This window comes from Nitratireductor mangrovi, assembly GCF_007922615.2.
GTDB classification, from domain to species: domain Bacteria; phylum Pseudomonadota; class Alphaproteobacteria; order Rhizobiales; family Rhizobiaceae; genus Mangrovimarina; species Mangrovimarina mangrovi.
Genome location: NZ_CP042301.2, coordinates 284,030 through 397,778, shown reverse-complemented (window position 1 = coordinate 397,778; position 113,749 = coordinate 284,030). Strand labels below are relative to the sequence as shown.

The 113,749-nt window shown below is 64.5% G+C and carries 103 protein-coding genes and 1 tRNA gene (2 of these 104 cut by a window edge); 32 read left to right on the top strand and 72 right to left on the bottom strand.

Features of this window, described 5'->3' with window-relative positions:
• The 5 genes from FQ775_RS01830 to ppdK form a co-directional block, all read right to left on the bottom strand.
• Window positions 1–734: the start of a calcium-binding protein gene (locus FQ775_RS01830; protein WP_167812735.1), read on the bottom strand. The gene continues 991 nt to the left of window position 1, outside the view; the window shows 734 of its 1,725 coding nt (coding positions 1–734); it begins with the start codon at window positions 732–734; its stop codon lies beyond the left edge, outside the window.
• 133 nt (window positions 735–867) lie between these two features.
• Window positions 868–1,686, bottom strand: coding sequence for an FkbM family methyltransferase (locus tag FQ775_RS01825; RefSeq protein ID WP_167812734.1), 819 nt, complete (start codon window positions 1,684–1,686; stop codon window positions 868–870).
• 94 nt (window positions 1,687–1,780) lie between these two features.
• Window positions 1,781–3,106, bottom strand: a complete 1,326-nt coding sequence (locus FQ775_RS01820) for an HlyD family type I secretion periplasmic adaptor subunit (RefSeq protein ID WP_146298094.1) — start codon at window positions 3,104–3,106, stop codon at window positions 1,781–1,783.
• The gene (locus FQ775_RS01815) at window positions 3,103–4,782 is read right to left on the bottom strand and encodes a type I secretion system permease/ATPase (protein WP_167812733.1); all 1,680 of its coding nucleotides are present in this window, start codon (window positions 4,780–4,782) and stop codon (window positions 3,103–3,105) included. The genes FQ775_RS01820 and FQ775_RS01815 overlap by 4 nt, the downstream gene beginning before the upstream one ends.
• Window positions 4,783–5,053: 271 nt before the next feature.
• Entirely contained in the window at window positions 5,054–7,711 is a 2,658-nt protein-coding gene (gene ppdK / locus FQ775_RS01810; RefSeq protein ID WP_146298092.1) for a pyruvate, phosphate dikinase, read from the bottom strand.
• Window positions 7,712–7,923: 212 nt separating this feature from the next.
• Between ppdK and FQ775_RS01805 the strand changes: the two genes are divergently transcribed.
• Window positions 7,924–7,998: transfer RNA gene (locus FQ775_RS01805), tRNA-Gln, on the top strand.
• Window positions 7,999–8,104: 106 nt separating this feature from the next.
• Here the strand turns inward: FQ775_RS01805 and FQ775_RS23850 are convergent.
• A complete protein-coding gene (locus FQ775_RS23850; RefSeq protein ID WP_167812732.1) occupies window positions 8,105–11,863 on the bottom strand; it encodes a M10 family metallopeptidase C-terminal domain-containing protein in 3,759 nt (1,252 codons plus the stop codon).
• Between the two features lie 264 nt (window positions 11,864–12,127).
• On the bottom strand, window positions 12,128–14,851 hold the full coding sequence (locus tag FQ775_RS01795) for a M10 family metallopeptidase (protein WP_167812731.1): 2,724 nt from the start codon (window positions 14,849–14,851) through the stop codon (window positions 12,128–12,130).
• Window positions 14,852–15,311: 460 nt separating this feature from the next.
• On the opposite strand from FQ775_RS01795, the gene FQ775_RS01790 reads away from it, so the two are divergent.
• Complete coding sequence (locus FQ775_RS01790; RefSeq protein ID WP_146298852.1) at window positions 15,312–16,739, top strand: oligosaccharide repeat unit polymerase; 1,428 nt, start codon at window positions 15,312–15,314, stop codon at window positions 16,737–16,739.
• Here the strand turns inward: FQ775_RS01790 and FQ775_RS01785 are convergent.
• From FQ775_RS01785 to FQ775_RS01765, 5 genes are all read right to left on the bottom strand, one after another.
• Entirely contained in the window at window positions 16,726–17,961 is a 1,236-nt protein-coding gene (locus FQ775_RS01785; RefSeq protein ID WP_146298853.1) for a glycosyltransferase family 4 protein, read from the bottom strand. The two genes, FQ775_RS01790 and FQ775_RS01785, sit on opposite strands and share 14 nt — an antisense overlap.
• A 4-nt stretch (window positions 17,962–17,965) precedes the next feature.
• Entirely contained in the window at window positions 17,966–18,721 is a 756-nt protein-coding gene (locus FQ775_RS01780; RefSeq protein ID WP_146298854.1) for an AglZ/HisF2 family acetamidino modification protein, read from the bottom strand.
• A 3-nt stretch (window positions 18,722–18,724) separates the two neighbouring features.
• On the bottom strand, window positions 18,725–19,336 hold the full coding sequence (gene hisH / locus FQ775_RS01775; protein ID WP_146298855.1) for an imidazole glycerol phosphate synthase subunit HisH: 612 nt from the start codon (window positions 19,334–19,336) through the stop codon (window positions 18,725–18,727).
• Window positions 19,333–20,475 (bottom strand): N-acetyl sugar amidotransferase, encoded by a 1,143-nt coding sequence (locus FQ775_RS01770; protein ID WP_256378207.1) that lies wholly within the window; start codon window positions 20,473–20,475, stop codon window positions 19,333–19,335. Before FQ775_RS01770 ends, hisH begins: the two co-directional genes overlap by 4 nt.
• A gap of 147 nt (window positions 20,476–20,622) precedes the next feature.
• On the bottom strand, window positions 20,623–22,647 hold the full coding sequence (locus FQ775_RS01765; protein WP_146298857.1) for a hypothetical protein: 2,025 nt from the start codon (window positions 22,645–22,647) through the stop codon (window positions 20,623–20,625).
• A 383-nt stretch (window positions 22,648–23,030) separates the two neighbouring features.
• On the opposite strand from FQ775_RS01765, the gene FQ775_RS01760 reads away from it, so the two are divergent.
• A complete protein-coding gene (locus FQ775_RS01760; RefSeq protein ID WP_167812730.1) occupies window positions 23,031–23,882 on the top strand; it encodes a class I SAM-dependent methyltransferase in 852 nt (283 codons plus the stop codon).
• 86 nt (window positions 23,883–23,968) lie between these two features.
• Here FQ775_RS01760 and FQ775_RS01755 read toward each other — a convergent pair whose 3' ends face one another.
• On the bottom strand, window positions 23,969–26,560 hold the full coding sequence (locus FQ775_RS01755) for a calcium-binding protein (RefSeq protein WP_167812729.1): 2,592 nt from the start codon (window positions 26,558–26,560) through the stop codon (window positions 23,969–23,971).
• Window positions 26,561–26,765: 205 nt separating this feature from the next.
• Between FQ775_RS01755 and FQ775_RS01750 the strand changes: the two genes are divergently transcribed.
• Window positions 26,766–27,566, top strand: a complete 801-nt coding sequence (locus tag FQ775_RS01750) for a LuxR C-terminal-related transcriptional regulator (protein ID WP_146299257.1) — start codon at window positions 26,766–26,768, stop codon at window positions 27,564–27,566.
• Between the two features lie 119 nt (window positions 27,567–27,685).
• On the opposite strand, the gene FQ775_RS01745 is transcribed toward FQ775_RS01750, so the two are convergent.
• The 3 genes from FQ775_RS01745 to FQ775_RS01735 are packed head-to-tail and all read right to left on the bottom strand — an operon-like array spanning window position 27,686 to window position 30,182.
• On the bottom strand, window positions 27,686–28,912 hold the full coding sequence (locus FQ775_RS01745; protein WP_146299258.1) for a DegT/DnrJ/EryC1/StrS family aminotransferase: 1,227 nt from the start codon (window positions 28,910–28,912) through the stop codon (window positions 27,686–27,688).
• 23 nt (window positions 28,913–28,935) lie between these two features.
• Entirely contained in the window at window positions 28,936–29,562 is a 627-nt protein-coding gene (locus tag FQ775_RS01740; protein ID WP_146299259.1) for an acetyltransferase, read from the bottom strand.
• The gene (locus FQ775_RS01735; protein ID WP_146299260.1) at window positions 29,559–30,182 is read right to left on the bottom strand and encodes a sugar transferase; all 624 of its coding nucleotides are present in this window, start codon (window positions 30,180–30,182) and stop codon (window positions 29,559–29,561) included. The genes FQ775_RS01740 and FQ775_RS01735 overlap by 4 nt, the downstream gene beginning before the upstream one ends.
• Before the next feature lie 124 nt (window positions 30,183–30,306).
• On the opposite strand from FQ775_RS01735, the gene FQ775_RS01730 reads away from it, so the two are divergent.
• A complete protein-coding gene (locus FQ775_RS01730) occupies window positions 30,307–31,662 on the top strand; it encodes a DUF2793 domain-containing protein (RefSeq protein ID WP_167812728.1) in 1,356 nt (451 codons plus the stop codon).
• Here FQ775_RS01730 and FQ775_RS01725 read toward each other — a convergent pair.
• Window positions 31,643–32,830 (bottom strand): glycosyltransferase family 4 protein, encoded by a 1,188-nt coding sequence (locus tag FQ775_RS01725; protein ID WP_206064818.1) that lies wholly within the window; start codon window positions 32,828–32,830, stop codon window positions 31,643–31,645. The two genes, FQ775_RS01730 and FQ775_RS01725, sit on opposite strands and share 20 nt — an antisense overlap.
• A 408-nt stretch (window positions 32,831–33,238) precedes the next feature.
• Between FQ775_RS01725 and wecB the strand changes: the two genes are divergently transcribed.
• The gene (gene wecB, locus FQ775_RS01720) at window positions 33,239–34,360 is read left to right on the top strand and encodes a non-hydrolyzing UDP-N-acetylglucosamine 2-epimerase (protein ID WP_146299193.1); all 1,122 of its coding nucleotides are present in this window, start codon (window positions 33,239–33,241) and stop codon (window positions 34,358–34,360) included.
• Window positions 34,357–35,628: a UDP-N-acetyl-D-mannosamine dehydrogenase gene (gene wecC, locus FQ775_RS01715; protein WP_146299192.1), complete on the top strand. Its 1,272-nt coding sequence runs from the start codon at window positions 34,357–34,359 to the stop codon at window positions 35,626–35,628. Before wecB ends, wecC begins: the two co-directional genes overlap by 4 nt.
• Before the next feature lie 20 nt (window positions 35,629–35,648).
• Here wecC and FQ775_RS01710 read toward each other — a convergent pair whose 3' ends face one another.
• Window positions 35,649–37,475, bottom strand: a complete 1,827-nt coding sequence (locus tag FQ775_RS01710; RefSeq protein WP_146299191.1) for a heparinase II/III family protein — start codon at window positions 37,473–37,475, stop codon at window positions 35,649–35,651.
• On the bottom strand, window positions 37,472–39,613 hold the full coding sequence (locus FQ775_RS01705) for a bi-domain-containing oxidoreductase (protein ID WP_146299190.1): 2,142 nt from the start codon (window positions 39,611–39,613) through the stop codon (window positions 37,472–37,474). The genes FQ775_RS01710 and FQ775_RS01705 overlap by 4 nt, the downstream gene beginning before the upstream one ends.
• Here FQ775_RS01705 and FQ775_RS01700 point away from each other — a divergent pair.
• The 4 genes from FQ775_RS01700 to FQ775_RS01685 all read left to right on the top strand — a co-directional run bounded on the left by FQ775_RS01700 (window position 39,533) and on the right by FQ775_RS01685 (window position 43,808).
• Window positions 39,533–41,248 carry a lipopolysaccharide biosynthesis protein gene (locus FQ775_RS01700; RefSeq protein WP_146299189.1) on the top strand — a complete coding sequence of 572 codons (1,716 nt, stop codon included), beginning with the start codon at window positions 39,533–39,535 and terminating at the stop codon, window positions 41,246–41,248. The two genes, FQ775_RS01705 and FQ775_RS01700, sit on opposite strands and share 81 nt — an antisense overlap.
• Before the next feature lie 93 nt (window positions 41,249–41,341).
• Entirely contained in the window at window positions 41,342–42,340 is a 999-nt protein-coding gene (locus FQ775_RS01695; RefSeq protein ID WP_146299188.1) for a Gfo/Idh/MocA family protein, read from the top strand.
• Window positions 42,337–42,921 (top strand): acyltransferase, encoded by a 585-nt coding sequence (locus tag FQ775_RS01690; RefSeq protein ID WP_146299187.1) that lies wholly within the window; start codon window positions 42,337–42,339, stop codon window positions 42,919–42,921. The genes FQ775_RS01695 and FQ775_RS01690 overlap by 4 nt, the downstream gene beginning before the upstream one ends.
• Window positions 42,922–43,274: 353 nt before the next feature.
• Window positions 43,275–43,808 (top strand): hypothetical protein, encoded by a 534-nt coding sequence (locus FQ775_RS01685; protein WP_146299186.1) that lies wholly within the window; start codon window positions 43,275–43,277, stop codon window positions 43,806–43,808.
• Between the two features lie 112 nt (window positions 43,809–43,920).
• Here FQ775_RS01685 and FQ775_RS01680 read toward each other — a convergent pair whose 3' ends face one another.
• Entirely contained in the window at window positions 43,921–45,216 is a 1,296-nt protein-coding gene (locus FQ775_RS01680; protein ID WP_146299185.1) for a nucleotide sugar dehydrogenase, read from the bottom strand.
• 218 nt (window positions 45,217–45,434) lie between these two features.
• Here FQ775_RS01680 and FQ775_RS01675 point away from each other — a divergent pair, with 218 nt between their 5' ends.
• Complete coding sequence (locus FQ775_RS01675; RefSeq protein ID WP_146299184.1) at window positions 45,435–46,553, top strand: DegT/DnrJ/EryC1/StrS family aminotransferase; 1,119 nt, start codon at window positions 45,435–45,437, stop codon at window positions 46,551–46,553.
• A gap of 276 nt (window positions 46,554–46,829) precedes the next feature.
• On the opposite strand, the gene FQ775_RS01670 is transcribed toward FQ775_RS01675, so the two are convergent.
• The 7 genes from FQ775_RS01670 to FQ775_RS01645 all read right to left on the bottom strand — a co-directional run bounded on the left by FQ775_RS01670 (window position 46,830) and on the right by FQ775_RS01645 (window position 55,124).
• A complete protein-coding gene (locus FQ775_RS01670; RefSeq protein ID WP_146299183.1) occupies window positions 46,830–48,254 on the bottom strand; it encodes a GumC domain-containing protein in 1,425 nt (474 codons plus the stop codon).
• 255 nt (window positions 48,255–48,509) lie between these two features.
• Entirely contained in the window at window positions 48,510–49,826 is a 1,317-nt protein-coding gene (locus FQ775_RS01665) for a UDP-glucose dehydrogenase family protein (RefSeq protein ID WP_146299182.1), read from the bottom strand.
• Between the two features lie 869 nt (window positions 49,827–50,695).
• Window positions 50,696–50,944 (bottom strand): hypothetical protein, encoded by a 249-nt coding sequence (locus FQ775_RS01660; RefSeq protein ID WP_146299181.1) that lies wholly within the window; start codon window positions 50,942–50,944, stop codon window positions 50,696–50,698.
• Between the two features lie 252 nt (window positions 50,945–51,196).
• Window positions 51,197–51,328 (bottom strand): hypothetical protein, encoded by a 132-nt coding sequence (locus tag FQ775_RS24095; protein WP_256378205.1) that lies wholly within the window; start codon window positions 51,326–51,328, stop codon window positions 51,197–51,199.
• 460 nt (window positions 51,329–51,788) lie between these two features.
• Entirely contained in the window at window positions 51,789–53,135 is a 1,347-nt protein-coding gene (locus FQ775_RS01655; RefSeq protein WP_146299180.1) for an O-antigen ligase family protein, read from the bottom strand.
• Complete coding sequence (locus FQ775_RS01650; RefSeq protein ID WP_246730244.1) at window positions 53,132–53,917, bottom strand: glycosyltransferase family 25 protein; 786 nt, start codon at window positions 53,915–53,917, stop codon at window positions 53,132–53,134. Before FQ775_RS01650 ends, FQ775_RS01655 begins: the two co-directional genes overlap by 4 nt.
• A gap of 58 nt (window positions 53,918–53,975) precedes the next feature.
• Entirely contained in the window at window positions 53,976–55,124 is a 1,149-nt protein-coding gene (locus FQ775_RS01645) for a DegT/DnrJ/EryC1/StrS family aminotransferase (protein WP_146299178.1), read from the bottom strand.
• Between the two features lie 201 nt (window positions 55,125–55,325).
• Here FQ775_RS01645 and FQ775_RS01640 point away from each other — a divergent pair, with 201 nt between their 5' ends.
• Both FQ775_RS01640 and FQ775_RS01635 read left to right on the top strand, forming a co-directional pair.
• Window positions 55,326–55,670 carry a hypothetical protein gene (locus FQ775_RS01640; RefSeq protein ID WP_146299177.1) on the top strand — a complete coding sequence of 115 codons (345 nt, stop codon included), beginning with the start codon at window positions 55,326–55,328 and terminating at the stop codon, window positions 55,668–55,670.
• Between the two features lie 109 nt (window positions 55,671–55,779).
• Entirely contained in the window at window positions 55,780–56,121 is a 342-nt protein-coding gene (locus FQ775_RS01635; protein ID WP_146301897.1) for a VOC family protein, read from the top strand.
• A 21-nt stretch (window positions 56,122–56,142) separates the two neighbouring features.
• Here FQ775_RS01635 and smc read toward each other — a convergent pair whose 3' ends face one another.
• The 3 genes from smc to FQ775_RS01620 all read right to left on the bottom strand — a co-directional run bounded on the left by smc (window position 56,143) and on the right by FQ775_RS01620 (window position 61,009).
• On the bottom strand, window positions 56,143–59,601 hold the full coding sequence (smc, locus tag FQ775_RS01630; RefSeq protein WP_146299176.1) for a chromosome segregation protein SMC: 3,459 nt from the start codon (window positions 59,599–59,601) through the stop codon (window positions 56,143–56,145).
• 63 nt (window positions 59,602–59,664) lie between these two features.
• A complete protein-coding gene (locus FQ775_RS01625) occupies window positions 59,665–60,366 on the bottom strand; it encodes a DsbA family protein (protein WP_146299175.1) in 702 nt (233 codons plus the stop codon).
• A gap of 145 nt (window positions 60,367–60,511) precedes the next feature.
• A complete protein-coding gene (locus FQ775_RS01620; RefSeq protein WP_146299174.1) occupies window positions 60,512–61,009 on the bottom strand; it encodes a DUF721 domain-containing protein in 498 nt (165 codons plus the stop codon).
• Window positions 61,010–61,071: 62 nt separating this feature from the next.
• Here FQ775_RS01620 and mutY point away from each other — a divergent pair, with 62 nt between their 5' ends.
• Both mutY and FQ775_RS01610 read left to right on the top strand, forming a co-directional pair.
• On the top strand, window positions 61,072–62,187 hold the full coding sequence (gene mutY, locus FQ775_RS01615; protein WP_206064817.1) for an A/G-specific adenine glycosylase: 1,116 nt from the start codon (window positions 61,072–61,074) through the stop codon (window positions 62,185–62,187).
• Window positions 62,184–62,795 (top strand): HAD family hydrolase, encoded by a 612-nt coding sequence (locus FQ775_RS01610; RefSeq protein WP_146299172.1) that lies wholly within the window; start codon window positions 62,184–62,186, stop codon window positions 62,793–62,795. The genes mutY and FQ775_RS01610 overlap by 4 nt, the downstream gene beginning before the upstream one ends.
• A gap of 60 nt (window positions 62,796–62,855) precedes the next feature.
• Here FQ775_RS01610 and FQ775_RS01605 read toward each other — a convergent pair whose 3' ends face one another.
• Together FQ775_RS01605 and FQ775_RS01600 are read right to left on the bottom strand one after the other, a co-directional pair.
• Complete coding sequence (locus FQ775_RS01605; RefSeq protein WP_167812727.1) at window positions 62,856–63,131, bottom strand: type II toxin-antitoxin system TacA family antitoxin; 276 nt, start codon at window positions 63,129–63,131, stop codon at window positions 62,856–62,858.
• Window positions 63,132–63,245: 114 nt separating this feature from the next.
• Complete coding sequence (locus FQ775_RS01600; RefSeq protein WP_146299170.1) at window positions 63,246–64,379, bottom strand: site-specific DNA-methyltransferase; 1,134 nt, start codon at window positions 64,377–64,379, stop codon at window positions 63,246–63,248.
• Between the two features lie 147 nt (window positions 64,380–64,526).
• On the opposite strand from FQ775_RS01600, the gene FQ775_RS01595 reads away from it, so the two are divergent.
• The gene (locus FQ775_RS01595) at window positions 64,527–65,213 is read left to right on the top strand and encodes an HAD family hydrolase (protein ID WP_146299169.1); all 687 of its coding nucleotides are present in this window, start codon (window positions 64,527–64,529) and stop codon (window positions 65,211–65,213) included.
• A gap of 22 nt (window positions 65,214–65,235) precedes the next feature.
• Here the strand turns inward: FQ775_RS01595 and FQ775_RS01590 are convergent, their stop codons facing one another.
• Window positions 65,236–65,814 (bottom strand): hypothetical protein, encoded by a 579-nt coding sequence (locus tag FQ775_RS01590; protein ID WP_146299168.1) that lies wholly within the window; start codon window positions 65,812–65,814, stop codon window positions 65,236–65,238.
• Window positions 65,815–65,952: 138 nt separating this feature from the next.
• Here FQ775_RS01590 and thrC point away from each other — a divergent pair, with 138 nt between their 5' ends.
• The 4 genes from thrC to FQ775_RS01570 are packed head-to-tail and all read left to right on the top strand — an operon-like array spanning window position 65,953 to window position 72,179.
• Window positions 65,953–67,350 (top strand): threonine synthase, encoded by a 1,398-nt coding sequence (gene thrC, locus FQ775_RS01585; protein WP_146299167.1) that lies wholly within the window; start codon window positions 65,953–65,955, stop codon window positions 67,348–67,350.
• Between the two features lie 23 nt (window positions 67,351–67,373).
• The gene (locus tag FQ775_RS01580) at window positions 67,374–68,666 is read left to right on the top strand and encodes a M16 family metallopeptidase (protein WP_146299166.1); all 1,293 of its coding nucleotides are present in this window, start codon (window positions 67,374–67,376) and stop codon (window positions 68,664–68,666) included.
• 8 nt (window positions 68,667–68,674) lie between these two features.
• Window positions 68,675–69,286 carry a GNAT family N-acetyltransferase gene (locus FQ775_RS01575; RefSeq protein ID WP_146299165.1) on the top strand — a complete coding sequence of 204 codons (612 nt, stop codon included), beginning with the start codon at window positions 68,675–68,677 and terminating at the stop codon, window positions 69,284–69,286.
• 19 nt (window positions 69,287–69,305) lie between these two features.
• The gene (locus FQ775_RS01570; protein ID WP_146301896.1) at window positions 69,306–72,179 is read left to right on the top strand and encodes an EAL domain-containing protein; all 2,874 of its coding nucleotides are present in this window, start codon (window positions 69,306–69,308) and stop codon (window positions 72,177–72,179) included.
• 60 nt (window positions 72,180–72,239) lie between these two features.
• Here the strand turns inward: FQ775_RS01570 and FQ775_RS01565 are convergent, their stop codons facing one another.
• A complete protein-coding gene (locus tag FQ775_RS01565) occupies window positions 72,240–72,875 on the bottom strand; it encodes a YqgE/AlgH family protein (RefSeq protein WP_146299164.1) in 636 nt (211 codons plus the stop codon).
• 146 nt (window positions 72,876–73,021) lie between these two features.
• Between FQ775_RS01565 and FQ775_RS01560 the strand changes: the two genes are divergently transcribed.
• Window positions 73,022–73,828: a protein-disulfide reductase DsbD domain-containing protein gene (locus FQ775_RS01560; RefSeq protein WP_146299163.1), complete on the top strand. Its 807-nt coding sequence runs from the start codon at window positions 73,022–73,024 to the stop codon at window positions 73,826–73,828.
• Window positions 73,829–73,906: 78 nt separating this feature from the next.
• Window positions 73,907–74,392 carry a peroxiredoxin gene (locus FQ775_RS01555; RefSeq protein ID WP_146299162.1) on the top strand — a complete coding sequence of 162 codons (486 nt, stop codon included), beginning with the start codon at window positions 73,907–73,909 and terminating at the stop codon, window positions 74,390–74,392.
• Between the two features lie 13 nt (window positions 74,393–74,405).
• Here FQ775_RS01555 and rnhA read toward each other — a convergent pair whose 3' ends face one another.
• From rnhA to coxB, 12 genes are all read right to left on the bottom strand, one after another.
• Complete coding sequence (gene rnhA, locus FQ775_RS01550; RefSeq protein WP_146299161.1) at window positions 74,406–74,882, bottom strand: ribonuclease HI; 477 nt, start codon at window positions 74,880–74,882, stop codon at window positions 74,406–74,408.
• On the bottom strand, window positions 74,876–75,844 hold the full coding sequence (locus FQ775_RS01545; protein ID WP_146299160.1) for a homoserine kinase: 969 nt from the start codon (window positions 75,842–75,844) through the stop codon (window positions 74,876–74,878). The genes rnhA and FQ775_RS01545 overlap by 7 nt, the downstream gene beginning before the upstream one ends.
• Before the next feature lie 9 nt (window positions 75,845–75,853).
• Window positions 75,854–76,855, bottom strand: a complete 1,002-nt coding sequence (gene ispH / locus FQ775_RS01540) for a 4-hydroxy-3-methylbut-2-enyl diphosphate reductase (protein ID WP_146299159.1) — start codon at window positions 76,853–76,855, stop codon at window positions 75,854–75,856.
• 50 nt (window positions 76,856–76,905) lie between these two features.
• A complete protein-coding gene (locus FQ775_RS01535; RefSeq protein ID WP_146299158.1) occupies window positions 76,906–77,667 on the bottom strand; it encodes an SURF1 family protein in 762 nt (253 codons plus the stop codon).
• Window positions 77,664–78,050 (bottom strand): DUF983 domain-containing protein, encoded by a 387-nt coding sequence (locus FQ775_RS01530; RefSeq protein WP_146299157.1) that lies wholly within the window; start codon window positions 78,048–78,050, stop codon window positions 77,664–77,666. The genes FQ775_RS01535 and FQ775_RS01530 overlap by 4 nt, the downstream gene beginning before the upstream one ends.
• Window positions 78,047–78,523: a L,D-transpeptidase family protein gene (locus tag FQ775_RS01525; protein WP_246730243.1), complete on the bottom strand. Its 477-nt coding sequence runs from the start codon at window positions 78,521–78,523 to the stop codon at window positions 78,047–78,049. The genes FQ775_RS01530 and FQ775_RS01525 overlap by 4 nt, the downstream gene beginning before the upstream one ends.
• A gap of 97 nt (window positions 78,524–78,620) precedes the next feature.
• A complete protein-coding gene (locus FQ775_RS01520; RefSeq protein ID WP_146299155.1) occupies window positions 78,621–79,505 on the bottom strand; it encodes a cytochrome c oxidase subunit 3 in 885 nt (294 codons plus the stop codon).
• 2 nt (window positions 79,506–79,507) lie between these two features.
• Window positions 79,508–80,140 carry a cytochrome c oxidase assembly protein gene (locus tag FQ775_RS01515; protein WP_146299154.1) on the bottom strand — a complete coding sequence of 211 codons (633 nt, stop codon included), beginning with the start codon at window positions 80,138–80,140 and terminating at the stop codon, window positions 79,508–79,510.
• Window positions 80,141–80,144: 4 nt separating this feature from the next.
• The gene (locus FQ775_RS01510; RefSeq protein WP_167812726.1) at window positions 80,145–80,306 is read right to left on the bottom strand and encodes a cytochrome c oxidase system small membrane protein; all 162 of its coding nucleotides are present in this window, start codon (window positions 80,304–80,306) and stop codon (window positions 80,145–80,147) included.
• Window positions 80,307–80,308: 2 nt separating this feature from the next.
• The gene (locus tag FQ775_RS01505; RefSeq protein WP_146299153.1) at window positions 80,309–81,241 is read right to left on the bottom strand and encodes a heme o synthase; all 933 of its coding nucleotides are present in this window, start codon (window positions 81,239–81,241) and stop codon (window positions 80,309–80,311) included.
• 83 nt (window positions 81,242–81,324) lie between these two features.
• Window positions 81,325–82,977, bottom strand: coding sequence for a cytochrome c oxidase subunit I (ctaD, locus tag FQ775_RS01500; protein WP_146299152.1), 1,653 nt, complete (start codon window positions 82,975–82,977; stop codon window positions 81,325–81,327).
• 39 nt (window positions 82,978–83,016) lie between these two features.
• Complete coding sequence (coxB, locus tag FQ775_RS01495; protein WP_146301895.1) at window positions 83,017–83,883, bottom strand: cytochrome c oxidase subunit II; 867 nt, start codon at window positions 83,881–83,883, stop codon at window positions 83,017–83,019.
• Window positions 83,884–84,237: 354 nt separating this feature from the next.
• Here coxB and FQ775_RS01490 point away from each other — a divergent pair, with 354 nt between their 5' ends.
• Entirely contained in the window at window positions 84,238–84,747 is a 510-nt protein-coding gene (locus FQ775_RS01490; protein ID WP_206064816.1) for an invasion associated locus B family protein, read from the top strand.
• Between the two features lie 49 nt (window positions 84,748–84,796).
• On the opposite strand, the gene FQ775_RS01485 is transcribed toward FQ775_RS01490, so the two are convergent.
• The gene (locus FQ775_RS01485) at window positions 84,797–84,937 is read right to left on the bottom strand and encodes a hypothetical protein (protein WP_167812725.1); all 141 of its coding nucleotides are present in this window, start codon (window positions 84,935–84,937) and stop codon (window positions 84,797–84,799) included.
• A 120-nt stretch (window positions 84,938–85,057) separates the two neighbouring features.
• On the opposite strand from FQ775_RS01485, the gene tldD reads away from it, so the two are divergent.
• Window positions 85,058–86,443, top strand: a complete 1,386-nt coding sequence (tldD, locus tag FQ775_RS01480; protein ID WP_432420060.1) for a metalloprotease TldD — start codon at window positions 85,058–85,060, stop codon at window positions 86,441–86,443.
• Between the two features lie 125 nt (window positions 86,444–86,568).
• Window positions 86,569–87,273, top strand: coding sequence for an NAD-dependent deacylase (locus FQ775_RS01475; RefSeq protein ID WP_146299149.1), 705 nt, complete (start codon window positions 86,569–86,571; stop codon window positions 87,271–87,273).
• 35 nt (window positions 87,274–87,308) lie between these two features.
• Here FQ775_RS01475 and FQ775_RS01470 read toward each other — a convergent pair whose 3' ends face one another.
• From FQ775_RS01470 to FQ775_RS01415, 12 genes are all read right to left on the bottom strand, one after another.
• The gene (locus tag FQ775_RS01470) at window positions 87,309–87,809 is read right to left on the bottom strand and encodes a cupin domain-containing protein (RefSeq protein ID WP_167812724.1); all 501 of its coding nucleotides are present in this window, start codon (window positions 87,807–87,809) and stop codon (window positions 87,309–87,311) included.
• A gap of 34 nt (window positions 87,810–87,843) precedes the next feature.
• The gene (locus FQ775_RS01465) at window positions 87,844–88,434 is read right to left on the bottom strand and encodes a TetR/AcrR family transcriptional regulator (protein ID WP_167812723.1); all 591 of its coding nucleotides are present in this window, start codon (window positions 88,432–88,434) and stop codon (window positions 87,844–87,846) included.
• 148 nt (window positions 88,435–88,582) lie between these two features.
• The gene (locus FQ775_RS01460) at window positions 88,583–89,824 is read right to left on the bottom strand and encodes a class I SAM-dependent RNA methyltransferase (RefSeq protein ID WP_146299145.1); all 1,242 of its coding nucleotides are present in this window, start codon (window positions 89,822–89,824) and stop codon (window positions 88,583–88,585) included.
• The gene (locus FQ775_RS01455; RefSeq protein ID WP_146299144.1) at window positions 89,821–90,585 is read right to left on the bottom strand and encodes a TlyA family RNA methyltransferase; all 765 of its coding nucleotides are present in this window, start codon (window positions 90,583–90,585) and stop codon (window positions 89,821–89,823) included. The genes FQ775_RS01460 and FQ775_RS01455 overlap by 4 nt, the downstream gene beginning before the upstream one ends.
• A gap of 72 nt (window positions 90,586–90,657) precedes the next feature.
• Entirely contained in the window at window positions 90,658–90,930 is a 273-nt protein-coding gene (locus FQ775_RS01450) for a hypothetical protein (RefSeq protein ID WP_146299143.1), read from the bottom strand.
• Between the two features lie 112 nt (window positions 90,931–91,042).
• Window positions 91,043–92,962, bottom strand: coding sequence for a 1-deoxy-D-xylulose-5-phosphate synthase (dxs, locus tag FQ775_RS01445; RefSeq protein ID WP_146299142.1), 1,920 nt, complete (start codon window positions 92,960–92,962; stop codon window positions 91,043–91,045).
• Between the two features lie 72 nt (window positions 92,963–93,034).
• Window positions 93,035–93,955, bottom strand: coding sequence for a pirin family protein (locus tag FQ775_RS01440; RefSeq protein WP_146299141.1), 921 nt, complete (start codon window positions 93,953–93,955; stop codon window positions 93,035–93,037).
• A 78-nt stretch (window positions 93,956–94,033) separates the two neighbouring features.
• Window positions 94,034–94,300: a DUF2277 domain-containing protein gene (locus tag FQ775_RS01435; RefSeq protein ID WP_146299140.1), complete on the bottom strand. Its 267-nt coding sequence runs from the start codon at window positions 94,298–94,300 to the stop codon at window positions 94,034–94,036.
• Between the two features lie 47 nt (window positions 94,301–94,347).
• Window positions 94,348–94,599, bottom strand: a complete 252-nt coding sequence (locus FQ775_RS01430; RefSeq protein ID WP_146299139.1) for an exodeoxyribonuclease VII small subunit — start codon at window positions 94,597–94,599, stop codon at window positions 94,348–94,350.
• Between the two features lie 3 nt (window positions 94,600–94,602).
• Entirely contained in the window at window positions 94,603–95,529 is a 927-nt protein-coding gene (locus FQ775_RS01425) for a histone deacetylase family protein (protein ID WP_146299138.1), read from the bottom strand.
• 91 nt (window positions 95,530–95,620) lie between these two features.
• Window positions 95,621–96,601: a hypothetical protein gene (locus FQ775_RS01420; RefSeq protein ID WP_146299137.1), complete on the bottom strand. Its 981-nt coding sequence runs from the start codon at window positions 96,599–96,601 to the stop codon at window positions 95,621–95,623.
• Between the two features lie 74 nt (window positions 96,602–96,675).
• Entirely contained in the window at window positions 96,676–97,287 is a 612-nt protein-coding gene (locus FQ775_RS01415; RefSeq protein WP_146299136.1) for a TetR/AcrR family transcriptional regulator, read from the bottom strand.
• Between the two features lie 119 nt (window positions 97,288–97,406).
• Between FQ775_RS01415 and FQ775_RS01410 the strand changes: the two genes are divergently transcribed.
• Window positions 97,407–98,627: an MFS transporter gene (locus FQ775_RS01410; protein ID WP_146299135.1), complete on the top strand. Its 1,221-nt coding sequence runs from the start codon at window positions 97,407–97,409 to the stop codon at window positions 98,625–98,627.
• Between the two features lie 55 nt (window positions 98,628–98,682).
• Here the strand turns inward: FQ775_RS01410 and ribB are convergent, their stop codons facing one another.
• Window positions 98,683–99,783 carry a 3,4-dihydroxy-2-butanone-4-phosphate synthase gene (gene ribB, locus FQ775_RS01405; protein ID WP_146299134.1) on the bottom strand — a complete coding sequence of 367 codons (1,101 nt, stop codon included), beginning with the start codon at window positions 99,781–99,783 and terminating at the stop codon, window positions 98,683–98,685.
• Window positions 99,784–99,798: 15 nt separating this feature from the next.
• Window positions 99,799–100,896: a chorismate synthase gene (aroC, locus tag FQ775_RS01400; RefSeq protein WP_146299133.1), complete on the bottom strand. Its 1,098-nt coding sequence runs from the start codon at window positions 100,894–100,896 to the stop codon at window positions 99,799–99,801.
• Between the two features lie 191 nt (window positions 100,897–101,087).
• Between aroC and FQ775_RS01395 the strand changes: the two genes are divergently transcribed.
• Window positions 101,088–101,330: a DUF1344 domain-containing protein gene (locus FQ775_RS01395; protein ID WP_432420037.1), complete on the top strand. Its 243-nt coding sequence runs from the start codon at window positions 101,088–101,090 to the stop codon at window positions 101,328–101,330.
• Between the two features lie 13 nt (window positions 101,331–101,343).
• Here FQ775_RS01395 and FQ775_RS01390 read toward each other — a convergent pair whose 3' ends face one another.
• The 4 genes from FQ775_RS01390 to FQ775_RS01375 all read right to left on the bottom strand — a co-directional run bounded on the left by FQ775_RS01390 (window position 101,344) and on the right by FQ775_RS01375 (window position 104,280).
• Window positions 101,344–101,931, bottom strand: coding sequence for a histidine phosphatase family protein (locus FQ775_RS01390; RefSeq protein ID WP_146301894.1), 588 nt, complete (start codon window positions 101,929–101,931; stop codon window positions 101,344–101,346).
• A 46-nt stretch (window positions 101,932–101,977) separates the two neighbouring features.
• Entirely contained in the window at window positions 101,978–102,790 is an 813-nt protein-coding gene (gene fabI, locus FQ775_RS01385) for an enoyl-ACP reductase FabI (protein WP_146299131.1), read from the bottom strand.
• 81 nt (window positions 102,791–102,871) lie between these two features.
• A complete protein-coding gene (locus FQ775_RS01380) occupies window positions 102,872–103,786 on the bottom strand; it encodes a DnaJ C-terminal domain-containing protein (protein WP_146299130.1) in 915 nt (304 codons plus the stop codon).
• 107 nt (window positions 103,787–103,893) lie between these two features.
• Window positions 103,894–104,280: an RT0821/Lpp0805 family surface protein gene (locus FQ775_RS01375; protein WP_146299129.1), complete on the bottom strand. Its 387-nt coding sequence runs from the start codon at window positions 104,278–104,280 to the stop codon at window positions 103,894–103,896.
• Window positions 104,281–104,406: 126 nt separating this feature from the next.
• Between FQ775_RS01375 and pdxH the strand changes: the two genes are divergently transcribed.
• A complete protein-coding gene (gene pdxH / locus FQ775_RS01370) occupies window positions 104,407–105,024 on the top strand; it encodes a pyridoxamine 5'-phosphate oxidase (protein ID WP_146301893.1) in 618 nt (205 codons plus the stop codon).
• A 19-nt stretch (window positions 105,025–105,043) separates the two neighbouring features.
• Here pdxH and FQ775_RS01365 read toward each other — a convergent pair whose 3' ends face one another.
• The 3 genes from FQ775_RS01365 to FQ775_RS01355 all read right to left on the bottom strand — a co-directional run bounded on the left by FQ775_RS01365 (window position 105,044) and on the right by FQ775_RS01355 (window position 108,762).
• On the bottom strand, window positions 105,044–105,997 hold the full coding sequence (locus tag FQ775_RS01365) for an adenylate/guanylate cyclase domain-containing protein (RefSeq protein ID WP_146301892.1): 954 nt from the start codon (window positions 105,995–105,997) through the stop codon (window positions 105,044–105,046).
• A 211-nt stretch (window positions 105,998–106,208) separates the two neighbouring features.
• Window positions 106,209–106,964, bottom strand: coding sequence for a crotonase/enoyl-CoA hydratase family protein (locus FQ775_RS01360; protein WP_146299128.1), 756 nt, complete (start codon window positions 106,962–106,964; stop codon window positions 106,209–106,211).
• A gap of 25 nt (window positions 106,965–106,989) precedes the next feature.
• Complete coding sequence (locus tag FQ775_RS01355) at window positions 106,990–108,762, bottom strand: acyl-CoA dehydrogenase family protein (RefSeq protein WP_146299127.1); 1,773 nt, start codon at window positions 108,760–108,762, stop codon at window positions 106,990–106,992.
• A gap of 153 nt (window positions 108,763–108,915) precedes the next feature.
• On the opposite strand from FQ775_RS01355, the gene FQ775_RS01350 reads away from it, so the two are divergent.
• Window positions 108,916–109,137 carry a hypothetical protein gene (locus FQ775_RS01350; RefSeq protein ID WP_146299126.1) on the top strand — a complete coding sequence of 74 codons (222 nt, stop codon included), beginning with the start codon at window positions 108,916–108,918 and terminating at the stop codon, window positions 109,135–109,137.
• A 9-nt stretch (window positions 109,138–109,146) separates the two neighbouring features.
• On the opposite strand, the gene purD is transcribed toward FQ775_RS01350, so the two are convergent.
• Window positions 109,147–110,427 (bottom strand): phosphoribosylamine--glycine ligase, encoded by a 1,281-nt coding sequence (gene purD, locus FQ775_RS01345; RefSeq protein ID WP_146299125.1) that lies wholly within the window; start codon window positions 110,425–110,427, stop codon window positions 109,147–109,149.
• A gap of 81 nt (window positions 110,428–110,508) precedes the next feature.
• On the bottom strand, window positions 110,509–111,063 hold the full coding sequence (locus FQ775_RS01340) for a carboxymuconolactone decarboxylase family protein (RefSeq protein ID WP_146299124.1): 555 nt from the start codon (window positions 111,061–111,063) through the stop codon (window positions 110,509–110,511).
• Window positions 111,064–111,122: 59 nt separating this feature from the next.
• On the opposite strand from FQ775_RS01340, the gene FQ775_RS01335 reads away from it, so the two are divergent.
• Window positions 111,123–111,467, top strand: a complete 345-nt coding sequence (locus FQ775_RS01335; protein WP_146299123.1) for a winged helix-turn-helix transcriptional regulator — start codon at window positions 111,123–111,125, stop codon at window positions 111,465–111,467.
• 31 nt (window positions 111,468–111,498) lie between these two features.
• A complete protein-coding gene (gene ubiA / locus FQ775_RS01330) occupies window positions 111,499–112,482 on the top strand; it encodes a 4-hydroxybenzoate octaprenyltransferase (RefSeq protein WP_146299122.1) in 984 nt (327 codons plus the stop codon).
• A gap of 12 nt (window positions 112,483–112,494) precedes the next feature.
• Here ubiA and FQ775_RS01325 read toward each other — a convergent pair whose 3' ends face one another.
• Together FQ775_RS01325 and FQ775_RS01320 are read right to left on the bottom strand one after the other, a co-directional pair.
• On the bottom strand, window positions 112,495–113,055 hold the full coding sequence (locus FQ775_RS01325; RefSeq protein ID WP_146299121.1) for a DUF6101 family protein: 561 nt from the start codon (window positions 113,053–113,055) through the stop codon (window positions 112,495–112,497).
• 218 nt (window positions 113,056–113,273) lie between these two features.
• Window positions 113,274–113,749 carry the 3' end of an FAD-binding oxidoreductase gene (locus FQ775_RS01320; RefSeq protein WP_146299120.1) on the bottom strand. Its footprint extends 955 nt past the window's final position, so 476 of the gene's 1,431 nt are visible here — the last part of the coding sequence; its start codon lies beyond the right edge, outside the window; the stop codon is at window positions 113,274–113,276.

Sequence of the window (113,749 nt, the reverse complement as noted above, 5' to 3'; positions counted from 1 at the left end):
GACGTCTCGCCTTCACCGTCGGTGAAGATAATTTCGATCGCGCCTTCGTCTGACCCTGACGGATCCCTGAACAGAAAGTCAGGGCCGCCGTCGCCGTCATAGTCACCCTTGCTCAGAAATTCGTTGCCCGCATTGACCGTGAACGTGTCCTGAATCGCGCGAGCGCCGTCGGTGTAGCTTGTCAGGTTGAACTGGTTGACCGAGTCGTCGACCCAGAGGCTGTTGAAGCTCCTGGAGCCGGTGCCGTCGAAGGCGGCGAGCAGCGTGTCGGCCGTATCATAGCCCGACGCGAAGCTGCTGGTGCCCGCGACCGAGGCGCCGTTCATCTGGAAGGTGAGCAGGTTGGCATTGGTGTTGATGAAATAGATGACGTCGTCCATGCCGTCGCCGTTGAGATCGGTCGCCGCACGGGCATCGGCAACCGAGGAGGCGGAGGCGGAGTTGGCAATCGCTCCGGTGCTGCTCAGAAGCACCTTGTTGGTGCCGACAGCCTGATCGCGCAGATAGGGGTCGGCGCGGCCGTCACCGTCGAAATCACCGACCACGGCGACTTCGTGATCGCTGACCGAGGGCAGGATGTCCATCGAAACGGTGGTGGCGCCGTTCTGCTGCCACAGCACCAGCGACTGATCGGCAATGTTCTGCCAGAGAATGTCGCCGAAGGGCGCGCCGTTGATGTGCAGCGTCGAGGCGATCTGCCAGGTGCCGTCGGTGAAATTGGGGCTTGAGACCATTTTCTCCTCCTGCGTTGGTGGATCCACGCCGGAGGCCCCCTAGGCCTACGGCCTTGGATTACCCCAAGGGTAGAGATTGTGATCTCCCGATGCAAAGGTTGCGTTGCCGCGGCCCGGTACGGCTTGCCCGCCTCTAGCGTCCGCGACGGCGCGGATGCGTCTCCGGTCCAGTCGCCGGCGTCAAGCCTTGCACGGCGCGACCCTCGGGCACGCAAAGCATGTTCACGCAGGAGACGTTCTCGAAGATGTTTTCGGCATTGCCGCGCCAATTGTCGGGGGCAAAAAGCCGGCATTCGTGCCAGAACGCGCGGTAGCCGAATGTTTGCAACTCGGCCAGTATCGCACTGGTTTCGACGGGATCGCTGTTTTCGAGATAAATCACCGGCAGGCATCGGGCGATCGTCTGACGTGCGCCGCGCAACGCCTGCGCCTCCATGTGCTCGATGTCGAGCTTGAAAAAAGATAAGCGTGGAAGGTCGACCAGTTCGTCCAGCGGCATCAGGGAAACGCGAATCCGCCCGGCGGCATCCTCGTGGCCGTCAAGGTCTGGGATGGAAATGCCGCCGAAATTGGCGTTGGCGCCATAGTTGATCGGCCCGATGGCGAAGGAGCCCGGCGCATCCGCGAGCCCGACATTGAGGGGAACGATATTGGAAAGCCCGTTCAGCAGCGCGTTGGCGCCGACGATTTGTGCCATCCCGGGCTGCGCCTCGATCGCGTAGACTCTGCCTTTGGGCCCGGCCATGCGCGCGAAGGCGACACTGTGCGTACCGATGTTGGCGCCGGCATCTACGATCACATCGCCGGGTTTGATCACCTGCGCGGCGATGCGGATTTCGGTCTCGCACCATTCGCCATAGACCTCCAGCGAGCGGCCGACATAGATGTCCTGGCGCGGGACGAGAAAGCGCCCATGTCGTGCTTCCACGAGACGCAGATGCTCGGGAGGCACGAACCCCTCTCCTGTTTGCGGACCGGACATATGGTCAGGCTACCGGCAAGCCGCGGTCGCGGCAATTCGCGTTGGACGCGTCATCCCTGGTCGGTCAGGTTTCGCGGAAGGCGCGCGCGAACATGTCGGTCACCGGCTGCAGGAGATAATCGAGCAGCGTTCGCTCGGCGGTCACCACCATCACCTCGACCGGCATCCCCGGATAGAGTTGAGCGAGATCGAGGTCGAACTCCTTCAGCAGCGCCTGGTCGACGTCAAGCTGAACCTTGATCTGGTAATAGAACTGGCTGGTGGCCTGGTCGATCAGCCGATCGGCCGAGACGTGCGTGACATGGCCCGGAACCGTCGGCGTGATGCGCGACGAAAACGCAACCAGCCTCACCTCGGCCGGCAGTCCGGTACTGACGACGTCGATATCGGCCGGGCTGACCTTGGCTTCGATAACGAACTTCGACTGTTCCGGAACCAGATCGAGGACCGGCGCGCCGGGACGGATGACGCCACCTTCGGTGTGGTATTGGAGACCCACCACGGTGCCGCTCACCGGGGCCCTCAGATCGAGCCGGTCCAGTGTCGCTCGGGCGGCGCGCAGTCGCGGCTGCATGTCGGCGATCTGGCTTGCCAGGGTGCGCAGGTCACCCACCACCTGGTTGCGGTTTCGCGTGCTCAGGTCGAGGATCTCGAGTTCGGATTCCCCGATCAGAACGCGGGCCTGCGCCTTGCGCGAGGCGATGTCGCCCAGCGTGCCCTCGAGTTCGGCAATGGTGCGCTGAAGCGCGTAAAGCCGCGAGCGCGCCTGGAGGCCCTTGTCGACCAATTGCGCAACCGCCTCGGTCTCCTTCTGGATCAGTTCAAGCTGCCTTCTGACGGCCTCGTCCTGCGTCTCGAAGCCGCGAATCTGCTCCTGAATGTGGCTTATTCCGGTGCGCAGGATATCGACCCGGCTTTGCAAGGCCTCCCGGCGCGCATCGAACAGCGCCTGTTGCACGCGCATGGCTTCGCCAACCCGCTCGCGGTTGGAGATGATCGCCAGCAGGTCCGGCCAGTCGATGTAGTCGGCGCCCTCCTGCTCTGCGTTGAGTCGGGCCCGCTCGACGATCAGGTCGATGAACTGGCCTTCGAGCAGATCGTATGTGGACCGGGGAACGGTGTCATCGAGCCTGACGAGCAGATCGCCGGCCTTGACCTTATCGCCATCCCTGGCCGCGATCTTGTCGATGATCCCGCCCTCGAGGTGCTGGATCGTCTTGCGCTGGTTCTCGATGCCGACATGGCCGGGCGCGAGTGCCGCGCCGCTGAGCGGTGCGAAAGCCGACCAGCCGCCCAGACCGACAAAAAATGCGAGCGCGAACCAGGCGGCCGTTCGCAGGGGGCTCCTGACGCGCTCGCGAAGCTGTCCTGGCACGTATTCGCTGCTCATTGTGGTTTCGCCTCGCCGGCCACGGCGCGCAGATGACCCTTCTTCTGGCCAGCGATATGCGACACGACATCAGCGGAAGGCCCGAAAGCCCGGGTCATGCCGTTTTCCAGCCACAGCAGCTTACCGCACGAAGACAGCAGGTTTCTCCTGTGCGCGATCACGATCAGCGTAACCCCTTCGCTTCGCAACGTGCTCATGCAGTGCAATAGCGCCTCATGGCCCGACTGATCAAGATTGACGTCCGGTTCGTCGAGCACGACGAGTCGGGGGTTGCCGATCAGTGCGCGAGCCAATGCAACTCGCTGTCGTTGACCGCCGGACAGACGCTCGCCACGGTTTCCGACGTCGGTATCGTACCCGGCCGGCAGTTGCAGGATCATTTCATGCGAGCCGGCGCGACGAGCCGCCGCGACCACATCCTCGAGGGGGACGTCCTCGAATCGCGCGATGTTCTGTCTCACTGTTCCCGGGAACAGCGCCACCGATTGCGGCAGGTACCCGACATAGCGTCCGAGCGCGACGGGGTCCCAATGATCCAGTTCGGCGCCATCGAAGCGAACCGCACCCACCGACGGCCGCCATGCTCCCACGATAATGCGGCCCAGGCTCGATTTGCCGGCGGCCGAATCGCCGATGACGCCGAGGGACTCTCCCGGTGCAAGGCTGAACGAAACACCGCGCAGGATCGGGTCCTGGTCCGGCGTCGGCGCGCGCAAGAAAACATTCTCCAGGGCAACCGCCCCCTTGGCCCCCGCCAGATCATGGCTCTGCGGTCCTGACTGCCGCATCGAAAGCAGCACGATCAGCCTCTTCCAGGCCTGCCTGGCGGCGACGAACTGACGCCAGGTTCCGAGTGCCGTTTCCACCGGCGCCAGCGCACGGCCGAGAAGGATTGACGACGCGATCATCTCACCGGGAGTGATGTCGCGGGTCAGGACCAGATAGGCTCCGGTTCCAAGGATCGCCGCTTGCACCGCCAGCCTGAGTGACTTGGAGACCGCGGCCATCACACCGACCGTGGTTGAAACCGAAAGCAGCCGCGAAGACACGGCGTCACGCATGCTGATCCAATGCGCCACGATCCGAGATTGCAGCCCCATGGTGCGCGCGACATCGGCATTCGCAAGACCGGACTCCAGAAAGGACTGACTGTCCACGCCGGCCGCGGTCAATACCGGGCTTGACCGGCGGGTGAAGACGTCGTTTGCGATGGCCATGACGGCCAGAAGCAGCGCGCTCCCCGCGGCAACCAGGCCCAGCAGCGGATGGAGAATCCAGATGGCCGCCACAAATAGCGGTATCATCGGAGCGTCGAAGATCGCCCCCGCTCCCGGCGAACTAAGAAACTGGCGAATGGTGGTGATGTCGTTCATCGGCTGCGAACTCGACTTGCCCCCGGGCGCAGCCGCCAACTCGATCGAGGCATCAAGCACCGGCCCCGCAATCCTCCTGTCGAGCCAGTCGCCAAAGCGCGCAAAAATCGCAACGCGGCACGCGTCGAGCCCACCCATGACCAGTAGCGCGACCAGCACCAGCAACGACAGGAAGATCAGCGTTTCGAACGAGCGCCCGGAAATCACCCGGTCGAATATCTGCAGCATGTAGAGCGGCGACGCCAGCATCAGGATGTTGATGAGCAGCGAAACGGCAATCAGAAACGGCAGGATCGACCGCAATTCCCGCGTTGGTATCTTGGTGATCTGGCTCATTGCCGTTCTTTGCTGCCTGAATGCAGCACCACCCCATAACGCTCAGCCACTGAACGGAAGGTCCGTTTCCGGTATACAATCAAGGGGTTCAGGAGCGAGCGCAAGTGCTTTTGCCGTCCCGAAGGCTTCGGTCCGGCAAAAGGTTACGCGCATTGTTAACGACCAACCGCCGGTGCGCCAAGTCTTTTGGTGGCCAAAAAAGCCGCTCGTTTGAACATTGCCGCGCCAGCCGGCGTGCTCAACGCAACGCCGCCTGCGCAGCCGCCAGCCTGGCGATCGGCACGCGGAACGGTGAGCACGAGACATAGTCGAGGCCAACCTGCTCGCAGAACGCGACAGAGGCCGGGTCGCCTCCATGTTCGCCGCAGATACCGAGCTTGATGCCCTTGCGCGTCGCCCTGCCCTTCTCGGCGGCCATGCGAACGAGTTCGCCAACGCCGTCGATGTCGAGCGAGACGAACGGGTCCTGTTCGATCACGCCCTTCTGGCGATAAGTCTCCAGGAACGACGCGGCGTCGTCGCGCGAGATGCCGAAGGTCGTCTGCGTCAAATCATTGGTTCCGAAGGAGAAGAATTCCGCGACCTCGGCAATCACGTGCGCGCGGATTGCCGCGCGTGGCAATTCGATCATCGTGCCGGTGAGATAATGCAGCGTTGTGCCGGACTCCTTCATGACGTCGGCGGCCACAGCATCGATGCGCGCTTTCACGAACTCGAGTTCCTTCATGATGCCGACAAGCGGCACCATGATCTCCGGCTCGACAGGCCGCCCGGTCTTGCTTCCAGCCTCGATCGCCGCCTCGAAGATGGCGCGCGCCTGCATTTCCGCGATTTCGGGAAAGGAGACGGCGAGGCGGCAGCCGCGATGCCCTAGCATCGGGTTGAATTCATGCAAGGCCTCGGTGCGCTGGCGCAGCACCTCGGCGTCGACGCCAAGCGCGGCAGCGACCTCTGCGATCTCCTCCTCGCCCTTCGGGAGGAACTCATGAAGCGGTGGATCGAGAAGCCGGATGGTTACCGGCAGGCCGGCCATGATCTCGAACAGTTCGACGAAGTCGGAGCGCTGCATTGGCAGAAGCTTGGCAAGCGCGGCCCGTCGGCCCTGTTCGCTGTCGGCGAGGATCATCTCGCGCATCGCCACAATGCGGTCATCGTCGAAGAACATGTGCTCGGTGCGGCAAAGGCCGATGCCTTCCGCACCGAAGGAGCGCGCCATGCGTGCATCAGCCGGAGTCTCTGCGTTGGTCCGCACCTTCATGCGCCGGTTCTCGTCCGCCCATGCCATGATCGCGGCGAAATCCCCGGAAAGCTCCGGCTGTAGCATTGGCGCGGCGCCAGCCAACACCTGTCCTGACGACCCGTCGATGGTGATGACGTCGCCGCGCGAGAAGCTGCGACCGAGCGCCAGCATGGTCTGGTTCTTGTAGTCGACGCGCAGCGAGCCTGCTCCCGAAACGCAGGGCTTGCCCATCCCGCGCGCCACGACCGCAGCGTGGCTGGTCATGCCGCCGCGAGTCGTCAGGATGCCCTCGGCCGCATGCATGCCGTGAATGTCCTCGGGACTTGTCTCGACACGCACGAGGATCACCTTGCGGCCCTGGGCCTTGGCCTCCTCCGCCTCCTCGGAGGAAAAAACGATCTCGCCGGTGGCAGCACCCGGCGAGGCGGGCAGGCCCATGCCGATCACGTCGCGCTCGGCGGCGGGATCAATGGTCGGATGAAGCAACTGGTCGAGCGAGCCCGGCTCGATGCGGGCGACTGCCTCCTGCCGCGAGATCAGCCCCTCCTCTGCCAACTCCACCGCGATCTTCAATGCGGCCTTGGCGGTCCGCTTGCCCGATCGCGTTTGCAGCATCCACAATTGCCCACGCTCGATGGTGAATTCGAGATCCTGCATGTCGCGATAGTGGCGCTCGAGCTTGCCAGCGATGTCCACGAATTCGGCGAAGGCTTGCGGCATCACCTTCTCGAGCGAGGGCTTGTCGGAACCGGCATTGATGCGGGCCTCCTCGGTGATGTTTTGCGGCGTGCGGATGCCGGCGACCACGTCCTCGCCTTGGGCGTTGACCAGAAACTCGCCGTAAAGCTTCTTCTCCCCGGTCGAAGGGTCGCGGGTGAACGCGACGCCGGTCGCCGAGTTGTTGCCCATATTGCCGAAGACCATGGCCTGGACGTTGACCGCCGTTCCCCAGTCCTCGGGGATGTCGTGCAGGCGCCGATAGGTGATCGCGCGATGGTTCATCCAGGAGGAGAACACCGCGCCGATCGCGCCCCACAATTGCTCATGCGGATCCTGCGGAAAGGCGGTTCCCAGTTCCTCCTCAACCCTGGCCTTGTAGACTTCGACGAGGCGCCTCCAATGCCCGGCCTCGAGTTCGGTATCGAATTCAACCCCGAGTCCGGCCTTTTCTTCCTCCAGGATTTCCTCGAACACCTCGTGATCGAGGCCGAGCACGACGTCCGAATACATCTGGATGAAGCGGCGATAGCTGTCGTAGGCGAAGCGCTCGTCGCCCGACTGGCGCGCCAGGGCCTCGACGGTGCGATCGTTGAGACCGAGATTGAGAACCGTATCCATCATGCCGGGCATCGAGGCGCGGGCACCGGAACGGACCGACACAAGCAGGGGATCCGACCCGTCGCCAAAGCCGCGCCCGGCGATGCGCCCGGTCTCGACTAGCGCAGCCTCGACGTCAGCCCTCAATTCCTTGGGATAGCTGCGCCCGTTGGCGTAATAGTGGGTGCAGACGGCGGTCGTGATGGTGAACCCGGGGGGTACCGGCAGTCCGAGGCCGGACATTTCGGCAAGGTTTGCACCCTTGCCGCCGAGCAGGTCCTTGTCGCCAGCGCGGCCATCGGCCGATCCGCCGCCAAACGCATAGACCCATTTCGCCATTTCCGGTCTCCCTCTCGCGTTCGGTCTGCGTCTAGCGGTTTCGCACTGCAAACTCCACCGAAAATCGGGCGCCAAGACCGTCGGTCCGGCGGTCACTACCGCGTGCCGTCTGTTGTGCTGCCACAGCGCGAAGGGAACTGCCACAGCCCATTGCGCAGCACGCGGCGCATCCATATAAGGACGCCTGCGTTGGTCACGAGGCCAATGCATGCTGGGGCGTAGCCAAGTGGTAAGGCAGCGGTTTTTGGTACCGCCATTCCCTGGTTCGAATCCAGGCGCCCCAGCCAGTTCACACGAGCGCGCGCATGCAAGCGGCGGACCAGAGGCCCGCCGCCATTTTCATCTATCTGCTCCCGCGATCAAGTTATGGCCGGCAAGTCCTACAACCTTGCCTCATGCGACGAGGAAGTTGTCGTTGGTGAGGGCGAGGCCGGTCGAGAGCGACGCGAACTGGACCTGCCCTTGCGCGCCATTGCCGTCGACGTCGAAGAACAGGCCTCCGCTGCCGGCATTGTAGATGACGCGGTCGTCGGCGTCGGCCGCGGCCGCGCCAACGCGAAACGCCGCGGCGGTCAAGCCCCCGGCGCTCAATCCGGTAAATATGCTTGACGCGAGGCGGATCATGTCGTCCGCGACCACGAAATCGAGGATCGCATCAATATTGCCGGCGCCGAGCGCGGTGTCGAAGATGAAGAGGTCGTCGCCGCCTCCTCCCACAAATATGTCGGTCCCCTCCTTGCCATTGATCTCGTCGTCGCCGGCAAGACCCTCGATCCGGTTGGCGCTTGCGTCACCGGTCAGGAAGTCGGTCATCGCAACGTTGGTGCCGATCAGGTTCTCGATGCCCGAAAGCGTGTCGCCATGGGCATCACCGCCCAGCCCGGTGCCGTTCGAAAGGTTCACATTGACGCGCCCGGTCGAGGCCGAGTAGTCGGCCGTGTCGATGCCGCCCATGCCATTGATCTGGTCGGCGCCCGCCAGACCGGCAATCACGTTGTTGCCGCCATCGCCGGTCAGGAAGTCCGTCAGCGAGGAGTTGGTCCCGATCAGATTCTCGATGCCCGACAGCGTGTCGCCATGCGCGTCGCCACCCAATCCCGCGCCTGTCGACAGGTTCACGTTGATGCGCCCGGCAGACGCCGAATAGTCCGCCGTGTCGATGCCGCCCATGCCGTCGATCTGGTCGGCGCCGGCAAGACCGGCAATCGTGTTGGCGAAAGCGTTGCCGGTCAGAAAGTCGGTCATCGCAATGTTCGTGCCGATCAGGTTCTCGATGCCCGAAAGCGTGTCGCCGTGCGCATCGCCGCCCAACCCGGTGCCAGTCGACAGATCTACATTGATGCGCCCGCCAGACGCCGAATAGTCCGCCGTGTCGACGCCGGCTCCTCCGATGAGGATGTCGGCCCCGCCAAGCCCGGCGATGAGGTCATCACCGGCAAGGCCTTCGATCCGGTTGGCGAGGCTGTTGCCGGTCAGGAAGTCGGTCAGCGACGAGTTGGTCCCGATCAGGTTCTCGATGCCGGACAGCGTGTCACCATGCGCGTCGCCGCCAAGTCCGGTTCCGTTCGTCAGGTTCACATTGATGCGCCCGGCAGATGCCGAATAGTCCGCCGTGTCGATGCCGCCCATTCCGTCGATCTGGTCGGCGCCGGCAAGACCGGCAATCGTATTGGCGAACGCGTCGCCGGTCAGGAAGTCGGTCAGCGACGAGTTGGTCCCGATCAGGTTCTCGATGCCCGACAGCGTGTCACCATGCGCGTCGCCGCCAAGTCCGGTGCCAGTCGACAGGTTCACGTTGATGCGCCCGGCAGACGCCGAATAGTCCGCCGTGTCGATGCCGCCCATGCCGTTGATCTGGTCGGGACCGGCCAGGCCGGCAATGACGTTGTTGCCACCATCTCCGGTCAGGAAGTCGCCCAGCGAGACGTTGGTGCCGATCAGGTTCTCGATACCCGAAAGTGTATCGCCATGCGCGTCGCCGCCCAGCCCGGTGCCGGTCGACAGGTTGACGTTGATGCGCCCGGTCGACGCCGAGTAGTCCGCCGTGTCGATGCCGCTGCCGCCGATCAGAACGTCAGCCCCACCGAGCCCGGCCAGCAGATCGTCTCCGGCAAGACCCTCGATCCGGTTGGCAAGGCTGTTGCCGGTGAGGAAGTCGGTCAGCGACGAGTTGGTCCCGATCAGGTTCTCGATGCCGGACAGCGTGTCGCCCTGCGCGTCGCCGCCAAAACCCTTCCCGCTCGCCAGGTTCACCGCGATGCGCTGCGTAGAGGCTGAATAGTCGGCCGTGTCGACGCCGCCCATGCCGTTGATCTGGTCAGGACCGGCCAGGCCGGCAATGACGTTGTTGCCACCATCTCCGGTCAGGAAGTCGCCCAGCGAGACGTTGGTGCCGATCAGGTTCTCGATACCCGAAAGTGTATCGCCATGCGCGTCGCCGCCCAGCCCGGTACCGGTCGACAGGTTGACGTTGATGCGCCCGGTCGACGCGGAGTAGTCCGCCGTGTCTATGCCGCTGCCGCCGATCAGAACGTCAGCCCCACCGAGCCCAGCCAGCAGATCGTCTCCGGCAAGACCCTCGATCCGGTTGGCAAGGCTGTTGCCGGTGAGGAAGTCGGTCAGCGACGAGTTGGTCCCGATCAGGTTCTCGATGCCGGACAGCGTGTCGCCCTGCGCGTCTCCGCCAAAACCCTTCCCGCTCGCCAGGTTCACCGCGATGCGCTGCGTAGAGGCTGAATAGTCGGCCGTGTCGACGCCGCTACCGCCGATCAGAACATCAGCCCCGCCGAGCCCTGCGAGAAAATCATCGCCAGCCAAACCCTCGATCCGGTTGGCAAGGCTGTTGCCGGTGAGGAAGTCGGTCAGCGACGAGTTGGTCCCGATCAGGTTCTCGATGCCGGACAGCGTGTCGCCATGCGCATCCCCACCAAGCGCCGTTCCCGTCGACAGGCTGACATTGACGCGCCCGGCCGACGCCGAATAGTCGGCCGTGTCGACGCCGCTGCCACCGTCGAGTTGATCGGCACCGGAGCCGCCGTCAAGAATGTCGTTGTCGCCACCGCCAGACAGCGTGTCGGTGCCGTCACCGCCAAACAGCGTGTCGTTGCCGGCACCACCGCTAAGGCTATTGTTGGCCGCGTTGCCCCTGATCGTGTCGTTCCCGGTCCCGCCTATCGCATTCTCGATGACCGCGCCGTAAGCGATTCCCACATTCTCGGTCTCCCCGGCCATCGACGAGTATGTCCCGGCATTCAGGTTGATATCTTGCCCCAGCCCGGTTCCGGAACCGTCCAACGTATCAGTACCGCCGGCATCCCAGATCGCAAAAATTGGCACGCTGCTGGATGAATAGAAGTTGAAATCGTAGATACTGCCAGCTGTCGAATTATACCCATAAGTCGTATCTCCAGTGCGGGTGGTCATATCCGCACCGTATGCCGCCTGTATGGCCGCGATATCGCCGATCAAGGGGGTCGACGAATGAAAGAGCGCTGACGCGGAGCCTTCGGTTACCCAGGTCTTCGTTGGCTTGTCGTATCCGCCGAAATAGGACATCACGGTCGTATGACGCGTGTCTTGCGCGAACTCAGCATCATTCTCGTAGGTAATGACCTGCCCGGGGCCCGCATTATAGTCGCCGGGGTGGGACAGGCCCAGTGCGTGGCCAATCTCATGGATATACGTCTGGAACCCGTATAGGCCTAGCAACAGATCCGAATCTTCGTTGTGGGTCGCCCAGGTGGTGCTAAACCAGATGTCCGATCTGGTCAGTTCACGATGAAGCCCCCCATAGTCGCTCGGATCGGTACTATCCTGCCACTGCTGCTTTGCATACGTGCCGTTGTCCTGGGTGCTCGTCGCATATTGGAACTGGATCTGGTTCTGAGCCGGCGCAAATACGCGGTTCAGGTTTATCGCGATCAAATCGTCCCACAATTCGAATGCCAGGGCGGCGGCGGCCTTGCCAGTGTCGCTCATGGGAACCCATGACGCGTTTTCCGGCTGACCGTTGTTCGCCGGCAAATCGCCGATGTAGTAATCCACGCTGGATACATGAGACCAGTCGCGCGTCTGGTTGTCCGGCGTGCCATCCCGCCATTGCGTTCGCAGCTGTCGGGTGATCTGCTCGGAAGTAAAGATCGGCGCGCTCATCCAGACGGCTCCTCGACCGGATCATTACAGAATGAGCTAATTTTGAGCTGTGAAAAAAACGCGAGTCAATAGGCGACGCCTGCGCTCAACTCCACACTCCCAGCCGCGGCGTCCCGCCTTACGTCCAAATTGCCTCGGCCGTTGCCAAGCCGCGAAGACAACATCACTACCGATCCGCGGGACCGTAGAGAGGCGCGCAACTCGCATGCCGCGCGCATGCTGAGCGCCGCGAGCTTAGGACCGCAATGGCCGCCGCAGCCCGCCTCAGGCGACGAGGAAGTTGTCGTTGGTGAGGGCGAGGCCGGTCGAGAGCGATGCGAACTGGACCTGCCCCTGCGCGCCATTGCCGTCGACGTCGAAGAACAGGCCTCCGCTGCCGGCATTGTAGATGATGCGGTCGTCGGCATCGGCCGCGGCGGCGCCGACGCGAAACGCCGCGGCGGTCAAGGTTCCGACGCTCAATCCGGTAAATATGCTTGACGCGAGACGGACCATGTCGTCCGCGACGACGAAATCCAAGATCGCATCGATATTGCCGGCGCCGAGCGCGGTGTCGAAGATGAAGAGGTCGTCGCCGCCCCCGCCCACAAATATGTCGGCTCCCTCCTTGCCGTTGATCTCGTCGTCGCCGGCCAAGCCCTCGATCCGGTTGGCGCCCGCGTCACCGGTGAGAAAGTCGGTCAGCGCGACATTGGTGCCGATCAGGTTCTCGATGCCCGACAGCGTGTCGCCATGCGCGTCTCCGCCCGCCGCATATCCGGTTGAAAGATTGACCGCTATACGCCCGCCCGACGCCGAATAGTCCGCCGTGTCGACGCCGCTGCCGCCGATCAGGACGTCGGCCCCGCCAAGCCCGGCAATCAGGTCATCGCCAGCGCCGCCCTCGATCCGGTTGGCAAGGCTGTTGCCAGTCAGGAAGTCGGTCAGTGCGACGTTGGTGCCGATCAGGTTCTCGATGCCGGACAGCGTGTCGCCATGTGCGTCGCCGCCCGCCGCATATCCGGTCGAAAGATTGACCGCTATACGGCTCGCCGAGGCCGAGTAATCCGCCGTATCGACGCCGCTGCCGCCGATCAGGACGTCGGCCCCGCCAAGCCCGGCAATCAGGTCGTCGCCGGCAAGTCCCTGGATGTGGTTGGCGCCGGCGTCGCCGGTCAGGAAGTCGGTCAGCGAGGAATTGGTCCCGATCAGGTTCTCGATGCCCGACAGCGTGTCGCCATGCGCGTCGCCGCCCGCCGCATATCCGGTCGAAAGATTGACCGCTATACGGCTCGCCGAGGCCGAGTAATCCGCCGTGTCGACGCCGCTGCCGCCGATCAGGACGTCGGCCCCGCCAAGCCCGGCAATCAGGTCGTCGCCGGCAAGGCCCTGGATGTGGTTGGCGCCGGCGTCGCCGGTCAGGAAGTCGGTCATCGCAATGTTCGTGCCGATCAGGTTCTCGATGCCGGACAGCGTGTCGCCATGCGCGTCACCGCCCAACCCAGCGCCTGTCGTCAGGTTCACGTTGATCCGGCCGCCCGACGCCGAATAGTCCGCCGTGTCGACGCCGGTCCCGCCGACCAGAATGTCGGCCCCGCCGAGCCCGACCAGAATATCGTTACCCGCCAGTCCCTGGATGTGGTTCGCGGTGCCGTCACCGGTGAGGACGTCGGTTCCAGCCACGTTGGAGCCGATCAGGTTCTCTATCCCGGTCAATGTATCACCCTGCGCGTCGCCCCCCGATCCCGTCCCGGTCGACAGGTTCACGTTGACGCTTGCGGCGGAGGCCGAATAATCCGCCGTGTCGACGCCGCCCTCGCCGTTGATCTGGTCGACGCCCGCACCTCCGGCCAGCAGGTCGTTGCCGTTACCGCCTGACAGCGTGTCGTCGCCCTGCCCGCCAAACAGGCTGTTGTTGGCGGCATTGCCGGTAATCGTGTCGTTTCCGGTCCCGCCGATCGCGTTCTCTATCAGGGAACGCGCATCGCCTTGGAACTGGAGTGCGTTGTAGATGTTGCCGGACGCGAAGTTGCCACTGCCGAGATGCGCCTGCTGGGTCGTGGAGAAAAGGCTCTCCTCGCCCGGGCGCAGATCGAGCATCAGATTGCCGGTGTAGGACGACAGATCATAGGTATCCACGCCGCCGCCGTCCCAAATGGTCGCGAAGATGCGGTTGGCGGCTGCGTCGATGCCGACCTGACCGTTGATCAGCGTATCGCCGGAGGTCGGGTCCCATTTGTAGACCGTGTCGGTATTGTTGCTTTGCGACGAAAAGTCGGCACCGTACATCGCTTGCAGCGCGGCGATGTCGAGCATCATGAACGTCTGCGCGAAACCGTTGGTTTCGTTGGTATAGCCGTTCGTCGGCCCGTTGATGAAGGACCGGTAGGTCATGATGGAGTATTCCATCGCGTCGACGTTAGAAGGAAGCACGTTGGGATTGGCGTTCGGAAAACCGGAATCGCCAGCATGACCATGCTTCAGCCCCAGGCCGTGGCCGATCTCGTGCAAGATCGTTGCCCACGCGTAGTTGCCTGCCGCCGGATTGGAAAGGTTACTCCCACCGACCTGTGTGCCCAGCCAGACGTCGCCGCCGACATTGCTGCTACTGGGATAGAACGCGAACGCCGTCGGCTGGGCGTCATCGGAGCGTCCGAAGCGCATGGTGGCGTTGCCGGTCGTGGTGCCGTTGAAGCCAACGTCAAGATTGGTGAATCCCTCGACAGAGAAGCCCTGCGAGGCGAGTGGACCGTTCTCGACGCTCATCGCGAAGTGGATCGCGGTCTGCTGCGCAGCTAGGACCTGCTGGAAGGTAGCGGTCGGAAAATGGGTAACACCATTGCCGTCGACATAGCTGTAGGCGCCGTAGTCACTCGCCTGGTCCGGGAAGGAATAGGTGATGGATCCGTCTGACCAGAAGCGCCGGGCCAGGATGCCGTCGATATTCGGGTCGCCAGTAAGGTCGAATACCCCTGCAGGTTCGCTGCTTCCATTCCAGGCAGGCTGCATTGTCCGTCCTAAACTTGCAAAGGCATCGAGCGCCGAGAATCACTCACGGATTGTATGAAACGAATGCTCCGAAAATCAAACGCGCATGCTGCCCCCGTCTCGAACCGCCTGAGATTTGCGATAGACGCCGGCCGGCGCCTGAGTGGGGAGGCAAGCTGTCACAGTGTAACCTATTGCCGCGTTCGGAACGCAACTTGCCGCGCTCGGGATGCAACGAAGTCCGAGCCGCCACCACAAAAGCCGTCGCCGTTTGACACTTGGACAGAAGTCAACGAGATAGCCCCTGCGGTCTTTCGCGCGTTGCACTAACGCGCGTCCACAGGAGGAGCAAGCGGCCAGTCGTGATGTTCGGGCGGCGGAATGAGAATTGCCCTTTGAGAGGCATCATGACCCAGTACCACCGGTACATCGGCGCTGAGCGGCTTGCACTGGTCGCCAGTGCCGCAGGAAGAGAACCAGAATGAGTGTCCGCGCGCGTCAGGCTACGTCACCAGTCGCCGGAGAACGGCGCGACAACACGCTCAAACAGTACTGGGCGCGCGTTCTGCTTATTATGGCGTATTTCGGCGCGCTGGCCTTCGCGTTCCGCCATTTCATGCTGGTGCAATATGCCGAGGACATGCTTGAGGTTCAGTGGGTCACCACACCGGACACCGATTATCCGGTCCTCATATCCGTCGGACTGGCCTTCGCCGTCGCACTCGTAGCCGCGTCTGGCACGCGCAGGGCAAGAGACGTACTGCTCTTGTTACATGCGGTGGTTCCCGTCCTGCCCATGCTGGTTATCTACGCCTTTCGCGGCGCCCACACGCAATACATGGTTGCCTGCGTTGCCATGTACTTTCTGGTCGTTCTCGTGGCCAAGACGCCGTTCCAGACCGGTCTTGCCCATGTCTCGGGCTATTTCCGCCTCTCTTGGGTACCGCTGCTGGTCGCTATGTTGGCGGCCATTTTCGTTGTGGGGAACATCGCGACCGGAGGTCTGAAGACATTCAATTTCAGCTTTGACGATGTCTACGAGTTTCGACGCGCTGCGCAGGATACCCGCGGCGTTCTGCTCACTTACCTGTCGACCAACCTGGTTGCTTTTTTGATAGGTTTTGGCTGCGTGGTCGCCTTCGCGCGCAGGAACTATCTGTCCCTTGCGGTGATACTAACCCTGAATCTCACTATCTTTGGACTAACGTCGCACAAGTCAAATTTCTTCGCTGGCCTGCTCGCCATCGCCATCTACCTTGTAATGCGGTCTCGGCGGCCATTGAACAAGCTTTTGCTTGGCGCCATAATGCTCTGCGTGGCGAGTGTCCTGATATATTGGATAGACAACGACTTACATCTCGCTGGAACATATTCCGTCCGCAGGATCATGTTTGTCCCCGCGTATATCAATTTCATGTACTATGATTTCTTTTCCCAGAACCCGTTTGTATACTGGTCCGACTCGAAGGTGAGCCTTGGCCTTATCCCCCGATCTTATGATGTGCCCGCTACACAGGTGATTGCCAACCATTTCACCGGCATCGATTTCTCACAACGTGTCGAGCGGTATTCGAACTCCAACACCGGGTGGCTCGGCGCCGGATATGGGCATCTCGGCTTCGCCGGCATGGCAATCTACGCCTTAGTGATCGGAATGCTGATCCGCACCGCCGACGTGCTCGCAGACAAGACCTCGCCGGCAATCGCCGTTGCCAGTCTCGCGTACAGCTACGTCATCGTGCTCTTCTGCTCGGCCGATGTGCCGACCGCATTGCTCACGCACGGGGTTGCGCTTTCGGTCATTTTCGCCGTCCTCCTCATTCCGCTGCGACACTCAGCGACATCCGCAAGGAAGAAGAAGATACGCTCGGACGGCACAGCCGGCAGTCCGGCCCTCAGCCCTGGTTGAAGCGCAGCGTCCGCTGCACGAGATTGTTCCAGTCCAGCAGTTCCGAGGTCGCCCGAACCGCTCCCCCGGCCATGGCTCGGCAGCGCTCCGGATCAAGGATGAGCGGCTCGATTGCTGCGACAAGGCCCTCGGCAGAAATCTCGTTGCCCCTGAGGATGACAATGTTTCCGTGGGCGTTGACGTAGGAAACATCCTGGTTTCCGGTGTCGCCCACGATCAGCGGCAGATGGCATGCGACGGCCTGCAGCCACAGAACCGACTGGCTCGCCGGGAATACCGCGATGTCGGCAGCCTGCATATGCGCAAACATCTCCGGCGCAGCCAGCCATCCCGCGAAATGAATACGCGGCAAGGCCTCGCCGGCCGCTTCTTCGACGACCGCCTTGTAACCCGGATCGTCCGGAGGAAATGCCCCCGCCACCAGCACGTGAACGTCAGGCCGGCCGATGGCGCGGACCGCTCCGGCGAGCAGTTCCAGCCTCTTGCGGCGTTCCAGCTTGCCGCCGGTCACAATGACGAACGCATCGTCAGGGATGCCGTATCGCGCACGGATCTCGCCACGCAGGTTCTGCGCCCGAACCTCTTCCACCAGGTCGACGTCGGCCCCCAACGGCAGCAGTTCCATTTCGTCGCGCGGAACCTTGTATACTTCGTTCAGGAAATCGAACCCTGCGGGTACTATGGGGAAATAGCGGCGGATGTAATGTCGGGCCCTGTCGAGGAAATATTTGCGGATCACGCCGTGGAGTATCTTCAGGGACAGCCAGTTCTTGCCCGAGTTCGAATAGTCGACGTGAAAGTCCATGATCATGGGAACCGTCGGGTTCGCCCGCAGGTAGCGCGCGATCTCCGGAAAATTCGGTGTGATATCATGGACGAAAATCAGGTCGGGCCGTTCTTCGTTCAGCAGTTTGCCAACGCCGCGATAGGCCTTGAGCTTGTTGAGCAGGTTATAGCGGAACGGCAGGCGCACAATCTTGGCGCCAAGATGATGCTCGACCGAGCCCAGAGCGTTCTTGTCATGTCGGCCGGCGTAATAGTCGAACACCGACAGATAGGTCGACGTCACGACGGTCACGTCATGTCCGAATTTCCGATAATATTTGACGAGAAGGTTTTCCTGGAACCCGAGTTCTGCATTGAAGAACTCGCAAATCATCAGGATCTTGAGCTTTCCGCCGGCCGGCCCTTCGGCGCTGCCCTGCGATGCTTGAACTGACATTGATCTAGCCGTTCGCCTGCGGACGGCTGTAGTTGATCAAGACCGCCCGATATTTTCCCTTGAACACGAACAGGCTGCCGGCCGCGGCGCCCGCCGTGCCGATGGCGTCGAGAAGCGCTTGCATGTCCTCGACCTTGCCGGCGCCGCCGACGACGGTCATCGGGATGTCGGTCGCCGCTCGAACCGCTCGTGCAAGATCGATATCGTAGCCTTCCATCATGCCGTCGCGATCGATCGAGTTGATGACGATCTCGCCGGCGCCCAGCGCCTGCGCCTGCGCCGCAAACGCTACCGGGTCGGCGCCTGTCTTCCTTGTGCCGTTGTGGGTCAGAACGGTGTAGCCCTTAAAGGGAAAACGATTCGCCTTGACGTCGAGCACCACCGACACGCTCTGGCGTCCAATGGCAGCCGCGATCTCGGAGATAAGTTCCGGCCGCTCCAGGGCCGCGGCGCTGACGGAAATCTTTTCCACGCCCAGCTTGATGATGCGCTCGGCCTGCTCCGCGGTCCTGATTCCGCCGCCATAGCATAGCGGCATGCGGCTCTCGACGGCGATCTTGCGCAGGAGATCAAAGTCCGGCTCCTGCCCCTTGGATGTCGCGTCGATGTCGAGGAAGCAGAGTTCGTCGACCTGCTTCTCGTTGAATATCTTCACAGCGTTGATGGGATCCCCGACATAGCGTGGCTCACCGAAGCGGCGCGTCTTTACCAGACCGCCATCGTGCAACAGCAGGCACGGGATGATGCGTGGTCTCAACATCGATCAGAGGCTCATGAAATTCTGGAACAGGCGCACCCCGTTGTCATGGCTCTTCTCGGGATGGAACTGGACACCGAAGACGCGACCGTTGCCGACCGCGCAGTGGAACGGCCTGCCATGCTCTGTTACCGCCAGCGCATGCCCCGCGTCGGCGCAGTCGAAATAGTAGCTGTGCAGGAAATAGAAACCGCGCTCGAGGTCGATCCCCTCGAGAAGCGGGTGCGGGCCGGTCGGCTTGATGGCGTTCCAGCCCATATGCGGCACCTTGGACGGACAGTCGATCGTCTGCGGATCAAATCGCCGCACCCGCCCCGGAACGAGGTTAAGCCCCGGCTCGGTTCCCTCGTCACTGGCCTCTGCAAGCACCTGCATTCCAACGCAAATGCCCAGCAGGGCAGCGCCGGCCTGGGTTCTCTCGTGCAGAGCCGCCTCGACGCCCGACCTTCTGAACGACGCCATCGTGTTGTCGAACGCGCCGACCCCCGGCAGGATGATGTGATTGGCTTCCGACAATCCGTCGGGCGTTTGCACCACTGCGTGAGGCAGGTTCGAAAGCCGCAACAGATTGGCGATCGCGGCAATGTTGCCGGAGCCGTAGTCGAGGACGGTGATCATCGCTTTATCGCGCGCTCAATTCCAAGCAGCTTGAGGGCGCGGGCGCCCAGATCGAACCAGTAGTACTGGTTCTTGTAGTCCCGGAAAGTCTTGTTTGGCAACGCGTGATAAGACATCAGCTGATCAGTGGTTATGCCCAGCTTGGAGGCGACGAATGCGATGTCGTGCTCGATGGTCTCGGGATCGTAGGCCGGCTTCTCCAACTCCTTCAGCGCTTCTTCACGCGTCATCTGGCCTGTCAGGATCAGGCTGGAGAACTGCACGCGCCGGGTGTCGTAGCCAAACTTCGTCGGCATCCAGTACGATTCGAAGAAGCGGGTGAAGCGCGACTCGAAATGCTTCTGCGGATAGGCCTCCCATCCGTACTCGTCGGCGAGCGTCTTCTTCGCGATTTCCTTGGTATAGGGAATGTAGTTGAGCATCCTGATCACCTGGATGCCGCGGACATAGCGCAGATAGATCTTGTGCCTGAAGATGTTGCTCAGGGGATAGGTCTTGAGCGGACGCGTCCCGAACTGGCCGTGGATGTCCCGGATCTGGGCCATGTCGGTCCCGTAATATAGCCATTCGAGCGGGTTGCGGACGCATTCGGTCGAGTAGTTGCCGCCGTTGAGGATGTATTTGATGCCATGCTTGTCGGCGAAGTTGTAAAGGGTCGCGATGAAGGCGTGATCCTGCGGAATGTCGATATGCGGCACCGAGGCCTTGAAGAAGGCATGCTGGAAGTCCTTCATCTCCTCCCAATTGATGACTTCCGTATAGAGATCGAGCCCGAGCTTTTCGACCAGCGCCTCGATGTTGTGGACGGCGATGCGTGAGTTCCAGCCGCCGTCGACGTGAAACACCAGGGGCCGCAGCTTGTAGCGGGTGACCGCCATGTGCAGCATGTAGGAACTGTCGAGCCCGCCGCTCAGGCCCAGAATGCTGTCGAACTCCTTGCCTTCGCCTTCCGCGCGGATCCGCGCGACGATGCGCTCGAGTTCGGCATTGCCGCGTTCGTCCGTATGCCAGTTGGGCTCGACGTTCGCCTTGAAGTCGCGGCAATGATCGCAGACGCCGTTGTCGTCGAACTCGATCTTGGCGTCTGACGTGTCCATCACGCAGTTCGTGCATATTTGATAGGGTCGCTTGTCCGCCACCAGTTCTAGCTCCTGATTTTTCGCTGGATCGCGCGCGACCTGCTCATAGGTCTGGCGGCGGTCTCATCGGCACGCATTCGAGGTGAAGCGCGCTGTCCTTCTACTGTCCGAACGATTGTTTTTCCACCCCGTGCCTCATCCGGCTGATCAGTCGCAAAGTTCAGCCTCCAGATGGGCGCGAAAAGTCTTCTGCCTGCCGAGATAGGATGACTTGGTTTCGAAACCGGGCAGGCGCGATATGTATCCGGGCCATTCCATTTCATCGAGCGAGGCGAGGCCCTTGTCAAACTTCCCCTTCTCCGCAACGCAAGCCTCGGTGCGCCCTTCAAACGCTGCAAGGTATGCTTCGGCATAGTGGCGAAGCTGCTCGTGGATCAGGCGGACACGCCGGATTTCCCGAGCGAGCGCCTCCTTGCGGCGCTCCTGTTGGGCGCCTCCGGCGGCAGAATGGCGTTGCAGGCCTTCCTCCGCCCGCTTCAGCATTTCGATCAGCGCCACTAGTCCGGGTCCGGAAGAGCGAAAGGGCTCCACCAGACCGACGCGGATGACAGGAAGGTCGACCGGCGTCCCGTTGAGGAGTGCCTCGGCGAAGCCGGCTATCTCGGCAGAGCCAAGCGGCGGTTCGGCATAGACGATTTCCGACAGCAGGATCAGCGACAGCGAAGACTCCGGCCCAAACATTTCCGCGCGGTGTGACAGTACGACGTCCAGCGCCTCCAGTGCATCGGCAGCGGCTTGATCGCCGCCGAAATAGCGTCTCACGAAGTCCTGGAAGAGCTCTTCGGTACTGTCTCCGTTGAAAGTCATGCGCGAGATCATGCGATTGAGCAGCATCTCGGGAATTGTTTGACGGAGACTGGGGTGCATGTATGCGTAGAAGCTCATGCCAAGATCGTCAAACCGCTCAAGTTCGGCTTGCAGCGTACGGAGGTTGGCAGAAAGCATGCCGGAATAGAGCGAATAGTTGTGGTAGTCGACGATCCCGAACCGTTCGTAACCAAGCGTAGCCACGCTTTGCTCCAGCATCGTCGCGAATTGTCGATTCAGATCGCTCTGGCCGTTGAAGAAGCCGACCCTGTAGCTCCTGACGTTGTTGTAGAATATGTGCAGATAGCCATGCTCGGCGGGCGCCGGCGCCAATTCGGCATTGGCCGACGAAACGTCGTAGGAGCCGTAGTAGCCAATTCCTGCAATGGTGGGCCGGTCATCCCCGACCTCTGCCGCGCGGTCTGGCTGGTCCGCGGCGAGGCGCGTATAGAAAGATAGCAGATCATCGAGCGCGCCGTCCGATCCCTCCGGACGCCGACACGCGCTGTCGACCAGAAGCGCCGGGCTGTCCGATGGCCATATGTTTATGAAGTCATCACCGGAATAGCGGTCCTCGGCCAGTTTGGCGTCAAGTCGCGACCGAAAGAAGTCGACGTAGCCTTCGTCCCCGAAGCACGGATTGCGATAGCTGTGCTTGCCGAACGGGATGGAGTTCGGCGACGCTTTCGAGCCAAACCATTCGGGATGCACCTCGACCAACATGGTCCCGTCCACGGCTTGGTCGGTTGGCGTCAGCGTGGAGATCACATCGTGACCGCCGCCCCACCGCGCGATGGCAAATACTTCCCGCAGTCCCTCTCCATCTCCGAACTCGCCGCCCACCACATTGAAACGGTTGCGGCCCGCCCATAGAAGAAATTCACGGTCGAGCCCCTCGCCGAATGTCCAGAACCCCCTGTGTTCGACACGCGGAGCGACGTGCAGTCGCGCGGGCAGAGCCTGCCAATCGACATGTTCAGGCAGCAGGGTCTGGTTTGGGGAAATGAAGCGAACGCCGAGACGGTCCAGCACCTCGTAGAACCCATAAACCAGCCCGAGCGTCGAGGGTGCGACGACCGCCGCCGACCCATCATCGCTTTCGATGCGAAAGCTCTGGTTCGTCAGGTCCTCGATATCCGACACCGGCCCGTCGAGCGTCAGCTTCAGCCGGAAGCTGCACTCGCTTGAGGTTTCCGCAGGGCCTTTGAAGATGACCGCAGCCTCCCGCTCGAGGAACTGCAGTCGACGCTGGTCGATTTCACTACCATCGCTGAAACCAGCCGGACGCTCCAACGACAGCGTCGTTTCACCTGGCGTGCAGGCGGCGGAAATCGCCGTGTGAGACCAGCCGAGGAAGACACCCAACAGGACCAATACGCCCAGTGCCCGGTTTCCGCGCCCCAGCGGGGACAGAAGTGGCGAACGGTGCTCTCCCGTAGATGTCATGAGCGTGCTGTCTTCCCTTCGGTACCTTGGCCTTAACGCAAGCCTGCTGTCGATGCTACCGCTTTGCCGGCGCGTGCTGCCCGATGTCGCGGATCGTCGCGCCGCGTTCCGGCCATTCCGCAATCCGGCCATCGACCAATCGGCGCGCGGTTTCGATGAGCGCTCGACATGGTTGGCATGCCTTGATAGATGCCACGCGATGCTGCTTGCTCCACGCCCGAAATCGACTTGCGAGTGGTATAGAGCCCGGCGCTGGGAGCCGGCTGTCGGAAGGCAGGGCTGCAGAGATTGGGACCGATAGAGTGACAAAAACAACGACCGTGGATTGTTACAACTGCCATTCTGGAGAGACCGAACCGTTTCTTCGGGAGAACGGCTTCTGGCTGGTACGATGCAAGGGATGCGGCCTGCTTTACATCCGCGAGCGCCCGGATGAAGAGACCATCGAGATCGCGACCGCGATCGGCCAGCATCACGGCGAGCAGGATCTGGACGCCAATGTCCACTACAATCCCGGCGTCAAGGCGGAATATCGTCGATTTCTCCCGGAGATTTTCCCCGACGGGTTCGCGGGCATCGGGTCGTGGCTGGATATCGGCTGCGGGTACGGCGAGTTTATCGAAACGCTGACCGAGCGGTCACATGGCTCGATCGACGTCGTCGGTTCGGAACCGAACGTGACGAAGCAGGCTTCTGCCAAGAAGCGTAACCTCAACGTGGACTATTTCGACCTCGCGACACATCCGCGCCAGTATGACGTCGTATCCCTTTTGAACGTCTACTCCCATCTGCCGAACCCCTATGAGTTCATCAGCGGCCTCAAGCGCGTCATCAAGCCGGGCGGCGAGTTCCTTATCCAGACCGGCAACGCTGCAGACTTCTCTGCCGAAGACATCCTGAAACCGCTCGGCCTCCCCGATCATCTCAGCTTCACATCAGAGTCCATTCTCACGGACATGCTCGAACGCATCGGCTTCAAGGTCGTGTCGGTTCACAAATTTCCCGACCTCCCCATCGAGCCGAAGAAAATTGCCAAGGAAATCGCGAAGTTTATCTTACCGAAGTACAATTCCTATCTCAAATATTACGTAAATTACAGAAAATACAGCGAGTCAAAAATGTTCATTCGCGCCAGGCTGCCCGCCGAAAGCTAGGGAAGCCGTGAAAATCTGCTTGCAGACCGGTTGCTTGATTGCCGGCCACTGATAGTAGACGCCTCGGATTGCCGCCGCACCCCGCCTCATGCGACGAGGAAGTTGTCGTTGGTGAGCGCCAGTCCTGTGGAGAGAGATGCGAACTGGACCTGCACTTGCGCGCCGTTGCCGTCGACGTCGAAGAACAGGCTCCCGGTGCCGGCATTGTAGATGATGCGGTCGTCGGCATCGGCCGCGGCCGCGCCGACGCGAAACGCTGCGGCCGTCAAGGCCCCGGCGGCGAGCCCGGTGAATATGCTCGACGCCAGGCTGATCATGTCGTCCGCGACCACGAAATCGACGATCGTGTCGACATTGCCGGCGCCGAGCGCGGTGTCGAAGATGAAGAGGTCGTCGTCGCCCCCGCCGACCAGGACGTCCGATCCCTCCTTGCCGTTGATCTCGTCATTGCCGGCCAGGCCCTGGATATGGTTGGGTGCGGCGTCGCCGGTCAGGAAGTCGGTCAGCGCGACATTGGTGCCGATCAGGTTCTCGATGCCCGACAGCGTGTCGCCATGCGCGTCACCGCCCAGCGCCGTGCCGTTGGAAAGGTTCACGTTGATGCGCTGCGTCGACGCCGAGTAGTCGGCCGTGTCAACGCCGGTTCCGCCAATCAGCATGTCGGCGGCGCCCAATCCCGCGATCAAATCATCGCCAGCGCCGCCGTCGATGCGGTTGGCGAGATGGTTGCCGGTGAGGAAGTCGGTCAGCGAGGAGTTGGTCCCGACCAGGTTCTCGATCCCCGAAAGCGTATCGCCATGTGCGTCACCGCCCAGCGCCGTGCCGTTGGAAAGGTTCACGTTGATGCGCTGTGTCGACGCCGAATAGTCGGCAGTATCAATGCCGGTTCCGCCGATGAGCTCATCGGCACCGCCAAGCCCTGCAATCAGATCATCGCCGGCAAGACCCTCGATCCGATTGGCAAGATGATTGCCCGTGAGGAAATCGGTCAGCGAGGAGTTGGTCCCGATCAGGTTCTCGATCTCTGCCAGCGTGTCGCCATGCGCGTCACCGCCCAGCGCCGTGCCGCTGGAAAGGTTCACGTTGATGCGCTGCGTCGACGCAGAGTAGTCCGCGGTATCAACGCCGGTTCCGCCCTCCAACTGGTCGGCGCCCGCGCCGCCTATCAGATTGTCGCCGCCAGCTCCGCCGAAAAGCGTGTCGTCGCCGCCTCTTCCGTGCAAATTGTCGGAATCGCCCTCGCCTCTAAGGACGTTGCTGCCGTCGTCGCCGAAAAACGTGTCGGCATGCTGGCTTCCATGAAGGTTTTCTACGGAAACGAACGTGTCACCCGCCGCGTCGCCGACACCTGGGACAGAATTTATCAAATCGGCCGTGACGCTTCCGCCAGCGGTCGCGTAGAGCGCGGTATCGCTACCGCCACCGCCATCGAGAGTATCTGCGCCTGATCCGCCAGTCAGATTGTCGTGGCCGGAGCCTCCGAAAAGCGTATCGTCGCCCTGCCCGCCCTCCAGGGTGTCATGGCCATCGTCGCCGTGGATCTGATCGTCTCCACCATTGCCGACAAGCAGGTTGGCAAGCGTGTTGCCAAAGATCGCATCGCCTGCCTCGCCGGCGTCCACGTTCTCGACGCTGGTGAGGTTGTAAACCACACTTCCGATCATCACTTGCTGAAGCAGCAGGTCGTAGGTTGCCGGGAACGACGACGAACCGCCGGTATCGCGGCCCTGCGCCGTGTCGCTGCCATTGCCGCCATCAAAGGTTACATAGTAGGTTTCGCCCGGCTTCAGGGCGCTGGAAAAATCCAGGATAAGCAGTCTGTCATCCCCCTCGTCACCAAATCCGGTCCCGCCGGCGGTTATGTTGCCCACGTCGGAGATGCCGTTGACTATCAGGCGGATGGTGTCGTTTCCGTCGCCGCCGTGGGCCTCCCAGGCGTTGTTGATGATATCGTTTCCGCCGAAACCGTAGATAATGCTGCCCGTGAAGTCGCCGAGCAGGACATGATCCCAAGCAGCGCCCGAGATTGAATCGTCACCCTCGGTCCCCTCTACGTGGTTTGCATGGTTCAACGTGTCATGCTCGATAGCGCCCACGGAGAACCGGTCCGAGGCCCAGCCCGTCATTCCCGGCTCGTTGCCCGAATTGTTCACTTTCAGCGAGATGATCATGGCGCGCGTGTTCAAGGTCCCGTCGGGATTGTAGCGGTAGCTGATCCAGTCGTCCTCGTAGCCGGCACCGGCAGCGAATTCGATGCTGTCGTTACCGCCTGCCGCGTGGACGAAGCTGTTTCCGCCTGCCTCTATCGTGTCGTCGCCGCCAAAACCCCGCAGTTCGGTCCCGTTCGCACTTGTGGTTATCAAGTCATCCCCCGCCAGGACGAGGTCGCCAACCGTCGGCATCTGGGAGACAATGTCGGCAAGGGCGATCGAAACACCGTCGATGAATGCGTGCTCGACAGATTGTCCGGCATCGAAGTGACGCATCGTTGTCACCGTGCCGCCGGTCGGTTTGCCGTCTGCGAAGGTAAAGCCGGCTCCGTTGAAGAGCGTCAGCGTGCCGTCGAGATTCTCAACCATCACCGCCGTGCTGCTGCTGGTGAGCACGTTCCAGTCGAGGACATCGAGCCAGAACGAACCGGTCGTGCTTGGGTTTGAGGTTTCGACGAAGTTGGCCATGATGTCGGCTCCTCTTGGGCGCGCCGGCCAGAGCGACGCGCACGCGCGGACACACCACCTTGCCCCGAGACGAACGGGAGGTGTTTCTCCGCTGGGAATCGATTGCTGTGTATGCTCTTGAAAAAGCTAGCTTTCGGTACGCCGGGTGGTCAACCGCCGCGAGCTTCGGTATTCCGAAGAGCACGACGCGGTAGCGAGGTTACACATGCTCGACGCGGACATCATCCTCCGCTGCATCGCCGGGCGGAGATCGATCCGCGGCGCGCTGTTTGCGCTGCGCGCAAGAATTCCGGCCTTCGGCGGGTGTCACCTGGCTTACGAATATATGGTCCAGCGGCGCGCCTATGTCCGCAATGACATGATCGCCATGACGACGCTTCCGCAGAAATTCACCAGCCTCTATGCGCCGGCGGGTGGAACCAACACCGACCCGATCATCGACAAGGTCAGTGCCGGTCGGAGCTTCCTGCAGGTGGACCTGCCGGCGGTGATAGCCGACGTGCGATCGAAATATGCCGGCAACCGCTTTTTCGGTGCGTTGATCGAAGACGGCTGCGTATCGCTTGCATCCTACTGCATATCGGGCGCCGCCGGGATCGGCTACGCGGCGCTTACCGTGTTCGAAGACGAGACACAGGCGCGCGGCCGGCCGCCAACCCGCGACATGCTCGCTGTTGCGCGTCACATCCACGCTGGATTCCGTCGCCGGCTTATCGCAGCGCATCTGGACGTGACCGAGCGTGAAGCCATGACGCTCGCCGGCGTCGCCGCCGGCAGAACCGCCGAGGAGATAGGCGGTTTGGAGGGCGTAACCGGCCGGTCGATCGAAATGCGCTTGCAGAAAGTCCGCTCCAAGTTGCGCGCCCGCAGCTCCGCCGAGGCCATCTACAAGGCCGTGGCCTATGGTGTGCTGCCTGTTGATGACGGGGCCGCGGAGCAGCCTCGGCGGCGGGAAACGCTGGGGCCGGATGTTGCTTTGGACAGCGAACAGCGTGACGCCGGATGAGAGGGCCTGCATCGCGGGTGGAGCCAACAGCCTTCGGGCGACGCTCGTGACGTCACACTGGACGACAATCGTCAAGCTCGGCTCGCCGCGCCTGGCATCCGCGGCACTGCGGTTCGCCTCTAGGCTGACGCGTCAGCCGTCTCGCGCGCCTCGGCCAGCACCTCCCCGATCACCTTTGCAGCCAGTTGCATCTCCGCCTCAGTGAGGGTCGGGTGGACGAGGAACATCATGCTCGCCTCACCCAATGCATGCGCGGTCTTAAGCGGCTCCGGCGGCCGCCAGCCGGTGCCTTCGAAGGCACGCTCCAGATAGACCTCCGGGCACGGGCCGTGATAGCAGGGCACGCCGCGGGCGACGATCTCCGACACGATCCTGTCGCGGCTCCAGCCGGGCGCCAGGTTCTCGTCGCGGACATAGGCGTAGACCCGGTAAAAGGCATTGCGCGAGCGGTCATTGCGGCCTTCGCCCGTTCCGGGCAGCATGGGGGCGCGAACCGGCCCATGCTCGTCGGCATGACGCTTCAGCGCAGTCAGCAGCACATTCGCGTTGGCCTCGCGGGCTGCCGACCACTCGTCCAGACGCGCAAGCTGGATGCGCCCGATCGCCGCCTGCATTTCGGTCAGGCGCCAATTGGTGCCGAAGCTTTCGTGGAGCCAGCGGAAACCGGGCGCGTGCTCGCGCTCGTAGACGGCTTCCCAGCTCTTGCCATGGTCCTTGAACGACCACATACGCGACCACAGTTCGCGGTCGTCGGTGGTGACCATGCCGCCCTCGCCGCCCGTGGTGATGATCTTGTCCTGGCAGAAGGACCACGCGCCGGCATGGCCGATCGAACCCACCGGACGCCCCTTGTAGCGGGCGCCATGGGCCTGGGCACAATCCTCGATCACCTTGAAGCCGTGGCGGTCGGCCAGTTCCATAATCGGGTCCATGTCACAGGGCCAGCCCCCGAGATGCACCGGGATGACCGCCTTCGTCCTCGGCGTCAGCACCGCCGCGATCGTCTCGGCGGTCAGGTTGCCGCTCTCGCGATCGACATCCGCGAAAACCGGCGTTGCGCCGATGTTGGCCACGCACGAAACCGAAGCCAGGAAGGTGCGCGGGGTCACCACCACCTCGTCGCCGGGGCCGATGCCGAGCCCCTGCAGTGCCAGGTCTAGCGCCAGCGTGCCATTGGCCAGCGCAATCGCATGCGCCGTGCCGCACCATTCGGCAAATTCGCGCTCGAACATGCGGCACTCGTCGCCGGTCCAGTAATTCACACGGCCGGAGCGCAGGACACGCGCGACCGCCTCGATTTCTTCCTCGGAATAGACCGGCCAGGGGGAAAAGGGTGTGTTGAGCAAGGCCTCAATCCATCATTGTTTCGTCATGGTCCCGTCAGGGGCCTGGCCGGCACGCCGACATAAGTGATCGCGTCGGGCAGATCCGATACGACGGCGGCGCCAACGCCGACAACGGCGTCGTCGGCAATCGTGATGCCCTGGCGAACCGAGCAGCCGGTTCCGAGCCAGGCGCGGGCGCCGACCGTCACGCCGCCCGAAAGCGTGGCCCCCGGCGCGATATGGCAGGCGGCCCCGATAGCACAGTCATGATCGATGCGGGCTCCGGTATTGAGGATCGTGGCATCGCCGATCGAAGCCCCGACATTGACGACCGCCAGGGCCGCGACGAACACCCCTTCCCCCAGCCGGGCATTGGGGCTGATCACCGCCGTCGGATGCACGATGGCCGGCTGGGCAAAGCCGGCATCGCGAAGCGACTGGAAGAGCTTCTGCCTGACGCCGTTGTGGCCGACGGCGGCAATGGCCATGGGCCAGTCCGACGCCAGTTCGCCCAGCATCGTCAGCGGGCCAAGGACGGGAAAGGGCAGGTCCGCACCGGTCGCCGGCGCGTCGTCGAGAAAGGCGATGCGTTCATAGCCGCAGAGCGCTGCGACGTCCGCCACCACGCGGCCATGGCCACCGCTTCCGAGGACGAGAAGCGGCCCGCTCATCGGCGCCCGTCCGGACCGTTGCCGGAGCCCGAGCCGCTGCCGGCGAAGCGCGGCATGGTCGCCTCGCCATCCGCCGATATTCCCGAGCGTTGCAAAACCCCTCTGACCGTCAGGGCCAGAATCTTCAGGTCGAGCCAGAAGTTCCGGTTGTCGACATACCATACGTCGTAGGCGAATTTCTGCTCCCAACTCAGTGCGTTGCGGCCATTGACCTGCGCCCAGCCGGTTAGGCCCGGCCTGACATCATGCCGGCGCGCCTGCTCGGGCGAGTAGAGCGGCAGATATTCCATCAGCAACGGCCGCGGTCCGACGAGGCTCATCTCGCCCTTCAGCACGTTCCACAGTTCCGGCAGTTCGTCGAGGCTGGTCGAGCGCAGGAAGCGGCCGAACGGCGTCAGCCGCTCGGCGTCCGGCAACAGTTCGCCGTCGGCGCCGCGTGCGTCGAGCATGGTCCTGAACTTCAACATGCGGAAGGGGCGTGCATCCTTGCCCGGCCGAAGCTGGGCGAAGAACACCGGGCTGCCGAGCCGCCAGCGCACAAGGACGGCCAGCGACGCGAGAACGGGAGAAAAAGCGATCAGGACGGATGCCGAGATCGCGATGTCGAAAAGCCGCTTCATGCCGGTTTGAACATCTCGTCCGCGTGCCCTGCCGCCCGCGTTGGAGCGGCAGCGCGGCATATTTATCCACTCCCTACAACGCCGTCTCATACTGGCGCAAGGTCTTATGGTTCAGGACACGGCAATGGAAAACACGCCCAATCTCCATCTTCCGCACATCATGCCGTCGCAGGCACAAAAGCATGTCACCCACAATGAGGCGCTCGTGGCGCTCGACGCCGTGGTGCAACTCGCGGTCATCGACCGGGCCCTGGCCGCCCCGCCCGGTGATCCCGCGGAGGGCGACCGTCATATCGTCGGCGACAGCGCCACCGATGCCTGGGAGGGCAAAGAGGGCAAGGTCGCCGCTTTCCAGGACGGCGCGTGGGCGTTCTACCAGCCCCGCGACGGCTGGCTTGCCTGGGTCATCGACGAGGCGCGGCTTTGCTACTGGACTGGCTCGGCCTGGGCCGACGTTGCCGACGCGATCACCGCCCTTCAGAACCTCGCCCTGCTCGGGGTCGGCACTACGGCAGACGCGACAAACCCGTTCTCCGCCAGGCTCAACAAGGCGCTCTGGACGGCCAAGACCGTCGCCGAAGGCGGCGATGGCGATCTGCGCTGCACCATGAACAAGGAAAGCGCCGCCGACGTGCTGTCGCTCCTGTTGCAGACAAACTGGTCCGGCCGTGCCGAGATCGGGCTGGTCGGCGACGACGAACTGACGATCAAGGTCTCGCCGGACGGCTCGGACTGGAAGGAGGCGCTCCGCGCAGACGGCCAGACCGGCCGGCTTTCCTTCCCCAACACCAACCTTCTCTCCGACTTCGCGGTCAGCCTGCTCCCCGACAGCGGCCGCTTCGCCGGAAACGCAGCCAAGACAAACACCGTCGGCGCGTTTTCCCTGCCCGCCTACCTTACCCTCTATAACAGTTCGACGGCCGCCGACGCTGGCAAGTTCATCAGCGACAACAACGACTATGGCGGCAGCCAGGGCACCCTGCCGGCCACGGTCAAGGATTTGATCGACAGCATTCGCAGCCCGGCCCATCGCCGCCACGGGGTCGAATTCCGAGTGGCGGAAATCACCATGGGGTCGGGGACGGCATCGACGCCGATCAGCGTTGAAGCGACGAACTACTATCTCAGCGCACTGCCGAGCTTCGGCCCGATGGTTCCGGCCATGACCTTCCATGCCTATATCCGCGCAATTGATGCTGCCGTGCTATGGTCCCGGCAGTCGGGGCAGACACTGATCGTCGACGGTGTCGCCGGGACGGAGCATGCGCTCATCGCGCCGGCGGACGGCTGGGTGTCGGTTACTGTCCAGCACCGGACGGACCCTTATCTCAGCGTAGGGTACCAGCCGAATCTGTGGTCCATCTACGCCGCAGCATCCGGGCATCGCTACCAGCTCGCCTGCCTGGCACTGATGGGCGGCATCACAAGAGTGGACGACAACATCGGCGTCATCGCCGGCGTCAACCGCTGGCTGCCGTAAGTCCGCGTTCCTCCCTCTGCCGCTCTCCCTCGGCCACCCACGCGACCCAGCGGTCGGCAAGCATGGCGCGCGAAAACTGCGTGCGCGCCAGCGCCGCCGCGTTTTCGCCCATCCGCTTCAGGGCACGGCGGTCGCCGGCCGCCTGCTCCAGCGCGTCGGCGAAGGCAGCCGGATCGTCCGGGGGCACCGCGAAACCGCATTGGTGTTCCGTCAGCATGCCGGCCAGCCAGCCGGGGTAGTTGTTGAGCACCGGCAGCCCGGCCGCGATATAGTCGAAAAACTTGTTGGGAGAGGTGCCGTAATAGAACGCCGGTACATTGGCCAGGCATTGCATGCCGAGATCGGCGGCGGCCAGCAGCCCCGCGAGGCGCGCCTTGTCGACAGGCGCGTGGAAGACGACGTTGTCGAGCCCCTCGCGCGCGGCGCGCTCCTCCAGGCCCGGCTTCTGCTGACCGCTGCCCACGAGCACCAGCCGGATGTCGTCACGCCCACGCCGCTTGAGCACGCCGGCCGCGTCGAGCACGGCGCCGAGGCCGTTGGCCATGCCGTGAGTGCCGGTGAAGACCGCCATCAGGTCCGTCTCCCCGACTCCCTCGGGCCGCCAGGGCTCAAGATCGGAACCGGTAAAGATGTCGAGATCGCAACCGTTCGGCACCAGCGCGATGCGGTCCCGCGCCACGCCCCGTCCCGCGATACCGTCGGAAATGCCGGGCGACAGCGCTACGCAGCGGTGTGCGGAACGATAGGATGCCCACTCCAGCGCCGACAACAGCCACAGAACGACCGGGTTCGTTATCACCTTCATTGCGCGGGGGAGCTCGGGCCACAGATCGCGCACCTCGAACACAAAGGGCTTGCCGCGCAACCAGCGCGCCGCGATGCCGGGGATACCGGCGGTGAGCGGTGTGGTCGTGGCAAAGGCCAGGTCATAACGCTCGGTCAGCACCAGCCGGATACTGCCCAGCGCAAACTTCGCGAACGACCAGCTGCGCTTCAGAAACCCGTCGGCGTTGGAATAGGCGAGATCGAATTCGATCACGCGGATGCCATCGACCATGCCCTCGCGGCGCCCGCGCCGGAACGGCCCATCAAGCCCGGTCTGGCCGACGCCATAGCTGCCGCACACCATCGTGACTTCGTGTCCGCGGCGCAGCAAGGCACGCGCCATCTCGTAGGACCGGATTCCTGCCGCGCCCCGTGGTGTCGAAAAATGCTGGTGAAAATAAAGGACATGCATCGTCGCGTGAGCCCAGACCTGGCGTTTTCGCTGAGGCGGGCTGCGAAAGATGCCGAATGGTGCAACCAGCCCGAAACGGAGGCCGGTTTCACCGAAGGCGCGGTACATGTCAAACGAAAGCGGACGATATTCTTCGTTTCCTTGCCGACGCGATGAGCGGCCTTGCCGTTGCTCGCGCCGGCGTCATGACATCTCGCACCTAAAGCGGGCGGCCATCATGGACAATGCCCAAGCGGCGGACTAGATAGGCCTCGGAATCAGACCGTCGGGGCAGGTGGGAGCCACTATGGCCAACTTCCGTATCGTTTCTTTTCGCCGGGTGCGGAAGCAGGTGCCTGCTTGAGAAAGGTTCTCGTTATTTTCGGCACCCGCCCAGAGGCGATCAAGATGGCTCCGGTGGTGCAGGAACTCTCGCGCAGCGACAAGCTCAGCGTGCGCGTCTGCGTGACCGCACAGCACCGGCAGATGCTCGACCAGGTACTCGAACTCTTCGATATCCGGCCCGACCATGATCTCGATCTGATGAAGCCGAACCAGACGCTGGACGCGGTGACCGCTGGCGTTTTGACCGGCATCGGCAAGGTGCTCGACGAGGAACGACCCGATGTCGTGCTCGTGCATGGCGATACCACCACGACGCTGGCCGCCTCCCTTGCCGCCTTCTATCGTCGGCTGCCGCTCGGCCATGTCGAGGCCGGTCTGCGCTCCGGCAATCTGATGGCGCCCTGGCCGGAAGAAATGAACCGCCGGGTGGCCACGCTCGCAACACGTTTCCATTTCGCGCCGACCGAGACTTCGAAAGCCAATCTGCTGCGCGAAGGAGTTCCCGAGGCTCATATTCATGTCACCGGCAACACCGTGATCGACGCCTTGCTGGAGACAGCCGGGAAGACCCGCGAGCCGGAGCGGCGCTCCGAACTCGACGCCCGGTTCCCATATCTCGAAGAGGGCAAGCGGCTGGTGCTGGTCACCGGCCACCGGCGGGAAAATTTCGGCGCCGGTTTCGAGAACATATGCAATGCGCTGCGTGACATCGCGCGCGCTCACCCCGTCCAGATCGTCTATCCGGTTCATCCCAATCCCAGTGTGCGTGAGCCGGTGGAAAGACTTCTTGGCGGCAATGACGCGATCCATCTCATCGACCCGCTCGACTATGAGCCGTTCGTGCATCTGATGGACCGCGCTCATCTCATCATCACCGATTCCGGCGGCGTGCAGGAGGAAGCGCCATCGCTCGGGAAGCCGATCCTGGTGATGCGGGAAACGACAGAACGTCCGGAGGCCGTGGACGCCGGCACCGTCATCCTCGTCGGCACCGATCGCGGCCGGATCGTGGACGAGACGTCACGGCTCCTTACAGACCAGAACCACTACGGCCGCATGGCGCAGGCCATCAACCCCTACGGCGACGGCAAGGCCGCCGGCCGCATCAGGAAGATCGTGGAAGAGGAATTGGCATGAGTTCGGCCCCCATCGGAAAGATCTGTGTTCTGGGCCTTGGCTATATCGGACTTCCCACCGCTTCCGTGATCGCCTCGCGCGGGGTCGACGTGGTGGGTGTCGACGTCAAGCAGGATGTCGTCGACTGCATCAATCGCGGCGAGATTCACATCGTCGAGCCTGACCTCGAGGGCGTTACCGCAAGCGCGGTGCACCGGGGGCACCTGCGCGCTTCAACCGAACCGGAGCCGGCGGACGCCTTCGTGATCGCGGTGCCGACGCCTTTCCACGACGGTAAGGCCGAACTCGGCTATGTCTGGTCGGCCGCACGTGCGATCGCGCCCCATTTGCGCCCCGGCACGCTCGTGGTCCTGGAATCCACATCGCCGCCCGGCACCACCGATCAGATGACCCGGATTCTGGCCGAGTCCCGTCCTGACCTTCGTTTCCCGGCCCGTGACGGGAACGGGCCAGTCGACGTCAACATCGCCTATTGCCCGGAACGTGTGCTGCCCGGCCGGGTATTGACGGAACTGATCGACAACAGCCGCGTGATCGGCGGCATCAGCGCGGCGTGCTCGGACCGCGCCAAGGCGCTCTACCGCATCTTCTGCCGCGGCGACCTGCACGTGACCGACGCGCGCACGGCGGAAATGTGCAAGCTGACCGAGAACGCCTTCCGCGATGTCAATATCGCCTTCGCCAACGAGCTTTCGCGTGTCTGCGATACGATAGGCATCAATGTCTGGGAACTGATCAGGCTCGCCAACCAGCACCCGCGGGTCAACATCCTGCAGCCCGGCCCAGGAGTGGGCGGACACTGCATCGCGGTAGACCCCTGGTTCATCGTCGAGGCGGCACCCGACGCCACGCCGCTGATCCGCACCGCCCGCCAGGTCAATGACGACAAGCCCAAACGTGTGCTCGGCATGGTCAGGGAGGCGCTGGAAGCCACCCGGGCAGCGACTGGCCGACGGCCGACCGTCGCCCTATTGGGCCTTGCCTTCAAGGCCGACGTCGACGATCTGCGCGAAAGCCCCGCGCTTGCGATCGCCGAGACCGTGGCCTCATGGAACGATTGCGAAACCCTGGTCTCCGAGCCCAACATCGAGGACCTTCCCGCCTCCCTCTCGGGCATGGAGGGGGTGCGCTTCGTCACCGACATCGATCAGACCGTTGCGGCCGCGGACATCGTGGTGATGCTCGTCAACCACCGGCCCTATCTCGCCATCGAGCGCGAAAGCCTCGCATCGAAGACGATCATCGACACGCGCGGGGTCTGGGCCTGACGAGGCTCCGCCGGCCGAGTTCAGAAGGCGATGCGGGTTTTCAGGACGGCGGGCACCGTCGTCTCCACCTCGAGCACCGGAAGTGGAGTCTTCTGCAGATAGTGCTCCGATTCGAAACCTTCCGATAGCTCGATGCGGCGGACCGGCTGGTCCGACGACACGGTCAGGGTAAAGCGGCCGTTGGTCACCGCCATTCCCTCCAGATTCCAGTCGCCGGGCATCAGACGCCAGCGAAGGACTGCCCTTTCGGCGCTGCCTTCAAGCCGATCGCGGCAGACAAGGCTGGCGTCTGCAAGCCATACCGTGCGGTGGTGCGATGCGCCCCAGCGGTCGCGATAGCCGGCTGACGCGCTAACAATGCCGGCGTCTTCGGAGATTCTCGCCACGTCGCGCGCCTTGAGCCAGGAACCGAACAGAAAACGCCCCAGCCGGGGCATCTGGTCGCGCCCGTCGAAGGCGACCGTGTTGTGCGCTGCCGTGCCGGGGAAGTAGGCCGTATCCTCGTCCGAAGCGTTGTAGCTGTAGGTGCCGGCGTCCCTGAGCAGATTGTCGCCGCCGACCCAGAGGTCGAGGTGCAGCGCGTCCGCCTGGCTGGGCCGGAACCGGAAGCGCGGATAACGCAGATAGGCGACGGTTGCGCCCTTCCGCAGGACGTGCAGGCCGCCGTCGTCAAAACTGATACTTCCCGGCTCGGGCAGCGCGCGCCCGTCGGTCTCCGTCCCCAGCCAGATGAGGGGCTGGTCCCAGGCGCCCTCCTCCTGCCAGGCCCGCGCGCGCGAGAAGAGGACCGAAGCCAGTTGAACGCTCGGGCGGAAATCACGGTAGTCGGTATCGGTCAGTGCGATCAGCCGGGCCCCGTCGTTGGCGCCGAGGTTCGGCGCGCCACCGGTGGCAGATTCCGTCATCTGCCGAAGCCATTCGGTCGCCGCGGCAAGGCGCTCCACCAGTGTGCGCGAGAAGTCCGGCAGGCCCGCCTGGCGGCGCCACACTTCCGCCAGGCAGTATGTGTCGAGCATGACGCGATGGTAGACGACCGAATACTGGCTGAACGTCCCGTCAGGTTCGATGAGTTGCCGGGCGCGGTCTTCGAGCCAGCGCCGCCCCGTCGCGGCCCACTGCGCGGCGCGGACATCACCGAGCCGTTCAAGCCAGGAGCCTCCGATGAAGAGCGCCGCGGCCTCCGAGGTGCCGTGATTGTTCTGCTGGCCGATCGCGTAGCCCATGGTCGGCGCGATACGAGCGAGATGTAGCCGCAGCATTGTGACGAGACCGGCAAGCGGCCGCTCGACCTGGCCCAGGATCAGTGCCGCGAGCGCCAGGTGCATGACACGGATCGAGGCCTCCTGGCCGCATTTCCAGTTGGCGCCCTCGTAGGGCGGGTTCGCTGACGCCCAATCTGCCAGCCATGCGTTCAGCCGATCGAGTTCACCGGCATCGCCGGCTGCGGCCCTTTGCGCCATGGCGATCAGCCAGTCGAGGCGGGACGCTTCCCACACCGTCTTGATGTCGCCGACGGCAGGGTCGAAGTCGGGAATGCGCGACCAGTGGCGTTCCGAATGGGCTTTCACGCCAGGCCGGAACGGATTTGCGTGCCAATCAGGCGGTCCATCGAGCGCAAACTCGTGGAAGCCGAAATAGAGCGCCGTTTTGCGCCAGCTTTCGCGCGCTACCGCGCATTCCGGCGCCCGCCGGCGCGGCATATCGAAAAAGGGCCCGGACGGGACATCCGCCTTGAGCTTCAGGACCGGATGCAACCCCGCGCGCAGGCCGAGCCGGTAAGTCGCGACGCGCGCGATGTTGGCCGGGCCGAGCGCGGCCAGCGTGGCGATCCGGTCGAGCCGACTCATACCTGCGACCGCAGCATCCCGGCAGCTTCAATGGTGACCCGGGCCACCTCGAAGAGTTCCGAAGTTGGAATCGGAGCCGGGCCGCCGGTTTCAACCGCCTTGAGGAAGGCGGCGGCACAATCCTTCTGGCCCTTGTCCTGGCGCCAAAGCGCCTGCTTGCGGAAGCCGGGCCATCCGAAGCCGCGCAATTTGAGGAAGTTGTCGAGTTGCAGCGTGCCGCCCGCGGCAAAGACCTCGACGCGTTCCTTCGGGAACGAGGCGCCGCCATTGGCCAGGTAGTGGATGGTGCCGAAAGAACCGTCGGCGAAACCGAGCGTGAGCGACGCCTTGTCCTCGGTGACCGCGACGGCATCGTTGTCGCCCATGCGCCGCGCCTCGACCGAGACGATCGCGGCGCCGGCCAGATGGCGCATCAGGTCGATATAGTGGCAGGCCTCGCCGATGATGCGGCCGCCGCCCACATCCGGGTCCTGCGTCCAGTGGTCGGCGGGAATGGCGCCCGCATTCATGACCATGACAAAGGCCTTCGGCTCGCGCACGGCATTGAGCAGCCGCTTCATGGTGACCACTTGGGGCGCGAAACGGCGGTTGAAGCCGACCATGAGCTGCGCGCCGGATTCGGCATGGGCCGCCTTGATCTCGTCGAGTTCCTCCAGCGTCAGGGCAAGCGGCTTTTCCACGAACACGTGCTTGCCCGCCTTCAGTGCTTCCTTGGTAAAACGCGCATGCGTGTCGTGCCGGGTCACGATCGCCACCGTATTGACCGCCGGGTCGGCGATCAGCGCGCCCGCGTCGGAGGTCGCGTTGCGAAAGCCGGCGCGCCTGCCGTGCACGACACCGCTGGTGCCGCCGGAACTGGCGAGCGTGTGAAGGTCGGCGCCCGCGGCACGGAAGGCGGGGATCAGCATGCGCGATGCATAGTTGCCGGCTCCGATGAAGCCGACCACGGGCCTGGCGCCCTCCCCCGTCCTGGCCCCGGGAACATCGGCGCTGCGCAGCGCGACGGTCGCCGAATGACGCGCCTCGACGTCGTGCCCGTAGGTCAGGACAATGCCGAGCGCGCTCTTGTCGGAAGCGAGCGTCTCGTAGGCGGCCGGCGCGTCCTCGAAGCTGTGGCGGTGGGTGACGAGCGGCCGGGTGTCCAGCCGGCCGTCGGCCAGCATGTCGAGCACGGCCACGAAATTGCGCTGCTGGGTCCACCGCACGAAACCGACGGGGTAATCGTGGCCGCGGTCTTCGTAATCGGGGTCATAGCGACCCGGTCCGTAGGAGCAGGAGACCTGGAAGCTCAGCTCCTTCTCGTAAAACTCGGCGCGATTGAGCTCCAGTCCCGTCACGCCTACCAGCACGATCCGTCCGCGCTTGCGGCACATGCGGGCCGCCTGCGAAATCGGATCGCTCGACTTGGTCGAAGCGGTAACGATGACCCCGTCGACACCAACGCCGCGGCTGAACGCCATGCCGGCCGCGACCGGATCCTCGCCTGCGCTCAGATCGCAGGTCTCGGCCCCGAAACGCCGCGCCAGGGCAAGCTTGCCGGCGTCAAAATCCACCGCCAGGACGCGGCAACCGTGAGCCCTCAGCAGTTGCACCGTCAACAGCCCGATCAGCCCGACGCCGGAAACAACGAACGCCTCGCCGAGCGTTGGCTCGGCGAGGCGGATACCCTGCAGGCCGATGCTGGCGACGACGGTGAAGGCGGCCGCCTCATCGTCCACGGCGTCCGGGATGCGCGCGACCAAATTGCGCGGAACGCAGACGACGTCGGCATGCGCGCCGTTGGAGACCACGCGGTCGCCCGGCGTGAAGCCTTCCACGCCGGCGCCCGCCTCACGCACCCGGCCGACATTGCAATAGCCGAGCGGAATCGGCTGGCCGAGCTTGGAGCGCACGGCCTCGACCGTGGTCAACAGACCGTCCGTACGGGCCTTCTGCAGCACCTGCGCCACTTTCTCGGGCTGCTGCCGCGCCTTGGCGACCAGTCCGGCACGGCCGAAGTCGACCAGCATGCGCTCCGTGCCGGTCGAGATCAGCGAGGTGGCGGTGTCGATCAGCACGTGGCCGGCGCGGGCACGTGGCGCTGGCGCTTCGACAAGCTCGGTTTTGCCGGAGGAAAGGTCCTGGAGAATCTGTTTCATGTATGGATTGTCCGTCTGGGCGCTTCAGCGCGAAGCGAGCGACTGTTGCCGATCCGAATGTCCGCGAACCGGGGTGTCTTCTGTTTCGGGCCAACCTCTGAAGACCGCCAGCGGACGTGCCCACCAGGATCTGAGGCTGGCTCGCGCCGGGCTGCAGGTCTTGCCGCTTGGTCGACAACACACACACCGGCAACCAAACAAAGCGATGGAATACGATGCCGATCGCGTCTAGAAGACCCCCATCTTGAAGTCAACTTTTCCGAACCCGCACGCTCTCCCGCCCCGCCGGCTCTTCTTGCCTCTGTCATGAATCGATCATTTCTCGCGAAGTACTTTGCCCTGGCGCTCGGAGGCTCGGAGCGGTTCCGCAGGAATTTCCTCAGCATCGCCTCCGCCAATGTCGCCGCACAGCTGATCGCAATCGTCTTCCTTCCCATTCTGACCCGCCTGTTCTCACCCGACGATTTCGGCATTTTGGCGATCTACACGGCGAGCCAGAGCGTGCTCCTCGCCGTTTCGACGGGGCGCTTCGAATGGCTGGTGCCCAACGCCGGCAGCGCATCGCGTGTCGCCGCCCTCATTTCACTCGCCTTCGTCGCGCTCGGCATTACACTCGTGCTTCTGCTTGGGGCCGCCCTGCTCTTCAAGACCCAGATCACCGCCCTGATCGGATTTCCGGCAGAAAGCAGTCGTCTTCTCCTCTTACTGCTCGCCGTCGGCGTTATGGCTGGGGGGTTGCAACTGATCTTCCAGAGTTGGCACGTCTATCTGGCCGATCTGAAGACCATGAGCCATTCGAAGCTCGCGCAAGCCGCCGTGACGCTCGTCTCGAGCCTCGGATCGGGGATCGCCGGCGCCGGCAGCACCGGCCTCGTTGCCAGCTATGTGGCGGGTTTCTGGACCGCGGTCGTCATGCTGCTTCGCGGTCAGCGCGACCTGCTTCGGCACCTGCGCGCCATGACGCAGGCTCGCCTCCGGGTGACCTTCCGGCGATTTCGCGGCCCGGTCGCTGCCGCCTTGGCGCTTGGCGTTGTCAATGTGCTGATGGCGATGAGCCCGATCATCCTGCTATCGAGGCATTACGACGAGACGATCGTCGGCTGGTATTCACTGGTTTTTCGCATTGCGACGGCGCCGGTCACTCTCGTGACGACAGGCCTCGTCCACAGCTTCTGGGCCGACGCTGCCGATCTGGCCAAGACCGATCCCTTGAAACTGCGCTCGTTTTACCTGCAGTCGATCGGCCGGCTGTCTTTGCTCGGGCTGGTCGCGGTTCCGGTCTTCATCGCCGGCCCGCTCTATATCGGTCCGATATTCGGCGCGGAATGGTACGGCGCGGGCGCGCTCTTGGCGGCGGTCACGCCGTATCTCTTTGCGCTCATCGTCTTCAACCCCACGACGCATCTGATCGTCTACGGCAAGCAGCTCTGGCAGCTTGGATGCGATGCTGCAACGCTTGCGGCGGTCTGGTTGGTCTTCATGCTTTTGGCCCGGTCGGGTGCAGAGGCATGGCAGGCGATCCTGGGCGCAAGCCTGACCCTCCTGTCGGGCTACATGCTGCGAGCCTGGCTGCATCTGAAGGCGAACAAAGTCCAGGTTGCGAAATTCTCCCGAGAAAAATCAAACGTGGCATAAGCCCCCGGGCGCCTCATACCAGCAGGCAAAAGGTGGACAGACCTTTCGCCATGGTCTATCGGCGGATGACCTCCAAGATTGTGACGAGTTCTGATGACTTCGATTGCGCATGTCGGCCACGGCTACTGGGGTCGCAACCTCGCCCGCAACTTTTCCGAACTCGGCAACCTCGCTGCCATCGTCGATCCGGATGCGGCGGTGGCCGAAGCGGCTGCCAACACCTACGGGGTCAAAGCCGCCTCGTTCGAGGCAATCCTGGCCGATCCGGCGATCGATGGCGTCTCCATCGCCTCGCCCGCCGGGCTGCACTTTGCCCAGGCAAAAGCAGCTCTTGAGGCCGGCAAGCATGTCTTTGTCGAAAAGCCGCTGGCACTCGATATCAACCAGGCCCAGGCGCTCGCGGAAATCGCCGAGTCGCGCGGCATGGCTCTGATGGTGGGCCACCTCCTGCAATATCATCCGGTATTCCTGCGCCTTCGCGAAATGGTTGCGGCGGGAGAACTCGGTCGGGTGCTGCACGTCTATTCGAACCGGCTTTCGCTCGGAAAGTTTCGAAGCGAGGAGAACGTTCTGTGGTCATTCGCACCGCATGACATTTCGATGATCCTCGGCTTGATGGGAACGGAACCGACTGAAATTTCGGCGCAGGGCAATGCCTGCTTCTCGTCGGACATCGCCGATGTGGTGACTGTGCAGATGCGCTTCCCGAACGGCGGCAGCGGCCATGTCCACGTCTCGTGGATGCATCCCTTCAAGGAGCATCGCCTGGTGGTCATCGGCAGCAAGGCGATGGCCGTCTTCGAGGACAGTCGCCCGGAATGGCAGGACAAGCTGCTGCTCTATCGCCACCGGGTCGACACCACCGGACCGGCCCCGGTACCGGACAAGGCGGAAGCCGAAAGGGTGCCGGTCGAGAAGGCCGAGCCGCTCAAGGAGGAATGCCGACACTTCCTGCACTGCATCGAGACAGGAACCTCGCCGCGAACAGACGGGCGCGAGGGACTGGCCGTCCTGCGTGTTCTGAACGCCGCCCAGGACGCACTCGCTGGCAATCTGGGCGCCGCGCAGGGCCTTCAGGGATCGATGGCATGAGCGCGACGAAGCCGCCCTTTGTTCATGAAAGCGCCTATGTCGATGAAGGCGCCACCCTGGGGCAGGGCACGAAGGTCTGGCACTTCAGTCATATCCTGCCCGGCACTCGGCTCGGCGAGAACTGTTCGGTGGGGCAGAACGTCATGATCGGCCCCGACGTTGCCGTCGGCGACAACTGCAAGATTCAGAACAACGTGTCGCTCTACAAGGGCGTCGAGCTGGAGGATGGCGTGTTTTGTGGCCCGTCCTGCGTGTTCACCAACGTCGTCAATCCACGGGCCGACGTGGAACGCAAGGACGAGTTCCGCAGGACGCTTGTTCGCCGCGGGGCGACGATCGGAGCCAACGCCACGATCGTGTGCGGAAACGAACTCGGCGAATATTGTCTGATCGCCGCCGGAGCGGTTGTCACCAAGCCGGTGCCCGCTTTCGCCCTGATGGCGGGGGTGCCTGCCCGACGCATCGGTTGGGTCTCGCAGGCGGGCGAGATACTGGACGAAAGACTTACCTGCCCACGCACGGGCGAGCGCTATGAAGCCGATGGCGAGACGCTTAAGCGGCTTGCCGCCACCAGCGACTAACCCAGGGCTGTCGCGCACGGCCGATGCATAGCGGTCTAATCTGAATCAGTTCCTTGATCACGAGCACATGACCTTGCAATACGATGCGGCGCGACGATTGAGTACGGCGATCGAGCGTAAGCCGGTATTGCCACCTCGCGAACGTCTGCAGAGAATTTTTCGATGAGGCAATGAAGAGGTGATACTAAGCGGCGCCTTCTCCGCGCCCGATGAAAGGTTCCTGGGACGTTCGACGGAGTCGTGGCTGGTGTCCTGCTGTATCGTCGATCTAGACCACCTTGCTGCTGGCCCGCACTCATCGGCCGCATTTCTGGAACCCGCCTTCCATTGCGCCATTTTGTGCAAGAAGATTGATGATGTCATCTACGTTGCGCTTGATGGATGCGGTCACTAATGGTGCGTCCATTGCCAACTTTGATCTGAGGATTCGCATGCGCTCGATTGTTTCCCTTGTCGCCCTGCTCGCGGCCACGGCGGCTTACGGCCAGGAATGGGACCATTCCGCTACCTGCAGGGTCAGTCTAAAGGCGGACCCCACAGTCGAACTTTATCTCATCGGTGGTACTGACGAATCCGACGAGGTCACGTTGCGCCGGCAGATTCGCCTCGTATCGCAGGAACCGCTACTGAAGGCCGGAGAAACGACCGAAATGAGTGTCCAAATACCCGGCCAGATCCAGGCCGCCTTCCCTGCAACGGCGAGTTCGCGCGGAAGCACTCACCAGCTGGTCGCGGCCGTTCCCGACGAAGTCGATTTGTTCCCCGCCATCTCGCGGGGGTACAAGATGGAGATATCAATCTCCTCCCCGTCTCCGTCGGTGTTCAGCTATGAACTTGCGGGTTCCGCGGCCGCGGTCAAACATTTGTCGAGATGCATCCTCGAGTAGGGTGGCGGTTCACCGCGAGCCGGCGCGCAGGCGCCCCACTATTCGTGCGCCACGCGCAATCCAGGAATCGACCTAGCAAAAGACTAGCCTAGGCGAGCTTCATGGACCTGGATCAGGCCCTTGTCACGTTGTCAGCCGGCTCGCGGTACTTGCCGCGCGTATCGACGATCAGCTGGGCGTGGCGGAGTATCAGGTCGTAGTCGAAGTCGGAATGGTCCGTCAGAAGTACCGCGCAATCGTAGGAGGTGAGAACATCCGGCGTCAGGTCGACCGACTTCAGGTCGAACTTGTGCTCACGCATCTTCGGAAACACCGGCACGTTCGGGTCCGAATAGTCGACGAGCGCACCCCGGTCACGCAGGATTTCCATCACCGTCACCGACGGTGACTCGCGCATGTCGTCCACGTCGCGCTTGTAGGCAATGCCGAGGGCAAGGATGCGACTCCCCTTGAGCGATTTCCGGCGATCGTTCAAGGCTCCGGCGATCTTGTCGACCACCCATTCGGGCATGTCCCGGTTGACCTCGCCGGCAAGCTCGATGAAGTGCGTGTTGAGACCGTACTCGCGGGCTTTCCAGGTGAGGTAGAACGGATCGATCGGGATGCAGTGTCCGCCGATCCCGGGCCCGGGGTAATAGGGCGTAAAGCCGAACGGCTTTGTCGCCGCGGCATCGATCACCTCGTAGATGTCGATCCCCATCCGGTCGGCGATCACCTTCATCTCGTTGACAAGCCCGATGTTGACCGAGCGATGGATGTTCTCCAGCAGCTTGACCAGTTCGGCGACCTCGGTCGAGGAGACCGCGACCACCCGGTCAACCGCTGCGCCGTAGAGCGTCTCGCCGGCCTTTCGGCAGGCGGGCGTCGAACCTCCGACGACCTTGGGTATCGACTGGGTGTTGAAGTTCGGGTTACCGGGGTCCTCGCGCTCCGGCGAATAGACCAGGAAAAAGTCCTCGCCAATGCGAAAGCCCCGTCCCTCGATGAAGGGCCGCAACACCTGTTCGGTGGTGCCCGGCCAGGTTGTGCTTTCAAGTGAGAGCAGCTGGCCGGCGCGCAGATGCGGCGTGATCGTCTCCATCGTGGCAACGATGAAGGAAAGGTCCGGCTCCCTGTGCTTGCTCAGAGGCGTCGGAACGCAAATGATGATGGAGTCGACCTCGGCGACGCGGGAAAAGTCGGCGGTTGCCTGGAACCCCTTCGCGACCATGTCGGCGATTTCGCTCCCGGCGATGTGCTTGATCGGGCTCCTGCCGCTATTGAGCGCGGCCACCCGATCCGCGTCGATGTCGAAGCCGATGACCGGAAAGCCCGTCTCGTGGAAACGTAGCGCAAGCGGAATGCCAACGTAGCCAAGGCCGACGATGCCGATCGTCGGGTGTGATGCGGCCGGTTTCTCAGCAGGCATAAGGCAAGGCTCCGGAGATGAGGGAAAGGCAGGCGCAGTGGGCGTTTAGCGGCATTTTACACGCACGGCAAGCACGCGCCCGCCCTTAGCCCCGCTCCCGACAGAAGTCAGCCGAGGAGGGTTGCAAAGCACTTCTGGATATCATAGCAGAAGGTCGACCTGCGCCGGAGTATTTCACCTTCCAAGGTTCCGGTTTGCCAGACCAGAGGCTCCTCCACATGTCCATTCCTTTCATCGATCTTGCGGCCCAGCAGGCGCGCATTCGCCCGTCCCTCGACCAGGCGATTTCGCGCGTTCTCGACACCGGCAAATACATCCTTGGACCGGAAGTGGCGGAGCTTGAGGCCAAGCTGTCCGAATTCTGCGGCGCCAGGCATACGATCACCTGCGCCAACGGCACGGATGCGCTGCAACTGGCGCTGATGGCGCTCGGCATCGGGTCGGGGGATGCCGTGTTCCTGCCCTCCTTCACCTTCGCGGCGACGGCCGAGGTCGTGCCGCTGGTCAACGCCACGCCGGTTTTCGTCGAAGTTCTGCCAGACACATTCAACATGGATCCGGAGAGCCTGAAGCGCACGATCGCCCACGCCCGTGAGCTTGGGCTCAAGCCTGCCTGTGTGATTCCCGTTGACCTGTTCGGGCTCTCGGCCGACTACGACAGCATCATTGCGGTCGCTCGCGAGAACGGCATGAAGGTGATCGGAGACAGTGCCCAGGGGTTCGGTGCCACCTATCATGGCCGTGTCACCGGCTCGATCTGCGATATCACCACCACATCATTCTTTCCGGCCAAGCCGCTGGGCTGCTATGGCGACGGGGGGGCGGTTTTCACCAATGACGACGAGCTGGCGGTGCTGCTCGACTCCCTGCGTGTGCATGGGAAGGGCTCGCACAAATACTTCAACGAGCGGATCGGCGTAAACAGCCGCCTCGACACCCTGCAGGCAGCCATCCTGCTCGAGAAGCTGGCGATCTACGCCGACGAGATCGAGGCTCGCCAGGACGTGGCAGCCCGCTACTCGAAGGCCCTCGCCGGGAGCTTCGAGGTTCCGCACATTCCTGACGGACTGAAGAGCGTCTGGGCGCAGTACACTCTCAAGACGGCCTCGAAGCAGGCGCGCGCCGAACTTCAGGAGAAAGCGCAGAAGGCTGGCATTCCAACGGTCATCTATTACCCGGTGCCGCTTCATCGCCAGCGGGCCTACGACAATTACCCGTCCGACCCTGCCGGCATGAATGTGACAGACGATCTCGCCGATCGTGTCCTCAGCCTGCCGATGCACCCTTACCTGAGTTCACAGGTACAACAGCGCATCGTCGAGGATCTGCTGGCCTAGTTCGATCTCGCCCTGAGTAGGGTCGCGCCGTCCGGCACTGTCCTCCTGTGTCGAGCCAGCCGAACGGCTGGAATCGGCGTAGCGGCCAACTGTCATTCTGCCGCTCCACGATTGCGGTTAGCTGGGACAGCAAGCCGATGGCCCGTCACGTTGACTTCCAACGCCTCAGATGCGTTGGCCCGCCGCCAACCTTGTGCCGGTACCAACGAGAGAAGACGTGCGCCTGTCTTGGGCAATGACCCGCCCAGCCATCAGGGCCGGGCACGGTCTCGGACGTCAGGCCACCACTTCTTCGGAGCGCCGCGAGGCAATAGCCGACCAGATCAGCACGACCACAACCGAAAGCAGGAAACCGACGATGGTTCCGACACCGACGATGAGCACGCTTCGCGGTGAGACAAGCGAGCCGGTGATCTCCGGGCTGGCGACAGGAACGTAGAGCTCGCCGAGCTGTGTCTGGATGCGTTGCCGTGCCCGATCCAAAAGCTCCAGATAATTCTGGCTCAGTTCCTTGAGTTCATCTTCCGCAGCACTCTTGAACGACGCGCTTTTGGGAAGTTCGAAGTCAACGCCCACCGATTCAAGCTCTCGCTGGAGCGCCGAGACCTCGAACGCCAATTGCTGCCTCTGCCGCAATATCTCCTGGACAAAGGTGGTCTGCGAGGCCCGTTCGGCGAGATCGACGATCGCGCCCAGGCCCGATTCACCGAGTTGGACCGAATCGCGCTCGCCGGCCCCGGGTTGGTCTGGAACCCCTGCCGGGCGGCCGGCCTTCTGCAACTCACGCAACTCCTCGAGGCTCTGGTCGTAGGTCGCGATGCGCCTTCGCAGGTCCTGAATCTGAAGCCGGATATCCTCGAGATAGACGGCCCCGATGCCATCATCGTCGACAATGCCGCCCGTCATGAGCGCGTTGAAGTAGAGCGTGCGAAAGCGTTTCAGTTCCTCGGCGAGATCGGTCACCGAAACCCCGCCATCGGTTTGAAGCAGGGACAAGCGGTTGTCGCCCTCCATGACGCTAAGGCCCCGCTCGATCGCTCTCAGGCGCTGGTTTGCCACCAGGATGCCGCCGGTTTCCTCGAGGGACTCGACAGTGCGCGCGACGGAGGCGTTGGCCAGCCGCTGATCATCGAAAATGCGAAACTGCGTCGAATAGACCTGAGCCCAGATCTCCGGGATGGCACGCGCGATAGCGATGCCGACCGTACCGTCCACTCCCATCGGCGTGAAGTTGACATCGATCCTGATGGCCGAACTCATGGCGTCAGCCAGTTCGCGGCGATAGTCCGCGTTGATGGCTTCGATCTCGGCGATCGAAAGATTGTTCGCCGAAAGGCGGCGGTCATATTCCTCGTTGATCCCCGCGGTCGAAGGACTGGCATAGGAGACCACGATGTGATCGCGCAATACAACGCTCGACGGGATCTGGAACTGCTGGCGGAGCCGCGAGAGCACTTCAGGGGCCAGGAGGTTCTGCGGCGAAAAGGCAGTTCCGTTCGGATAGCGACCGTTGTCCACGCCACGCAGCTCGATGTAGTACGAAGCGGGCCGATTGACCTGCACGGCGGAAGCTACCACGTAGACGATCGAAATCGTCGCGGCCATGGCGGTGAACAATATTATGATGCCGCGCCCACGCCACAGACTTACGATGATGTCCGTCAGCGAGATTTCGTCGTCTTCGCGTATTTCGTTTACCATTCTTCTTTCCGGCTATCTGGCGTCGGATTGTACGAGCGTACCGATCCCCGCGGCCGCGCGTCAAAGAAACTCCTCATAGGACCGGCCCGACGGCATAGTCAAACGGTTTCCTAGCGGGCCTTGCTTGGCACATTGTCACGTGCGCGGCCGAGTTCTTGGTGACAGAACCGGGGCACATCCGCGGAGCTCAGCGCCCGGGCTCGCTTCCATTCGTCACAGCGCCCCGAGTGCACCGGCCTCGGCCCTGCAGATAAGTCACTCGGCACCATTGGGGCGCCCGACGCTGAAATAGGAAAAGCCGAAGCGTTCGACCTCATGCCGCCGGTAAATGTTCCTCAGATCGACAAAAACTGGGCCCCTCATCAGCCGGCTGAGTTGTTCGAGGTCAAGTGAGCGGAACTCATTCCACTCTGTGACGATCACCAGACAATCCGCTTCTTCGGCGGCCTTGTAGGCCGTGTCGGCATAATCGATCGGCGGGAGAACGGAACGCGCCGCCTCAATCCCTGCCGGGTCATAGCCGACGACCTCCGCGCCGGCATCCAGCAACGCCTGCACGATAACGATCGACGGCGATTCACGCATATCGTCGGTGTTCGGCTTGAACGTCAGGCCGAGGACCGCGATCCTCTTGCCGCGCACGTCGCCGCCGCAGGCGGCCACCACCTTGCGTGCCATCGCGCGTTTGCGCTGGTCGTTGACTGCGATCGTCGTCTCGACGAGGCGCAGTGGCGCTTCGAAGTCCTGGCCAATCTTGGCGAAGGCGAGCGTATCCTTCGGAAAACACGATCCACCGAAACCCGGTCCCGCGTTCAGGAATTTCGGCCCGATCCTGCCATCCAGTCCGATCCCCCGGGCGACTTCCTGGACATTCGCTCCCGTACGCTCGCAAAGGTCGGCAATCTCGTTGATGAAGGTGATCTTCATCGCGAGGAAGGCATTCGCCGCGTATTTGATCAGCTCGGCGGTTCGGCGCGTGGTGAACACCAGAGGCGCGTCATTCAGATAGAGCGGCCGGTATACCTCCGCCAAGAGTTCCCGGGTCCTGTCGTCCTCCGCCCCGATCACGATGCGATCGGGCCGCTTGAAGTCCTCGATGGCAGACCCTTCCCTCAGGAACTCGGGATTTGATGCCACCGCGACATCGGCGCCGGGGTTTTCCTCGCGCAGGATGCGATCCACTTCATCGCCTGTGCCGATCGGCACGGTAGATTTGGTCGCCACAACGGTGAAACCGCTGAGTGATTGCGCGATCATCCGCGCTGCCGCGTAGACGAAAGTGAGATCCGCGAAGCCGTCGCCCCGCCGCGACGGCGTGCCGACCGCGATAAAGACCACGTCTGCGTCCGCCACGGCCTCAGCGAGATGATGCGTGAAGAAGAGCCTCCCGGCGGTCACATTTTCCGCCACCACCCGATCGAGCCCTGGTTCGAAGATCGGGATCTCCGCGCGGCGAAGACTCGCGATCTTTTGCTCGTCCACGTCGAAACACGTGACGCGGTGGCCGAAATCGGCAAGGCAAGCGCCGCTCACCAGACCAACATAGCCGGCTCCGATCATTGCGATGTTCATGCTTTTCCCACCACGGCCGGGGCAAAACGGTACGATGCCGGATGGTATACGCGCCTACATCGCAATGGCCTGTTTACATGCGGGCGGTCGAGAATCAAGCTAGGCGGCGGCATGCGGACACGGGCGAACAACACCTCTTAAAGGTCGTTTCTTGCCCCTGCGGCGCGCCGACTACATGACTTTCAACACTGTTGTGAACGGGAGGAAGCAGAGCCGGGCGCCGCTCGAAACCACGAGACACGATGAGGGCACGCCGGGGCCAAGACGGGCCGGAAAAGCTGACAAGGGTCGAGCATCCGGCCCGACCCGCCGTCATTCGCTCTTCAACAAAAGAACACCTGGCCGCGCTCCGTTGAACGGAGCGCACTATCGGGGCCTCGAGCGCTCCGGAATCTCGCTTCCCTACGCGAGCCAAACCACCAGCACGGTTACGACCGCGCTGCAGAGTATGCCCATGAGGATCACCCTGAGATCAGAGAGTCGGGGCGGGAAAGCACCGGTAGCTTCCAGATCATGTCCGCTATTCGCCATACGTATGCTCCTCTTGCATGGAGTTCGGCACAGCCTCAGCTCACGAGAACCATCTGCAGACTAGACGCTAAAAATCCCTGTTGTCGTTAACACCTCGATATTCGGACGGAGGCTTGCGTCTGATATCGAAAAGTCTTTCAAGCGGGTCGAAGAACTCCGCAGCCGACGTTTCAGAAGCCGGTAAAGTATCCGTCTCCCTGTTCGTCTGCCTGTTGTCCACCAAGACCCCACCCTACTTCTTCTACTCCGTTGAAATCATACACCCGCGCTCCAATCGGAGCAAGCGTCGCGAGAATCAACACCATTAGCAGTAGAAGACGGAGGTAACGGGTGCAACCCTATTGGGTAGCGTTGTCTGCCGCCTTCAGGCTTTCGATCTCCGCCTTGAGCTTGACGATGAGCCGTTGAGCCTCGCGAAGGGTCTGATCATACAGTTGCAGGCGTTCCTCGGTGATTCTCAGGCGGATCTCGGTAGCGCTTCCCGTATCCCGGTACTGGTCGGCCTTAATGCCGACCAGCAACAGAGCGACCAGTAGGCACCCTATCACGACAGTCGGGTCGTAGAAGACTTTAGGGAGTTTGTTCATCGCTCTTCCTTTTTTCTTGCGGTCACCCTGGCACGGCCTCAAGGGCGCCTGCGGCGACCGCACTGCACACGGCTGCGCAACCTTCACGCCGACCGTGGCGAATTTTGAGCATGACAGCATGCGTATCCGAGCGGAGCCTGTTGTTCGCGGACGCTTGGAACGACGGGATGAGCCGCGTCAAGACTTCACGCCAGCAGATTGCCGGCTCCACGACGATCGTTCCGGCTCAGGCCGCACCACGGACTTCGTCCGTTATGCGAGCCAGAACAGGATCGCCATGACGATCGCGCCGCAAACCACGGCCATGACAATGACGCGGATATCATGAAGCGGCGGGAAGGAGCCCGTCGTATCCGCTTGGCGCCGGCGTTTCACCGTTGGCATGATCACCTCTTGATCGAAAGTGGTACAAACTCAGCGCACGACAATTCAAACCAAGCGGCTGACGAGGTTTCGGCAACCACCATCGCGGCCACCCGCCCTTCCATCCGGAAATTCGCGGGCACCTTAAAGATTTGCGAGTCGCGGAAAAAATCGCATGGCAAACCGGAGCAGCGCGAACCAAGTATCCGCGACCCGCTGCTCTTGCGCGTTGACCATCACGATATCCACCCCACCAAATCAACCCCGACAATACTTTATTCGGGCCGACCTCGAAGAGCAAGTACGGTATGTTGGAGAAAGTTAGTTGGTGTTTGACTCGCTGTGGCGATTAACTGCCACAATCAGCGGTTCCGGGTTAACCGCCAGCGCCAGCGGCGCGTTGATCAACATCCGCTCGTCTCGGGGCCGAGTTCCTTTACGGCAGAAAGGTGGCTGCCGATACGGCAGCGGTTTCTCCGGCTCAACGCGATGGCTGCGTCGCCGACCACTGCCGCAAGTAATATGCGAAGAAACCGAACCCGCCGACGACCAGCATGTAGCTTTCGCCGATCGCCAGCCGGATATTGGAGTTGGAGGTCATCGTCACCAGGAAAAACACGAACGAAAGCATCAGGAACAGATAAAGCTTACGCTCGACCAATCCCTCTATCGTGGCTCTGCGCATCTGGTAGAGGCACCAACCGAACAGAATCGCGTAGAAGATGAGGCCCACGATGCCGAACCGGATCGCGATCTCCAGATAGCTGTTATGCATCAGTTCGAAGCCGATATCGGCAAAACGGGTTTGCTCCCAGAGGTTTTCCCAATAGATGCCCTGGCCGAAAAGCCAGTCGAGCCGCCATATCGACATCGCGTTCCACCAGATGCGCATGCGTTCATCGAACGTCGATGGCAGAGCCCCGGATTCGATCTTGTTCAGCACCACCTCACGGACTGGTCCTCCCGAAAACAGTTCTACGATCAGCGCCCAGGCGCTGGCCATTTCATTGCCGATCAGGTGCTCGATCCTGGCTCCGAAAACGAGAGCCATTGTGAGGATGGCGACGATGCCCGCAACGGTCAGCAGAAGGCGTGTGGTTCCCCTGGTTTCGGTCCAGACCGCGAAGCAGGCCAAGGGCAGCGCCGCCAGCAGGGCGATCCAGACGCCTTTGGATGCCGCAACAACGATGCCGAGGAGAGCAAACAGCGAGACCGCCAGTAGGAGGAAAAGTTGCTGCCAATACAACGGCAATTCGCGGGGGCGCCGGTCCAGCAGCCACAGCAGGTGGCAAAAGGCGGCGATGAGGATGAACCCCGCGCCGATGGAGGCGTGGATCAGGTTGTTGTGGAAGAGAAACTCTACCCGCGTGTTCTCGTTGTCCAACATTCCACTCAGTTGAACCGTGGCTAAGAGCGTCACCAGACTGATGACGAAGAACGGCAGCAAGAGGCGCTGCAAACGGTTTCGATAAAGGAAAAAGATGTAACCAACGGTCAGATAGGCGCCGGTGAACATATAGACACCTTCCGCCGAGCCGCCCGTCGAGTCAGGCTGGATATGCTCGACCCAGAGGTATCGGAGCGCGACATGAACCGGCCAGAGCAGGCAGGCCCAGCCGATCGGTCCGATCATCGGGAAGAAGTCCTGACGAAGGAAATAAGTCGTCAGCCCAACGGCGACCAGCGGAATCAGGACGTAGCGATAGAGGTCGGTTTCCACCCACACCGTCGACACGAGCACCAGCGTGCATAGCAACACGACCAGTTCGGCCATGCGGGTACGGTGCAGCGGCGCGCGGGAGGCGCCTTCCGGCGTCTTGGAAATCAATGGGAGGCCTCGAGTGCATACGCGACCCGGCGCAGGAGATCCCCTGTACGAAACACAAGGGCACCGATGCGCCGCCAGGGCAACGGTTTGGTTTCCGCATAGCGGGCATCGATGGTGGTAGCGGGACGATAGGGCCCGAACTCGACCAGTCCCTTCTCGGTCGTATAGGTAGGCACGCCGGTCGCCCAGCCCCGTTCGAGCGCGACATCCCAGGGAAGCCACATCGTCGACAAGGTCTGCAGGAGGCGCGTCGCGCCGTCGCGGGTGACCAGATAACACGCCGCCGAGGCCTGCGGCCCGTGGAGGCATCGGCCAAACACGTCCCCCCTGGCGGAAACGCCGCTGCGGCGAAAACCCGTGGTGCGATGGTTCACCAGCTTGACGACGCCGGCATGCGGCGCCGCTTCGACGATAGCCCGCGCCCGCTCCGGCAATTCCGGGTTCAGCAGGATGTCGTCCTCGGCGATGATCGCAAGGTCCAAGCCCTCCTCGACCACCCGCGAAAGCGCCCGCAGGTGCGACCGGTAGCATCCGTATTCGCCCGGCCCGAGGGTTCGTCCATTTGCGCGGCGGGCCAGTGCCGGATCGAAATCCTGCCACTCGGCGGCAGGCACCCGGTGGCCATCGACCGCCTCTACTCGCCTGAGGTCGAGACCCTCGCCCGAAGCACTGATGGCAGCCCACCGATCCCTGGACCGCTCCAGATTGATGATAAATACCGGAATCATTCGTACCGACTTGTCGGGCCAGCACCCGTCGCGGCGCGAGCCATGCGCGAGCAATATGTTTCCCCGCGCCTCAGCGCAAGCTGGTGCGACCAGGCGGGATGGAACCGCTGCATCAGGGCACGGCCGCGGCTACAGGAGTGTCCCTGGCCGCCACTGCCTCGCGCACCGCGCCGGCAATGCGGGACTGGTCGGCCTCACCCAGATAGGGGTGCATCGGCAGGCACAGGACCGAGCGGCTCGCCGCCTCGGACGCAGCAAGCCCGGTCGGGCTGCGTTCGAAGGAATCATAGGCCGGCTGAAGATGAAGCGGCTTCTCGTAATAGACCATCGACGGGATGCCGCTTGCCGTCAGATGCGTCCGGATATCGTCGCGACGGTCCGACTTGATCGTGTACTGCGCCCATGCGGAGCGGAAGCCCGAGGGCACGACGGGCGTCTTCACGACATCGCCGAGCAACGCGTTATAGCGCTCCGCGACCGCCTGGCGCCGATCCATCTCGTCGGGCAGGATCGTCAGCTTCTGGATCAGTATCGCGGCTTGCAGCGTATCGAGCCGCGAGTTGAGCCCGATGCGCACATTGTCGTATTGGCTCTTGCCCTTGCCGTGAAACGCGATCGACCGCAGGATTTCCGCGAGGGCAGCGTCGTTGGTCAGCATCGCACCGCCGTCGCCGTAACAACCCAGCGGCTTGGCCGGGTAAAAGCTGGTCCCCGCCACATCGCCGAATGCGCCGCAGCGATGGTTGGCGAATTGACCACCGATCGACTGCGCGGCGTCCTCGATGATCGTCAGGCCGGCACGCTCCGCTATTGCCTGGAGGGCGCCATAGTCCGCCGAAAGTCCAAACAGGTCGACGGGAATGATAGCCTTCGGGTTGAGTAGGCCGGCGCGGTTGACATGATCGATCGCCGCCTCAAGGCTTTGCGGCGACATGTTGTAGCTGACCGGGTCAATGTCGACGAAAACCGGTTCGGCGCCCGCCAGCACGACGACCTCGGCTGTCGCCGCGAAGGTGAAGCTGGGACAGAACACGGCGTCGCCGGGGCCGATGCCCAGCGCCATCAGGGGTACCAGCAACGCGTCGGTGCCGTTTGCGCAAGCGACGACATGCTCGACGCCGACATAGTCGGCGAGCGCCTTCTCGAACTCGGCGACCTCGGGCCCGTGGATGTAGCGGCCTTCGGCGATCACCTTGGCGATCGCCGCCTCCAGGGGCTTCTTTATGCGCTCGCGTTGCGAGGCGAGGTCGACGAACTGCATACGGTTTGTTGTCCAAAGCTGGCGCGATCGGATATCCGGGCTGATAGAAGCCGTTTTGCGCCTTGGCAAGCGCGACGCGATTTCATTTCGGCGCAGCCGGTAACAGACGGTGAACGGCAAGCCGTGAGCACGGGCCGCCGCCGTTCGACACGATGCCGTCGAAATCGCGGTGTCGAATGGTTCGCCGACCCGGAGATGTCCTTGAACGCACGCACCCTCATCACGCTACTTTCCGGACTGCTGTGCGCCTGCACCAGCATCTCCAGCGGCCTCGACGCCGAAGTCGTCTCCTCCATGCATTACGATCGGCTGCGATGCGAAGAACTCGTGGCCCGGCGCAATTCGCTGGCCGCCCGCCACGGCGAGCCCGAACTGCTGAAAGGCGGCGACAAGCCTGGAGGACGGTCGGCCATGCTGCCGCCCGGACTCGGCACATTGCTGCCCGACGCGCGAAGCAGCGACACCAAGGAGCGACGCAAGGCGCTTGGCGAGATCGAGGCCATGGACCGTTCGATAAAGCGCCGCGACTGCACCGGCGCACAGTGAGTTCCCGCTATCGGGCCGTTCATCACGCTCCACGCAAAAGCGTGGCCGTCGCTTGCCATTTCGTCGAAGGCGGCCTAGAACAAATCAGGAACGATTTGGAGTGGCTGTGATGAAGCAGGACGGCAAGCTCGACTATCTCGAGATGGGCGCGGGCGGCGGGTCGATCGACAGCGTCAAGGCCTTCTACAGCGCGGCATTCGGCTGGACCTTCACCGACTACGGACCGTCCTACTCGGCCTATTCGGAAGGGCTGGACGGCGGATTCGACGGCGATGTGGCCGCTACGACAAAACCACTGCCAGTGCTGTTTTCGGAAAACCTGGAGAAATCGCTCGACGCGGTGACCGAGGCCGGCGGCAAGATCGTGAAGCCGATCTTCTCGTTCCCCGGGGGCCGGCGCTTCCACTTCACAGACCCCGCCGGCAACGAACTCGCGGTGTGGGGGGAATAGCGCCTCAGGTAGCTAGGAAAGTCAGCTTGCCTCGCGGATCTGCTCGGCGGTCTGTAGGTCGACGGAAACCAGCTGGCTGACGCCCTGTTCGGCCATGGTGACGCCGAACAGCCGGTTCATGCGTGCCATGGTGATGGGATTGTGGGTGATGATGACGAAGCGCGTGTGCGTGGTCGCCGCCATCTCGTCCATCAGGTTGCAGAAGCGTTCGACGTTGTGATCGTCGAGCGGCGCGTCGACCTCGTCGAGCACGCAGATCGGGGCCGGATTGGTCAGGAACACCGCGAAGATCAGCGCCATGGCGGTGAGCGCCTGCTCGCCGCCCGAAAGCAGCGTCATCGTCTGCGGTTTCTTGCCGGGCGGCCGGGCGAGGATTTCGAGGCCGGCCTCGAGCGGATCCTCGGATTCGACCAGTTGCAGTTCCGCTGTGCCACCGCCGAACAGATGGGTGAACAGCCGCTGGAACTGGGCGTTGACCCGGTCGAAGGCCTCGAGCAGGCGCTCGCGTCCTTCCCGGTTGAGGCTCTGGATTGCCTGGCGCAGCTTCTTGATCGCCTCGATCACGTCCTCGCGCTCCGAAACGATGGTCTCCAGCCGCTCCGAAAGCTCGCGCTGCTCTTCCTCCGCGCGCAAATTGACGGCGCCGAGCCGCTCGCGGTCGACCCTGAGCCGGTCGAGCCGGCGCTCGACATCCGCCATGTCCGGCATCTTGTCGTCCGGGCCGAGCCCGGTATGGCGAATGACGAGGTGCGGCGCGATGCCGAGCGCCTCCTGGATACGGGCCTCCGCGTCGCGGCGGCGCTCGTCGGCAGCCGACAGCCGCTCTTCGGCGCGGCCGCGGGCCTCGCGGCTTTCCGACAGCGCCTGCAAGGCCTTGTTGGCCTCCCTGTCGAGGTTCGCCTGCTGCGTTTCCGCCGCTGCAAGGCGGTCGGCCGCGTCCTGGCGCTGCTTTTCGGTCTTGGCCAGCTCGCTCAAAAGCGCGCGCCGGCGCGCCTCGATGGCGTCGGGCGCCTCGGCGATCTGGTCGCGCTCGCTGGCCGCCTCCTGGCGCCGCTCGGCAAGCGCCGCCTTCTGGCGGTTGGCGTTTTCGGCCCGTGACAGCCAGGCCTGACGCTCGCTGGCGATGGCCGCCAGCCGACGCTGGCGTGCCTCTGCCTCGCGCTTCAGTCCGTCATTGACGGCCCGGGCGTCGGCTAGCGCCGAGCGGTCCTCGGCAACGGCGGTCGACTGGCGCTCGAAACGCGACTGGATGTCGGACGGGTCCGGCGCGCCCGCAAGCGCGGCCTCGGCCTCGGCCAGCGCCTGCTCTTCCTCGGCGCGGCTTTCCTCAAGGCCCTGCAATGTTTCTGCAAGGGACGTCCTGCGGGTGGCGAGTTCGCCGGCGGCCTTCTCGGCCTGCGCGAGTTCCTGGCGTGCCTCGCCGACGGCGCGCTGCGATACTCGCCACGCCTCGCGCGCATGGCGTTCCACCTCGACCATGGCGCGCACGGCTTCCTCGGCCTCGGCCAGGGCCTCGCTCGCCGTCGTCAGCCTTGCGGTCGCCGCCGAAATCTCCTGATCGAGTTCGGCCAGCCGGTTCTTCTGCGCCAGCCGCTGCGCAGCGGCCGTCGGCGCATCGGCGCTGGCGGTGAAGCCGTCCCAGCGCCACAACGCGCCCTCGCGGCTCACCAGCCGCTGCCCGGGCGCCAGCGCCTTCTGCAGCCGCGGGCCGTCGGCGTCCTCGACCACGCCGATCTGGGCCAGCCGGCGGGCGAGCTGGCGCGGCGCGCGCACGACGTCGATCAGCGGCCGCGCGCCATGGGGAAGCGCCGCATCGCCCTCGTCCGGCTCCATGTCGCCCCAATGCACGGGCGCGCCGCGATCGAGCGGAATGTCGAGGTCTTCGCCCAGCGCGGCACCGAGCGCCGTCTCGAAGCCGCGCTCGACGCGCACCTGCTCGAGCACGGCCGGAAACAGGCCCGACGCGCCGCTGTTGAGCACCTTGGCAAGCGTGTCTGCCTCCGCCTCGAGCCGCTGCTTCTCGGCCCGCGCCTGCTCGACCGGGGCCCGCAGGTCCTGCTCCGCCGCTCGTGCCTCGGCCACGCGCTTTTCGGCGGCGGCGGCCGCGGCCTCGGCTTCGGCAACATTGGCTTCGGCGCGCTCGACCAGGCTCTTCTTGGCGGCCGGGTCGGGCAATTCGGCCAGCCGGGCGGCAATCGCCTCGGCCTCGCGCGCCTTCTCCTCCAGCTGCCGTGCGAAGCGGTCGCGGCGTTCGCGATGCTCGCGCACCGCGCGCTCGTATTGGCTGCGCTGGGCCATCGCCTCGGCGCGCTCCGAGGTAATGGCGGACAACGCCGCTTCGCTGGCCTCCAGCCGCGCCGCCGCTTCCGCGAATGTGGCGCCGGCCTCGGCCTCGCGCTCGGACGAACCGGCCTGTTCGGCGTTGAGCGTTTCTTCCTCGCCGGTCAGCCGGGCCAGTGTCTCGGCATTGTCGCGCACCAGCCGCTCTTCGCGCTCGATGTCGGCGTCAAGCTGCGCGATGCGCCGGTCAAGCTCTTCCTGACGCGCCTGCAACCGCCGCGCTTCCTCGTCAAGTTGTGTACGCGCGATGGTCAGGCGCTGCAGTGCCGCTGCGGCCTTGGCTTCGCCGTCGCGCAATTCCGGCAGTCGCATCGCGCCGACGCCCTGCTCCTTGGCGGCGGTCATCTGCGCCTGGGCGCGCTCGCCCACCAGTGCGGTCGCCGCCGAAAGTGCTGACTGCGCCTCCGCCTCCTGCTCCTTGGCCTGGGCCCAGCGCAGATGCAGAAGCACCGCCTCGGCCTGCCTGATCTCGGCCGACAGGCTCTTGAAGCGCGAGGCCTGCCGCGCCTGCCTTCTCAGGCTCTCGATCTGGCTTTCCAGTTCGCCGACCACGTCGTCGAGCCGCTCGAGGTTCTGCTCGGCCGCACGCAGCCGCAGTTCCGCCTCATGCCGGCGCGAATGCAGCCCGGAAATGCCGGCCGCCTCCTCCAGCAGCGCCCGGCGCGCCTGCGGCTTGGCCTGGATCAGTTCGCCGATGCGGCCCTGGCCGACCATCGACGGCGAACGCGCCCCGGTCGACTGGTCAGCGAAAAGCAGTTGCACATCCTTGGCGCGCGCTTCCTTGCCGTTGATGCGGTAGACCGAGCCCGCCTCGCGCTCGATGCGGCGCGAGATCTGCAACTCGTCGACATCATTGTAGGCGGCCGGAGCGGAGCGGTCGGCATTGTCGAGGAAAAGCGTCACCTCGGCGGTGTTGCGCGCCGGCCTCGTGCCTGAACCGGAGAAGATGACGTCGTCCATGCCGGACGCGCGCATGTTCTTGTAGGAGTTCTCGCCCATGACCCAGCGCAGGGCCTCGACGAGGTTGGACTTGCCGCAGCCATTGGGCCCGACGACACCCGTCAACCCGCCTTCGATGACGAATTCGGACGGCTCGACGAAAGATTTGAAACCGAGAAGGCGCAGCCGGGAAAAGCGCATCAGGATGCGACCTCCCGGCCCGAGGGCGCGGCATCCTGCCCGCGCCGGCTCAGGGGGCGGCGATCAGAGCATGCTGTCGATGATTGCCGAGAACTCGCCAATCGACATGGCCCCCGCATATTTCTTGCCGTTGATGAAGAAAGTCGGCGTGGAATCGACGCCGAATTCCTTCGCCCCGCGATCCTTGACCGCCCTGACATCCTCCAGAAGCTTCTGGTTCGTCAAGCACGCCTCGAAGGACTCCTGTGAAAAACCGGCCAGACGCGCGATCTTCAACAGCGCCTCGCGAGCGTTCTCCACGCCCACCCAGGCGTCCTGCTGCTTGAACAGCACATCGGCCATGGCGAAATACTTGTCGTCGGCGCAGCGGGCGAGCATGAAGCCGGCCTCGGCGCGCGGATCGAACGGGAATTCGCGCAGCACCAGCCTGGCCTTGCCGGTGTCGATATATTTCTCCTTCAGCGCCGGATAGGTGTTGCGGTGGAAATTGCCGCAATGGCCGCAGGTCGTTGAGGCATATTCGACGATGGTGATCGGTGCGTCCTCCGAGCCGACCGACTTCTCGGGAAGCGGGCCGGGTTCCATCAGCTTGGCGACGTCGACCGTGCCTTGCGCGTCCGGAGCCGAAACCTTCGGCGCCTCGGGCGTTTCCGGTGTCTTGGGCGTGTTCGATTCTCCTGAATCGCTGCACGCAGCCAGCACGGCTGCCGCCGGCAGCGCTGCCAGCGATGCGACTACGTTCCGACGCGATACGAAGCGGGCCATGCGAATCACCTGTCGATGTCTGGATTTTGCTATGTTCGGATATCAAAAAGCGAGAGTTGGCGCTTATTAAGGCATCGTTTGCACCGATCACAGCGCAAAAGTGCCGCGGCCGCTTCACGAAATCGACAGCACGCCCGTCACCCGGTCATTTGCGCGACGCCACCACGCTTTGGCCAAGCCGTTCCAGCGCCGCGCGCAGCCCCTCGTCTCCAACATCCTTCACGTAGCCGCCGACGCGCTGCTTTTCCGCCTCGCTGAGCGGACGCAAGGGCTTGCGCCGTTCGCCGGTGTCCAGCGCCACCGGTTTCTGCACGATACGGATGCGCCCGATCGCGGCAAAACCGAAGAAGCTGTTGACCCGGTCGATGATTTCGCCGGTCTCGTGCTGCAGGTGCAGCGCCATGGCGCCCTCACACGCGACCACCAGCGTTGCCGGCTCGAAGGGATCGTCCTCATGCCGCCGCCTCGGCCAGGCGATGCGCTCCGGCCGTGTCGAACGGGCCAGACGCGTTCCGACCAGTTCCTGCCACGACTGCACCAGGCTGACCGACATGCCGGCGCGCTTCTTCAGCACCGGATCGAGGATGCCGGTGGCAAGGTCGCTCACCGCGACGGGATTGCTCCCTCTGCGCTTCCCTGTCATGTACCGACCGCCATGCGCCAATGCCTTCCTCGCCGCCCCCAGAATATCCGAGCCGGACGCCGATGACATCCCCCGCTCGCGCTCGCTCGCCGCGCGGCGATTTCGCGGCGCGGCTGCTGGCCTGGTATGATCGCCATCACCGGCACCTTCCCTGGCGCATCCCGCCACGGGCCATGGCGGCGGGGGAACGGCCCGATCCCTACCAGATCTGGCTGTCCGAGATCATGCTGCAGCAGACGACGGTGGCGGCGGTCAAACCCTATTTCGAGACCTTCGTGCGCCGCTGGCCGACGGTCGAGGCGCTGGCCGCGGCCGAAAGCGACGAGATCATGAAGGCCTGGGCCGGCCTTGGCTATTATTCGCGGGCGCGCAACCTGAAGCGCTGCGCCGAAACCGTCGCCGCCGCGGATGGCGGCAGGTTTCCCGAAACGATGGCTGCGCTGCGCGAACTGCCCGGCATCGGCGACTACACCTCGGCGGCGATCGCGGCGATCGCATTCGACGAGCCTGCCGCCGTCGTCGACGGCAATGTCGAGCGTGTGGTGACGCGGCTTGAGGCCATCGAAAGGCCGGTTCGCGAAGCCAAGCAGGATATCCGCGGCATTGTTCAGACGCTTGTTCCGCCCTCCCGGCCCGGCGACTTCGCCCAGGCCATGATGGACCTCGGCGCGACGATCTGCACGCCGCGCCGGCCGGCCTGTGCGATCTGCCCGGTCAGCGACGACTGCAAGGCACGGCTGAACGGCGATCCGGAGCGTTTCCCGCTCAAGCCGCCCAGAGCCGAACGCCCGCAGCGGCTCGGCGCGGCCTTCGTCGCCGAACGCGCCGACGGGGCGATCCTGTTGCGCAAGCGCCCCACGAAAGGTCTGCTCGGCGGCATGAGCGAGGTGCCGACGAGCGGCTGGTCGGCGCGTATCGACGGCGATGACCGCGTGGATGCAGCACCGTTCGACGCCCGGTGGCGGCCTGCTGGCAGCGTGCAGCACGTCTTCACGCATTTCGCGCTGACGCTTTCGGTCTATCACGCCCGTCACGACGGCAGCGCGCCACCGGATTGGTGGTGGGCGCCGCGCGCGGATATCCACAGCGAAGCGCTGCCCACTGTCATGAAAAAGGTCATCGAGGCTGCCATACCCGGCGCGATCCGCAAACCGACCCGCAATGGAGCATCCCGGTGACCGACATCCGCCACATCGTCTTCGACATCGGCAAGGTGCTGATTCATTACGATCCCGAGATTCCCTACCGGCGGCTGATCCCGGACGACGACAGGCGCGCCTGGTTCTTCGAGCACGTCTGCACTTCGGACTGGAACGTCGAGCAGGATCGCGGCCGCCGCTGGGAGGAAGCCGAGGCGTTGCTGATCGCCGCTTATCCGGACGAAGAGGACAATATCCGCGCCTTCCGGCGCAACTGGCACGAAATGGTGCCACACGCCTATGAGGGCAGCGTCGCCCTGATGCTGGAGCTGATCGAGGCCGGTCACGACGTGACCATGCTCACCAACTTCGCCGCCGATACATTCGTTGAGGCGCGGCGGAGGTTTCCGTTCCTCGACCGGCCGCGCGGAGTGACCGTCTCCGGCGAAGTCGGGCTGATCAAGCCGGACCTGCGCATCTACGAACGCCATGCGAGCGATTTCGGCCTCGACCCGCAGGCCGCGCTCTTCATCGATGACAGCCCGAAAAACGTCGAGGGCGCCCGCGCCGCCGGCTGGCAGGCGATCCATTTCACCGGGGAAGCGGATCTGGAGCGCGACCTGGCGCGGATGGGCATAGCGGCCTGATGCCGTTCAGCGCGTCGCCGCGTCCAGCGAAGCGATCGGCAGTAGACTCCGCGTGGCCAATCACTCAATCCACTCGAGCTGCTGCCTGAACAGGCGCACGAGCTCAGCGTTGACTTCGGCAGGCGCATCGATCTGCGCCAGAACATCGTCGAAAACCGTCGGATCGACGCCCACGAAACGCTGGTCGAGCAATTCCACCTGCGCCGAATACACAGCGGCCTCGGTTATGAAGACGGTTGCCGACTGGCCGCAAATCTCGGCCGCCTGATGCACGAGTTCGTGCGTTTCGGCATCGAACCTAAGGTTGAAGGTACGGGTCGTCTTCGAGGCGGTCATTGACACTTCCGTCATGACATCCGCGCCGACGGCGCGGGGTCACTATAGGCCATGTCTATACAAGAAGACTGACAAGCCGTGAACGTCCTTGCGACTTAACAATCGCCCCGCCGGTCAGGCGGCGGCCACAGCCATGCGGTCGCGCATCTCGCGGCGCAGTTCGTCGATCGGCTTCAGGGCCCCGCCGGTCTCGAAGTGCCAGAAGGTCCAGCCGTTGCAGGCGTCGAGCCCTTGCACCTGCGCCCCCATGCGGTGGATCGAACCGGCCTCTGCGCCGACGGCGAGCGTGCCGTCGGCCCTGACCCGGGCGTTCCAGCGCCGCTTGGCGTCACAGAGCGCGAGCCCCGGCGCGACCAGGCCGGCCTCGATCAGGCTGACGAAGGCGACCCGCGGTTCGGCGCGCTTGCCGGTCATGATGGCGAGGTCAGGCTTTTCCAGTGGCTCCACGCCGTCGATCCTGGCGATTGCGGCGTCGATATAGGCCTGTTCGCGATCGATGCCGACGAAATGGCGCCCGAGGCGCTTCGCCACCGCGCCAGTGGTTCCCGAGCCGAAGAAGGGATCAAGCACGACGTCGCCGGGCCGCGTCGAGGCCATCAGTACGCGGGCGAGCAGGGCTTCCGGCTTCTGCGTCGGATGCGCCTTGCCGCCACCGGCATCCTTCAGCCGCTCCGCGCCGGTGCAGATCGGGAACAGCCAGTCGGTGCGCATCTGCACGTCGTCGTTGGCCGCCTTCAGCGCCTCGTAATTGAACGTATAGCCCTTGGCCTTCTGGTCGCGCGAGGCCCAGATCAGCGTCTCGTGCGCGTTCTGAAAGCGCCGGCCGCGAAAATTGGGCATCGGGTTGGTCTTGCGCCACACAACGTCGTTCAGGATCCAGAAGCCCAGATCCTGCAGCTTGGCGCCGACCCGGAAGATGTTGTGGTAGGAGCCGATCACCCAGATCGTGCCGTTCGGCTTCAGCACCCGGCGGGCGGCGAGCAGCCATGCACGGGTGAAGGCGTCATAGGCCTGGAAGCTGTCGAACTGGTCCCAGGCGTCGTCGACCGCGTCGACCTTGGACTGGTCGGGTCGATGCAGGTCGCCGCCAAGCTGCAGATTGTAGGGCGGGTCGGCAAAGATCGCGTCGACCGACTTCTCCGGCAGCTTCTCCATCGCCGCGACGCAGTCGCCCTTGAGGATGGAGTCGCGCCACTCATTGACGGGCGCGAGGGTGGGGAGATCGTCGACGATACGCATGGCGGACATGGAACACCCGGGTACTCGGTACTGTTTACGCCCCGTTATGGTTACCGTTTTGCGTAAAGAATTGGTGTATCGGCCGCCTGGCGATTTGCCTCCGCGCCGCCGCCGCGCTATCTGACCGCGTCCTTCCCGAGACATGACAGGCCAAGCATGCAGCCCGAGCTGGTGATTTTTGATTGCGATGGCGTCCTCGTGGATTCCGAGATCATCGCGGCGCGCGTGGAGGCCGACCTCATCACCGAGGCCGGTTTCCCGATCGAGGCGGGCGAACTCGCCGAACGCTACGCCGGGCTCACCTTTCACGACATCCTGCTGAAGCTGGAGGAGGAAGCGCAGATCCCCTTCCAGGCGTCCTTGATCGAGAAGGCCGAGAAGGCCGTCGACAAGGCGCTGGCAAGGCAGGTGCAGGCCATCGAAGGCGCGATCGAGGCGGTGGCGCGCACGCGCCATCCGCGCTGCATCTGCTCAAACTCGACCGCGAAACGCCTGGATGCCATGCTCACCCGCACCGGGCTGAAGCCCGGCTTCCCCGACACCGTCTTTTCAGCCCTCGACACGCCGAGCCGACTGCCCAAGCCGGCGCCCGACGTCTTTCTCCATGCCGCCGAGCGCATGAACGCGGACCCGGCCGCGACCTTCGTCATCGAGGATTCCGAACACGGCATTGCCGGCGCCCGTGCCGCCGGCATGCGGGTCATCGGCTTCACCGGCGGCAAGCACAGCTATCCCGGCCACGCCGACAGGCTGACCGAGGCCGGCGCGGAAACCGTGATCAGCCGCTGGGCGGACTTCCACCCGGTACTGGCCGCCCTGGCGGAATGGTCCGAAACGATCTGAGCGCCGATTTGCCGCTCGGCGGTCAGTCGGCCGGCCCCTCGTCATAACCGACGAAGACCTGCACGTTGCGGGCGGCCGGCGTCTCGAAGGTCACGTTCGGGTCGTTGAACACGAACTGGGTCGCGGGCTGATTGGCCGCGATCGAGACGTCGTATTTGTGCAGTTGTGAATAGAGCACTTCCTCGCCGCGCAGCACCGCGATGCGGATCGGCATCGAGATCGTGCCATCCTTGGCGACCGGGCCCGGCACCACCTTGCCGGCCGCGGCGACATTCATGGTGATGGTGCCGGCGCCATAGGTGCAGCTGCGCGTCACGTCGCTGATCGAGGCCTGGTAGATGATCTTGTCGCGATCGTTCTCGGCGCCCCGCTCATAGGTATTGTAGAACGCCGTGCCCGAGCGCAGCGTCACCCGTGGGCAATAGGCGCGGAGCTCCTGGGCCGAGATCTTCTGCGTCGTCGACGTGTCGGTGCTGCTGCCGCCGCCAAGGCCGAGATCGAGCACGCCTCCGGGGCCGCCCGATTGACAGCCGGCGACGCCGACGAGAAAGCCGAGCGCGGCAATCCGTGTCAGCCTGCGCATGTTACTCAACAACACCATGAACTGCTCTTCCCTGTCGCAACGGCGCTGTTCTATATCAACGCCGCCTGCAAAATGCGACCGAGTGAATGCGGTTTTTCAAGGGCGAAACCTGCGGCGCCGCGAGCGTCCGACGCGATACGGGACCGGACTGACACGATGCGATATGTCTCGACCAGGGGCGCGGCCCCGACCCTCGGCTTTTCCGACGTGCTCCTGACCGGACTGGCGCGCGACGGCGGGCTCTACCTGCCCGAGACCTGGCCGCAGTTCCCGGCCGCCGATATTCGCGCCTTGCGCGGCCTTCCCTATGCCGAGATCGCCAAGCGTGTCATGACGCCCTTCCTGGGCGGCGAAATCGACGCGAAGACCTTCTCGGCCATCGTCGACGAGACCTATGCGACGTTTCGTCACGACGCGGTCTGCCCGCTGGTCCAGACCGGGCCGAACGAGTTCGTGCTCGAGCTCTTCCACGGTCCGACACTCGCCTTCAAGGACGTGGCGATGCAGCTTCTGGCGCGGCTGATGGACCATGTCCTCGCCGAAAGGGGCGAGCGTGCGACCATCGTCGGGGCGACGTCCGGCGACACCGGCGGCGCGGCGATCGACGCCTTCGCAGGCCGCGACCGCTCCGACATCTTCATCCTCTTCCCGCATGGCCGCGTGTCGGCGGTGCAGCAGCGCCAGATGACCACGTCGGAGGCGAGCAACGTCCACGCGCTCGCCATCGAAGGCAATTTCGACGATTGCCAGGCGCTGGTGAAGGCGATGTTCAACGACGACCCGTTCCGCCGGCGCGTGCGCCTTTCCGGCGTCAACTCGATCAACTGGGCCCGCATCATGGCCCAGACCGTCTACTACTTTTCTGCCGCCGTCTCGCTCGGAGCGCCCGACCGGCCGGTTACCTTCGTCGTGCCGACCGGCAATTTCGGCGACATCTTCGCCGGTTACGCGGCCAGGCGCATGGGCCTGCCGATCGAGCGGCTGGTGATCGCCACCAACGACAACGACATCCTGGCGCGCGCGCTTGCGGGCGGCCGCTACGAGACCCGCGCCGTCGTGGCGACCACCTCGCCGTCGATGGACATCCAGGTCTCGTCCAACTTCGAGCGCGCCCTGTTCGAGGCGGCGGGACGCGACAGCGCCGCCACGACGACGGCGATGGAGGGGCTGAAGCAGTCCGGCGCCTTCACGGTGCCGCCGCCAACCCTTGCCGCGCTGCGCGCCGATTTCGACGCCGGCACCTCGACGATGGCCGAGACGGCTTCGACCATGCGCGAGGTCCTGGAGAAAAGCGGCTATCTCGCCGACCCGCACACCGCCACCGCCATCAAGGTCGCGCGCGATGCCGCCGGCAGTGCGGCGCCGGCGATCGTGCTTGCCACCGCGCACCCGGCAAAGTTCCCCGACGCGGTGCGCGAGGCGACCTTGCAAGCCGCCAACTTGCCATCATGGCTCACGGGCCTTATGGATCGGGAGGAAAGATACGAAATCCTGCCATCGCAGCTTCAGGCGGTGCAGGATCATGTCGGCTGCAGGACGCGGGCGGCCGGCTAGGGAGTACGAGGAGTAAGCCGTTTATGGGTGTAGAGGTAAGCCGTCTGTCGAACGGTCTGACGGTCGCGACCGAAACACTGCCCCACGTAGAAAGCGTCGCCCTCGGCGTCTGGGTGAAGTCCGGCTCGCGCAACGAACACGACAACGAGCACGGCATTGCCCATCTTCTGGAGCACATGGCTTTCAAGGGCACCAGCACACGCTCGGCCTGGGACATCGCCTCGCAGATCGAGGATGTCGGCGGCGAGATCAACGCCGCCACCAGCGTCGAGACGACCTCGTTCTTCGCCCGGGTGCTGCGCGACGACCTGCCGCTGGCTATCGACCTCCTCTCCGATATCCTGACCGATTGCCGCTTCGATCCGGAAGAGCTCGAGCGCGAGCAGCACGTCATCCTGCAGGAGATCGGCGCCGCGCACGACACGCCCGACGACGTGGTGTTCGACCACTTCACCGAGACGGCGTTCCGGCACCAGACCCTCGGCCGCTCGATCCTCGGCACGCCGGACACGGTGAAGTCGTTCACGCCGAAGCAGATCCACGACTTCATGGCGCGCCAGTACGGCGCCGACCGCATGGTGGTGGTGGCCACAGGCGCGGTAAAGCACGACGAGTTCGCCCGCGAGGTCGAAAAGCGCCTCGGCAAGGTCCAGGCGCGCGCGCCCGGCAAGCCGCCGCAGAACGCCAATTATGTCGGCGGAGACTACCGCGAGGACCGCGACCTGATGGACGCGCAGATCCTGCTCGGCTTCGAGGGCCGTGCCTACCACGTGCGCGACTTCTACGCCTCGCAGCTCCTGTCGATGATCCTCGGCGGCGGCATGTCCTCGCGCCTGTTCCAGGAGGTGCGCGAGAAACGCGGGCTCTGCTATTCGGTCTATGCCTTCCATTGGGGCTTCTCCGACACCGGCGTCTTCGGCATCCATGCCGCCACCGGCAAGGACGACATTTCCACACTGGTGCCGGTGCTGCTCGGCGAGCTCAAGAAGGCGGGGCTCGAGATCAGGCAGGACGAACTCAATCGCGCCCGCGCCCAGTACAGGGCCGGCCTCAAGATGTCGGCGGAAAGTGCCGCCAGCCGCGCTTCGCAGATCGCGCGCCAGATGCTGTTGTTCGGACGGCCGGTGCCGATGGACGAGCTGATGGAGCGGCTGTCCCTCATCACCGTCGATCGCCTGACCGACCTTTCGGCGCGGCTGTTTTCCACGCGCCCGACCATCGCGGCGGTCGGCCCGATCGGTTCCCTGGCGCCATTCGAGGACGTCGTCGGCATGCTGCCCAGCCCGCAACCGGCAATGCGCGTCGTCGCCGGATAGAGCCCGCAATGTCTGGCTTGCCGTTCTTCGGCCGGGTCTATCCGACAATCGCCGGCGAACGGATCACGCTCAAATTCCCGACGGGCAAGGAATATGCGGAATGGGCCGCCCTGCGCGGCGCCAGCCGCGATTTCCTGCAGCGCTGGGAACCGGCATGGACCAGCGACGAGCTCGACCGGCCGGCCTGGCGGCTGCGCATGAAACGCTACCGCGAAGAGCTGTCGCGTGGCGGCGGCGCCACCTTCCTGATCTACCTCAACGACAGCGGCGAAATGGCCGGCGGCATCTCGATCGGCAACATCCGCCGCGGCGTCGCGCAGTCGGGGCAGATCGGCTACTGGATGGGCGAGCGTTACGCCGGCCGCGGCATCATGCTCGACGCGCTCAGGCTGACGCGCGGCTACGCGTTCGAGACGCTCAAGCTGCACCGTATCGAGGCGGCCTGCATACCCGACAACAACAGGTCGATCCGCGTACTTGAAAAAGCCGGATTCACGCGGGAAGGACTGCTCAGGTCCTACCTCAAGATCAACGGCAGCTGGCAGGACCATTACCTTTACGCACTGATTGAGGGCGAGTATCAGGTACAGATGACGCGAGGCACGGCCATTGGCATCTGATTCGCAATCCCGGGGTGCGGTGCTGCTCACCGTTCTGGTCGCGGCCATCCTCGCCGTTCTTGCCGTGTTCACCTCGCCGGCTTCCGCGATCGAGCCGATCCGGATCTCGCGCGACGACGTCGCGCTCGACCTGTCGCGGGCGCTGGAATTTCACCGCAACAAGGGCTCGAGCTTCCAGGTCTCGACGGCTCCAGGCATCGACGGCATCGTGCGCCGCATCGAGGTCGAGGCCAAGGATGAGACGTCGTCGGGCGACTGGGCGGTCTTCGCTCTCGCCAACACGACCGAGCAGCAGCTCGACCGGCTGATCGTGGCGCCGCATTTCCGCCTCGTCGGCTCGGGACTGATCTGGCCCGACCTCGGCTCGCGCCGCATCGCGGCGATCACCCCGAGCGAAGGCTTCGCGCTCGACCAGCAGGAGAGCCCCGACGCCGACGTGTTCCTGGTCACGCTCAATCCCGGCGCGGTCATCACCTTCATCGCCGAGCTGTCGTCGCCAGACGTGCCGCAGGTCTATCTGTGGGATCCGGAGGCCTACAAGGACACGGTCAATTCCTACACGCTGTTCAGGGGAATCGTGATCGGCATTGCCGGCCTCTTGGCGCTGTTCCTGACCATCCTGTTCGTGGTCAAGGGCACGACGATGTTTCCGGCCACCGCGGCACTCGCCTGGGCCGCACTTGCCTACATCTGCGTCGATTTCGGCTTCCTGAGCAAGGTGATCGAAATCTCTCCGGGCAACGAGCAACTCTGGCGCGCCGGCACCGAGATCGCGCTTGCCGGCAGCTCGATCGTGTTCCTTTTCGCCTATCTCAACCTCAACCGCTGGCACGGCCATTTCAGCTATGTCGCACTGGCGTGGATCGCCGGCCTGGCCGTCATCGCCGGAGTCGCGGTGTTTTTCGATCCCGCCGTGGCCGCCGGCATCGCGCGCATTTCGTTCGCCACCACCGCGCTCATCGGCATCGTTCTGGTCGCCTATCTCGGCCTGCGCGGCTACGACCGCGCCATCATGCTGGTGCCGAGCTGGCTGATGGTGCTGGTCTGGCTCGTAGGCTCATGGCTGACGATCACCGGCATGCTCGACAACGACATCGTCCAGCCGGCGCTCGGCGGCGGCCTGGTGCTGATCGTCCTTCTGATCGGCTTCACCGTGATGCAGCATGCGTTTTCCGGCGGCGCGCTGCAGCAGGGGCTGTTCAGCGACATGGAACGCCAGGCGCTCGCCATCACCGGCTCCGGCGACGTCGTGGTCGACTGGGACGTCCTGCGCGACCGTGTCGTCACCCGGCCCGACATCTCCGAGCCGCTCGGCCTCGGCCGCGGTAGCCTGCACGGGCCGGCGCGCAACTGGCTGCCGGTGCTGCACCCGGACGACCGCGACACGTTCCGCACCACGCTCGACATGGTGCTGGAACATCGCCGCGGCCGCATCGCGCAGCATTTCCGCCTGCGCGCCGCCGACGGCCACTATCACTGGTATCTGATGCGGGCGCGCCCCGTCGTCGGCTCAGACGGCGAGGTGATCCGCTGCGTCGGGACGCTGATCGAGGTCACGGAGCAGAAGAAGGCCGAGGAGCGCCTGCTTCATGACGCCGTCCACGACAATCTCACCGGCCTCCCCAATCGCGAACTTTTCCTCAACCGGCTCGACGCGGTGATCGCGATCGCACGCGACGAGGAAAAGGTCCGGCCGACCGTCTTCGTCATCGACATCGACCGCTTCAAGCATGTCAATGACGGGCTCGGCATGTCGGCCGGCGACACCATGCTGCTGACGCTGGCGCGCCGTCTGCACCGGCTGCTCAAGCCGCGCGACGCGCTGTCGCGCTTCACCGGCGACCAGTTCGCGCTGATGCTGCTTTCCGAGCAGGATCCGGCCCGCATCGCCGCCTTCGCCGATGCCATTCGCGCCGCGATCCGCGCACCGATCAATTTCGCCAAGCGCGAGATCGTGCTGACCGGTTCGGTGGGCCTGGTCTCCTGGACGTCGCCCTCGGCCACCGCCGAGGACATGGTGAAGGACGCCGAACTCGCCATGCAGCAGGCCAAGCGTTTCGGCGGCGACCGCATCGAGCCGTTCCGGCCGGCGTTCCGCTCCTACGGCGCCGACCGTCTCCAGATCGAGTCGGACCTGCGCCGCGCCATCGAGCGCGGTGAGTTCTCGCTCGCCTACCAGCCGATCATCCGCCTCGAAGACAACACCGTGGCCGGCTTCGAGGCGCTGCTGCGCTGGGACAATCCGCGCCGCGGCATGATCCCTCCGTCGGAGTTCATTCCGGTCGCCGAGAACTGCAACCTGATCGTCCAGCTCGGCCTGTTCGCTATGCAGCGCGCGGCCGAGGACCTCGCCTCATGGCAGAAGCAGATCGGCCAGACGCCGCTGTCGGTCTCCGTCAATCTGTCGAGCCGGCAGCTGATCCGCCAGGATCTGGTTCAGGATGTTCGCTCGGCGCTGGCGCGGGCCAATCTGAAACCGATCTATTTCCGGCTCGAACTCACCGAGTCGCTGGTGATGGACAATCCGGAACAGGCCGCACACGTGCTCGACAAGTTGCGCAAGCTCGGCATCGGCCTTTCACTGGACGATTTCGGCACAGGCTATTCGTCATTGTCCTACCTGACCCGCCTGCCCTTCGACACGATCAAGATCGACAAGAGTTTTGTTGACGACACCAGTCCCAAGAAGTCGGTGCTGCTGAACTCGATGGTCGACATGGCTCATGATCTGGGGCTTGCCGTCGTTGCCGAAGGGGTGTCGAACGAGGCCGACGCGCTGCAGCTCAGGCAGATGGGATGCGAGTTCGTGCAGAGCTTCCTTTACGGCCCGCCGCTGCAGCCGGACGCCGCCTTGCGCATGCTCAAGGAGCACTATCCGCTCGTTCAGGCCTGAGGCCCGGAAGAACGGTCCCCCGTCCGGAAGGGCAGCAGGCGAACAATCGGAGGCTGGCGTTCAGGCGTGGCCGGAAAAATTGCTCAGATGCGCGACGTCGATACCGAGCGAGGCGAGAACGCGGTCGTATTTGCGGTCCATGTCGCCGTCGAAAAGCAATTCGTTGTCGACCGGGCAGGTGAGCCAGCCATTGTCGGCGATCTCCTGCTCCAGCTGTCCGGCGCCCCAGCCGGAATAGCCGAGCGCCATGATGGCGCGGCGAGGCCCCTGTCCTATCGAGATCGCGCGCAGGATGTCGACCGTCGCCGTGAGGCAGATTTCCTCCGAGACGGGAAGCGAGGATTCGACCATATAGTCGTCGGAATGCAGCACGAAGCCGCGGCTGCGATCGACCGGGCCGCCATTGCGGACCGGAAGGTCCTGTGCGGCCGCCGGCAGCCTGATCGCCTGCTTCTCGTCGACGATTCCGAGTTGCACCAGAAGGTCGGGAAACCGCAGCGGCTGCGCCTGGTTGATGATCAGGCCCATCGCGCCTTCCTCGCTGTGCGCGCAGACATAGATGACCGAGCGCGCGAAACGATCGTCCGCCATGCTCGGCATGGCGATCAGGAAGTGGTCGTCGAGATAGCCGGCCGGTCCCGAACTGATCCTGTCGTCCGAAACCCCCGCCTTTCCCTTGTGGCGCAAGATGTCCATGCTCGAAGCGTAGCGCGTTTGCGGATTTCTTGAAAGGACCATTCGATGCCCGTGGAATGGCAGATGAGCGGACGATCACGCACAAATGACGCAAGATGAGCGCCGTCCGGGTTGAACCGAAGCGGTTTCGCGTCGAAAGCTGAACCATGAACCACACGCTCCCTAGCACGGTCTTCTGTCTGGCAGCGACGCTCTGCGCGGCGCCGGCATTCGCTTCCTCAAGCGAAGCCTTCCACACCGACGGTGCGACGATCCGGCTCGTGACGGCGGGCCTCGCCGATGCCGGCGGCAGGCTGCGCGGCGCCCTCGAAATCACGCTCGAGCCCGGCTGGAAGACCTACTGGCGCGACCCGGGCTCCTCCGGAGTGCCGCCCCAGATCGACCTCGCCGGAAGCCTCAACGTCAGTGGCGCAAGCCTCGACTTTCCCGCGCCGCAATGGCACCGCGACGACTATGGCGCCTGGGCCGGCTATGACCGGTCGGTGAGCTTGCCGGTTACCTTCAGCGTCGATGCGCCCGACCGCTATTCCCTCATCGAGGCCAATGTGTTCCTCGGTGTCTGCGACGAGGTCTGCGTCCCGGTGCAGGCAAGTCTCGTCGTCGAGCCGGGCAGCCATCCGGACGATCCCGGCGATATCGCGACGGTCGCCGCTGCCTTTGGCGGCTTGCCTGAGCCGGCCCGCGACGGCTTCACTGTCAGCAAGGCCGAAATCGACGGCGTCTCGTTGCGGCTGGAGATCGACGTGCCGGAAGGGAGCGATACCCTCGATATCTTCCTGGCCGGCGCTGGTGGCTATTTCTTCGGGGTTCCCGAGCGCATCGGGAACCGGGAGGGCCCGGTTGCCTATCAGGTACCGATCCTTGGACGTCCCGCCGGCGGTGATCCGGTCAACATCGACTTTACGCTGGTCGCCGGCGCAAGGTCGGTCAGCGGAACGTTCGAACTGCCCTGACCGCTCTGGACTTTTCCCGCGGGCCGGCTAATTGAGGGTTCGCTTTCCTGCCCCCCGCGGCATATCCGGAGAAAATTGATGACGATTTCCGTTGGCGACAAGCTGCCCGACGCGACTTTCAAGACCCTGACCGCGGACGGCGCGAAGGATTTGAGCGTCGCCGACCTGTTCGAGGGCAAGAAGGTGGTTCTGTTCGGTGTGCCCGGCGCCTTCACGCCCACCTGCAGCAACAACCACCTGCCCGGCTATCTGGAAAATTACGACGCCATCCTCGGCAAGGGCGTCAATACCATCGCCGTGGTGTCGGTGAATGACCATCACGTCATGAGCGCCTGGGCGCGCTTTACCGGCGGCGAGGGAAAGCTCGTTTACCTGGCCGACGGCAATGGCGACTTCACCCGCGCGATCGGACTGGACGCCGATCTCAGCGCCGGCGGCCTCGGCCTGCGCTCGAAGCGTTTTTCGATGATCGTCGACGACCGCACGGTGAGCGAACTCAATGTCGAGGGTGCTCCCGGCAAGGCGGTCGAATCGGGTGCGGCCCGCATCCTCGAGCAGCTCTGATATCCGATAGCGCTTACGACGTGCCCTGAGCCTTGCGGGCCGCCGGCTTCGGCGGCCTGTGCTTTTTCAGCGCCTCGCGCGCCAGTTCGTCGGCGCGCTCGTTCTCGGCATGGCCGGCATGGCCCTTGACCCAGTTCCAGGTGACCTTGTGGCGGTGATTGGCCTCGTCCAGCGCCTGCCACAGCTCGACATTCTTCACCGGCTTCTTGTCGGCGGTGCGCCAGCCATTGCGCTTCCAGCCGTGGATCCAGCCCGAGATGCCGTCCATGACGTATTTGCTGTCGGTGTGCATTTCGACCTGGCACGGTTCCTTCAGCGCATTCAGCGCCTCGATCGCCGCCATCAGTTCCATGCGGTTGTTGGTGGTCATCGGCTCGCCGCCGGAGAGTTCCTTCTCGCTGCCGTTGAAGCGCAGGATGGCGCCCCAGCCGCCCGGACCCGGATTGCCCGAGCAGGCGCCGTCGGTGAAAATCTCGATCTTCTTCACGATCTGCCCAGCCCGTATTCGGAAACGCCGCCGATGTGGCGGTGGAACCGCAGCCGGCGGATGAACTCGTTCGGGTCGCGCTTCTGCACCAGCGCGCCGTCGGGAATGGTGAGCCAGTCATAAAGGCGCGTCAGCGTGAAACGCAGCGCCGAGCCGCGCGCCAGCAATGGCAGCGCCTGCCTTTCCGCCTCCTGCAACGGCCGCACGCTCTCGTAGCCGGAAAGGAAGGCCTGGCCCTTGGTCAGGTTGAAGGCGTTGTCCTTTTCGAAGCACCAGGCGTTGAGGCAGGTCGCGACGTCATAGGCAAAAAGGTCGTTGCAGGCGAAATAGAAGTCGATCAGTCCCGACAACCGGTCGCCGAGAAAGAACACATTGTCGGGAAAAAGGTCGGCATGGATTACACCCGCGGGCAGATCGTCGGGCCAGCCCGCCGCGAAGGCGTCGAACTCGCCGTCGATCTCGGCCACCAGCCCCGGTTCGAACTCGTCGGCGCGCGGGCGCGCCTGCGCCCAAAGCCGGCGCCAGCCATCGACGGAGAGCGCGTTGTCGCGTTTCAGCGCGAAGTCGGACCCGGCCAGGTGCAGCCCTGCTAGCGCCTCCCCCACCGCCCGGCAATGCGCCGCAGTCGGCCGGCGGACCCAGACGCCTTCGAGGAAGGTGATGATCGCCGCCGGCCGGCCGGCGATCTCGCCGATCAGCGAACCGTCGCGGCGCTCGACCGGCAGCGGGCAGGAGATGCCCTTGTTGGCCAGGTGCTGCATCAGCCCCAGAAAAAAGGGCAGGTCGCCGGCGTCCACCCGCCGCTCGTAGAGCGTCAGGATATAGGTGCCGGCGCTGGTGTGCAGGTAGAAGTTCGAATTCTCCGACCCCTCGGCGATCCCCTTGTAGGACATCATCTCGCCGAGATCGTAGCCGGCGAGGAACTGCGCGAGTTCGACCTCGCTGATGTCGGTATAGACCGCCATCGGCGCGCTCTAGCCGTTCACGAAGGCCATGTCGGCCCGGGTCAGCTCGACGTCTCTCAGGGCCCGCATCACCGGGAAATCCTCGGTTTCCTCCGCCGTCACCGCCAGTTCCACGGTCACCTCGAAGCGCTCGCGGAAGGCCTCGATGATCTCGTTGACGATGATCTCGGGCGCCGAGGCCCCGGCCGAAAGGCCGATCGTGCGGATCGGTCCGAGGCTGTCCCAGGGGATCTCCGAGGCGCGCTGGACCAGCAGCGCGCGCTTGGAGCCGGCGCGTTCGGCGACCTCGACCAGGCGGCGCGAATTGGACGAGTTCGGCGCGCCGACCACCAGGAAGAGGTCGGCGCCGGGGGCTGCTTCCTTCACCGCGTCCTGGCGGTTGGTGGTCGCGTAACAGATCGATTCGGCGGCCGGCGCCTGCATTTCCGGAAACCGCGCCTGCAGCGCCGTGATGATGCCGGCGGTGTCGTCGACCGACAGCGTCGTCTGGGTGACGAAGCCGAGTGCCGCCGGATCTTCGGGGCTGAAGGCCGCCACGTCCTCCTCGGTCTCGATCAGGCTCACCGCGCCCTGCGGCAACTGCCCCATCGTGCCGATCACCTCGGGATGGCCGGCATGGCCGACCAGCACCACGTGGCGGCCGAGACGGTAATGGCGGATTGCCTGCTTGTGCACCTTGGAGACCAGCGGGCAGGTCGCGTCGAGATAGAAGAGATGCCGGTCCTCGGCGTCCCTCGGCACCGATTTCGGCACGCCATGGGCCGAAAACACCACCGGGCAGTGGCGGTGCGTCGCCGGTATCTCGTCGAGTTCCTCCACGAACACGGCGCCGAGATTCTGCAGCCCCTCGACCACGTAGCGGTTGTGCACGATCTCGTGGCGCACATAGACCGGCGCGCCGTATTTCTTCAGCGCCAACACCACGATCTGGATCGCGCGGTCGACGCCGGCGCAAAAGCCGCGCGGTCCGCAGAGCCGTATCGTCAGGGGCTGGCCGGTTTTCTGAAGCATCAGGTCGCTCGTTTCAACGCAGCGGAAATGAGGGTGCACACCGGCCCGTGTCAAGGGCGCGGCGCCGCCCGCGAGCGTCTGGTGCGCACCACGAAGACGGCAACGACCCCGGCCAGGGCCGCCGCCAGCCCGTACCAGGTGACCGCGTATTGCAGATGGTTGTTGGGCAAATCGATCAGCGTCACGCCACCGGCGGGCCAGCCGCCGGGGTTCGGACTGTCGCTGGCATCGACGAAGAACGGCACCACCTCGGCGTCGGCGGGCAGGCCGGCGCTCGCCGCCATCGCCTCGATGTCCTTCCAGTAGAAGATGTTCTTGGCAAGATCGTTGTCTGGCAGGATCGAGGACGGTTTCTGGTCCAGCCGGTCACGCGCCAGCCCGATGACTTCGACCTCGCCGGCGACCTGCCCCCCGGCGCGCGTGTCGGCCGGCTTGCGGTCGTAGGGCACGAAACCGCGGTTGACGAAAAGAAAATCACCCCCGGTCAGCCGCAGCGGCGTATAGACGAAATAGCCCGACGCGCCCTTCCAGGTGGCAAAGAAATGCCTCTCTCCGGAATGGTCGAACGTCCCCCGCGCCGAAACAGGCAGATATTCGATGTCCTCCCCGCCGCCATGCAGCGCCCTCGCCTCGTCCAGCGCCACCGGAGGCTGGTGGATGCGTTCCTCGATGGTGGCAAGCAGCCCCTGCTTCCAGATCAACCGGCGCACCTGCCAGGTGCCGAGCGCGCACAGGATGGCGAACAGGATGGCGCCGGCAAGGACGACCTTCCAGACCGCCGGGCCCTGGCGCGGTGCGGCCACGGCGCTCATTTGTCCCCGTCCAGCCGACCCTCGGCTGCCTTGTTGGCATATTGCAGGGTGATCAGTACCCCCTTGAACAGGCGCAGCGGCACCAGCGAGCCGACGATCGCCAGCGGAATCCAGATGATGAAATGCAGCCACAGCGGCGGCCCGAACGAGACCTCGACCCAGAGCGCCAGCCCGACGACGATGAAACCGATGATGAGGATGACGAACACCGCCGGCCCGTCGCCGGCATCCGCGAAACCGTAGTCGAGCCCACAATTGGCGCAGCCGGGCCGCAGCGTCAGATAGCCCGAGAACAGCCTACCTTCGCCGCAGCGCGGGCAGCGTCCCTTGAGGCCCGCCGCGACCGGCTCGACCGGCGGGAAATGCGCCCTGTCCGCGCTCACGGCCTGATCTCGATGGCCGTGCCGTTCTTCACCATCGCCCAGATCTCGTCCATCTCCTGATCGGTGACGGCGATGCAGCCGTCGGTCCAGTCGAATCGCTGCAGCAGCCAGGACCACCAGCCAAAGCCGTTGGGCTGGCCGTGTATCATGATCATGCCGCCGGGGTCGACGCCCGCCTTTGTCGCAGCCGCGCGGTCGTCGGCGTCCGGATAGGAGCCGTGGATCGATTTGTGAAAGCTCGACTTTTCGTTACGCCAGTCGAGCACGTAGCGGCCTTCCGGCGTGCGTTCGTCGCCTTCCTGGCGCTTGTGGCCGACAGGCGCGTCGCCGAGCGCGATCCAGTAGGTGCGCAAGACCGTGTCGCCGCGCATCAGCACCATTCGGCGCTCGGCCTTTTCGACGATGACGAGGTCGGCGACATCGCCTGCTACGGCGGGAATTGCCGCCAGGCCGGCCAGTAGTGTGAATGCCATGAGGCTCAACAAGCGCATGCCGAACCCTGCCGGCCGAATGCGCCGACAAAAAGAACGGCCGCCCGCAGGCGGCCGCGGCAGACCCATCGTGGCGCGCTCAGTGCGCGATCGTCGCGCCGGCCGAGGCCCAGACATAGACGCAGGCAAACAGGAACAGCCAGACCACATCGACGAAGTGCCAGTACCAGGCCGCGGCCTCGAAGCCGAAATGCTGCTTCGACGTGAAGTCGCCGGCCATGGCGCGGAACAGGCACACCAGCAGGAAGATGGTGCCGACCAGAACATGGAAGCCGTGAAAGCCGGTCGCCATGAAGAACGTGGCGCCGTAGATCGAATCGGAAAACGCGAACGGCGCGTGCATGTATTCGTAGACCTGCACGAAGGAGAACAGCACGCCGAGCGCGACCGTGATCGCCAGACCCCAGATGAGGCCCTTGCGATCGTCGTGCAGCAGCGCGTGGTGCGCCCAGGTGACCGTGGTGCCCGACAGAAGCAGGATGATGGTGTTGTAGAGCGGCAGGTGGAAGGGATCGAGCACCTCGATGCCCTGCGGCGGCCAGATGCCGCCGGTATATTCCGCCCGCGCCACCTGCGCTGCCTCGTTGGGAAACAGGCTGGCGTCGAAGAAAGCCCAGAACCAGGCGACGAAGAACATCACCTCGGAGGCGATGAACATGATCATGCCGTAGCGCAGGTGCAACGACACGACCCGGGTGTGATGGCCTTCATGCGCTTCCTTGATCGTGTCCGACCACCACGAGATCATGGTGTAGATGACGATCAGGAAGCCGATCGCGAAGATCCAGTATTTGGCGCCGGCGAGATCGAGGCCGAACAGCGGCAGCGAGCCACTCTTCAGGCTCTGCATCCAGGCGATGCCGCCGATCGCCATGACGAGCGCGCCGACCGAGCCGATGAACGGCCACGGGCTCGGGTCGATGATGTGGTAGTCGTGTTGCGGTTTGGCGTGGGCGTCAGCCATCATTATCCCCCGAGCTTATCGGTCCCGTCCGTCGTTGCGTTCACTTCTCCGCCATCCGCGGCGCCCGCGACAGGCTGGTCCTGGTCGATGGCGAAGAAGGTATAGGAAAGGGTGATCGTGTCGACCTTCTTCAGTTCCGGCACGTCGACGATCGCCGGGTCGATGAAGAAGACCACGGGCATCTCCATCGTCTCGCCCGGCTTGAGTTCGGTGTCGGTGAAGCAGAAGCACTCGACCTTGTTGAAATAGGCGCCCGCAGTCGGCGGCGAGACGTTGAAGGACGCGCGGCCGCGCGTCGGCCGCGAGAACGGGTTGGTCGCGGTGTACGCGATCTGCGCCGTTTCGCCGATCCGGACGGTCACGTCGCGCTCGACCGGCGCGAACGCCCATGGAAGGTTGCTCGCGACATTGGCGTCGAATCGGATGGTGATCTCGCGGTCGAGAATGGTGTCGGAATATTGCTCGACGCGCTGCGTGGTGCCGCCATAGCCGGTCACCTGGCAGAAAAGCTGATAGAGCGGCACCGCGGCATAGGACATGCCGACCATGCCTGCGAAAAACGCCACGCAGGCGCCCGCGACCACGCGGTTCGAGCGTGTCGTCTTTGCCTTGGGATCGCTGCTTGCCTGGCTCATGGTCTCAGAGCGCCCGCTCGAAGAGCGCCGGTCCGAACTTGGCGATGGTGGCGAAATAGAAGATGACCACCATAGCCGCCAGCGCCAGCGCGATCGCGACGGAGCGGGCGCGGCGCGCCTTGGCCTGAGCCGGGGTGAGCGTGATTCCCTTGTCCTCGGTCGCCATCATCAAATCCACAAGCGGCCGGCGATGGTGTCGAGCAGATAGGCGGCGAAGATCGCGAACAGATACAGGATCGAGAAGGCGAACAGCGCCTTGGCGGGCCGCATCGAGCGGTCGCCATCCGCCATCTGGAGCACCTGCCATGCATACCACACGAAGCCCGCGCCGAGTCCTGCCGACACCGCGCCATAGGCGGCGCTGGCGAAGCCGAGAGCCCAGGGCAGCACGCCGACCGGCGCGATTACCAGCGCGTAGGCGAAGATCTGGCGGCGCGTGGAGGCCACGCCGGCCACATTCGGCATCATCGGGATGCCGGCGCGCGCGTAGTCACCCGACTTGAACAGCGCCAGCGCCCAGAAGTGCGGCGGCGTCCACAGGAAGATGATCAGGAACAGGATAACGCTTTCCAGGCTGAGGGAGCCGGTGGCGGCGGCCCAGCCGACCATCGGCGGGAAGGCGCCCGCCGCGCCGCCGATGACGATGTTCTGCGGGGTCCAGCGCTTGAGCCACATCGTGTAGATGACGACGTAGAAGAAGATCGTGAAGGCCAGCAGTGCCGCAGCCATCCAGTTGACGATGACGCCCAGCGTCATCACCGAAAAGAAGGAAAGCACCAGCCCGAAGACGAGAGCCTCTTCCGGCTGTATGCGGCCCGAAGGCACGGGGCGGCTGGCGGTGCGCGCCATCTTGCCGTCGATGTCGGCGTCGTACCACATGTTGAGCGCGCCGGACGCACCGGCGCCGACCGCGATCGACAGGATAGCGACCAGCGCGATGAACGGATTCACCGACACCGGCGCCGCCACCAGTCCGACGACCGCCGTGAACACGACCAGCGACATCACCCGCGGCTTGAGCAGCGCGAAATAGTCGCCGGGCGTCGCCTCCGAGAGGCGAACGGTCGCATCTTGCCTGCCGTGGTTGTCGACGATGGCCATCGGTCGTTACCGTTTTCGTCCCTTGTTGGCCCTGTTGGCCGAAACCGCCGGGCTGGCCGGCGGTTCCTCTCTTGCAGCCTATCCTACTTGATCTTCGGCAGTTCTTCCCACTGGTGGAAGGGCGGCGGCGAAGGCAGCTGCCATTCCAGGGTCGTCGCGCCCTCGCCCCACGGATTGGCGCCCGCCGCCCGCTTCTTCTGGAAGGCTTCGAACACGCCGTAGAGGAAGATCAGGACGCCGATCGCGGAGATGTAGGAACCGTAGGAAGAGACAAGGTTCCAGCCGGCGAAGGCGTCCGGATAGTCGATGTAGCGGCGCGGCATGCCAGCCAGGCCGAGGAAATGCTGCGGGAAGAAGATCAGGTTCACGCCGACGAAGGTCACCCAGAAATGGGTGCGCGCGACGAACGGCGAGTACATGTAGCCGGTCATCTTCGGGAACCAGTAGTACCAGGCCGCGAAGATGGCGAAGACCGCGCCCAGCGACAGCACGTAGTGGAAGTGCGCCACCACGTAATAGGTGTCGTGGAAGGAGCGGTCGAGGCCGGCATTGGCGAGCTGGACGCCGGTGACGCCGCCGACCGTGAACAGGAAGATGAAGCCGATCGCCCACAGCATCGGCGTGCGCATGGAGATCGATCCGCCCCACATGGTGGCGATCCACGAGAATATCTTCACGCCGGTCGGCACCGCGATCACCATGGTGGCGAAAACGAAATAGCGCTGGGCGTCGAGCGACAGCCCGGTCGTGTACATGTGGTGGGCCCACACGATGAAGCCGACGACGCCGATCGCGACCATGGCGTAGGCCATGCCGAGATAACCGAAGACCGGCTTGCGCGAGAAGGTCGACACGATGTGGCTGACAATGCCGAAGCCCGGCAGGATCAGGATGTAGACTTCCGGGTGACCGAAGAACCAGAACAGGTGCTGGAACAGGATCGGGTCGCCACCGCCGTCGGGAGCGAAGAAAGCGGTGCCGAAATTGCGGTCGGTCAGAAGCATGGTGATGCCGCCGGCAAGGACCGGAAGCGACAGCAGCAGCAGGAACGCCGTGATCAGCACCGACCAGGCGAAAAGCGGCATCTTGTGCAGCGTCATGCCCGGGGCGCGCATGTTGAAGATGGTGGTGATGAAGTTGATCGCGCCGAGGATCGACGAGGCGCCGGCGATGTGCAGCGACAGGATGGCGAAATCCATCGCAGGTCCGGGCTGGCCCGAAGTCGAAAGCGGCGGATAGATGGTCCAGCCGCCGCCGACGCCGTAGCCGCCGGCAGGGCCGGGCACGAACATCGACAGAAGCAGCAGAATGAAGGCGGGCGGCAAGAGCCAGAAGGAGATGTTGTTCATGCGCGGGAACGCCATGTCCGGTGCGCCGATCATGATCGGCACCATCCAGTTGGCGAAGCCGCCGATCAGCGCCGGCATGACCATGAAGAAGATCATGATCAGGCCGTGGCCGGTCGTGAACACGTTGTACATGTGCTTGCCGGCGTCGAGCGCGGTCGCGCCTTCGACGCCGTAGACCATCTCTGCCAGGCCATGGAATATCTGGATGCCCGGCTCCGCCAGTTCCCAGCGCATCATCACCGACAGGAAGCCGCCGATGATGCCCGCGATGATCGCGAAGATCAGGTAGAGCGTGCCGATGTCCTTGTGGTTGGTCGAATAGACCCACCGCGTCCAGCCATAGGGCTTGTGGTCGTGTTCGGCGTCGTGAGCTGCAGCGCCAGCCATGTTAGAGCTCCGTTTCCCTGTTCCCCAGACCGCGCGGCATCAATTGCCGGCGTCCGCAACCCTGGTTTCGGCCTCGACCGCCGCCATCAGCGCCTTGTTGGCGCCCGGCAGGTCGGACTGGGCCGCGGCAAGCCAGGTATCGTACTGTTCCCGCGTCACCACGCGGATGCCGATCGGCATGAAGGCATGGTCCTTGCCGCACAGTTCCGAGCACTGTCCGTAATAGAGGCCTTCCTTCTTGGCCTTGAACCAGATTTCATTGATGCGCCCGGGCACGGCGTCGGTCTTCACCCCGAAGGCCGGCATGGCGAAGGCATGGATGACGTCGCTCGCGGTCACCAGCACGCGAACCGTCGTATCGACCGGCACGACAACTTCGTTGTCGACGGCGAGAAGCCTCGGATAGGCCGCCATGTCTTCCTTGCCGAGTCCGGCGCGGTCGTCGTCCTGCAGGATCAGCGAGGAAAAGTTGAGAGGCTCCTCGGTCTGGTATTCGTAATCCCAGTACCACTGTACCCCGGTCGCCTTGATGGTGATCTCGGGGTCTTCCGGCGGCGTGTACTGGGCGGTCAGCAACTGGAACGAGGGCACTGCGAGGAAAAGCAGGATGACCACCGGCCCGACCGTCCAGATGACCTCGATCAGCGTGTTGTGGCTGGTGCGCGACGGCGTCGGGTTGGCGCTTTCGCGGAAGCGGAAAATCGCCCAGGCGAGCAGCGCCAGCACCAGGATGGTGATCGGGACGATGAACCAGAGCGTATAGATCTCGAACCAGGTGGTCTGCTCCATGATGGAGGTGACCGCCGGCTGGAAGCGCCACTGCCAGGGTTCGGGCTGCGCGGCGAGGGCTGGCGCCGATACCGTCAGCGCCGGAATGCCGGACAGGATCGCCAGGGGCTTTCTCATCACGCTTCTCTTCTCCTCGATCGGAATGCGCGGCCGTCAGCCTGTGCGCGCCAAATATCGCCGGGCAGGACTCCCGGTCGCGAGTTGGCCGTTAAAACCATACTCTCCGGCCGTCCGCAAGAAAGCCCCCTTTCGATGCCATGCGGCATTTTTGCGCGAAGCCTCGAAATGGCAAGCGGCGGGCGGAAAGCCACCGCGGTCGGCCGCAACAGCGTGACGGCGTCGCATTTCGGACCGATTTCGCATGCATCTGCGGAGATCGTCCGAATTCCGGGCCTGCCGCGCCCGTGGCGGCTTTGTTTGGGCCCTTGCGCGGGATAGATTTGGGTGATTCGCCCTGGAGCCGACATGCCGATGATATTTGCACGCGCCTTCGCCGCGGCCGCCCTGGCGGCACTTCTTCTCGCCCTGCCCGGCGGCGCGTCGGCGCAACAGGCCGGCTCGGTCCGCTCGACCCATGGCGCATGGTCGATCATCTGCGACATTCCGGCCGGCGCGACCGGCGAGCAATGCGCGTTGATGCAGAATGTCGTCGCCGAGGACCGTCCCGAGGTCGGGCTTTCGGTGGTGGTTCTGAAGACCGCCGACAACAAGGCCGAGATCTTGCGCGTCCTCGCTCCCCTCGGCGTGCTCTTGCCCAACGGGCTCGGCCTCAACGTCGACGGCAAGGACATCGGCCGCGCCTATTTCGTGCGCTGCTTCCAGGACGGCTGTTACGCCGAGGTGATTCTGGAAGACCCGCTGCTGGAGACTCTGAAGACGGGAACCGCGGCGACCTTCATCGTGTTCCAGACGCCGGAGGAAGGCATCGGCATCCCGGTCGACCTCGCCGGCTTTTCTGCGGGTTTCGCCGAACTTCCCTAACGTTTCCGCATTTTTCCGGAGGTTTTGCCGCGGGTTTCGCGACCATTCCTCACCTGCGCAGCCCGAGGAACACGCCGAAGCCGCCGGCGATGCCCAGCCCAAGCCCCATCAGCGCGTAGTCGCGTCCGAACGGCAAACCGCAGGCAAGGCCGACCACGGCGCCGATCGAAAGCCAGATCAGAAGTCGCATCGCGCCAATCGTCCGCCTTGCATGCAAGTCCGCTCGAGCGCGACTATATAGGCGGGAAAAGCAGATTCCAGAAGACGGAGTTCATCAGTCGTGGCCACCCCCCTTCTCGAACGATTCGACATCTCGGAAGAAGCCGTCCGCCGGCATGTCTCGCAGGCGATCGCCGGTGCCGACGACGGCGAGCTCTTCCTGGAATATTCCGAAGGCGAGGCGCTTGTCTTCGACAACGGCCGCCTGAAGACGGCGAATTTCAATCAGGATCAAGGGTTTGGCCTGCGCGCGGTGGCCGGCGAGGCGACCGGCTATGCTCATTCGAGCGAGCTTTCCGAAAGCGCGCTGTTGCGCGCGGCCGACGCCGTCTCGGCGGTCAAGGCCGGGTACTCCGGCACGCTTGCCGATGCCCCGGCGGGCACCAACCGCAAGCTCTACGGTGACGAAAACCCGATCGCGGAACCGGGCTTCGCCGAAAAGGCCGGGCTGCTGCAGGAAATCGATGCCTGGCTGCGGGCGAAGGACCCGCGCGTACGCCAGGTGACCGCATCGCTCGCGGCGTCATGGCAGAATGTCGAGATCTTGCGCGCCGACGGTCATTTCGTTCGCGATATCAGGCCCTTGGTGCGAATGAACGTCTCCGTCGTGGTCGGCGACGGCGACCGCCAGGAGACCGGTTCCCATGGCATGGGCGGGCGCAAGTCGTTCGGCGAGTTCGTGGCCGAGGGCTCGTGGCAGCACGCGGCCAGTGAGGCGCTGCGGCAGGCGCTGGTCAATCTGGAGGCGGTGGCAGCCCCCGCCGGCACCTTCGACATCGTGCTCGGCGCCGGCTGGCCCGGCGTGATGCTGCACGAGGCGGTCGGCCACGGACTCGAAGGCGACTTCAACCGCAAGAAGACCTCGGCCTTTTCCGGCCTGATGGGCCAGCAGGTAGCCGCCAGGGGCGTCACCGTCGTCGACGACGGCACCATCGCCGAGCGGCGCGGTTCGCTCACCATCGACGACGAAGGCACGCCAACCAATCGCAACGTTCTCATCGAGGACGGCAAGCTGGTCGGCTACATGCAGGATCGGCAGAATGCGCGTCTGATGGGCGTTGCGGCGACCGGCAACGGCCGGCGCGAATCCTACGCGCACGAGCCGATGCCGCGCATGACCAACACCTTCATGACCGGCGGCGACAAGGAACCGGCCGAAATCATCGCTTCGGTGAAGGACGGCATCTATGCCGTCTCCTTCGGCGGTGGCCAGGTCGACATTACCTCGGGCAAGTTCGTCTTCGCCTGCACGGAGGCCTACCGTATCGAGGACGGCAAGGTGACCCGGCCTATCAAGGGCGCGATGCTGATCGGCAACGGCCCCGACGCCATGCACCGGGTCTCCATGATCGGCAACGACATGAAGCTCGACACCGGCATCGGCATGTGCGGCAAGGCGGGCCAGGGCGTACCAGTCGGCGTCGGCCAGCCACATCTCAGGATGGACCGCATGACCGTCGGCGGCACGGAAACCTAGGCGCACCCGGGCCGCCCGCGACAACACTTGTCTATCGCTTTCTCACAGGGAGGCCCGTTTGTCCCCCACGCTTCGCGTACAACGCGTCTAGATGACCATCAACCGGCGATCTTGATAGACAAACCATGACCCCCTCCTCCATCGTCATCCTCACCGGGGCCGGAATCTCCGCCGAATCGGGCGTCGACACCTTTCGCGACAAGGACGGCATCTGGTCGAAGATCGACTATCGCGATGTCGCAACGCCGGAGGGCTTTGCCCGCGACCCGGCGCAGGTGCACGATTTCTACAACCAGCGCCGCCGCGGCATGACCGGCGTGACGCCCAACCCAGCGCATGCCGCGCTCGCCGAACTCGAAAGGCGCTACGACGGCGACTTTCTGCTGGTCACGCAGAATATCGATGATCTGCACGAGCGCGCCGGATCGCGCAAGCTGATCCACATGCATGGGGAGCTTGCGCGGGCGCTGTGCGCCAATTGCGGCAACCGGCAGGAATGGAACGGCGACCTGTCGGTCGAACTCGCCTGCCCGTCCTGCAACTCGCCCGGCTTCATGCGCCCGGATGTCGTGTGGTTCGGCGAAATGCCCTATCACATGGAGCGCATCTACGAGGCGCTGGGCAACTGTGATCTGTTCGTCGCCATCGGCACCAGCGGCACCGTCTACCCCGCCGCCGGCTTCAACGAGGAGGCGCGTATGGCGGGTGCCCATACGGTCGAACTCAACCTCGAGGCGACGGAGGGCTCCTACAGGTTTGCGGAGACGCAGCACGGCAAGGCGAGCGAGATCGTGCCGGCCTTCGTGGAGCGGGTGTTGGGCCGCGGCTGACGAACCTCAACGGCGGCCGAGGCTTCCAACCAGCTTCAGGCGAGCAGCTCGCATCCGTATTTGCGGACCGTGGCCGGCAGTGTCTCGAAGTCGGGCATCGCCTCGCCCTCAAGCGGCAGCCTGAACTCTCCGGCCGGTTCGCTGGTCTCCATCAGGAGGCCTTCGAAACCGCCGGGCGTGAACAGGAACAGCAGTCGGGCTGGCCCGCGCCTGATCGCATAGCGATGAGGCACGCCGCGCGGGCCGAACAGCATCGTGCCCGGACCCGCATGCGTGATGGTGCCCCCAACCTCGAACTCGACCTCGCCCTCCAGAACCCAGAAAGTCTCGTCCTCTCGATGGTGAACGTGTAGTGGCGTCTCGCTTTCGTCCTCGCGCACTTCGACAAGCGTGTACAGCCCGCCCGTCTCCGCACTCGTCGCCTTGATCAGCGCCAGCGAACCCATCCACCAGCGGGCCGTTCCTTCATCCTTGCCACGCGCAAACACCCGCGAAGCGTTCTCCGACAGTTGCGAAGTCTCGATAGCCGCGGTCATCAACGTTTCCTTTCCTGACAGCAACAAAAGCCGGCTAGCTGCCGGGCGACTCTTTCGCCTGCTCCAGCCAGCAAACCACCATCGCCACCAGCGCGTCAGCCGCCTCGCTCGCATCAAGGCCACGCTCGTTCATCGCCTTGAACGACGGAAAATCGAACAGCGCGCTCACGATTCGCGCCTGAACGACCGTAGGGGCGGCCGGACGCAGTGCCGTTCCAACGAGGTGCGCGACCACGCCGCGCAGATAATCTTCCCATTCACGGATCGCCGGCAATTCGCGTTCGCGCAGGTCACTCTCCAGATGACGGCCACCGCGCTCGTAGAAGGCGAACAGCGCCGTCGCGACGCGGCGAAGCCTGTCGGAAACAAGCGTCGCATCGCCGATCAGATGATCTGCGTCTTCCGCCGAAGGCGGCCGGATTCGCTGCATCAGCAGCTCCCCGCATGCCGGCACAAGCTCGGCCAGGGTCGGGAAATGCTTGTAGACCGTTCCCAGCGCCACATCCGCCTCCTGCGCGATGTCCTTCCAGCTGGTCGCGAGAATTCCCTTCTCGCCATGGAGTTGCATGGCCGCCTGGACGATCCGCAGGCGCGTGTCGGCGACGGCTTCGCTCCTCTTCTTCATGCGATACCGGCGCGGCGACATAGGATGGACCCTTTAATTGGATAGATGGTACAGTCAAATGTTCAACATGGCAAGATCACATGTCGCCGCCAGGCAGGCGCCGCCCGCACTGCAGCCGGTGGACGGCCACGATCTGTCTCGGGAACGATCAGCGCCGACGGCGGGGCTTCTCCAGAAGCGCCACGGCCTCGACATGCGGCGACCACAGGAACTGGTCGAACGGCGTCACCTTCTTCAACACATAGCCGCCGCCGACGAGGATGCGCAGGTCGCGCGCCAGCGTGGCGGGGTTGCAGGACACCGCGGCGACCAAAGGCACGTTGCTCGACGCGATCTGGCGCGCCTGTGCTTCCGCTCCGGCGCGTGGCGGATCGAAGACCAGGCCACCGAAACGATCGAGTTCCTTGGCGGTCAGGGGACGGCGGAAAAGGTCGCGCCGCTCGGCGGTGACCTTCTTCAGCCCGGCGCCAAAGCGAAAGGCACGGTCGAGCGCCGCCAATGCTGCTCCATCGCTCTCGACCGCGTGCACCTCGGCGACCTGCGCCAGCCGCAAGGCGAAGGTGCCGACGCCCGAAAAGAGATCTGCCAGCCGCTTCGCAGGCGAGAGGTGGCCGGTCACCATCGCCGCCATCGCCTCCTCGATCGCGGCGACCGCCTGCAGGAAGCCGCCCGGCGGCGGCACGAGACCGGTACCACCCGGAGAAAATCCCGGGTCTCTGGCTGCGACCAGGATTTCGCCGTCGAGTGACAGCCGGGCCAGTCCGGCACGCAGCGCGAACTCGACGGCGGCACGGCGCTTCTTTTCCGACGGCCTGCCGGCCCCTTCCAGCGCGACGTCCAGCCCCGCTTCGGACAGGGTCACGGCGACGCGGAACGGCTTGTCGGTCGAACATAGTCCCGTTGCAACCTCACGCAGCATGGGCAGCGCGGCAACGATCGCCGGTTCCAGAATCGGGCATTCGGCGATGTCGATGATCTGGTGCGACTGGGCCCGGTTGTAGCCCAGGATCAGCCCGCCATGCGTTTTTCGGGCCGTCAACGCGGCGCGGCGGCGGCTCGCCGGCTGGCAAGGAACAAGGTTGTCGACGGGCGCTTCGAGCCCGCGATGGTGCAGAGCCTGCACCAGCTTCTCCCGCTTCCAGTCACGATAGGCGGCAGGTGCCAGGTGTTGCAGCACGCAGCCGCCGCATTCGCCGAAATGCCGGCATGCCGGCTCGACGCGGTCGGCCGACGGTTCGAGAACCGCGACGAGGGTGCCGCGATCGCCGGCCACCGCGGCATTGACGAGTTCGCCGGGCAGTGCGAATGGCACATAAACCGGACCACGCTCGCCCTTCGCCACACCGTCGCCCTGGGCAGCGAGTCTTTCAATCCTTAGCGGCGCGCTCATTGGTCCTTGGCCCCGGCCATCAGGAATTCCTGATTGCCGTCGCCGCCGGTGATCGGCGACGGCATGACGCCAAGCGTGCGCCAGCCCGGCCTGGCGTTCAGCCAGTGAGCGAGGCCGTCCGCGATCCTCGCACCCTCGGAAGCTTCGCGCAGCAGACCACCCTTGCCGATGGCGTCGCGGCCGGCTTCGAATTGCGGTTTGACCAGAAACACGCCGCACGCACCGGGCGCGGCAAGGTCGAGCGCCGCAGGCAAGGCCTGCTTAAGCGAGATGAAGCTCAGATCAGCGGCAAGGAAATCAGGCGCCGTTCCCTCGATATCGGCCATCGATAGCGACCGGGCATTGACACCCTCGCAATTCAGAACGCGCGGGTCGCCAGCCAGGCTTTCGTGCAACTGGCCGTGGCCTACATCGACGGCGATGACCCGTCGCGCACCACGTTCGAGCAGGACCTGCGTGAAGCCGCCGGTCGAGGCGCCGATGTCGAGGGCGAGCGCCCCCGCCGGGTCGAGGCCGAAATGGTCGAGCGCGGCGGCAAGCTTCAGCGCCGAACGGGCAACGTAGCGCCGCGCAGGATCGTCAACGGCGATGCTGGCCGTATCGGCAATACGGGCGCCCGGCCGCCGTTCCGTGCTGCCATCGACCGCGACCGTGCCGCGCAAGATGGCATCGCGCGCCCGCGATCGGGTGTCGAAGAATGCGCGCGCGACGAGCAGTTCGTCGAGACGCGTCCTGCCGGCGGGCGTTGCGGGGGCGTTCATCCGCCCTCTTTGGCGAAAGCCGCAAGGCGGCGCAAGCGCCGCCTTGCGGCCGGCGCCGTTACAGCACCTGGTTCAGTTGACTGTCCAGTCGATTGGCTTTGGCTCGCGCGCCCTGGCCAGGCCATCCTCCCAGCCCTTGCCATAGTCGCCGATGGCGCCGGTGGTGCGGCTCAGATCGACGAAGACTGGTTCGTGGCCGATGTCGAAGGTGCCGCGAATGTCGCCTATGCGCTCGGCCAGCAACCGAGCGGCCGCCGCATCGATGTTTCTATCGAAATTCGGGCCCGCGATGGCGGGGGTTGCGAGCGCCAGCAATGCCGCGCACGTCATGATCCGGATTTTCATTGTTTTGCTCCCTGTCCCGGGAGCATGACTATCAAACGCGGCCTAAGATTCGACCAAGCGAAAGGGTAAGCAGCTTACGAAAAAGCAGCGTAAACAGGAGGTTACGAGCCCGCTAAGCGCGTGCGGCGCGCTCGGTGGCGCCGAGCGCCGAAAACACCGTCGTGACGATGCCGGCGCTGTCGAGACCGGCTCTCTCATACATGCGTTCCGGCTTGGCCTGGTCGGTGAACTCGTCGGGCAGAACCAGCGGCCGCACCTTCACCCCGCTCTCAAGCAAGCCCTCGTGCGCCAGGAAGTGCAGGACATGGCTGCCGAAGCCGCCGATCGCCGCTTCCTCGACGGTGATCAGCACTTCATGCTCGCGCGCAAGCCGGGCGACGAGGTCGCGGTCGAGCGGCTTGGCGAAACGCGCATCGGCAACCGTCGTCGAAAGACCGGCAGCGTCGAGTTCCTCCGCGGCGGCGAGGCAATCCTGCAGCCGTGTGCCGAGCGACAAGAGCGCGATCTTGGTGCCCTCGCGCAGGACACGGCCCTTGCCGATCGGCAGCGCGACGCCGCGCTCCGGCATCTCCACGCCGACGCCGTTTCCACGAGGGTAGCGAAAAGCGATCGGACCTTCGCCGTAGTCGACCGCGGTCTTCACCATGTGGCGCAGTTCGGCCTCGTCGGCCGCCGCCATGACCACGAAGCCCGGCAGGGTGGCGAGATAGGTGACGTCGAACGCCCCGCAATGGGTGGCACCGTCGGCGCCGACATAGCCGGCGCGGTCGATCGGGAATCTTACCGGCAGACGCTGGATGGCGATGTCGTGCACGACCTGGTCGTAGGCGCGCTGCAGGAAGGTCGAGTAGATCGCCGCGAAGGGTTTGTAGCCTTCGGTCGCCAGCCCGCCGGCGAAGGTGACGGCATGCTGCTCGGCAATGCCGACATCGAAGGTTCGCGCCGGGAATTCCTTGCCGAAATGATCAAGCCCGGTGCCGCTCGGCATGGCCGCGGTGATGGCGACGATGCGGTCGTCCTCGCGCGCCTCCTGGACCAGACTTTCGGCGAAGACCTTGGTGTAGGACGGCGCGTTGGCGGCCGGCTTGGCCTGGGCGCCGGTGATGACGTCGAACTTGGAGACACCGTGATATTTGTCGCTCGCCGCTTCGGCCGGCGGGTAGCCCTTGCCCTTCTGGGTCACGACGTGGATCAGCACCGGACCGTCGCCATGGTCGCGGACGTTGCGCAACACCGGCACCAGATGCTCCAGGTTGTGGCCGTCGATCGGGCCGATGTGGAAAAAGCCGAGTTCCTCGAACAGCGTGCCGCCGGTGACGTAGCCGCGCGCATGCTCGACCGCCCGGGTAATCGCCTTGTCGGCTGCCTTGCCGAGATAGGAGGTCAGCTTCTTGCCGAAGTCGCGGAAGCCCTGGTAGGTGCGGCCCGACGCCAGCCGCGCCAGATAGGCGCTCATGGCGCCGCTCGGCGGCGCGATCGACATGTCGTTGTCGTTCAGGATGACGATCAGGCGCGCATCGAGTGCGCCGGCATTGTTTAGGGCTTCGTAGGCCATGCCGGCCGACATGGCGCCGTCGCCGATGACGGCGATGACGTTGTTCTTGCCGCCGGCAAGGTCGCGTGCCACCGCCATGCCGAGCCCGGCCGAGATCGAGGTCGAGGAATGGGCGGCGCCGAAGGGATCGTATTCGCTCTCGTCGCGCTTGGTGAAACCCGACAGGCCATCCTCCTGCCGCAGCGTGCGGATGCGTTCGCGCCGACCGGTGAGGATCTTGTGCGGGTAGGCCTGGTGGCCAACATCCCAGATGAGGCGGTCGCGCGGCGTGTCGAAGACATAGTGGATGGCCACCGTGAGTTCGACAACGCCGAGCCCGGCGCCGAGATGGCCGCCGGTCTTGGAAACGGCATCGATCAGTTCGGACCGCAGTTCGTCGGCAAGCTGCGGAAGCTGGTCTTCCGGAACGGCCTTCAGGTCCGAGGGCAACCGGACCCTGTCCAGCAGCGGCGTTTGCGGAGGCGAAATGGTGTTCATTGCATTTTCTTGTCTGACCTATCGGAGATAGGGCCTCGCTTGACGAAAGTAAACGCGCCCAATCAGCGCGGGTCAGGCCTCGGGTAGCGGGATGAACTCTTCCTCGTCGCCCGGCACGATATCGAAGCGGCCCGTGCGCCACTCCTCCTTTGCCTGCTCGATGCGTTCTTTCGATGACGAGACGAAGTTCCACCAGATATGACGCGGCGACCCCAGCGAGGCGCCGCCGAAAAGCATGAAATGCGCGCCCTCTTCGGACGAAACGATGATTTCATCTCCCGGACGCAGCACCAACAGGCGGTCGGCCGGAAAACGGTCGCCGGAAATGATGACAGTGCCGTCAAGCACATAGAGGGCGCGCTCCTCGGCATCGGACGGGATCCTGACGCTTGCGCCCGGCGCCAGGCGGAGATCGGCGTAAAGCGTCTCGGAGGCTGTGCGAACCGGCGATTTCACCCCCTCGAACGCGCCGATAACGATGCGGCCGGTGACACCGTCGGCATCGATCTCCGGAAGGGCGTCCATGGGCGTGTTCTCGAAGACCGGCGCTACCTCCTCGCCGTCGTCGGGAAGCGCGAGCCAGGTCTGCAGGCCGGATAGCGAGCTCGGATGGCCGCGCGTCTCCTCAGGCGAGCGCTCGGAATGGACGATGCCGCGCCCGGCCGTCATCAGGTTCACGTCGCCGGGCTCGATCACCATCTCGGTGCCGAGCGAATCACGGTGCCGGATGCGGCCGTCGAAAAGGTAGGTCACCGTCGCCAGCCCGATATGGGGATGCGGGCGCACGTCGATGGCCTGGTCGGCCCGCAGGATCGCTGGACCCATGCGGTCGAAGAAGATGAACGGCCCGACGAGCCGGCGGCGCGCGGTCGGCAGCGCGCGCCGGACCTCGAAGCCGCCGATGTCACGGGCGCTGGGGATGACCATCAATTCGATGGCATCGCAGGCAAAGGCATCGCCCGGCTTGGGATCGTTTCCTGGAAAGAAGCTCATGGTCAGCCCCGCTTCACTCGTGCATGCTCGAGCATATGCCTGCGCGGGCAGGCCGCATAGCCCGTCAGGCCTGACGGTTCAGGCGAAGCGGGCTGCCGAGCGCGCCCGCGCCTTGGCGGCCTCGAGTTCGCGATCCTTCGGCGGCTGCGCGGTTTCCAGCCCGTCGAGAAGCTCGTGGACGCAGGCGGCGATCCTGTCGACGGCGCGGTCGAAGACCTCCTCGTTGCGCTTCGAAGGCCTGGTCGAGCCGCTCACCTTGCGTACGAATTGCAGTGCGGCTGCGCGAATCTCGTCATCGGTCGCCGGTGGCTCGAAATTATGCAATGTCCTGATATTGCGGCACATGGTGTGCTCCCTTGGTCCGGTTTCCCGCCCCCGGGTTCAATTGCGGTTCACTCACCGTCGAGCGGCTCGACACCCTCGGGCCGCCCCTCGCGCGACAGGCGGATCTTCTCGACCTTCGCCTCTGCGGCCTTGAGCAGCTTTTCGCAATGACGCTTCAGCGCCTCGCCGCGCTCATAGATGGTGATCGACTGCTCGAGCGGCACGTCGCCCTTTTCGAGGTCGTCGACGATACGTTCGAGCGCGGCAAGCGCGTCCTCGAAGCTCATCGCCTTGACGTCCTCGTTGGGCTGTTCCGGCATCTCTCATCCTCTCATCAGGCGTCCGACGTGGGCCGCGACCGACAAGGCCAGTCCCTCGAGGTCGTAACCGCCTTCCAGCAGGCTGACAAGGCGGTTGCCCGCATGTCGGCCTGCGTGGTCCATCAGTTGACCGGTGGCCCAGTCGAAATCCTCTTCCGACAGGTTGATTTCAGCCAGCGGATCACGGTGATGCGCGTCAAATCCCGCCGAAACGATGATCAGGTCGGGCTGGAACGAATCGATCGCCGCCAGAACCCGCGACGAAAACGCCTCCCGGAACACGTCGGCGCCATCGCCGGGCGACAGCGGCGCATTGACGATGTTGCCGGCGCCAGTCTCGTCACGGGCGCCGGTTCCCGGATAGAGCGGCATCTGGTGGGTGGAGCAATAAAGCACGCTCGGATCGTCCCAGAACACGTCCTGGGTGCCGTTGCCGTGGTGAACGTCCCAATCAACGATCGCGACCCGCTCGGCGCCATGCGCCTTTTGCGCGTGGCGGGCGGCGATCGCGGCATTGTTGAAGAGGCAAAAGCCCATGGCGCGATGCTTCTCGGCATGATGGCCCGGCGGCCTAGCGGCGACGAAAACATTGTCGGCCGCACCCGAAAAGACGTCGTCGACGGCCGCGTTGGCGGCGCCGATGGCGGCGAGAGCCGCCTGCCAGCTTTTCGGGCTCACCGAGGTGTCGGCGTCGACGCGCGCGATCCCCTGCTCGGGAATTGCCGCCATGATGGCATCCCGATAGTCCTCGGGATGGGCGTAGAGGATTGTCTCGGCGTCGCCCTCAGGGGCCTCGACGCGATCGAGATCGTCGAAGACATCATGTTCGAGAACCTTGGCGATGGCGCGCAGCCTGTCAGGGCGTTCCGGGTGGCCGGAAGGGGTCAGGTGCTCGAGGAAGATCGGATTGGAATAGACGCGTGTAACCATCCGTTGATCTTAGCGACTGTGACGCGTTTGGCCACCTGCCCCCGCGAATGCGCCAACCGCCGCACACAGGGAATTTCGAGCCGGCGGATTGTCAGGCCGGCGCGGTCCCCCTGCCGGCGGCGCCGGTAACCGCGCCACGGGCCTTGTCGACGAGGTCGCGGAAATGCCGCGAGGCTTCCGCCAGTCGCCGGTCCCATTGGGCATCGGGGGTCTGCCCTTCTATGGTCCGGAAATAGACCGACATCAGTGCTGCGATCGCGAACGGTTCGATCAGGGCCGCCTTCAACGCCAGCGCGAAGACGATGGCGAGCACGAAAGACCACCCGGCGAGTTGGCCCGGCATTGCGTAGAGAATCGCTGCGGCGGGGGCCAGCATGAGCAGGAAAACGACGAAGGTGAGCAGCCACATGAACAGCGCCAGCCAGACCGCGTTCTTGACCATCACCATCGCGTTCTGGGCATAAAGCACCACGCCGTGGCGGGCGGTTTCGAACGGGTTCTGGCTGTCGATGCGGATGTTGTAGCCGAGGATGATCTCGTCGACATAGGTGAGCGACAGGCGGATCACCGTGTTGAGGAACCGCACCAGCCCTTGCAGGCCGGGGATGGGCAGGAAGGCGGCGATGCCGCCGATCAGCCCGGTGACGGCACGTATCGCACCCTTGACGAGCTGGTCGACGACAAAAAGCACGTTTGCCTCGGCGAACCGGTCGGTGACGATGGCGCGCGCATGGGCGATCTGGCCTTGCCCGTCCGGGATTTCGTCGCCGTCGATGAGGCGCACCATCACCGCGATATGGCCGGCCTTGACGATGTAGAGAATGTATTCGCGGATCCAGTAAAGCACGACCGAAACGAGCACGAACCCTGCTGCCCCGCCCCAGAAGGCAAACGTGGCCGGGCCGTCCGAATCCGGCCAGACATGACCGACGCCGTAGCCGACGCCAGCGCCGCCACCCGTCGCGAAGACGTAGGCGACGGTAATGGCGAAATAGACCAGCATCCGCAGGAGGATGAACGGCCATGTGCGGGCCATGATGCCCAGCGTGCGCCCGATGTCGAAATCCCACATGTTGTTTCCGCTCCGCCTCTCGTCCGCCGGTGTCGCGACGGAGCCTATCAGGCGCGCGGCGGCGGGCAACCGCCCTATTGCGGTGCTTCGGCGGCCACTCCGACACGCAACCCTTCGAGCAACGCCCTGAAGGCGGAGATCGCCTTGGCCGAAGTCGCCTCGGGATTGTCGGAATTGGCGATCCACTGCGCGGCGTGCAGCGAGGCGCCGTTGATGAGCCGTGCGGCGGCTTCCGAGTCCACTTCCTCGATGATGCCATCGCGCAGGAAGCGATCGAGGCTCCTTTTCAATGCGGCGATACAGCCGCTCTGGTTGGGCCATTTGTTCGGGTCGCCGAGGACGGCGGGTCCGTCACGATGGACGATGCGCTGTATCTCCGGCTCCAGCGCCATTTCGAGATAGGCGACGCATTCGTCGACGAAACCTTGCCAAGGGGTGGCGCTGCGCGCCGAAACGGCATCGAGGCGGACAGTCATTTCGGCATCGATCTCCGCAATCACAGCCTCCAGCAAACCCTGCTTGCCGCCGAAATGATGGTAGAGCGCGCCGCGCGTCAGTCCCGCCTCGGCGGTGAAGTCGTCCATCGATGCCTCAGCATAACCGACGGTGCCGAACGCCTTGCGGCCGGCCGCAAGCAGCTTGGCCCGGGTTTCGGCGATCATTTCGGTTCTGGGTCTGTGCGCCATCTCTGCACCAATCGACATACGCCTCGTATGCCAATTGACATACGCAGCGTATGAACTTACCTGCCGGTCATACGCCGCGTATGTAAGTCAGGAAGGCGCGGATTTCGAGGAGAAAATCGATGTCGAACCCCTACAGGGAAATCTTCCGCGCTCCCGGCGCCAAGGGATTTGCGGCCGCCGGCTTCATTGCCCGGCTGCCGGTAGCGATGGCGCCGATCGGGATCGTCGCCATGCTGTCGCAGACCCACGGCGAATACTGGCTCGCCGGCGCTGTCTCGGCGACCTTCGCACTGACCAATGCGCTCCTGTCGCCGCAGATATCGCGGCTGGTCGACCGCTTCGGCCAATCGGCAATCGTCACCCCGGCGACGTTGATCTCGGTCGTTGCATTTGCGGCTCTGATGGCAGGCGCCAACCAGGGCTGGCCGACATGGACCTTGTTCCTTTCGGCGCTGTTCGCCGCAACCATGCCTTCCATGCCGGCGATGATCCGGGCGCGCTGGACAGAGCTCTTTCGCAATCGCCCGGAACTGAACACCGCCTTCGCCTTCGAATCGGCGATGGACGAGATGATGTATATTGCCGGCGCCTCGCTGTCGGTCGGGCTTTCGGTGTCGCTGTTCCCGGAGGCCGGCATCCTGGTCAACACTCTTCTGCTGGCCTTCGGCACCGCGGCCTTCATCCTGCAGCGATCGAGCGAGCCGCGCATCGCGCCCGCCGAGCAGCGGGCCACCGGCTCCGCGATCCGGCTGCGCCCGGTACAGATCATCACGCTCGCCCTGATCTTCGTCGGTGCGATCTTCGCCACCGCCGAGGTCAGCGCCGTGGCGATCACCAGGGAACTCGGTCAGCCGGACGCGGCGAGCCTCGTCATCGGCGTCTATGCACTGGGTTCGTTCGTGCTCGGCCTGGTCATCGGCGCGCTCAACCTGACCATGCCCTTGCAGCGGCAGTTCGCGATCGCGCTCGGCGTGATCGCGCTCACCCAGGTGCCGCTGCTGTTCGCCGGCACGGTTCCGTTGCTGGCGCTTGCCGTCTTCCTGAGCGGCGTGGCGATCTCGCCGACCTTCATCACCGCCTTCGGCCTGATCGAGCGCCGCGTGCCGGAATCGATGCTGACGGAGGGTGTCACCTGGGTGATGACCGGCATCGGCATCGGCATGGCACTGGGCGCCTTCGCCGCCGGCTGGGTGGTCGACACGTTCGGTGCGCGCAACGGCTTCTGGGTCTCGGTCGTCGCCGGCGTCGTCGCGCTCGCAACCGCCCTCGTCAGCCAGCGGGCACTGGCGCGGGAGCGTCGCGAAGCCACGCCCGTGGCACTGGCACAGCCGGCCGAATAGGGCAGCAACCGGCCATGTTCGCGAAGCCCCGATCGGCCGATCGGGGCTTCCGCTGTCACAGGATTTCGGTCCGTGCGATGCGGATGCCGAAACCTTCCAGCCCGACATAGTGGCGCTCGCGCGAGGCGATCAGGTTGATCGACGAAATGCCGAGGTCACGCAGGATCTGGGCGCCAAGCCCGATCTCGCGCCACTCGCTTTCGCGCCGCCGCGCCTCCTCGTGGTCCTCGTCGCCAGCCTCGCCGGGCCGAGCACGCACCTGATGGGCAACCCCGACCGAACCTTCGCGCAGATAGACGATGACGCCGCGCTTGCGCTCTGCCATCGCCTTCATCACCCGGACCAGGCTCTCACCCGCCCCGAAAACGTCGTCGACCACGCTCTCGGAATGCAGCCTGACCGGCACCTCCTCGCCGTCGCGAATGTCGCCAAAGACCATCGCCAGATGGTGCATGGGATCCCACGGAAGCGCATAGACATGCGCGGTCGCGGGACCTGCGGGCGTTTCGACGGACAAGCGGTCGATACGTTCGACCAGCGTTTCCTGACGCTGCCGGTAGGCGATGAGATCGGCGACCGAGACCTGCTTCAGGCCATGCTCCCCGGCGAAGGCTGCCACCTGCGGTCCGCGCATGACGGTGCCGTCGTCATTGACCAGTTCGCAGATGACGCCAATCGGCGGCAGCCCTGCAAGCTTGCAGAGGTCGACCGCGGCCTCGGTGTGTCCCGAACGCATGAGTACGCCGCCTTCGCGCGCCACCAGCGGGAAGATGTGACCGGGGCGGACGAAATCGGCGGCACCCGAGTTCGGATTGGCAAGATTACGGACCGTGACCGTGCGGTCGTCGGCGGAAATGCCGGTCGTCGTGCCGTGCTTGTAGTCCACCGACACCGTGAAGGCGGTGGCGTGGGGCGCGTCATTGTCAGCCACCATGGGCGCGAGGTTGAGGCGCCGTGCTTCCTCGCGCGGCATCGGCGCGCAGACGATCCCGGAAGTGTGGCGCACGATGAACGCCATCTTCTCCGGCGTGCAATGCACCGCCGCGACGATCAGGTCGCCCTCATTCTCGCGCCCGTCATCGTCCATGACGACGACGATTTCACCGCGCTCGAAGGCGCGCAGCGCTTCAACGATCTTTTTCTGGTCGTAGGGCATGAGCGGCTCGAACGTTCAGCGACCCGTCTGGCCGCGATGCCTCAGATAATGGTCGGCGATCGTGCAGGCCAGCATGGCCTCCCCGATCGGCACGGCGCGGATGCCGACGCACGGGTCGTGGCGCCCCTTCGTCGTTACCTCGACATTCCGGCCGTCGAGGTCGATCGACTGGCGTGGCGTCAGGATCGACGAGGTCGGCTTGACGGCAAAGCGGGCCACGACCGGCTGCCCGGTCGCAATGCCGCCGAGCACGCCTCCCGCATGGTTGGACAGGAAGATCGGATTGCCGTCATTGCCCATGCGCATCTCGTCGGCGTTCTCCTCGCCGGTGATGCGCGCAGCCTCGAAGCCGTTGCCGATCTCGACGCCCTTGACCGCGTTGATCGACATCAGCGCGGCAGCGATGTCCTGGTCGAGCTTGCCGTAGATCGGCGCGCCGAGACCCGCCGGCACGCCTTCGGCGACGACCTCCACCACCGCTCCCACCGAGGAGCCAGCCTTGCGGATGCCGTCGAGATAGTCGGAGAACACCGCGACCGAGGCGCGGTCGGGCGTGAAGAAGGGGTTTTCGGCATCGTCGACGAAATCCCAGTCCCAGTTGGCGCGGTCGATCGCCTTTTCGCCCATCGAGACCAGCGCGCCGCGCACCTTAAGACCCGGCACGACGCGTCGCGCGACCGCGCCCGCCGCGACGCGCGCCGCCGTCTCGCGTGCCGAGGAGCGACCGCCGCCGCGGTAGTCGCGCAGGCCGTATTTTGCCTGGTAGGTATAGTCGGCGTGACCCGGCCGGAACTGGCGCGCGATCTCGCCATAGTCCTTCGAGCGCTGGTCGACATTTTCGATCAGCATCGAGATCGGCGTACCCGTCGTCACCAGCGTCACCCCATCTTCCTCCGGCAGGACGCCGGACAGAACCCTGACGGCGTCGGGTTCACGCCGCTGGGTGACGAAACGAGACTTGCCGGGCCGGCGACGGTCGAGTTCGTGCTGGATATCGGCTTCGGTGAAGCGAATCCCCGGCGGGCAACCATCGATCACGCAGCCGAGCGCCGGGCCGTGGCTCTCGCCCCAGGTGGTGACGCGGAAGAGATGTCCGAAGGTGTTGTGCGACATTCAGCGGCGACCTATCGGCCGCGACGACGACCGTCGCCGCCTTCTATTGGGCTTTGCGGCGGGGGTCAAACCGTGCCGTCAGGAGATTTAGTTTTGACACATTCGGCGTGTTTCTGATCTTCTCTCTCCGCCCGATCATCGAACCCGCCCGTGAGGCGGGACAAAGGAAAAATGAGGTCCAGGAAATGCGCATGCTCGTACCGGCGCTCGCCGCCCTGTTGCTGATTGCATCACCGGCCGCTGCCGCCAATGCCGAGGGAACGATCACGGCCGTCGACCCCGAGACCCTGACCATCGTTCTCGACGACGGCAAGACCTACAAGCTGCCGGGCGAGATCGACATGTCGGCGATCAAGGAAGGCATCGACATCGTCATCGCCTATGACGTGGTCAACGGCACCAACCTGATCACGGACATGGAAATCTTCGAATAAGGCGCCGCCTGCCTCAAAGCCATTCGAGCCGGTCCTGATCAAGCCGCAAGACCCGATCCTGCGGCACCGTCATCGCGGCCGCCTCGTCGCGTCCGGCGGCGCCGGTCAGCATGAAGATGCAGCGAATGACGCCGCCATGGGTGACGCAGACCGTGTCGCCGGTCAGTTCCGCCAGCCATGACCGCACCCGCCTTGCGAGCACGGCGTAGCTTTCGGCGTTTTCTCCCGGCGGCAGGAAGTCCCATTTGTCGCGTTCGCGCTCGGCGGTCGAGCCCGGCGTCCGCGCCTCGATCTCGGCAGCGGTGAAGCCCTGCCAGTCACCGAAATGGACCTCCAGCAGGCGCACGTCCGTGCGATAGGCACGCGGATCGAGAGCCATCCCGGCCCTGATCAGTTCCATCGTCTCGCGCGTGCGGCGCAGCGGGCTGGCAACGAAACCGAACCGCGCAGGTTCCTCGATCAGGCCGGCAAGGGTGCGGCCGTTTTCGCGCGCCTGGCCTCGTCCGTGAACATTGATGTCGATATCGGCCTGGCCCTGGAAACGCAGTTCCGCGTTCCAGTCGGTCTCACCGTGACGGACGAAATAGACAAGCGGGAACATGGCGGCCACGCTGGCTCGGTGCGTCCGGCCGGGCTCCGGACGGGTGCTAGACGGTGGAGATGTCGGGCGCGTCGACGGCCTTCATGCCGACGACGTGATAACCCGAATCGACGTGGTGGACCTCGCCGGTCACGCCGCGCGACAGATCCGACAGGAAATAGAGCCCGGCATCGCCGACTTCCTCGATCGTCACCGTGCGCTTCAGCGGCGAGTTGTATTCATTCCACTTCAGGATGTAGCGGAAATCACCGATGCCGGAGGCGGCGAGTGTCTTGATCGGTCCGGCCGAGACCGCGTTGACGCGGATGCCGCTGCCGCCGAGGTCGACGGCCAGATAACGCACGCTCGCTTCCAGCGCGGCCTTGGCGACCCCCATGACGTTGTAGTGCGGCATCACCTTCTCGGCGCCGTAATAGGTAAGGGTCAGGATCGACCCGCCTTCGGTCATGAGCGACTCGGCGCGTTTGGCGATCGCGGTCAGCGAATAGACCGAGATGTCCATCGTGCGCTGGAAGTTTTCGCGCGACGTCTCGACATAGCGGCCGTCGAGTTCCTCCTTGTCGGAGAACGCGATCGCGTGAACGAGGAAGTCGAGCTTGCCCCATTTCTGGCGCAGCCCCTCGAAGACGGCATCGACGCTCTCATTCTCGGTCACGTCGCAGTGACCGGCGACGTGAGCGCCCAGTTCCTCGGCCAGCGGCCCGACGCGTTTCCTGAAAGCCTCGCCCTGATAGGTGATGGCAAGCTCGGCGCCCTGGTTGGCACAGGACTTCGCGATTCCCCAGGCGATGGAGCGGTTGTTGGCGACGCCCATGATGAGCCCGCGCTTCCCGGCCATCAAACCGCCTGCACCCGCCATCACGCCTCTCCTGCACTGATCAAATTTCGGGAAGCCTATCGCACAGGCAGCCGATATCGACAAGCCGCGATGCGCTCGGCCTCAGTGCTCCTGCTTGCGGTAGAGCGCCTCGAGCGCCTCGCGCCCGTCTTCGGGCAGCAGGATGCGAACATGCACGAAAAGGTCACCTTCGCCGCCCGACTTCAAAGGCAGGCCGCGACCTTTGAGGCGCAAAACCTTGTCGGAGCCCGACCAGGGCGGAACCGTCACCGCCAGCCGGCCCTTCACGGTTTCCACCGGCTGCTTGGTCCCGAGAACGGCGTCGCGCAGGTCGACGAAAAGATCGGCGTGCAGGTGACGACCCTCGACGCGGTAGCGCGGGTGGCTCTTGAACCGCAGCGTAACCAGCGCGTCGCCGCCCTGTTCGCCCTGCCCCTTGAGCCGGATCGTCTGGCCGTCCTCGACAAAGCGCGGCAGCTTGATGGCGAGCTTGCGGCCGCCCGGCATCAGCGCATGCACATGCGCGCCGGTCGCGGCTTCTTCCAGAGTGACGTCCAGAGCGGTCTTGGTGTCGGCCGCACGCTGCCGCGCACCGGCGCCGCCCGCGGCCGCGCCCGGACCGCGGCGGAAAGCCGAGCCGAACAGTTCGCTGATGATGTCCTCGGCATCGCCAAATCCGCCCGGCCCGCCACCGCTGCGGAACTCGAAATGCGTGGCGCCCGGACCCGCGCCGCCGCGCCGGAAGCCAGCGAACGGGTCGCCATGCGCGCCGCCTTCGAAACCCTGGAAGCGCGGCCGGCCCTCGGCATCGATCTCGCCGCGGTCGAAGGCAGCCCGCTTCTCGGCGTCGCCGACGATTTCGTAGGCCTGGTTGACGGCCGAAAACCGGTCCTTCGAACCGGGATCGTCCGGGTTCTGGTCCGGGTGATATTTCTTGGCGAGCTTGCGGAACGCGGACTTGATGTCCTTGTCGCTCGCGTTCCGCGGCACGCCCAGCACTTCATAGGGATCGCGCATGATGGCTGCCTGTAAAGGAAATCAGTCTCTCTGGCATCCTATATGCATACTGATAGGAAGAAATTCCAGATCGGAGATGCGATTCGCCACGTGCCGACCTTCCGGTGTCAGGACGGCACGAACGAGCGCATCCACCAGGCGCCGCCCTTCGTGAGGCAGGTCTCGCCGTCGTACAGCGCGACACCCTGAAAGTTTTCGCGCGACGCCTTGAAGCGACGGCACATCTGGCCGTCCTTTTCGGCGTCCGCGATGGCGAATATCTCGCCGCGCGCGCCTGTTTCGGGATTGGCCCAGGGCAGCGACGCCGAGCCGAGCGCCTCCGGGTCGGTGGCGCTTACGGCGTTGCGGATGATCGTCTGATCAAGCAGTTCTGCGGGTTCGGAGAATTTGTCGGAGGGCGGCACGCCGCTCGTCTTGATCGACCGGTCCGGCGCCAGCTCGTCAAGCCCCAGTCCGCCGGTCATGCAACCGCCGAGCAGCAGCGAGAGCGGCAAGACGATTGCCGCGACACCCCTGGCGCAACCGAAACCCGGCGGGAATGCTGGGCTGGACGCTTGATCCGGGGACGACAATCCTCCATCTCCTCAACGGGCCGTATCGAAACCGGCGAATGGTCGATTATGAGCGAAACAGGGTTAATGAAGGATGACTTCACGCTGAGCGAGGAGCCGCTGCGGCTGTTCGCCGAGTGGTTGTCGGACGCGGAAAAGAGCGAACCCAACGACCCAAACGCGGTGGCATTGGCGACCGTGGATGCCGACGGGCTGCCGGATGTGAGGATGGTGCTCCTCAAGGGCTTCGACGAGGCCGGCTTCGTCTTCTACACCAATTTCGAAAGCGCCAAGGGCGTCGAAATCCTCGGCTCCATGAAGGCGGCGATGTGCTTCCACTGGAAGTCGCTGCGCCGTCAGGTGCGCGTGCGCGGCCCGGTCGAGGTGGTTTCGGACGAAGAGGCCGACGCCTATTTCGCGTCGCGCCCGCGCGGCAGCCGCATCGGCGCATGGGCTTCGAAGCAGTCGCGGCCACTCGAAAGCCGGTTCGCGCTGGAAAAGGCGGTTGCCGAATACACTGCAAGGCATGCCGTGGGGACGATCCCGCGGCCGGATTACTGGTCCGGTTTCCGCATCAGGCCGCAATCGATCGAGTTCTGGCACGATCGCCCGTTCCGTCTGCACGATCGCGTCGTCTTTGCGGCCGACGGCAAGGGCGGCTGGGCCAAAAAGCGTCTTTATCCGTAGGCTGTTCGCTGCCGGATCGCTATCGGGCGTCGCGCGGTTTTCGTCGCCGCGAGGCCCAGTAGACACCGGCGGCGACGGCCAGCCCGAGGATCGGCCAACGCGCCCAGAAGGTTCCGCTCCACGACAGAAGATTGATGCCGATCAGCCCGGCCCCGATCACGGCGAGGATGGTCAGGGTCCGTTCGCCGGGCCTCGCAGTCCGGGCCCAGTTGAGACCCCCGGCGATGGCAAAACCCAATAGCGGCCAGGCAGCCCAGAAGGTGCCATTCCAACTCGCGATGTTGACCGCCACCAGGCCGGCGCCGATCACGCCGAGAATGGTTGCCGAGCGCCCGAAGGGAAGGCTGTCGGCCAAGGCCTTCCCCGGCGGCGCGTCGGCGCGGCTGGCCGAAGGCGCGTTGCGAGTGGGCGCGGGGTTCTCGGGAGCGGCCGGCGCGCGGCGTGCGCTATCTTCGCCGATCCGGATCGCATAGCTCGGCACGCGCCCGTCGAAATTCTTGACCTCGAGTTCGCCGAGAAAGTCGAAACCGACCGCGACCTTGTTGCGGACCTGATCGTAGACGGTGTTGGAGATCAGGATGCCGCCAGGCGCGGCCTCGGACTGGAGGCGCGCGGCGATGTTGACGCCATCACCGTAGATATCGTCGCCGTCGACGATGACGTCGCCCAGATTGATGCCGATGCGGAAATGCATGCGTTGCTCGCCGGAGCGCGTCTCGTTGCGGCCGGCAAGCTCGTTCTGGACATCGACGGCGGCGCGAACCGCACCGACGACGCTCGGAAACTCGGCGATCAGCCCGTCGCCCCAGGTGTTGACGACACGCCCGCCCTGCGAGGCGATCAGCCTCGACATGGCATCGCGATATTCCTTGAGGGTGGCGAGGGTGCCCTCCTCGTCGGCCTCCATCAGCCGCGAATAGCCCTGAACGTCGGCGGAAAAGACGGTGGTCAGCTTGCGGTGGGTGGTCGGCACGGGATCCAGCAAATCGTCCGGCATTCGATCGTTCCCTGTCGAAAGCAGTCGATACTTTCCGACGGCCAAAAGACCGCCGCGTTTTCGCCGCCCGCAAGGAATGTAGGGAGCCCGAGGCGAAAACGCACGCCCCGGCAGCGTAAAGTTTTATGCCAGGCTTGTGAACGCTGGAGACCACCTCAACCGGAACGCTGCCTCATGCAAGGTGTGCTCAGCCTGCTTTCTTGCGGTTCATGAAGGCGACGAACGCCTCGCGCGCCTCGTCGGATTTGAGCCTGGCGCGGAAATGCGTTCCCTCCTCCTTGATGCGGGCCACGACCTCCTCGCGCGAGCCGCGCATGAGGTCACGCGCAATCTTCAGCGCCTCGGGCGGCTTGGCAGCGATCGAGTCTGCCGCGGCGAGGGCCGCGGACTCAAGTTCTTCCTCGCTCACGACGGCATAGATCAGTCCCGCCTGGCGGGCGCGATCCGCCGAAAAACCTTCGCCCAGCCCGAGCAGCGCAAAGGCCTGCTGGCGACCAAGAACGGCAGGGGCGAGCAGGCTCGATCCCGCCTCCGGCACCAGGCCGAGATCGACGAAGGGCGTCTTGAACTCGGTCCGCGGCGTGGCGAAGGTCAGGTCGCAATGAAGGTTGATCGTGGTGCCGATGCCAACGGCGATACCGTCGACCGCCGACACCAGCGGCTTCTTCGAATTGGCCAGCGCCAGCAGGAAGTCGTAGACCTCCATGCCGCCATCGCCGCCCATGGCCACCGCCATGAAGTCCTGCAGGTCGTTGCCTGAGGAAAACGCGCCCGGCACGCCGAGGATGAGTTGTGCGCGGATCTCCGCATCGTCGTCGCCAGCACTGAGTGCGGCCGCCATCGCGGCATACATGGCCCGGGTGATCGCGTTTTTCTTGTCGGGCCGATTCATGCGGATCACCTGCACGGCGCCGCGGCGGTCGATCTCTACATGTTCGCTCATCGGCTTCGATCCCGTTCTCGGATGGTCAGTTCAATGCGGCGGCAGCTTGGGCCAGGCTCTCGGCGCCTTCGCAGGCGCGCTCGCGCAGTGCCGCCGCCTCGCCGGCAAAATTCTCGCAGAAGAAACGGCAAAGAGCGATCCGGTCCGGCGCCTTCGCCGCGACCGCCCCCCGGCCCAGATACGCCGCACCGGCGGCGATCGCGAAAAGCCGCAGATAGGGCGTGGCGCCCGCCAGCGCGTCGCTCATGCGGCCGTCGGCAAGCAGGCCCTGCATATGCCTTGTCGCGGCCTCCAGTTCGTCAAGGGCGGCGGCGATCTTTTCACCGGAGCGGCCAAACTCGGGTAGGTTGGAGGCACGCACCGCCTCGGCATCGGCGCGCAACTCGGCGATATAGCCCAGCACGTGCTCGCCGCCGGACTGTGGCAGCTTGCGGGTGACGAGGTCGATCGCCTGGATGCCGTTGGTGCCCTCGTAGATCGGCGCGATGCGCGCATCCCGGTAGAGCGCTGCCGCGCCGGTTTCCTCGACATAGCCCATGCCGCCATGCACCTGCACACCGATCGAGGCAACATCGACGCCGACGTCTGTCGACCACGCCTTGGCGACCGGGGTGAGCAGATTGGCGCGCTCCTGCCAGTGCCGTGCATCGTCGCCGCCCTTCGCCCGCGCCATGTCGGTGGCGTGCGCGCAGCTGTACGAGATCAGGCGCGCCGTCGCCGTCAGTGTCTTCATGGTCAGAAGGTTGCGCTGCACGTCGGGGTGCAGAATGATCGGGGCCATGCCCTCGCCATCATGGCCGGGCGCCTTGCCCTGGCGGCGCTCCTGCGCGTAGGCCGTCGCCTTCTGGCAGGCCGCCTCGGCGACCGCCACGCCCTGCATGCCCACCGCCAGGCGAGCGTTGTTCATCATGGTGAACATGCAGGCCAGACCGCGATTCTCCTCCCCGATCAGCCAGCCGACGGCACCCGGTTCGCGATCCTTCGCAAATCCGTCGCCATAGATCATGGTGCAGGTCGGCGAGGCGTGAATGCCGAGCTTTTCCTCGATCGACGAGCAGAAGACATCGTTGCGCGCACCGGGAGCGCCGTTCTCCCCGGGCAGGAATTTCGGCACCAGGAAGAGCGAGATGCCACGCGTCCCGGGCGGTGCGTCGGGCAGGCGCGCCAGCACCAGATGCACGATGTTGTCGGTGAAATCGTGCTCGCCATAGGTGATGAAAATCTTCTGGCCAAAGATGCGGTAGGTGCCGTCTCCGGCGCGCTCGGCGCGCGCGCGCAAGGCGTTGAGATCGGAGCCAGCCTGCGGCTCGGTCAGGTTCATGGTGCCCATCCACTCGCCCGACACCAGTTTCGGCAGGTACAGCGCCTTCAGTTCCTCGCTGGCATGTTTCTCGATCGCGTCAACCGCGCCCATGGTGAGGATAGGGCCGATGCCGAAGGCCATCGAGGCCGAGTTCCACATTTCCAGCGCCGCCACGCCGAGCATGCCCGGCAGGCCCTGGCCGCCATGATCGACCGGCAGCGAAAGCCCGTTCCATCCGCCCTCGACCCAGCGCCGGTAGAGTTCCTTCCAGCCGTCGGGCATGGTCACGGCGGCGTCCTTTAGCACGGCGCCCTTCTCGTCACCGATCCTTGCCAGCGGTGCGACCTCTTCACCGGCGAAGCGGCCGGCCTCGTTCAGGATGGCGTCGACCAGATCGGTGCCGAGTTCCGGGAAAAGGCCGTCATCGATCGCAGCGCGCAGGCCCGCGACCTCGTTGAGGGCAAAGGCAATGTCGTCGACTGGCGCTCGATACATGTCATCCTCCCGGTGGCGCGGCTCGCAGGCTTGCACAGCCTCGCCGGTCAGGGCTAGATTTTTTTGACGTAAACGTCAATTCATCTGGCGACACGGATTGCGATTTGATCGCGAGCGGCGCTAATTGACCAGAGCGCGACGAAAGGCCCCGCGATGCTTGCCCGTCCGGAAAAATTCAGATGTGTCGAATGCGGCTTGCCGTATGACGCCGACGGTTTTCACCGTCACGGGACCGAGGACGGCCCGGCCTACTGGTGCGATCGCGGCGTCCTGTGCTCGCCGCAATGCTCGCTGGCGCATTTTCGCCGCCGCGAGGCGGAAGGCACGCTGCCGACGAGACCGGCGGATGACCCGTTCGACGTTTTCGGTCCGTAGCCGCTCGGATCAGCTGCACTTGTTCTCGCGCTCGATCTCGCGCCAGCCGATGTCACGGCGGCAGAAGCCGTCCGGCCAGTCGATTTTGTCGACAGCGGCATAGGCGCGGTCGCGCGCCTCGCCGACCGAGGGGCCGAGCGCGGTCACGTTGAGCACGCGACCGCCATTGGCGACGATCGTGCCGTCGCTCTCGACCGTACCGGCATGGAAGATTTCGACACTCTCGTCGGACGCGCTGTCGAGGCCGGCGATCACCGCGCCCTTTTGCGGCGTGCCCGGGTAGCCTTTGGCGGCCATCACCACCGTGAGTGCAGCTTCGTCGCGCCAGCGCGCCGACATGTGGCCGAGTTGGCCGTCGGCGGCGGCCTTGAGCAGCACCAGCAGGTCGTCCTTCAGCCGCAGCATCAGCACCTGACATTCAGGATCGCCGAAGCGGACATTGTATTCGATCAGCTTCGGCCCGTCCCTGGTCAGCATCAGGCCGGCGTAAAGCACGCCGACGAAGGGCGTGCCGGCCTCGGCGAGGCCCTTCATCGTCGGCTCGATGATCTCCCGCATCGTCTGTTCGATGATTGCGGGCGTCATGACCGAGGCTGGCGAATAGGCACCCATGCCGCCGGTGTTGGGGCCGGTATCGCCCTCGCCGACCCGCTTGTGGTCCTGCGCGGTGCCGAAAGGCAGCGCCGTCTCGCCGTCGCACAGGCAGAAGAAGCTCGCCTCCTCGCCCTCGAGAAATTCCTCGATGACAACTTCGGCGCCGGCCTCGCCATAGGCGCCCTCGAAGCAGGCATCGACGGCGTCGATCGCTTCATTCAGCGTCATGGCGACGGTGACACCCTTGCCAGCCGCGAGGCCGTCGGCCTTGATGACGATAGGCGCGCCGACATGGCGCAGGTAGGCCTTGGCCTTGGGCGCGTTGTTGAAACGCTCATAGGCGCCGGTCGGGATGCCGTGGCGCGCGCACAGGTCCTTGGTGAAGCCCTTCGAGCCCTCGAGCTGCGCGGCGGCGGCCGACGGTCCGAAGACGGCCACCCCTTCCCGGCGCAGGTCGTCGGCGAGGCCGGCGACCAGCGGCGCCTCGGGGCCGACGACCACGAGTTCGATCGACTTTTCCCGGCAGAAGGCTGCGACGGCGGGGTGATCGGCAATATCGAGCGCAACCAGTTCCGCCTCGCGGGCGATGCCGGGATTGCCCGGGGCGGCATAGAGCCGGGTAAGCATCGGCGAGGCTGCCAGCTTCCATGCAAGCGCGTGCTCGCGTCCGCCCGATCCGATCAGCAAAATGTTCATGGCCGCCTCGCCGCTTGTCCGGAGCCGTTCCGCTATTGGCCGGGACGGCGAAGGTCAAGAGCGGAGGGGCCGCATGGCCCGTCAAGCTGCTGTCGGAAACCGGGCCGCATAGGGCTCCGGCGGCAGCCGGGTTGAATTCGCCAGATAGGAGACCATACGGTAGAAGCCGGCGAGCATCAGCACCTCCAGGCAGGCCTCGTCACCGAAAAGCGAAGAGAACTCGGCCCACAATTCCGCATCGACATTCGCCTGCGCGTGCAGCGTATCGCAGATCCTTATCAGCACACGCTCGGATGTCTCCTCCCAGCAGGGATCGTCGGCGTTGCCGTGTACCAGCGAATGAAGCTCAGGCCCGGTGAGCCCCGCACGCGCGGCGAACAGAGTGACATGGACGCCCCATTCATATTCGCAGCGGCAGCTGGCGGTGACCCGGTCGATGACGATCTCGCGGTGGCGCAACGAAAGATTGCCCTTGTCGAGAAGCCCACCATCCATGAAGCGCGTGAAAAGGCGTTCGTCACGGGCGAGCATGGTGAACAAGCGAAGCGGCGGCACACCGGGCGGCATCAACTGATCGAACCGCGACTGGACGGCTTCGGGAAACGGCGGAACCGCCGAGCCTACGCGTGCTGACATTTGGGTTTTCCTGCTATAAAAACGATAGCATAAAACACCTTTGCTACGGATTCAATAGCATGAAGAAGACGCCCCTCCCCGGCGGTCCGGTTCGCGGTTCGGCTTCCGGCCGTCCGATCATGGCTTTGCTCGACCTCCTGGGCCGGCGCACGCAGTTGCGGGTGTTGTGGGAGCTTTCCGGTGGCCCGCTCAAGTTCCGTCCGCTTCAGGACGCGGCAGGGACCAGCCCCGGCGTCCTCAACGCAAGGCTGGCAGAACTGCGCGAAGCGCGACTGGTCGAACGCAGCGCCGACGGCTACCTGCTGACGGAGCAGGGCCGAAGCCTTGCGGCCCATCTCCTGCCGCTGATGCGCTGGTCACAGGATTGGGCCGAGGCGCTGGCCTCGGACGATTCGTCTCCTTGACGCCCCCGTCAGCCCCTGTCACTTGACCGGCATGGACGACATCCAGAGCAGACAGGCGCGCGGGCGCGTCTTCGACGCGCCGACGGGGCATTGGGTTTACCGCGTCCTGCCGCGCACCCTGTGGCCCTATGCGCAACTGGCGCGGTGGGACCGGCCCATCGGCTGGCAGTTGCTGCGCTGGCCCTGCTGGTGGTCGGCGGCGCTGGCCGCGACGGCGTTCCCGCAGCGGGGCGAGCCGCTTTTGTCGCTGCTGCCCGACCCGTGGCATCTGGTGCTGTTCCTGATCGGCGCGATGGCGATGCGCGGCGCCGGCTGCACCTATAACGACCTCGCCGACGAGGACATCGACGCGCAGGTCGAGCGCACCCGCTCGCGGCCGCTGCCGGCCGGGCAGGTGAGCCGGCGCCAGGCCTGGGTGTTCCTGCTGCTTCAGGCGCTGGTCGGCCTGGTCGTGCTGCTGCAATTCAACGGCTTCGCGATCCTCGTCGGCCTCGCCTCGCTTGTCGTGGTCGCGGTCTATCCCTTCATGAAACGCATCACCGACTGGCCGCAATTCGTGCTCGGCCTTGCCTTCTCATGGGGGGCGCTGATGGGCTGGGCCGCCGTCTTCGGGCGCATCGACACGCCGGCGCTGCTGCTTTATGCCGGCTCGATCCTGTGGGTGATCGGCTACGACACAATCTACGCGCACCAGGACAAGGAGGACGACGCCATCGTCGGCGTACGTTCGACGGCGCGGCTGTTCGGCGACAACACCAAGACCTGGCTGTCGGTGCTCTACGGCGGGGCGCTGGGGCTGATGGCGGCGGCATGCGCGGCCGCCGACGCACCACTGCCGGCGCTCGCCGGGCTGTGCGCGGCCGCCGTCCACATGACCCGGCAGATCCGGGTGCTCGACATCGACGACGGGCCGCAATGCCTGCGGCTGTTCAAGTCCAACAACATGGTCGGCTGGCTGATCTTCGCGGGCTTCGTCGGCGCCGGCCTGTGGGCCTGGCTCAGCCCGCTTTTCTGAGGCGCACCAGAGCTATCTTCGGGCGATGATTTCCTCGCCGTCGACCACCAGGCGCACGCCAAGCTCGCCGGTCTTGCGGCGGGCAAGGAAGCGCGGGCGGCGCGGCTCGGAACAGCTGCGCTTGCGCCGCTGCTGGGGCTTGCGGTGCGCGGTGCTGAGCGATTCCTCCAGCGTGCGGGCGATGCCGTCAGCCTCGATCAGCAGCATCGGCAGGTTGTAGGCCTCGGCCCAGGCACGCCAGTCGGCGGCGATGTCGTCGAGATCGTGCGCGACCAGCAGCGGCACGCAAAGCATCGGATCGGCATGCATCAGTTCGAGCGTAACGGTGACATTGCCGTCCTCGTCCTCGATGGCGCGGGCGGCCACGCCCTTGAACGCACGCGCTGGCAGAGCGATCGTCATCGGCAGGCGCGACTGCGACAGCGTGCGCTTCATGACCGCGCCGCGCTTGTCGATCTTGACGGTGACCTCGCCATAGTCGTCACGCGCGGCGTAACTTGCCACCTGCGGGAGCCTGAACGGGTCGAGCCGCATGTCGCGGCCGGCCCATACCGGGTTCGTGACCGTGTTCATCAATATGCCTTCCTGCAACGCCTGAGAGCCGTCTTTGCGGTCCTCGCGGGCCGGTTATCCGGCCTCGTTATGTTTCCAGGCTAGCGCGCCGACCTTACCGCCGCGCTTAAGAAGTTGGGTTAAATTTTGCTGATGTGACAGATGGTTATCGGAATGCAACCGAAGGTTACGAACCCGCAATCTGTATGGACGAGGCGTGAACGCCGAAAGCCCGGAGCCTAGAACAGCTTGCCCGGATTCATGATCCCGGCCGGGTCGAAGGCACGGCGGATGCGACGCATCAGTTCGGTCGCCACCGGCGGCGCGGTGGCCACCAGTTCGTCGCGCTTCATCTGGCCAATGCCATGTTCGGCCGAGATCGAGCCGCCGAACGACCGCACCACGTCGTGAACGATATCGTTGATCTCGCGGTAGCGCGCCTTGAAGGCCTCGTCCGGCGGTCCCGGCGGCTGAGAGATGTTATAATGCAGATTGCCGTCGCCCATGTGGCCGAAGGTGACCAGCCTCGCCCCCGGCGCCGCGGCGAGAACCGCCTGCCCCGCTCTGTCGATGAAGGCCGGAATGTCGGCGACCGGCACCGAGATGTCGTGCTTGATCGAAACGCCCTCCGGACGCTGGGACTCCGACATCGTCTCGCGCAGCCGCCAGAACGCCGCTGCCTGGGCGAGATTTTCCGCGATCACCGCGTCGGCGA

Excerpts from the sequence above, each read along its gene's own strand:
- FQ775_RS01820 (WP_146298094.1), bottom strand. The coding sequence starts at position 3,106 with ATGAGCAGCGAATACGTGCCAGGACAGCTTCGCGAGCGCGTCAGGAGC.
- ppdK (WP_146298092.1), bottom strand. The coding sequence starts at position 7,711 with ATGGCGAAATGGGTCTATGCGTTTGGCGGCGGATCGGCCGATGGCCGC.
- FQ775_RS23850 (WP_167812732.1), bottom strand. The coding sequence starts at position 11,863 with ATGAGCGCGCCGATCTTTACTTCCGAGCAGATCACCCGACAGCTGCGA.
- FQ775_RS01795 (WP_167812731.1), bottom strand. The coding sequence starts at position 14,851 with ATGCAGCCTGCCTGGAATGGAAGCAGCGAACCTGCAGGGGTATTCGAC.
- FQ775_RS01790 (WP_146298852.1), top strand. The coding sequence starts at position 15,312 with ATGAGTGTCCGCGCGCGTCAGGCTACGTCACCAGTCGCCGGAGAACGG.
- FQ775_RS01785 (WP_146298853.1), bottom strand. The coding sequence starts at position 17,961 with ATGTCAGTTCAAGCATCGCAGGGCAGCGCCGAAGGGCCGGCCGGCGGA.
- FQ775_RS01780 (WP_146298854.1), bottom strand. The coding sequence starts at position 18,721 with ATGTTGAGACCACGCATCATCCCGTGCCTGCTGTTGCACGATGGCGGT.
- hisH (WP_146298855.1), bottom strand. The coding sequence starts at position 19,336 with ATGATCACCGTCCTCGACTACGGCTCCGGCAACATTGCCGCGATCGCC.
- FQ775_RS01755 (WP_167812729.1), bottom strand. The coding sequence starts at position 26,560 with ATGGCCAACTTCGTCGAAACCTCAAACCCAAGCACGACCGGTTCGTTC.
- FQ775_RS01750 (WP_146299257.1), top strand. The coding sequence starts at position 26,766 with ATGCTCGACGCGGACATCATCCTCCGCTGCATCGCCGGGCGGAGATCG.
- FQ775_RS01740 (WP_146299259.1), bottom strand. The coding sequence starts at position 29,562 with ATGAGCGGGCCGCTTCTCGTCCTCGGAAGCGGTGGCCATGGCCGCGTG.
- FQ775_RS01735 (WP_146299260.1), bottom strand. The coding sequence starts at position 30,182 with ATGAAGCGGCTTTTCGACATCGCGATCTCGGCATCCGTCCTGATCGCT.
- FQ775_RS01730 (WP_167812728.1), top strand. The coding sequence starts at position 30,307 with ATGGAAAACACGCCCAATCTCCATCTTCCGCACATCATGCCGTCGCAG.
- FQ775_RS01725 (WP_206064818.1), bottom strand. The coding sequence starts at position 32,830 with ATGGCGCGTGCCTTGCTGCGCCGCGGACACGAAGTCACGATGGTGTGC.
- wecC (WP_146299192.1), top strand. The coding sequence starts at position 34,357 with ATGAGTTCGGCCCCCATCGGAAAGATCTGTGTTCTGGGCCTTGGCTAT.
- FQ775_RS01710 (WP_146299191.1), bottom strand. The coding sequence starts at position 37,475 with ATGAGTCGGCTCGACCGGATCGCCACGCTGGCCGCGCTCGGCCCGGCC.
- FQ775_RS01705 (WP_146299190.1), bottom strand. The coding sequence starts at position 39,613 with ATGAAACAGATTCTCCAGGACCTTTCCTCCGGCAAAACCGAGCTTGTC.
- FQ775_RS01695 (WP_146299188.1), top strand. The coding sequence starts at position 41,342 with ATGACTTCGATTGCGCATGTCGGCCACGGCTACTGGGGTCGCAACCTC.
- FQ775_RS01690 (WP_146299187.1), top strand. The coding sequence starts at position 42,337 with ATGAGCGCGACGAAGCCGCCCTTTGTTCATGAAAGCGCCTATGTCGAT.
- FQ775_RS01685 (WP_146299186.1), top strand. The coding sequence starts at position 43,275 with ATGATGTCATCTACGTTGCGCTTGATGGATGCGGTCACTAATGGTGCG.
- FQ775_RS01680 (WP_146299185.1), bottom strand. The coding sequence starts at position 45,216 with ATGCCTGCTGAGAAACCGGCCGCATCACACCCGACGATCGGCATCGTC.
- FQ775_RS01675 (WP_146299184.1), top strand. The coding sequence starts at position 45,435 with ATGTCCATTCCTTTCATCGATCTTGCGGCCCAGCAGGCGCGCATTCGC.
- FQ775_RS01670 (WP_146299183.1), bottom strand. The coding sequence starts at position 48,254 with ATGGTAAACGAAATACGCGAAGACGACGAAATCTCGCTGACGGACATC.
- FQ775_RS01665 (WP_146299182.1), bottom strand. The coding sequence starts at position 49,826 with ATGAACATCGCAATGATCGGAGCCGGCTATGTTGGTCTGGTGAGCGGC.
- FQ775_RS01660 (WP_146299181.1), bottom strand. The coding sequence starts at position 50,944 with ATGAACAAACTCCCTAAAGTCTTCTACGACCCGACTGTCGTGATAGGG.
- FQ775_RS24095 (WP_256378205.1), bottom strand. The coding sequence starts at position 51,328 with ATGCCAACGGTGAAACGCCGGCGCCAAGCGGATACGACGGGCTCCTTC.
- FQ775_RS01645 (WP_146299178.1), bottom strand. The coding sequence starts at position 55,124 with ATGCAGTTCGTCGACCTCGCCTCGCAACGCGAGCGCATAAAGAAGCCC.
- FQ775_RS01635 (WP_146301897.1), top strand. The coding sequence starts at position 55,780 with ATGAAGCAGGACGGCAAGCTCGACTATCTCGAGATGGGCGCGGGCGGC.
- smc (WP_146299176.1), bottom strand. The coding sequence starts at position 59,601 with ATGCGCTTTTCCCGGCTGCGCCTTCTCGGTTTCAAATCTTTCGTCGAG.
- FQ775_RS01625 (WP_146299175.1), bottom strand. The coding sequence starts at position 60,366 with ATGGCCCGCTTCGTATCGCGTCGGAACGTAGTCGCATCGCTGGCAGCG.
- FQ775_RS01620 (WP_146299174.1), bottom strand. The coding sequence starts at position 61,009 with ATGACAGGGAAGCGCAGAGGGAGCAATCCCGTCGCGGTGAGCGACCTT.
- mutY (WP_206064817.1), top strand. The coding sequence starts at position 61,072 with ATGACATCCCCCGCTCGCGCTCGCTCGCCGCGCGGCGATTTCGCGGCG.
- FQ775_RS01605 (WP_167812727.1), bottom strand. The coding sequence starts at position 63,131 with ATGACCGCCTCGAAGACGACCCGTACCTTCAACCTTAGGTTCGATGCC.
- FQ775_RS01600 (WP_146299170.1), bottom strand. The coding sequence starts at position 64,379 with ATGTCCGCCATGCGTATCGTCGACGATCTCCCCACCCTCGCGCCCGTC.
- FQ775_RS01595 (WP_146299169.1), top strand. The coding sequence starts at position 64,527 with ATGCAGCCCGAGCTGGTGATTTTTGATTGCGATGGCGTCCTCGTGGAT.
- FQ775_RS01590 (WP_146299168.1), bottom strand. The coding sequence starts at position 65,814 with ATGGTGTTGTTGAGTAACATGCGCAGGCTGACACGGATTGCCGCGCTC.
- thrC (WP_146299167.1), top strand. The coding sequence starts at position 65,953 with ATGCGATATGTCTCGACCAGGGGCGCGGCCCCGACCCTCGGCTTTTCC.
- FQ775_RS01580 (WP_146299166.1), top strand. The coding sequence starts at position 67,374 with ATGGGTGTAGAGGTAAGCCGTCTGTCGAACGGTCTGACGGTCGCGACC.
- FQ775_RS01575 (WP_146299165.1), top strand. The coding sequence starts at position 68,675 with ATGTCTGGCTTGCCGTTCTTCGGCCGGGTCTATCCGACAATCGCCGGC.
- FQ775_RS01565 (WP_146299164.1), bottom strand. The coding sequence starts at position 72,875 with ATGGACATCTTGCGCCACAAGGGAAAGGCGGGGGTTTCGGACGACAGG.
- FQ775_RS01560 (WP_146299163.1), top strand. The coding sequence starts at position 73,022 with ATGAACCACACGCTCCCTAGCACGGTCTTCTGTCTGGCAGCGACGCTC.
- FQ775_RS01555 (WP_146299162.1), top strand. The coding sequence starts at position 73,907 with ATGACGATTTCCGTTGGCGACAAGCTGCCCGACGCGACTTTCAAGACC.
- FQ775_RS01545 (WP_146299160.1), bottom strand. The coding sequence starts at position 75,844 with ATGGCGGTCTATACCGACATCAGCGAGGTCGAACTCGCGCAGTTCCTC.
- ispH (WP_146299159.1), bottom strand. The coding sequence starts at position 76,855 with ATGCTTCAGAAAACCGGCCAGCCCCTGACGATACGGCTCTGCGGACCG.
- FQ775_RS01535 (WP_146299158.1), bottom strand. The coding sequence starts at position 77,667 with ATGAGCGCCGTGGCCGCACCGCGCCAGGGCCCGGCGGTCTGGAAGGTC.
- FQ775_RS01525 (WP_246730243.1), bottom strand. The coding sequence starts at position 78,523 with ATGGCATTCACACTACTGGCCGGCCTGGCGGCAATTCCCGCCGTAGCA.
- FQ775_RS01520 (WP_146299155.1), bottom strand. The coding sequence starts at position 79,505 with ATGGCTGACGCCCACGCCAAACCGCAACACGACTACCACATCATCGAC.
- FQ775_RS01515 (WP_146299154.1), bottom strand. The coding sequence starts at position 80,140 with ATGAGCCAGGCAAGCAGCGATCCCAAGGCAAAGACGACACGCTCGAAC.
- FQ775_RS01510 (WP_167812726.1), bottom strand. The coding sequence starts at position 80,306 with ATGGCGACCGAGGACAAGGGAATCACGCTCACCCCGGCTCAGGCCAAG.
- FQ775_RS01505 (WP_146299153.1), bottom strand. The coding sequence starts at position 81,241 with ATGGCCATCGTCGACAACCACGGCAGGCAAGATGCGACCGTTCGCCTC.
- ctaD (WP_146299152.1), bottom strand. The coding sequence starts at position 82,977 with ATGGCTGGCGCTGCAGCTCACGACGCCGAACACGACCACAAGCCCTAT.
- coxB (WP_146301895.1), bottom strand. The coding sequence starts at position 83,883 with ATGAGAAAGCCCCTGGCGATCCTGTCCGGCATTCCGGCGCTGACGGTA.
- FQ775_RS01490 (WP_206064816.1), top strand. The coding sequence starts at position 84,238 with ATGATATTTGCACGCGCCTTCGCCGCGGCCGCCCTGGCGGCACTTCTT.
- FQ775_RS01485 (WP_167812725.1), bottom strand. The coding sequence starts at position 84,937 with ATGCGACTTCTGATCTGGCTTTCGATCGGCGCCGTGGTCGGCCTTGCC.
- FQ775_RS01475 (WP_146299149.1), top strand. The coding sequence starts at position 86,569 with ATGACCCCCTCCTCCATCGTCATCCTCACCGGGGCCGGAATCTCCGCC.
- FQ775_RS01470 (WP_167812724.1), bottom strand. The coding sequence starts at position 87,809 with ATGACCGCGGCTATCGAGACTTCGCAACTGTCGGAGAACGCTTCGCGG.
- FQ775_RS01465 (WP_167812723.1), bottom strand. The coding sequence starts at position 88,434 with ATGAAGAAGAGGAGCGAAGCCGTCGCCGACACGCGCCTGCGGATCGTC.
- FQ775_RS01460 (WP_146299145.1), bottom strand. The coding sequence starts at position 89,824 with ATGAGCGCGCCGCTAAGGATTGAAAGACTCGCTGCCCAGGGCGACGGT.
- FQ775_RS01455 (WP_146299144.1), bottom strand. The coding sequence starts at position 90,585 with ATGAACGCCCCCGCAACGCCCGCCGGCAGGACGCGTCTCGACGAACTG.
- FQ775_RS01450 (WP_146299143.1), bottom strand. The coding sequence starts at position 90,930 with ATGAAAATCCGGATCATGACGTGCGCGGCATTGCTGGCGCTCGCAACC.
- dxs (WP_146299142.1), bottom strand. The coding sequence starts at position 92,962 with ATGAACACCATTTCGCCTCCGCAAACGCCGCTGCTGGACAGGGTCCGG.
- FQ775_RS01440 (WP_146299141.1), bottom strand. The coding sequence starts at position 93,955 with ATGAGCTTCTTTCCAGGAAACGATCCCAAGCCGGGCGATGCCTTTGCC.
- FQ775_RS01435 (WP_146299140.1), bottom strand. The coding sequence starts at position 94,300 with ATGTGCCGCAATATCAGGACATTGCATAATTTCGAGCCACCGGCGACC.
- FQ775_RS01430 (WP_146299139.1), bottom strand. The coding sequence starts at position 94,599 with ATGCCGGAACAGCCCAACGAGGACGTCAAGGCGATGAGCTTCGAGGAC.
- FQ775_RS01425 (WP_146299138.1), bottom strand. The coding sequence starts at position 95,529 with ATGGTTACACGCGTCTATTCCAATCCGATCTTCCTCGAGCACCTGACC.
- FQ775_RS01420 (WP_146299137.1), bottom strand. The coding sequence starts at position 96,601 with ATGTGGGATTTCGACATCGGGCGCACGCTGGGCATCATGGCCCGCACA.
- FQ775_RS01415 (WP_146299136.1), bottom strand. The coding sequence starts at position 97,287 with ATGGCGCACAGACCCAGAACCGAAATGATCGCCGAAACCCGGGCCAAG.
- FQ775_RS01410 (WP_146299135.1), top strand. The coding sequence starts at position 97,407 with ATGTCGAACCCCTACAGGGAAATCTTCCGCGCTCCCGGCGCCAAGGGA.
- ribB (WP_146299134.1), bottom strand. The coding sequence starts at position 99,783 with ATGCCCTACGACCAGAAAAAGATCGTTGAAGCGCTGCGCGCCTTCGAG.
- aroC (WP_146299133.1), bottom strand. The coding sequence starts at position 100,896 with ATGTCGCACAACACCTTCGGACATCTCTTCCGCGTCACCACCTGGGGC.
- FQ775_RS01395 (WP_432420037.1), top strand. The coding sequence starts at position 101,088 with ATGCTCGTACCGGCGCTCGCCGCCCTGTTGCTGATTGCATCACCGGCC.
- FQ775_RS01390 (WP_146301894.1), bottom strand. The coding sequence starts at position 101,931 with ATGTTCCCGCTTGTCTATTTCGTCCGTCACGGTGAGACCGACTGGAAC.
- fabI (WP_146299131.1), bottom strand. The coding sequence starts at position 102,790 with ATGGCGGGTGCAGGCGGTTTGATGGCCGGGAAGCGCGGGCTCATCATG.
- FQ775_RS01380 (WP_146299130.1), bottom strand. The coding sequence starts at position 103,786 with ATGCGCGATCCCTATGAAGTGCTGGGCGTGCCGCGGAACGCGAGCGAC.
- pdxH (WP_146301893.1), top strand. The coding sequence starts at position 104,407 with ATGAGCGAAACAGGGTTAATGAAGGATGACTTCACGCTGAGCGAGGAG.
- FQ775_RS01360 (WP_146299128.1), bottom strand. The coding sequence starts at position 106,964 with ATGAGCGAACATGTAGAGATCGACCGCCGCGGCGCCGTGCAGGTGATC.
- FQ775_RS01355 (WP_146299127.1), bottom strand. The coding sequence starts at position 108,762 with ATGTATCGAGCGCCAGTCGACGACATTGCCTTTGCCCTCAACGAGGTC.
- FQ775_RS01350 (WP_146299126.1), top strand. The coding sequence starts at position 108,916 with ATGCTTGCCCGTCCGGAAAAATTCAGATGTGTCGAATGCGGCTTGCCG.
- purD (WP_146299125.1), bottom strand. The coding sequence starts at position 110,427 with ATGAACATTTTGCTGATCGGATCGGGCGGACGCGAGCACGCGCTTGCA.
- FQ775_RS01340 (WP_146299124.1), bottom strand. The coding sequence starts at position 111,063 with ATGTCAGCACGCGTAGGCTCGGCGGTTCCGCCGTTTCCCGAAGCCGTC.
- FQ775_RS01335 (WP_146299123.1), top strand. The coding sequence starts at position 111,123 with ATGAAGAAGACGCCCCTCCCCGGCGGTCCGGTTCGCGGTTCGGCTTCC.
- ubiA (WP_146299122.1), top strand. The coding sequence starts at position 111,499 with ATGGACGACATCCAGAGCAGACAGGCGCGCGGGCGCGTCTTCGACGCG.
- FQ775_RS01325 (WP_146299121.1), bottom strand. The coding sequence starts at position 113,055 with ATGAACACGGTCACGAACCCGGTATGGGCCGGCCGCGACATGCGGCTC.